This window comes from Agrobacterium sp. T29, assembly GCF_006970545.1.
GTDB classification, from domain to species: domain Bacteria; phylum Pseudomonadota; class Alphaproteobacteria; order Rhizobiales; family Rhizobiaceae; genus Agrobacterium; species Agrobacterium leguminum.
This window is the reverse complement of the sequence record NZ_CP040641.1, coordinates 285,485-399,959: the sequence shown is the minus strand read 5'-3', so window position 1 is coordinate 399,959 and position 114,475 is coordinate 285,485. Positions and strand designations below refer to the sequence as shown.

The following is a 114,475-nucleotide window of genomic DNA, read 5'->3' as shown; positions in this document are numbered from 1 at the left end:
AGTGCCTTCAGGGTTACGAGTTCATTCCCATGCAGAGCTGGGACCTGAACTTCTCCAATTTCCATTGGGACTGCAAGGCGGAGTGATCTCCGCCTCATGAAAACCGGCCCCGCCAAAAATGGCGGGGTTGGCCAGACTTGGAACTTCAAAGGGAAGGAGCATCGCCTGCGGCCGGAAAGGCTGCGGCATGCCCGAGGATGACGCATGATCCAGGAATTTTCCGAAGACGATATCGAACCTCTGGCCACCGGCGCCTGGATTCTTGGAACCGGCGGTGGCGGCAACCCCTACATCTCGACGCTCAATCTGCGCCGTCTTTATGCCGAGGGCAGGCGGGTGAAGGTCATGGATCCCATGGCGCTTGCCGATGACGATATGGTTGCCGTCGTCTCCAAGATGGGTGCGCCGCTTGTCGGTCAGGAGCGGCTGGGGGATCCCGCGCATCTCGCCCGCGCCGTCGAGGTGATGGAGGATTATCTCGGCAAGCCGTTTCGGGCGATCATGAGCGTTGAAATCGGCGGTTCGAACGCGCTGTCGTCTTTCCTCGCCGCCGCCGTACTAGACCGGCCGGTCGTGAATGCCGATGCCATGGGACGCGCCTATCCCGAAGCGCAGATGACATCCTTTGCTATCGGCAATCTGCCGATGTTTCCGCTGTCGCTGGTCGATGTGCGCGACAATGAGGTGATCGTGACGCGGGCTGCCTCCTGGAAGTGGATGGAGCGCATCTCGCGCAAGGTCTGCACCGAAGTCGGTTCCACCGCCGCCACATGCAAGGCCCCCCGCACCGGCAAGGAAGTGAAGGAGTGGGGTATTCATTACACCGTTACCAAGGCGACCGAACTCGGGCGCGCGGTGATGGAAGCCCGTGCACGCCATGACGATCCGGTTCAGGCGGTTCTCGACCACGAGGGCGGCAAGCAGCTGTTCCGCGGCAAGGTGGTGGACGTGGCCCGCGAGACCACCGGTGGTTTCCTGCGCGGCAGCACGACCGTTGAAGGTATCGATGCCGACCGTGGTTCGCGCATGGAGCTGGCATTCCAGAATGAGTGGGCCGTTGCCTTCCGCGATGGCCAGCCAGTCGCCATGACGCCGGACCTGCTCTGCCTTCTCGATACGGTTTCCGGTGGCGCCATCGGTACGGAATCGGTGCGTTACGGTCAACGCGTGACGGTCGTCGCGCTGCCCGCGCCGGAACTCTTGACGACGCCTGCCGGCATCGCCGCCGTCGGCCCGCGCGCCTTCGGTTATGACATTGACTTCAGATCGGTATTCCCATGAAACGCATCGGTATTGACGTTGGCGGCACCAATACGGATGCCGTTCTGATCGATGGCGACACCATCGTCGCTTCCATCAAGGTCCCGACCACGCAGGATGTCCTATCCGGCGTAAAGGCGGCGCTTGCCCATGTGGCGGGCCATGTCGGCGCGGCGGACCGGCCGATTGATGCGGTGATGATCGGCACGACGCATTTCACCAATGCGGTGGTGGAGCGCGCCCGGCTGGAGCGGGTTGCGGCCATCCGCATCGCGCTGCCAACAGGTTCTTCGCTGCCGCCCATGTGCGACTGGCCGAAGGATCTGCGCGATGCCGTCGATCCGCTGATCTTCATGGTGCATGGCGGCCATGAATATGACGGTAGTCCGCTGGTGCCCATGGTTCCCGGTGAAATCCGCGAAGCGGCGATGAAAATTCGCGATGCGGGCATCACCTCCATTGCCATTTCTGCAACTTTCTCGCCGCTGACGACGGAGTGCGAGGTGCGGGCGGCGGAAATCGTCCGTTCGGTGATCCCTGATGCACGCATCACGCTTTCCCATACGCTTGGCCGCATCGGGCTTCTGGAGCGGGAAAATGTCGCTCTCCTGAACGCAGCGCTGCAAACGCTCGGCAAGACCACGGTTCAGGCATTTTCGGATGCGCTGCGCGAAGCGGGCGTGAAGGCGCCGTTTTATCTGACCCAGAATGACGGCACCGTTGCGCTTGCGGATGTGGCCGCCGCCAACCCCGTGCACAGCTTCGCTTCCGGCCCGACGAACTCGATGCGCGGTGCGGCCTTCCTCACCGGTCTTTCCGATGCCATGGTGGTGGATGTCGGCGGCACCACCTCCGATATCGGCTGCCTTGTCGGCGGTTTTCCGCGCGAGGCGAACAATATCGTTCATATCGGTGGGGTGCGCACGCTCTTCCGTATGCCCGACCTCCTGCCGATTGCGCTCGGCGGCGGCACCATCGTCGACCCTGCGACAGGTAAGATCGGTCCGCGCTCGGTCGGTTATCGCATCCTGACGGAAGCCCGGGTTTTCGGCGGCGAGACGCTGACGACATCGGATATCGCCGTTGCCGCAGGCCTGATCGAAATGGGTGATCGCGACCGTGTGAAAGACCTTGATCCATCTTTCGTGCAGGCCACGCTTCAACGCATCCGAGATATGGTGGCCGATAGTTTCGATCAGATGAAGACTTCCGCCGAAGACGTGCCGTTGGTTGCTGTCGGCGGCGGAGCGTTCCTGATCCCCGAGACGGTTCCGGGTGCGTCGGAAGTGCTGCGCGTGGAAAATGCCGGCGTTGCCAATGCGCTGGGCGCGGCGATGGCGCAGGTTTCCGGCGAAGTCGATCAGGTCTTTTCCGGCCTGAGCCGCGATGAAGCCCTTGCGAAAGCCGAGACCGAGGCGCAGAACGCCGCGGTCGCATCCGGTGCGGAGCGGGCGAGCCTCAAGACGCTTGAGGTAGAGGATATCCCAATCGCCTATCTGCCTGGCGGCGCTCGCAGGGTGCGCGTGCGGGTCATCGGCGATATCGCCTTTCATTGATGGTAAGAGGCCCTGCCAGCGCGGGGCGACGAGGGAGTGAGCACATGACGAAGATCGCACTGGCCATTCACGGCGGTTGCGGCGTGATGCCGGAAGACAGCATGACGGCCGGGGAGTGGGCTGCTGCGCGCAACGATCTGGCAGCGGCGCTGCGCGCCGGTTATGGCGTGCTGAAGGCTGGCGGAACGGCGCTCGAAGCGGTTGAGGCGGCGGTCGTTGTCATGGAGGACAGCCCGCACTTCAACGCCGGCCACGGGGCGGCGCTCAACGAAAACGGCATTCACGAACTCGATGCCTCGATCATGGATGGTGAAACGCTGGCGGCAGGTGCGATCAGCGCCTCCCGTGCCATCCGCAACCCGGTGAAGGCGGCCCGTGCGCTGATGGCGGATGAGCGTGCCGTCTATCTGACGGGAGAGGCGGCCGACCGCTTCGCGAAGGAAAAGGGGCTCGCCACCGAGCCTCAATCCTATTTCACCACGCAAAAGCGTCTTGAAGCGCTGGCGGCGATGAAGCGCCATGCCTCCGCCGGTACGGAAGCAACGGAAAACGAAAAGCACGGAACTGTCGGCGCGGTTGCGCTCGATGCGGCGGGGCATCTCGCGGCGGCCACTTCGACCGGCGGTTACACCAACAAGCCGGATGGCCGGGTGGGCGATAGCCCGGTGATCGGGGCTGGCACCTATGCGCGGGATGGGGCCTGCGCCGTTTCCGGCACCGGCAAGGGCGAGTTTTTCATCCGTTATGTCGTCGGCCACGAGATCGCGTCCCGCGTTGCCTATCTCGGGCAGGATCTGGAGACCGCCGCCGGCGATCTCGTCCACAAGGATCTGGCGCCCTACGATATCGGCGCGGGCCTCGTCGCAATCGATGCCGAAGGCGGCATATCCGCGCCCTATAATACATCAGGCATGTTTCGCGGCTGGGTGACGCCCTCGGGAGAGGCGCGTGTGGCCACCCATGACACGATCCATGAGGTGGAATTGTAACCGGCGACCGTGCCGGCTAGGTGGCGGCGCTAAAAAAACCGGTGACATCAAGGTCTATCGGCGGCAAAACGTCTGAACCGAAACCGGCTCGTCTCTTCACCCATGGTGCTGGCCTCATGAACATCAAGCAGCTCGAAGTCCTGCGCACGCTTCTTTCCACCGGCTCCACCATCGCCACCGCCAAGGCCATGGGTCTCAGCCAGTCCGGCATCAGCCGGCTTCTGGCGCAGCTCGAGGCGGATTTGTCGCTGACGCTGTTTGCCCGCGACAAGGGGCGATTGATCCCGACACCGGAGGCGGTGCTTCTTGCCCGGGATGCGGAAAACGTGCTGCTTGCGGTCGATCGCATGTCCGGCCACGCCGAGGATTTGCGCAACGGCGCGGCCGGTCCGGAAATCGTCCGCATCGGCCTGCCGAGCAGCATGTGGGAAAATTTCGCGCCCGCCATGCTGATCGACTATGTCCGGGATTTTCCCGGCGTTCGCATCGAGACTTTTTTCGAAACGACGACCGCCATCAACAAGCTCGTCGGCGAGCGGGTGATCGATCTCGGTTTCCTGCGGATGGAAGGAGAGATCGGGCCGGGCATCGATGTGGAGCGTGTTGCGACCGGCAAGAGCGTCTGTGTGGTGCGGGAGGATCATCCCTTGGCCGAGCTCGATGAAATCACCGTCAAGGATCTGCGCAATGTTCCGCTCATCCTGATCGGCCGGCAGCGGCCGAACCGCATGGCGCTCGATCAGGTTTTCAAGAAGGCCGGCGTCAAGCCGATGGTGAAGATTGAGACCCACACCAACAGTTCTGCCTGCGCCTATGTCGCGCATGGGTTGGGAGTGACGATCATCAGCAGTTTTTATGCGAATCTTTACCGGCACCTTCCGGTCGTCGCCCGGCCATTCGTTCCGCAGGCGACGCAGGAATTCGGCCTAGCCCGTGCTTCCGGCGCACCGCTGTCCATCGCTGCGCAGGCGCTGAGCGATGCCTTGAAGCGGGAAATCCAGCTTTCGCAAAAAATCGACTGAAAACGGGATTTTGGGCTGAAAATCTCATTGTCCTCATCAGGATGAAACGCGCCGTCATTCTGCATAGATATATGACGTTTATGCATAATATTGCGCCTTATTTATCAATCCGTCATAGTCACCAGCAACGAAACCGATAGAGGCGGGATACCATTCCCCGCCATCAATCGTGGGGAACCGATGATAAGATTCATACTGAGCCGTCTTTTGATGGCGCTGCCGACGATCGCATTCGTGTCGATCACGGTTTTTGCGCTCATCCGTTTCATTCCGGGCGATCCGGCTGCCCTGATGCTGGGCGACATGGCGCAACCGGAGCAGATCGAAGCCATGAGGACCGAACTCGGCCTCGACAAATCCATGCCGCAACAGTTCCTCATCTGGGCCGGCAATGTGGTGCAGGGTGATTTCGGCCGGTCCATCGTCAATGACGAAGCGGTGCTGCCGCTGGTGGTCTCGCGCTTTCTCGTCAGCGCCGAGATCGTTGTGGTCGCCGTGCTGCTCGCCAGCCTGATTGCGGTTCCGGCAGGCGTGATCGCGGCCTGGAAACAGAACAGCCTCACCGATCTGGCGCTGGTGGGAACGGCGACGCTGCTTCTGTCTATTCCGACATTTTGGCTGGGTCTTCTGCTTCTTCTGTTGTTCGGCCTCAAGCTCGGCTGGCTGCCGGTGCTCGGATATGTGTCGATCAGCGACAATCTCGTCGGCGGCATGCTTTATCTTGTCCTGCCTGTCATGACGCTGGTGATCCATGAAATGGGTGTCCTGATCCGCATGGCGCGCGCCTCGACGCTGGAAGTGCTGCGGCTGGATTACATCACCCACGCCCGTGCCAAGGGCCTTTCGGAAAGCGCCGTGCTTTGGCGGCACGCCTTCAAGAACGCCTTCGGCCCGACATGGACGATGATAGGCCTCATCCTCGGCAATCTCCTCGGCGGTATCGCCGTTATCGAGACGGTATTCACCATTCCCGGCCTCGGACGGCTGATGGTCGACAGTATTTTCGCCCGCGATTACCCCGTCATTCAGGGCTGCCTGCTGTTCGTTTCTCTGTCCTATGTACTGGTCAACCTCTTCGTCGACCTTCTTTATCCCCTCTTCGATCCGCGTGTGGTTGCCGAATGAAAAAGTTCACACTTAACGGGCTTATCGGCGGCTTTCTCATCGCCCTCCTGCTCATCACCGCCGTGACCGGCCTGTTCTGGACCCCCTATGACCCGATGAAGCTCGGCTTTGCCTCGCGTCTGGCCGGCCCAAGCGCCAGCCATCTTCTCGGCACCGACGAATTCGGACGCGATGTTTTGAGCCGTCTGATGGTCGGTGCCCGCGCCAGCGTCTGGATCGGCTTCCTGACGGTCAGCTTCGCGACGATCTGCGGCACGCTGATCGGTCTTGTCAGCGGTTATGCGCGCGGCTGGGTGGATGGCGTCATCATGGCCATCAACAATGCGCTCTTGGCCTTTCCGGGCATTCTGCTCGCACTCGGCCTGCTCGCGGTTTTCGGCGCGAATCAGTATGGCATCATCTTCGCGCTCGGCATCGCCTATACGCCATCCATGGCCCGTGTGGTGCGCGGTGCCGTGCTTTCCCTGCGTGAGCGCGAATTCATCGAGGCGTCGCTGGTGATGGGCAATGGTGAGATCTACACCATGTTCCGCCACATCCTGCCCAATTGCATCGCGCCGATCACGGTTCTTGCCACCTCCATGTTCGGCTGGGCGATCCTCTCGGAAAGCGCGCTTTCCTTCCTCGGCCTCGGCGTGCCGCCGCCGGCGCCCACCTGGGGCAACATGCTGGCCGCCGGCCGTCCCTTTATCCAGCAGGCCGTGTGGCTCGGGCTTTTCCCCGGTCTGTGCATCGCGCTGACGCTGCTTGGCATCAATCTTCTGGGCGATGCCCTTCGCGACAGGCTTGACCCGCGCATGAGAGGTCTCAAATGACGGACAATACACTTCTCACCGTTCGCGGCCTTTCGCTCGAAGTCGCCAGAACCGGCCACCGGGTGGTCAAGGATGTCTCCTTCGATATTGCCGCGGGCGAAATCTTCGGCATCGTTGGCGAAAGCGGCTCGGGCAAGACGCTCGCAACCCGCGCGCTCATCTCGCTTCTGCCACCGGCCATCGCCGTCACCGGCGGGTCTATCATCTACAAGGGGCAGGATGTCATGTCCCTGCCGGTGAAGGAGCTTCGGCGTCTGCGCGGCGCGGAGATCGGCGTCGTGTTTCAGGAGCCGATGACCTCGCTCAACCCATCGATGACGATAGGCCGGCAGCTGGAAGAGGGGCTGATCCTTCATACGAAGCTGTCGCCTGAAGAGCGCCGCGAGAAAATTCTCGATATGCTGCGGCGGGTGGGCATCCGCGATCCCGAAGGCGCGTTGACGGCCTATCCGCATGAGTTTTCCGGCGGCATGCGCCAGCGCATCATGCTGGCCTCGGTCATGCTGTTGAAACCCGCTTTGCTGATTGCCGATGAGCCGACGACGGCGCTGGACGCGGTCATCCAGCGCGATGTCATGGAACTGATGGTGGAACTGACGCGAGCGGAAGGCACTGCCGTTCTTCTCATCAGCCACGATCTGCCGATGGTGGCGCGTTATACCAGCCGTATCGTGGTGATGGAAAAAGGCGCAATTGTCGAACAGGGCCGCACCGAGGACCTGCTGGATGCGCCGCAGCACCCCTATACGAAGAAACTTCTTTCCTCCCTGCCATTCCGCGGCGAGCCACGCAGCATCGATACATCCAAGGCGCCGATGGTTTCGGCCCGCGATATCGTCGTCGATTATGCCGGCCGCAAATCCCTGCTGAAGAAGGCCAAACCGAAACGGGCGCTGCATGGCGTCAGCATCGATATTCATGAGGGCGAGGTCGTGGCGCTTGTCGGCGGTTCCGGTTCCGGCAAGACGACGCTTGGCCGCACCATCGCCGGGCTCGTGCAGGAGAGCGAGGGGCATATCCGCTTTCAGGGCCGCGAGCGCAACGAGGACTGGAAGGATTATCGCCTGAATTGCCAGATGGTGTTTCAGGATCCCTATTCCTCGCTCGATCCGCGCATGACCATTCAGGCGCTGGTGGAGGAGGCGCTGCGCCTCGTGCCTGACCTCGAGCAGGCCGGCAAGCGCAAGCGGGCGCTGGAAACGCTGGAGGAAGTGGGGCTCGGCGCCGACTTTGCCGCCCGCTACCCGCACGAGCTTTCCGGCGGCCAGCGCCAGCGCGTGGCGATTGCCCGCGCCATTGCCCGCCGCCCGCGGTTCCTGATCGCCGACGAGCCGGTCTCGGCACTTGACGTGACGGTTCGGGCGCAGGTGCTCGATCTCTTTTCCGATCTGCAGAAACGTTACGGTTTCTCCTGCCTGTTCATCAGCCACGATCTCGGTGTGGTGGAGCAGGTGGCCGATCGTGTCGTCGTCATGCAGGACGGTCGCATCATCGAAGAGGGTGACCGCGACACGATTTTCGACAGTCCGAGAGAGGCCTATACGCGCCGGCTGCTCTCGGCCATTCCCGCCCTCGACCAGAATGAAAAGGGCGGCGTGACACTCAAATGGCGTCTCGAAGATGAAGTTTAACAGGAAGATGACTATGACCGTGGCTGCCCAACTGAATGCGATCTGTGATGCACAGCCTTTCGTGACGCGCTTCATGGTGCGCAATCTCCTGACCGGCGAAGAGATCGGGCGCGGAGAAAACGAGGAGACGCCATCGGGCAGCACCCGCAAGACGTCGATCATGATGGCCGTGCTCAAGGCCGCCAGCGAAGGGCGGATCGATCTCGACCAGCCCGTCACCTATGAAAAGCGGCTGGCGGAAGAGGTTGCGAGCGGCATGTTCCGTTATATGACGCCGGGCATCGTCATTTCGCTGCGCGATGCCGTCGCCGGCATGATGGTGCTGAGCGACAATGTCTGCACCAAGATGGTGCTGGAACGGCTGACGCTGGAAGAGGTCGACGGCTATTGCAAGTCGCTCGGCATGGCCAATACCCACCACCGTTTCCTCATCCCGCCGCTGGCGCTGGCCGCGGACCATCCGTTGAAGACAGTTACGACCACCTCGGCGGCGGATCAGGTGCTGCTGCTGCAGACTATTCTCGATGCGCAGTCCTCGCCGGAGGCGCAGGCAAGGCTCGGTTGCAGCCCGCAATTGTGCGAGTGGGCGATGCAGACGCTGAAGAACCAGATTTTGCGTTATGGAATCCGCTCCCGCCTGCCTTTCGAGGCCGTGGTGGCCAGCAAGAGTGGTCGCGGCAAGCGCGGGCGCATGGATGCCGGCATCGTCTACAGAAACGGCGCGCCGTCCTTCATCATCACCACCTATACCGATGAGGTGCCGCAAACCATGCCTGATGGCACGCCGGGATACACCATCGCGCTCGAGACAATCGGCCGGCTGGCACAGGCCTGCTGGGACGGGTTTTAATCAATCAATATCAACGACAACAAAGAGGGTAGAACAGTGAAAAAACTTCTTCTCGCAGGCGTTGCCCTGCTGGTAACGGCCAATATTGCGGCGGCCCGCGACATCACCATCGCGCAAAGCTCGGATCTGCGCAGCAACAATCCTGGCGTGAACCGCGACGGCAATACGGACGGGGTTATCCTGCACATCGTGGAAGGCCTTGTCGGTTATAACAATGCCGGAGAGGTGAAGCCGCTTCTGGCCGAAAGCGTCGAGGTTGCGGCTGACGGCCTGACCTATACGTTCAAGCTGCGCAAGGACGTGAAATTCCACAATGGCAAGCCGCTCACCGCAGAGGATGTCGTCTGGAACTGGACGCGCTACCTGAAGCCGGAAACGAAGTGGGCGTGCCTCAACGATTTCGCCGAGGGCGGAGCAGCTCACGTCACGGGCGTCAAGGCCACGGATGCCTCCACGGTCGAGATCACCCTCGAAAAACCCTCCGCCGTTTTCCTCGGCCTGATGTCGCGGCCGGAATGCGGTTATACCGGCATGATCTCACCTGAATCGGTTGCTGCCGATGGCAGCTTCGCCAAGCCCGTCGGCACCGGGCCGTTCCAGTGGGACGAGTGGAAGAAAGGCGAATATATCCGCCTCGCCAAATTTGCCGATTATGTTTCGCCGGCAAATGACGGCAAGCCGGACGGCATGGTCGGCTCCAAGCGGCCGCTCGCCGACGGTATCAAGTTCATGGTTATTCCCGATGCTTCGACCGTGAAGGCCGGGCTTGAATCCGGTGTGCTCGATACGGCCGAGATTTCGCCCGATCTCATTCCGGAATTCAAGACCAATGAGAAGATGCAGCTCATTGTCGCCCGCAACAACGGCAAGAACCTGTTCTACATCCAGACCCGCGACAAGGTGCTGAGCAGTCCCGGCGTGCGCCGCGCCATGGCGATGGCTCTCGATCTCGATGAGCTGGTCGCTGCCGCATCGAACGGTACGGGTGAAGCCAACGGCTCGATGGTCTCGCAGGACTCGGTTTATTATGACGAGGCCCAGAAAAAGCGCCCGGCCTATGACGTCGAGGCCGCGAAGAAGGAGCTGGAGGCCGCCGGTTACAAGGGCGAGCCGATCTCCATCATCGCCAACAAGCGCGGCAACGTGCCGAGCTTCCCGGCCGCCGTCATGGCGCAGGCCATGATGCAGCAGGCGGGTCTCAACGTGCAGATCGAGGTGCTGGACTATGCCACGCAGGTGGATCGCCGCCGTTCCGGCAATTATCAGGTGATCTCACAGTCGGTCGCCCCGCGTCTCGACCCGGCCCTGATGTATGCCTTCTATGTCGGCAACAAGGACAAGAATGCCTCGCTGATGTGGGATGATCCGAAGGCGATTGAGCTGATGAAGGCCGCCTATGTCGAGGCCGACCAGGTAAAGCGCCAGAAGATTTTCGATGAGTTCCATGAGCTGATGCTGAAAGAAATGCCGGGCATCTTCCTTTACGACATGGTCGATGTCTGGGGCGCGACGAAAAAGCTGAAGGGCCAGCCGGTCTGGCAGTCGAACGCCCGTCTCTGGGAAGTCTCGGTCGACAACTGATCCACTATGCCCGCGCCGGAGGCGGACCCCGGCGCGGGCTTTCCATCATAGAGCGTAAGGATTTGGCGGTGCCTCCGCCGAAGCGCTTGCGCGTGCCCGAAAAGGGCGGAAATGCGAGGACAAGCCATGAACCGTGACGCCGTGATGTCGATTGCCGCCGAAGTCGAGACGATGAAGCCCGATTTCACCACCTTGAGCGACAGCATCTGGGATTTTGCCGAACTCAAATTCGAGGAGCAGCAATCCGCTGGCGTTCTGGCCGCCGCGCTTGAGGAAAACGGCTTTGCGGTTCGCCGCGGCGTGGCAGGCATGGAAACGGCGTTCATCGGCGAATTCGGCAGCGGCAAGCCGGTCATTGCCTTCCTCGGCGAATTCGATGCGCTGGCCGGCATGAGCCAGGTGGCCGATGTGGCGCAGGTGCAGCCGCGCGAACCCGGCGCCACCGGCCATGGCTGCGGCCACAACCTGCTTGGCGTCGGCTCGCTGATGGGGGCTATCGCGCTCGCCAGGCATCTGAAAGCCAATAATCTGCCCGGCACGGTGCGTTATTACGGTTGCCCCGGCGAGGAGGGCGGTTCCGGCAAGACCTTCATGGTGCGCGCCGGCCTGTTCGACGATGTCGATGCGGCGCTGACGTGGCATCCCGCGCCCTTCAACGGCGTGCGCTCCACCAATAATCTGGCCGCGCTGGAATATTTTTACCGTTTCAAGGGTGTTGCTGCTCATGCCTCCAACGCTGCCCATCTGGGCCGCTCGGCGCTCGATGCCGTCGAACTGATGAATGTCGGCGTCAATTTCCTGCGCGAACACATGCCGCAGGATTGCCGGGTGCATTATGCAATCACCGATACCGGCGGCAAGGCGGCGAATGTGGTGCAGGCCAATGCCGAAGTGCTCTATCTGATCCGCGCCCCGGAAATGCGCCAGGCACTCGATCTTGCCGCGCGGGTGGACAAGGTCGCGCGTGGTGCTGCCATGATGACCGAAACAGAGGTGGAAATCGTCTTCGATACCGCCTCCACCAATCTCCTGCCCAACATCACGCTGGAAGCGGCGATGCATGAAAACATGGTGGCGCTAGGCCCCATCGCCTTCGACGAGGCGGATATCGCTTTTGCCAAACGCATTCAGGACACTTTCACCGACGAGGCGATCAAAAGCAGCATCAGGCTCTATCAGATCAAGGGCGATGTCTTTTCCAACCGGAAGATTGACGGGTCGACACCCCTGCATCTCGGCCTGCGCGATTTCGAGGGTCAGTCGCATTTTCGGGCGGGTTCCACCGATGTCGGTGATGTCAGCTGGGTGACGCCAACCGCACAGTGCTGGACGCCCGCCTGGGCGATCGGCACCAATCCGCATACCTGGCAGGTGGTGGCGCAGGGCAAAAGCCCCGCCGCCCACAAGGCCATGGCCCATGCGGCCAAAGCACTCGCGTCGACCGGCTTTGCGCTCATGACCTCGCCTGAACTGCTCGCCAGTGCCAAAAGGGAATGGCAGGAAAAGACCGAGGGCAGCAAATATGTCTGCCCGATTCCCGCCGATGTCATGCCCGGTTCCCATCGATAGAACGTGCTGCACCAACACGCCCATTCTGCTGAACCCGTTCCCTTATCGCGTATTTTCGCCGGTGGAATGGTGCCTCACATGGGCGCGGCAAGCGAAAAGATGTGACCCGCCGGTGGCCTTGCCAATGGCGGGGTCTGCGGGTCCGGCATTGAAAACGGACCTTCCGCCATATTCCTCGTGATCCTCGGTTTCGGCCCGAGGATCCACGATTTCAACGGCTTATCGATCCTCGCCTGAGGAGTGGGGGTAACGTTGAAAAAGCTTCGGCGCGGTTCCCGGCAGTCCGCCCCGGAACTCCTTCCTCCTGAAATCCTCCTTAATCACCGCCTTGTGTGCCGCTTCGCCGCCTTGCCGTGAAGAAAGCATTGACGTTCGGGCCAAAAATGGAATAAATATATCGAACAGACAGAAAATCGGTTTCATTATTCCGTTTTCTGTTTGTGAGGAGGTAGCGGCGGGCTCTCGGGTTCGCCTCCGGCTGGGAGAGGTGGCGCCGGACACCGAGGAGGAGAAAACAATGAAGAAATTTATCATCGGCGCAGCCATGTCTGTGCTTCTGGGCACGGCGGCGCATGCGGAGACTGTCGGCGTCTCGATGGCGCTGTTCGACGACAACTTCCTGACCGTGCTGCGCAACGGCATGCAGGATTATTCCAAGGAACTGAAGGGCGTGACCCTGCAGGTCGAGGACGCCCAGAACGACGTTGCCAAGCAGCAGAGCCAGATCCAGAATTTCATCGCGTCCAAGGTCGACGCGATCATCGTTAACCCGGTTGATACGGATGCGACGGCGGCCATGTCGAAGCTCGCTGCAGACGCCAAGATTCCGCTGGTTTACGTCAACCGCCAGCCGGTGAACGTCGATAGCCTGCCGGACGGCCAGGCATTCGTCGCCTCCGATGAGACGGTTGCCGGCACGCTTGAAGCGAAAGAAGTTTGCCGCCTTCTCGGTGGCAAGGGCAATGCGGTCATCATGATGGGTGAGCTTTCCAACCAGGCGGCACGCATGCGCACGCAGTCTGCCAAGGACGTTCTGAAGACCGACGAATGCAAGGGCATTTCGGTTGTTGAAGAGCAGACCGCGAACTGGCAGCGCACGCAGGGTTCCGACCTCGTGACCAACTGGCTCTCCAGCGGTATCGAATTCAATGCCGTCATCGCCAACAACGATGAAATGGCGATTGGCGCGATCCAGGCCCTGAAGGCCGCAGGCAAGGACATGAAGAGCTATGTCGTCGCCGGCGTTGACGCCACGCAGGACGCCCTTGCCGCGATGCAGGCGGGCGATCTGGATGTGACGGTGTTCCAGGATGCGGCAGGGCAGGGCAAGGGCGCTCTCGATGCTGCGCTGAAGCTCGTCAAGGGCGACAAGGTGGAGAAGAAGGTCTACATTCCTTTCCAGCTCGTCACGCCTGAAAACGTCAAGGACTACGTGGCCAAGAACTAACGGCCGTCTTCCGGCATCTGCGCCCGTTCAGATCGATATTGGAGGCAGATGCCGGTTTCCGACGGCGCCGAAGACAAGCTTCGGTGCGCGAGCGGATTACGATTGAATTTCAGTGAATTCAAAGTGTTGCAGCGCCTTTCATGTCGTGATCGACATGGCGCTGCAAGCCTCCCCGGAGGCAAGGTGCGCCGTCTGGCAAAGCCTGTTTCCGGTCATTTTTGTCTATTGTGGAGGATGAGATGGTCGTCAGTCCATCGACAATGGCCGCCGTGCGCGCCAGCGGAGCCGTGCCGAATGCGGAGTATCTTCTCGCTGCGGAAGGCATACGCAAGGAATTTCCCGGCGTCGTGGCGCTTGATGATGTGCAGTTCAAGCTGAAGCGCGGCACCGTGCATGCGCTGATGGGCGAGAATGGCGCCGGAAAATCGACGCTGATGAAGATCCTGGCCGGCATTTACCAGCCGGACAGTGGAGAAATTCGCCTGAAAGGCGCCGACATACGTCTCGATTCCCCGCTCGATGCGCTGGAAAACGGCATTGCCATGATCCATCAGGAACTGAACCTGATGGCCTATATGACGGTGGCGGAAAACATCTGGATACGACGCGAGCCGAAGAACCGGCTGGGCCTCATCGACCATGGCGAAATGTATCGCCGCACCGAAACGCTGCTGGAAAGGCTCGGCATCGATCTCGACCCGGAAACCCGCGTCGGCGAGCTTTCGGTGGCAAGTCGCCAGATGGTCGAGATCGCCAAGGCGGTTTCCTATGATTCCGACGTTCTCATCATGGACGAGCCGACATCTGCGCTGACGGAGCGCGAGGTGGAGCATCTCTTCCGCATCATCCGCGATCTCCGGGAACGCGGTATCGGTATCGTCTACATCACCCACAAGATGAACGAGCTGTTCGAGATCGCCGATGAATTTTCGGTTTTCCGCGACGGCAAATATATCGGCACCCACGCCTCGACCGATGTAACGCGTGACGACATCATCCGCATGATGGTGGGTCGTGAAATCACCCAGATGTTCCCGAAGGAAGAGGTTCCGATCGGCGACGTGGTGCTTTCGGTCAAGAATCTCACGCTCGACGGCGTTTTCCATGACATTTCCTTCGATGTGCGCGCCGGTGAAATTCTCGGCGTTGCCGGCCTTGTCGGATCGGGCCGCTCCAATGTGGCGGAAACGGTGTTCGGTGTAACGCCCGCATCCTCGGGCACGATTGCAATCGACGGCAAGCCGGTTTCGATCGACAGCCCGACGACGGCTATCAGTCACCGCATGGCGTTCCTGACGGAGGATCGCAAGGATACGGGATGCCTGCTGATCCTGAATATTCTGGAGAACATGCAGATCGCCGTCCTGCAGGACAAATATGTAGCCAATGGCTTCGTGCAGGAAAATGCGCTGTCGGATGCCTGCGAGGAGATGTGCCGCAAGCTCCGGGTCAAGACGCCGCATCTTTACGAGCGCATCGAGAACCTGTCTGGCGGCAACCAGCAAAAGGTGCTGATCGGCCGCTGGATGCTGACCAAGCCGCGTATTCTCATTCTGGATGAGCCGACGCGCGGCATCGATGTCGGGGCCAAGGCGGAAATTCACAAGCTGGTTTGCGAGATGGCGCGCCAGGGCGTCGCCGTCATCATGATTTCCTCCGAAATGCCGGAGGTTCTGGGTATGAGCGACCGTGTCATGGTCATGCATGAAGGTCGGGTGACGGGCTTCCTCGATAGAAGTGAAGCCACGCAGGTTAAAGTGATGGATCTCGCATCGCGGTGAGGCGCGCCGGGATTTCTCGAGGAGGAATGATTATGAATACGAACGCCGCCGCCAACACAGAGTTGGACGCAAAATCTGGACGCAAGCCGCACCGGCGCATCCCGCCGGAGGCCAATATCTTTTTCGTGCTGATCGGCATCGCGCTGGTTTATGAAATTCTCGGCTGGATTTTCATCGGCCAGAGCTTCCTGATGAACCAGCAGCGCCTGACGATCATGATCCTGCAGGTCTCGGTGATCGGCATCATCGCGGTCGGTGTCACGCAGGTCATCATCACCGGCGGTATCGATCTCTCTTCCGGTTCCGTCGTCGGCCTGACGGCGATGCTGTCCGCCAGCGTTGCGCAATCGTCCACATGGCCGCGGGCGCTTTATCCGGGGTTGACCGATCTGCCCTTCTTCATCCCGCTGGCCGTCGGCATATTGGCTGGCGCCCTTGCGGGCTTCATCAACGGGCAACTCATCGCCCGCACCAAAATTCCGCCCTTCATCGCAACGCTTGGCATGATGGTGACGGCGCGTGGTCTTTCCAAGTGGTATACGAAGGGTCAGCCGATCTCCGGTCTGACGGACGGTTTCAACTTCATCGGCACGGGCATCTGGCCGGTCGTGGTGTTCCTCGTCGTCGCCGTCATCTTCCACGTGGCGCTGCGTTACACCCGCTATGGCAAGTTTACCTATGCCATCGGCGCCAACCAGCAGGCGGCACGCGTATCCGGTATTAATATCGAGGCGCATCTGATCAAGGTCTATGCCATTGCTGGCCTGCTCGCCGGTCTCGCCGGTGTTGTCACCGCCGCCCGCGCACAGACGGCGCAGGCCGGCATGGGCGTGATGTATGAACTCGACGCCATCGCCGCAGCCGTCATCGGCGGCACATCGCTCGCCGGCGGTGCCGGCCGTATCACCGGAACGGTGATCGGCACCATCATCCTCGGTGTCATGACGTCGGGCTTCACCTTCCTCCGGGTGGACGCCTATTACCAGGAAATCGTCAAGGGCCTGATCATCGTGGCCGCGGTCGTTGCCGACGTCTACCGACAGAAGAAACGCGCAAAGCGCTAAATCCTCCTCCCAGACTTGGGGCAGGCCTTCAGGCTTGCCCCTTTTTTATGTTCCTGTGAGCCGAGGGGGATCGGCTAAGGTTCATGCCTTGCTGTTCCGATAGTCGTGGACGGCCTTGCCGAAGGCCTCGAACAAAGCGCGCGACGGGGCGTCGGTCTCAGCCCAATATTCCGGATGCCATTGCACGCCGACGGCAAATCCCTTGGCGTCGATGACCGAAACGGCCTCGATGGTGCCGTCCGCCGCTGTCGCCTCCACCTGCAGGCGTGGCGCGGTCTCGGCGATCGCCTGTCGGTGCAGCGAATTGATCTGGATTTCGCCCGACATGCCGAGATGCTGCGCGATGCAGGAGCCTTCGCGCACATGCACAGGCTGGCGAATGGCGAAGGCCACGTCGCGGTCGTCATGTTCCGGCTTGCGATGGTCCCATATGCCGGGCTGTTCCTGAATTTCGGAAGCAAGCGTACCGCCCAGTGCGACGTTCAGCTCCTGAATGCCGCGGCAGATGGCCAGCATCGGGATGCCACGTTCGATGGCGCGGCGGATGAGCGGCAGGCTGGTGGCGTCGCGGGCCTGATCGAACGGGCCGTCACTTTCCTGCGCTTCTTTTCCGTAAAGGGCAGGATGCACATTGGTGGCGGAACCGGACACGAGCAGGCCATCCACCCGGTCGAGAATGGCGTCTACCTCGTTTCCGTCCTCGAAGGCCGGAACGATGAAAGACATGACACCAGCCACTTTCAGCGCGGCGGAAACATACTGGTTCTGCGCGGCGTGCCAGTCGGCTCCGGTGAAATGCCGGATGTCGGCGGGAACGGCGATAATGGGTTTTGGCATGGTGGCTCCGGGACGAATCTTCGAAATTTGTGCGACTGCCGGCTGGCCAAGTCAAGCACGCGTTTTGCGTTATGACGATCCTTTATGCGCCTAAAGTATAAGGCGATGCCGGGATATTTCAGTTGAAAATAAAGTACGAAGCAGAGTTTCCGAAAATTCCCGGAAAGGCCGGTTTTTCCGCGATTAATTCTTGGTGCGGGTGCTTGTCAGCCGGGCCGTAACCGTGCTTACTTTGCTGCGATGCCTGAACAGCAACGAGGGGAATTCAAAGCTGCGGGCAGCGTTCATATCTGGGAGGATATAGATGGATCGCCGTTCCTTTATGAAAAAAGGTGCGCTTGCGGGAGCTGCCACGGCAGCGCTGGCCGCGCCCGCCATTGCACAGCAGAATACCAAGATCAACTGGCGCCTGACGTCGTCGTTTCCGAAATCGCTCGACACGATCTATGGCGGCGCGGAAGATATTGCCAAGCATGTCGCCGCCGCAACCGACGGCAATTTCACCATCCAGCCCTTTGCCGCCGGTGAAATCGTGCCCGGCCTGCAGGCGGCCGATGCCGTATCGTCCGGCACGGTGGAAATGTGCCACACCTGCTCCTATTATTACGTCGGCAAGGATCCGACCTTCGCCATCGGCACGGCCATCCCTTTCGGCCTCAATGCCCGCCTTACGAACTCATGGTTCTATGAAGGCAACGGCAACAAGCTGCTCAACGAGTTTTACGCCAAGCACAATCTCTACGGCATGATTTCGGGCAATACCGGTGCGCAGATGGGCGGCTGGTTCCGCAAGGAAATCAACACCGTCGACGATTTCAAGGGCGTGAAGATGCGCATCGCCGGTCTTGCCGGCAAGGTGGTGGAAAAGCTCGGCGTGGTGCCGCAGCAGATCGCCGGCGGCGATATCTATCCGGCGCTGGAAAAAGGCACCATCGACGCGGCGGAATGGGTCGGCCCTTATGACGACCACAAGCTCGGTTTCCAGAAGGTGGCGAAATATTACTATTATCCCGCTTTCTGGGAAGGTGGCCCGGTCATCCACTCCTTCGTCAATCTGGAGAAGTGGAACAGCCTGCCGAAAAACTACCAGACGGCACTGCAGGACGCCTGCGCCTTCGCCAACACCAGCATGATGGCGAAATACGACGCGAAAAACCCGATCGCCATCAAGCAGCTCGTCTCTGAAGGTGCGGTGCTCAGGCCGTTCAGCCAGGAAATCCTCGAGGCCTGCTACAAGGCCGCGCTGGAAGTCTATGCCAATATTTCGGCCTCCAATCCGGACTTCAAGAAGATCTACGAAGATCAGGTCGCCTTCAAGCGCGAAGGTTATCTGTGGATGCAGCTTGCGGAATACACATTCGATACTTTCATGATGATCCAGCAGCGTAACGGCAAGCTCTGATTATTCGGTGACGGCGGACCGAGCAAAGGCCCTGGTGATTTCGGTCTCCGGGGTTTTTGTTGTGCGTGCATGCCTTCACGCATCCGACAACAAAGGATGATTTACGATCAATTCCGTTGTGGGCAAAAGCAGCAGGCTCCGGGGCCAGCCGGAGTGTCGGCGGGGATTGGCCACGCCGACCTCGGCAAAGGCCTTGCTCTCAACTGTGGAGGTGATGCGATGTGGAAAACGCTGAGCATTGCATTCGTCATTAGGAAAAACCGGACAGGCTGGTCAGTGACTGTCCGGTTCCATTTCTAAAGAGAATAAACGGAAGGCAGGGGCGCAACCCTGTCTTCCACTCCGCAATCATAAGCGTTTCGCCCAGTCCTTACAAGACGCCGATCAGGGTCCGATCTTCGGGGGCTCGCCAAGATTCGGCATACCCGGCAATCCACCCGGCTGGCCGAAATTGGGCATGGTGTTGCCACCCTGATTGCCGAAGGCGGGCACTTCGATCTTGATGGAGTTCAGATCGACCTCGGGCGCCTTGTCCAACCAGTAGGTGACGGATTCCGGCCAGAAGATCACGATGGCGACGAGGATGAGCTGCATGCCGAGCCATGGGATGGCGCCCATGTAGATATCCGATGTCTTGACCGTGCGCGGCGCGATGGAGCGCAGGTAGAACAGCGCAAATCCGAAGGGCGGATGCATGAAGCTCGTCTGCATGTTGATGCAGATCAGAACGCCGAACCAGATGAGGTCGATGCCGAGCGACTGGGCGATCGGCGCCAGCATCGGAATGACGATGAAGGCGATTTCGAAGAAATCGAGGAAGAAGGCGAGGAAGAAGATGAAGATGTTGACGAAGATCAGGAAGCCGATGGGGCCGCCCGGAATGCCCGACAGCATATGCTCGATCCAGAGCGAACCGTCCATGCCCTGAAAGACGAGGGAGAAGCAGGTGGCGCCGACCAGAATGAACACCACCATCGAGGTGATATGCATGGTGGAATGCATGCCCTGCTTGATGAGGTCCCAGGTGAGGCGGCGGTGCGCGGCGGCCAGCGCCATGGCGCCCACGACGCCGAGCGCACCGGCTTCGGTGGGTGTTGCAAGGCCGAGGAAGATGGTGCCGAGCACGAGGAAGATCAGCACGATAGATGGGATCATGCCTGCCAGCACGCGGAACACCAGCGCCCGGTTGAGTTCTCCCCGCGCTTCCGGCGGCAGCGCCGGCAGGTCCTTCGGCCGCACGACCGACATGAACAGGATGAAGAGCATGAAGATGGCGACCTGCAGGATTGAGGGGCCGATGGCGCCCAGATACATGTCGCCGACGGATTTGCCGAGCTGGTCGGCAAGCACGATCAGCACCAGCGAAGGCGGGATGACCTGCGTGATCGTTCCCGATGCGGCGATGACGCCGGTGGCAAGCCGAGGATTATAACCATATTTCAGCATGATCGGCAGCGAGATGACGCCCATGGTGATGACCGAGGCGGCAACGGTGCCGGTAATCGCGCCAAGGATCGCGCCGACGATGATGACGGCATAAGCGAGACCGCCCGGAATGGCGCCGAACAGTTTGCCGGTCCCTTCAAGCAAATCTTCCGCAAGCCCGCATCGCTCGAGGATCGCGCCCATGAAGGTGAAGAAGGGGATGGCGAGCAGAAGGTCGTTCGAGACGATGCCGAAGATGCGCAGCGGCAGGGCCTGAAGAAAGGCCGGCGAAAAATGCTCCGTGAAGATGCCGATGACGCCGAAAACGAGACCGACGGTGGCGAGCGAGAAAGCAACCGGAAATCCGTAAAGCATGAAGATGATCATGCCGAGGAACATCAGTGGCGGAAGAATACCATATTCGAACATGGGAAATATCCTGAAGGTTCAGATCGGTGCGATCATTGCAGGGGTTTTTCGTACTTCGTATCGAGCGCATAAAGCCCGTTGAGGGCGCCTATGCGCTTGATGAGTTCGGAAAAACCCTGAAGAACCAGAAGGGCGAAACCGGCGAAGATGATGAATTTCACCGGCCAGCGGATGAGGCCGCCGGCATTGGAGGACATTTCGCTCTGATGCCAGGATAGCGTGAACATGGGCCAGGAAAGCCAGGCGAGGTAAAAGCAGCCGGGAAGCAGGAACAGCACGATGCCGATAATGTCCACCCAGATGCGGCTGCGCGGTGAAATCGCGCCATAAATGATGTCCACTCGCACGTGTTCATTCATGCGCAGCGTGTAGGATGCGCCGATCAGCACGATGAAAGCGAACATGTACCACTGGATTTCCAGCCAGCCGTTTGAACTGTAGTTCAGGGCGTAACGGACCATGGCATTGCCGGCGCTGACAAGGCAGCAGATGAGCACGAGATAACCGGCAACCTTGCCCAGAGCTTCGCTTGCAAGGTCTATCAGCGCACTTAGTTTTAAAAGCGATTTCATAACTTTCCCCTCTTCCCTTTTCGGGCCCTTTGCGGGTTTATGGCGGAGAGCAAAGCCGGGCGCCCCTGCTGCGGCCACGCCTCCACGTGCTTCCGCTGCCACAGGTTCCAGAGTTCCTCCCCACAGAATCCCGTGTATGGTCAGGCGGTTCGAAAAGCAACCAAAACCACCATGAAACAGCTTGGTGGACCGCCGTTTTCAACCGTTTGCGAAAGAATGTTGCCCTATGACATATTTTGCCCGGTTGAGCGGCAACGATGCATGCCGCTGCCGCTCTTTCACTGAGAACGCATTGCGCTTTTCGGCGACTTCATGTTACCTCTGGTTACGGAGAATCCGGCATTGGCCCGTGATCGTCCACGGGCAGATTTTCCGTGCGACGGGCATGACGGATGGAGCACAAGGGGAAGCGGAATGAGCGAACACCACACGGGTCCTGTCGAAGTCGGCGCCGAGATGAACTACGCCGAGCACGAAAAGACCTATAACGGTTTTCTGGCCTTGACGAAGTACGGCACCATGATGCTGTGCGTGCTGATGCTGGCCATGGTCGCGGGTTTCTTCACCACCGCCGGCTTCCTTGGCGGTCTGGTCGTCTTCGTCGTGCTGTCGGCTGCGGGTTTCTTCTTGCTGCGCTGAACGATCCCGTTCATGAGCGGTTCCCGTTGCGGGGACCGGGCGATGCCGGATAACCGGAAAGGCCAAGCCATGAAGCGTCTGTTCTATTGTCTGTTTCTGCTGGTGGCGATTGCGCATCCCGCTTTGTCACGCGATCTTTCACCTGCCGAGCAGGATAGTCTTCGCACACAGATAGAGCGATTTCAGACGGCTTTGAGCGCACAGGATTTCGATGTCGTCGGCAAGACGGTGCCGCCGAAAATCTTTGAATTCATCGCAGGCGAAGCGGGTATTACCGTGGAGCAATTGCGCGGCGCTTTGACCGCGCAGATGCAGATGGCGCTCGCGGCGGTCAAGATAACCGAGTTCACCATGGATACGCAGGCGATCAGCCTTGTACAAACGTCTGATGGAACGCCCTATGCGCTCATTCCGACCAGGACGATGATGGAAACCGGCGGCCAGACGATCGAGGCGAAATCCCACACGCTGGCGCTGATGGACGGTGCGGACTGGTATTTGCTGCGGGTAAGCGACCAGCAGCAGGTCACCATCCTGCGCAAGGTCTATCCGTCCTTCGCCGAGGTGGTGTTTCCGGATGGTTCTATGCAGCCGGTGAAATAGTCCCGTCTTCCTGAACTCAGGAAAAACGTCCCGGCCGGAAAGGATCGACCGAGATTTCCGTCTCCTCACCGCTGGCCAGTTGCGTCACCAGACGGGCGGTTGCTGCCGATTGTGTCAGCCCCAGATGGCCATGGCCGAAGGCATAGATGACGGACGGCGTGGCGCGTGCCGTGCCGATGACGGGAAGACAGTCCGGCATGGATGGGCGGAACCCCATCCATTGTTTCCCGCCTTCCAGTTTGAGGCCGGGCAGGAAGCGTCCTGCTTTCTTCAGCATGGCTTCCGCACGGCGGAAATTCGGCTTCAGTTCCAGCCCGCCGAGTTCGACCGCGCCGCCAATGCGGATGCCCGTCGATAGCGGAGTGACGACGAAGCCATGGTCGTTGAAATAAAGCTGGCGCGTCAGGTTGAAAGCCTCGGGGGAAAGGGTGGTGTTGTAACCACGTTCGGTTTCCAGCGGCACGATGTTGCCAAGCGTCGCGGCAAGTTTTCTCGACCACGCGCCGCAGGCGATCACCACTTTGTCGGCATCGATCTTGTCGCCATTTTCCAGCGTCACGATCGTACTTTCGCCCACGGCATCGATGCGTTCGGCCTCGCCTTTGCGCAGGCTGGCGCCGCGGGCGATTACCAGATCGAAAATGGCACGGGTGAAATCGTAAGGGTCGGAGACCTGCAGGCCATCCGGCGAAAACATGGCATGGCGGAACTGGGGCGCGAGACCCGGCTGCAGTTCTTCGATTTCGGGGCGGCCGACGCGCTGAAAGGTGAAGCCAGCGCTTTCCTTTTCGTCCCAGTCCCTGCGGGCGGCATTGAGACTTGCCTCGCTGTCATAAAGATCGAGCGTGCCGGTTTTCGAAACGAGATGCGAAAGTTCCGGCATCGCGGCGACATGGGCCATTTCCATGGCAGCCAGCCGGTTGATGTCGGTGAGTGACTTCAGCCCATGGCGAAAGTTGCGCTCGGCGCTCGCGCGCCAGAAACGCCACAGCCAGGGTGCGATCTTCGCCGCATAGGCGGGCGGCACACTGAGCGGGCCGAGCGGATCGAACAGCCAGCGCGGCGCTTTTTTCATGATGCCGGGAGCGGGAATGGGGATGATTTCAGGGAAGGCCAGAATGCCGGCATTGCCGGAACTCGCGCCCCGGGCAACCTCGCCGCGCTCCAGCAGCACCACCTCGCGTCCGGCATTCTGCAGATAAAGCGCCGCCATGGAACCGATAATGCCGGTGCCGATCACCAGCACATCGCATTTCAGGGTTTTGGTCATCGGCGCTCCTGCAACACAAATCTTTCAACCCCGCATAACAATGAATGCCGCCCCGATGAAAGGCCGTATCGTGTTGCCGGCGCAGAAATATCAGCACTGTGGCAAATAAGCGGTCCGAAATAGACAAGGCGAATATATTCGCGATGAAGCATACCGGCAGTCGATTGAGGCTCCGGATCAATAGTTATAGTTCATTATTAATCGCTATTTAACGGTGTCCGGCTAGTTTCGCGTGCAGGCGGGCCGACCGTTTTTCATCTCTATATTTCGAGGGTGGAACAGGTCTGCATATGGATTACTGTTTGAGGGTTCAAAAAGATGTCTCACTTTTCCAAACTCGGTCTGGATGCTTCTGCGGTGCTTGATGCGCTGAGCCGCTCACAGGCCATCATCGAGTTCGATCTGACCGGCAAGATTTTGAAAGCGAACGATAATTTCTGCAAGGCCGTCGGCTATCAGCAGTCTGAAATCGTTGGGCGTACCCACAGTATGTTCCTGTCTCCCGAAGATGCGGCCTCGCCCGAATACAAGAGCTTCTGGGCGAAGCTGTCGCGTGGCGAATACGATCAGGGTCAGTATCGACGTCGGGCCAAGAATGGCGACGAAATCTGGATCGAAGCTTCCTACAATCCGGTGTTCCGTTTCGGTAAACCCTACAAGGTGGTCAAGATTGCAACCGACATCACCTCGATCAAGCGCAAGAGCGCCGAGGATGACGGGAAACTGGCAGCGCTCTCCCACGCGCAGGCCATAATCGAATTTACGCCCGAAGGGAAAATTCTCAGCGCCAACGAAAATTTCCTCGCGACGCTCGGTTACACGGCGGAAGACATCATCGGCAAACATCATTCGATGTTCTGCGAGCCTGCCTATGCCCAGTCTCAGGACTATCGGGATTTCTGGAAGGAACTCGGAAAGGGCAACTTCTCGACGGGGCAGTTCATGCGCCTTGGCAAGGATGGCAAACGCGTCTTCATTCAGGCCTCCTATAATCCGATCATCGATGATCGAGGCCGCGTCTTCAAGGTAGTGAAATTCGCTTTCGATGTGACGGACCGGATGCATGCGGTCGAGGAACTTGGTGCTGCGCTCGAGCGGCTTTCTCAATGCAATATCCGAATTACGCTGGACAAACCCTTCGTCGGCGAATTCGAACGGCTGCGCCACGATTTCAACAAATCCATCGCTGAATTCCAGAAGACGCTGGAAAACGTTCTCGGCCAGACCGGAGACCTGACCCGCAGCAGCCAGGAAGTCAGCGAAGCCTCCGTCAATCTCGCCGACCGTTCGCGTGAGCAGGCGGTGGCGCTCGAGGAGACTTCGGCAGCACTCGAAGAAATCACCGCGACGGTCCGTTCCTCGACAGAAAATATGCAAGAGACGCGCAAGCTCGTTCAGAGCGCGCGGACATCCACCGTGGCTTCCACCGAGGTCGTGGAGCGGACGGTCGATGCCATGCAGCGTATCGAGACGGCTTCGCGGGAAATCAGCCAGATCATCGGTGTGATCGACGAAATCGCCTTCCAGACGAACCTGCTGGCGCTAAATGCCGGCGTGGAGGCCGCGCGTGCGGGGGATGCCGGCAAGGGTTTTGCCGTCGTGGCGCAGGAAGTGCGCGAGCTGGCGCAGCGTTCCGCCAATGCCGCGAAGGAAATCAAGGCGCTGATCAACAATTCCGGCACCGAGGTTCTGGAAGGCGTCAGGCTGGTGGGCGAAACCGGCGAAGCGCTGAAGCAGATCGACGCGCTGGTCAGGCACATTGACGGCAATGTCGACATGATCGCCAAGGCGGCGGACGAGCAGGCCGTCGGCATCAGCGAGATCAACAAGGCGGTCAGCCGGCTGGACCGGATGACGCAGGAGAATGCGGCGATGAGCGCCCGTACAACGGTGATCAGCACGACGCTGGCGCAGGGCGCGGATGCGCTGGCGCAGCTTGTCAGCCTGTTCAAGCTGAACCGCCGTACGGTGCAGCGGGAAGACGGATCGTCCACCCGCCCGGATACTCTGAATACGGCCCGGCGCGACCAGACGTCGGCACGGGCGGCCGCGTAAAGGAGCGGGCTCAGGCCCGCTTCAGCTTGAGAATGAGATTTGGTGGATGCGGATGCCTTTTGAACGGGCATCCGCATGGCTTTTTCACCGCAGCGCCGGTCGTTCGATACCGAGGTGGTCGCGCAGCGTTGAGCCTTCGTAGTCCTTGCGGAACAGGCCGCGCTCCTGGAGCAGCGGAACGACCTCGCGGTTGAATTCCTCCAGCCCGCCGGGGAAGAAGGGCGGCATGACGTTGAAACCGTCGGCCGCACCGTTTTCGAACCATTCCTGCATTCGGTCCGCCACATCCTTGGCCGTGCCCATGACGATATGGTGGCCGCGGCCGGCAGCGACGCGCAGCGCAAGTTCCCGGATCGTCAGCTTTTCGCGGCGCGCCAGTTCGGTCAGAAGTTCGGCGCGGCTGCGCAGCTGGTCGGAAATCGGCAGGTCCGGCAGCGGACCGTCGAGATCGTAATCAGTGAGGCTGTGGCCGATGCGTTCTTCAAGCAGCGGCATTGCGCTCTTGATATCGGTCCAGCGGTTCAGTTCCTTCAGTTTTTCGCCAGCCTCTTCAAAGCTGCTGCCGATGATCGGCATGAAGCCGGGCATCACGGCGACGCTCGCCGGATCGCGGCCGAATTTTTCCACGCGGGCTTTAAGGCTCGTATAGAAGGCCTGCGCTTCGGAAATCGCCTGCTGGGCGGTGAAGACGATATCGGCGGTGCGGGCGGCGAGATCCTGCCCCGGACCGGAAGATCCGGCCTGGATGAGAACCGGGTGGCCCTGCGGCGAACGCGGAATATTGAGCGGTCCCTTGACCGTGAAATATTTGCCCTCGTGGTTGAGGATATGGACCTTTTCCGGATCGACGTAGCGGCCCGCCTGCTTGTCCTTGACAAAGGCGTCGTCATCCCAGCTGTCCCACAGGCCGCGAACGACATTCACATATTCTTCCGCCACCGCATAACGCTCGTCATGCTCGGGATGGTCCTTGGAAAAATTCGCCGCCGTGCGGGCATAGGATGTGGTGACGATGTTCCACGCCGCGCGGCCGTGGCTCAGATGATCGATGGAAGCGAAGGCGCGGGCGGTGTGGTAGGGCTCGCCATAGGTGGTGGAGGCGGTCGCGGCCAGCCCGATCTTGTCGGTGACCATGGCAAGGGCTGCCAGCAGGGTCAGCGGCTCGAAACGGGCAATCATCGAGGGGTGGGCGTCGACGCCGCTGGTCAGGCCGTCGGCCAAGAATACCATGTCGAACTTCGCGGCTTCGGCCATTTTCGTCACACGGGTGAGCAGATCGAAATTTTCGCTGCCGGCTTCGGCATCGGGGTGACGCCAGCCGGAAACGTGGTGCCCGGCGCCCTGCAGGAAAAGGCCGAGATGCATCTGTCTTTTGCGTGTCGTGGTGGTCATGGGAATCATGCCTTCATGTCGGTCGAGTTATATTTGCGATACCAGAAGCGTTTCGAGCTTCCTGAGGTCGGCTGCGGTTTTCATGGACCGCACCAGTGCCGGAATGCCGGCGAATTTCTCATTGCCGCCGGTTGCGTCGGCGAATTTTTCGGTCGGGTCATCGATGCCGGGGAGGCCATCGACACGGCGTGACAGCACCGTGCCGTCCTTCTTCGTCACGTCGATGACCACGAACCGGGTGGTCGGATCGGGCGAGAGGCGGCGGGCGGTCTCGTCATGCCGGCGTGAGACTTTTGCGGAAAGGGCGAGCAGGTCGCCGCGTGTCGGGCGCTCATCGAAATGGCCGATACCGAGCGCTCCATCAGTTAGCGCTGCGGCAAAGACATATTCGGCGCTGAAGCGTGCATCGATGCCGGTCGTGGGCGTGGCCGGTCCGACGAGGGCGGCATCGCCGCCCGGCGGGAAGGTGATGGTGACAGTTTCGATCTCATCCGGCGTCAGATCATTGCTGTTGCGCAGCGCCAGCGCGCCGACGGCAACGGGATGGCTGGCGGTGCAGCAGGGAAAGGCCTTGAGGGTGAGGCCGGGCGAGACGATCTGCCAGGGTGCGCCCCAGCCGGAGAGAACACGTTTCGGCTGCTCGGCGCCGAAGGCGTAGGCGGAATAAAAACCGATGGGGTTTTCCAGAAAATCCGGCGCGCCCTGGAAACCTGATCGCGCCAGCCGCGCGGCGGTGAGGCCGGCGCGCGTGGCGAGCCCGGCATGCAGCGGCTTGGCGTCATAACCGAATTGCAGACGAAGCCCGGCCGATTGGGTGGCAGCGAGGCCGAGCGCCACGGCCGTTGTCTGCGGATCGAATTTCAGGAGATGGGCAATCGCCGCCGAGGCACCAATGGGGCCGAGCGTGGCGGTGGCGTGGAAGCCGTTTTCGTAATGTTTGGTGCCGAGCGAGAGGCCGAGACGCGCCATGGTTTCCAGCCCGACGATATAGGCGGCGATGAAGGCATCCGCCGTGGAGCCCTCTTCGACCGCGATAGCCAGCAAAGCGGGAATGATGGCGACGGTTGGGTGGCCGCGCACGCTGCCGTGGACATCGTCATAATCAAGCACATGCCCGGCGTGGCCGTTGATGAGGGCGGCGGTAAAGGCATCCGTGCGCAGATCGTGGCCGATAATGCCCGCCGTGCCTGACGTACCGGGTGTAAAGCTGTCGATCAGGATTTTCGTGCTTCTGTCGGCGGCGCCGCCCAGCACGCAGGCGAAAAAATCGATCAGCGCCGTGCGGGCGATGGCCACCGCCTCGTCGTCGCGTAAAGGATCGGAGGCGGCAATCGCTTCGGCAAGATGAAGGGTGAGTTTTTCGTCGGCGGCCATGGCATCAAATCCCTTCGCCGTCATTGACCCGCGCCACCTGTCCGCCGAGACCCTTGACGAAGGCGTTGATGCGCGGATTGGTCGACTTGTAGAAGATGTGCTCCGGCGTGCCCTGATCGACGATCAGGCCGTTTTCGGTGAAGACGATATTGTCGCTGATTTCTTCGGCAAAACGCATTTCGTGCGTGACGAGAATGCTGGTCATGCCATCATTGACGAGATCGCGGATAACGGCGAGCACTTCGCCCACGGTTTCCGGGTCGAGCGCGGACGTGACCTCATCGAACAACACCAGTTCCGGCCGCATGGCAAGCGCGCGGGCAATCGCCACGCGCTGCTGCTGGCCGCCGGAAAGCTGGCCGGGATAGGCATCGACCTTCTGGGAAAGACGCACTTTTTCCAGCAATTCGCGGGCATGGCGCTCGGCTTCAGCTTTCGGCGTGCCGAGAATCTTGATCGGCGCGATGGTGATGTTTTCCATCACCGTCAGATGCGGAAAGAGGTTGAACTGCTGGAACACGATGCCGATGCGTTTGCGCAGCGCGATGCGCTCAGCCTCGGTCTTGAGCTGGTCCACCCGCGTGCCGCCGACGGTGATCTTGCCCGATTGCGGGATGAGCAGGCCGTTGATGCAGCGCAGGATGGTGGACTTGCCGGAGCCGGAAGGGCCGATGATGGAGACGGCGTCGCCCTTGTTCACGGTAAGGTCGATGCCCTTCAGGACCTGATTGTCACCGAAGGACAGGTGTATGCCTTCCAGTTCGACCAGAGCTTTTGCGGCGGTTTGTGGTGCGGGTGCGGACATGGCTTGTTCCAATCAGCGGGAAGCGAAGCGCCGCTCGAGGCGCTGCGTGAAACGGGAGACGGGATAGCAGAACAGGAAGAACGCCATCAGAACGGTGAGGTAAACCACCACGGTGAAATCGTTGCGCTGAACGGCGGTGCTGGCGTCTGTCGCGGCGTGCAGAAGTTCATGAACGCCGACCAGCGAGGCGAGCGCCGTACCCATGGTGATCGACGCATAGAGGTTCATCCATGGCGGCAGCGAGCGCTTCACGCATTGCGGCAGGATGATCCAGCGCAGTGTCTGGTTGCGCGAAAAACCCAGCCCCTGCGCCGCTTCCCATTGTGCCGTCGGAATGGACTGGATGGCGCCGCGGGTGATTTCGGCGATATGGGCGCTAGCCGGAATGGCGAGACCGACCACGGCCTTGATCCAGTCCGGGAAGGGAATGTAGTTGCCGAAGGCGACGATCTCGAAGGGGAAGATGTAGGTCGCGGCAAAGATCAGCACCAGATGCGGGGCGTTGCGGAATATCTGCACATAGGTGAGCGCCGGCGCGCGCACGAGGCGATAGGGCGCAAGCTCCATGATGCCGAGGAGGACGCCGATGAAGGTGCCGATGGCGATCGCAAGGATGCTGATCAGCACGTTCATGGCAAAACCCTTGGCCAGATAGGGCAGCCATTGCAGCAGCACCTGGCCGAGCGAAGGATCGAGGATCAGCCACAGAATGACGGCAATCAGCACGCCGAGCAACAGAATGGTGCCGAAGGGCGGCTTCTTCACCGCCTGTGTTGGAGAAACCACCGCACTCATTGACCGAACCCCGGAACCGCAAGACGCCGTTCAAGCCAGAGACCGGCCCTTGCGACGATAAAATTGATGACGCTGAAGAAGATCAGGATGACGATCATCAGCTCGACCACATTGTCGCGCTGCGTCCAGATCAGGATCGAGGCATAGGTGATTTCACCCACCGCAATTGCCGAACCGACCGTGGTGAGCTTCACCAGATTGACGAGGTTGTTGATGATGGAGGGCAGCGCCGTGCGGATGGCCAGCGGAAACTCCACATAACGTAAAATCTCGAAGGAGCTGAAACCGATCGCGCGCGCCGCCTCGATGGTGGTGGCCGGCACCGCCTCGATACCGCCACGCAACGCTTCCGCATGGAAAGCGGCAATGTGCAGGCCGGTAATGGCGACGACCCAGAAAAAGGGTGTCAGCGGATTGTTCTGCGCGCCGCCCAGCGCATTGGAAATCAGCATGTTGAGCACGAGGAAACCGCACATCAGCTGCACCAGCGTCGGCGTGTTGCGCGTCAGTTCCACATAGGCGCGGACGGGACCGGCAAGCCAGACCTTGCCCGATGTCAGCATGGCCGCGAAAATGAAGCCGAAGACGAGGCTGAGCGGCAAAGTGACGGCGACGAGGATCAGCGTCATCTTCATGCCGTCGAGCCAGATCTGAACCTCGTAACCGCTGTTCAGAAAATCATAGTTGAGGCCGAGATGCGCGGCCAGTTCTATGAAGCGCGCTGTAAATCCATCCTGCATCGGAAATCCATGCTGTTGTCGCGGGTGCGCCGCCCTGCAGGCGGCGCCAGAATGACCTGTCTTGCTTTAAAGCAGAAAAGAACGGCGGGCGAAACCGGCCGTTCCTGATGGTCATAGGAAATCACTCCGCCTGTTCGGCATCATCCTCACCCTGCGGTGAGGACAGGCAAGGAACGGAGAGACCCTGCGCCTGTCTTATTGCGCCGAAAGTTTCTTCTGCTGCTCTTCCATATAGCCGATGCTCGGCAGACGGTTGGCCTTGGCGAATTCGAGCATCTTGCCGGATGCGTGCAGTTCCTTGACGATCTTGTCGAGAGCGGCCTGCGTGTCGCTTTCGCCCTTGCGCAGCCAGATCACGGAATCAGACGGGATCAGGTCGGTGGGGATGAGGATGCCGTAATCCTTCCACTCATCGGCGCGGTCCTGAAGCATCAGGCTCAGCGTGCCGTTGACGTGAACGGAGACGTCGCAATTGCCGCCCTTGAGTGCCAGCAGCGATTCCGGCTGGCTCGGCAGCGCCTTTACCTGCGCGCCATATTGCTCGATCAGCGGCTGGGTGTAGTTCGAGCCTTGCGAAACGCAGGCGATCTTGCCCTTCAGGTCCGGCCAGTCCTTGATGCCACTGTCCTTGCGGCCGATGGCGGCGCCACCCTGGCGGTCATAGGGGGTCGGTACGTAATCGAGCGTTTTGGCGCGCTCTTCCGTGTACTGCATGTTGGCGATCAGAATATCGACCTTGCCCTGCTGCAGGAACTGCACGCGGTTGGGCGGGGTCACGGTTTCGGTGACCAGCTCGACACCGAGGCCGGCGGCCAGCGCCTTGGCGACGTCGATGTTGAGACCCTTCTGCTCCTGCGTCTTCGGATCGATAAAGCCGAAAGGCGCGCCGGAAAGGATAACACCGACAGTGAGCTTGCCGCGACCCTTGATCCGGTCGAGCGTTGCATCCGCGTGAGCGGCGGTGGCCATCGAAGCGATGACGACGGTTCCGGCAATGAGTTTTGCGGCAAATTTGGAGAAAGAGAGGGCCATGGGTATTTCCTTTTGATTGTAGGTGGAAACTACATGAGGCACCCGCCAAGAGCGAGAATTGGCATTGCGTGAAAAATAGTATGAATAAAATCCGGTTCCAATAAATCTTTTGGAGGGAAAAATTATCCTAATAATTTGAGATCGTAGAATCTTGTTCTTTGTCCGCTTCTCAGTGGGAGCGGGAGAGTAAATCTGGCGCAGCATACGGGCCGCATCGTCCATGGAAAGCGAGCGACTGCGGCTTTCGCCTTCTCCCCGCCGGAGAGAAGGTCGCGGCAGCGGGATGAGGGGCAAGGGGGCGGTCTATCGCTGACGTGGCCCCCTCATCCGACCCTTCGGCCACCTTCTCCCCCTCGGGGAGAAGAAACGTGCTGAACGTCCCGGCCCGTGTCAACGACCGGCATTATAGGCCGCGATTGCCGCCATATTGACGATATCGCTGTCCTTCGCCCCCATCGAGGTGATCTGGACCGACTTGTCGAGACCAACGAGAAGCGGGCCGATGACGGTTGCGCCGCCCAGTTCCTGCAGCATCTTGGTGGAGATGGAAGCGGAATGGATGGCGGGCATGACCAGCACATTGGCCGGGCCGGAAAGCCGGGCGAAAGGATACTGGCTCTGCATGCGGTGATGGTTCAGCGCCACATCAGCCGACATTTCGCCGTCGACCTCGAAATTGACGTTGCGCCTGTCGAGGATTTTCACCGCCTCGCGCACCTTGTCGGAACGTTCGCCGGTCGGTTGGCCGAAGGTGGAATAGGCGAGCATGGCAACGCGCGGCTCGTAACCGAAACGGCGGGCAAGATGGGCTGCTTCTTCGGCGATATCGGCCAGGTCTTCCGCATTCGGCATGTCATGCACGGCGGTATCGGCAACGAAGACGGTGCGGTTGCGCGAGACCACCAGCGAAACGCCGATGACGCGATGGCCGGGCTTGGTATTGATGCAGCGGCGGATATCCTCCAGCGCCGTCGAATAGTTGCGGGTAACGCCGGTGACCACGGCGTCCGCATCGCCCATAGCCACCATGCAGGCGGCGAAATGGTTGCGGTCGTTGTGCACAAGACGCTGCACGTCGCGCAGCAGGAAACCGCCGCGCTGCAGACGCGCATAGAGATAATCGACATAGGCATCGACGCGGCTGGAAAGGCGGGCGTTGGTGATCTCGATGTTGGCGCGGTCGAGATCGATGCCCGCGCGTTCCGCATTGGCCTTGATGATATCGTCACGGCCGAGCAGGATGGCGGTGCCGAGGCCCTGCGCGGTGAACGAAATCGCCGCGCGCATAACCTGTTCTTCTTCGGCTTCTGCAAAGACCACGCGCTTCGGCGAGCGGCGCACCCGCTCGTAAAGGCGCTGTGTGGTGGACGCCATCGGGTCGCGGCGGGCGGAAAGTTCGCGGGCATAGGCGTCGAGGTCGGGCAGCTCCCGGCGGGCGACGCCGGTTTCGATAGCGGCTTTCGCCACGGCCACCGGAATGGCGGAGATCAGGCGCGGATCGAAGGGGACCGGAATGATATATTGCGATCCGAAGCGCGGGCGGTTGCCCTGATAGGCTGCGGCCACATCGTCAGGCACGTCTTCGCGGGCAAGATCGGCGAGCGCCTGTGCCGCCGCGATCTTCATCGCGTCGTTGATCTGGCTGGCGCGGACATCGAGAGCGCCGCGGAAGATATAAGGGAAGCCCAGGACGTTGTTGACCTGGTTCGGGTAGTCCGAACGCCCGGTCGCCATGATGGCGTCGTCGCGGATGCGCGACACTTCCTCGGGGGTGATTTCCGGGTCCGGATTGGCCATGGCGAAGATGATCGGCTTCGGCGCCATGGAACGGATCATTTCTTCGCTGAAAGCGCCCTTCTGGGAGAGGCCGAATACAACATCCGCGCCCTTCATGGCTTCCGCCAGCGTGCGGTTGTTGGTTTTCACCGCGTGGGCGGATTTCCACTGGTTCATGCCTTCGGTACGGCCCTGATAGATCACGCCCTTGGTATCGCAGAGCGTGATGTTTTCAGGGTTGAAACCCATGGCCTTGATGAGGTCCATGCAGGCGATTGCCGCAGCACCCGCGCCATTGCAGACGAGCTTCGTGGTCTTGAAGTCGCGGCCCGTCAGTTCGATGGCGTTGATGAGGCCGGCGGCGGCGATGATGGCGGTGCCATGCTGATCGTCATGGAATACGGGAATGTCCATCAGCTCGCGCAGGCGGCTTTCGATGATGAAACATTCCGGCGCCTTGATGTCTTCCAGATTGATACCACCGAAGGAGGGGCCGAGGTAACGCACGCAATTGATGAACTCATCGGCGTCTTCGGTATCGACCTCAAGATCGATGGAATCGACATCGGCGAACCGCTTGAAGAGAACGGATTTGCCTTCCATGACCGGCTTGGAGGCGAGCGCGCCGAGATTGCCGAGACCGAGGATGGCGGTGCCGTTGGAGATGACCGCAACCATGTTGCCGCGCGTGGTATAGTCGTAAGCGGTCGCCGGATTTTCGGCGATGGCTTTCACCGGCACGGCCACGCCCGGCGAATAGGCGAGCGACAGGTCCCGCTGCGTCGCCATCGGTTTGGTCGGGGTGATTTCCAGTTTCCCCGGTCGGCCTTCCGCGTGGAAATCCAGGGCTTCCTGATCCGTAACCGATGTTCTGGTGCTGGCGGGTTTGGTCGTGTCGGACATGGGCTGAGCGTGCTTTCGTGTCGATAACAGTGTAAAAATATCCGCCGTTGTTATTGTATTTTTCGCGCGCCTGCCAAGCCTTGAATGTTGTTCAATGCAGCAAATTTAAGCGTGATGAAATTTGCGGCCGATTCAATCGATTAATTCCCCTGCTTCGCGTCAGAGGCTCGGACGATAGGCCTGTCGGGCCATGTTCACGAAGGCTTCGACATGCAGGGCGAGGGCGCCGCGCCTGACGACCAGCACACAATCGGACCATGCATCGGCGCTCTCCAGCGGCACGCCGACAATGCCTCTTGCGGAGCGCACCGTGGTTTCCGGGAGGATGGAAATGCCCGCACCGGCCTCCACGAGCGCGAGGATCGTATTGACGTTGGCGATGCGCATGCCGATTTCCGGCGCACAGCCAGCATCCTCGAAAAGCGAAAGTGCGCTGCTACTGAGGCCAAGGCCGATCTCGTCAACCGGCAGCAGCAGTTTTTCCCGCACGATATCGTTGACCGAAATCCGGGAGCGACCGGCGAGTGCGTGACGTTCCGGCAGGGCGACGCAAAGCCTCGAGCGATCGAAGGGCATGGCCCGCAGGGTCTGCGGTAGCGAGGGAAGGGGCGCGCGGATGAAGGCGACGTCGGTCTTGCGTGTCGCCACCTGCTCGATCAGCTGTTCCATTGTCATGCCGGGCAACAGTTCCAGCGTCACATCCTTGTGTTCATCGCCGTAACGGGTGATCAGCGCCGGAAGTTTGCGCTCCGCCATGACACTGGTGCCGTAACCGATGCGCAGCGTGCCGAGCTGGCCGCGCCTGATCTGCTGCGCCTTTTCCAGCGCGCCCTTGGTACGGGCGAGGATTTCTTCCGCCTCGATGAGCATAGACTGACCGGCCGGGGTGAGTTCGACGCCGCGATTGATGCGATGAAAGAGCTTGAAGCCCAGATTTTCCTCCAACTGGCGGATGCGTTGTGTCACGGCGGGCTGGGCGATGCCGAGCTGCAGGGCGGCGGCGCGAAAGTTCCTGGCCCTTGCGGCTTCCACGAATATTGTGAGTTGGCGAATATCCATCGGCGGACAGGTCTTTGTGTTGAGGGGTTTGGTGTGGTATAAGTACAGCTTATCAAAATTGCCCATCTTGCGCATTGTCATCTTGTCGCAGGCGACGTTATACCGCAGCCAGTGTTTCGGTCGTCTTTGCCGCTTATGCGGGGTTTGGCGATGCGAACCGGGGAGGATTTGTTCAAGCACCTTGTCCGCCGTCCATAGGGCCGGCGGTTACCTGCAGTGAATGGGTCAAAATGACAGTCACGACGGAAATCTTCCCCACCATTGTTCCCCGTTCAGCCGCGCCGCCTCTGGCGCAACTTCGTCTGGCCGCAGTGGCGGCGGACTGTCCGGGTTTTGCCGGACACTGAACGATCATCGGGCGTCAGCCTTATGGGGCGGCTCTTCCAAACGGACATTCTCTCATGGGTAATCCAGCAACTTCATTATCGCTCCCAGCCAGATTATGGCTGTTGGTGCTCGGCGCGGTCATCGTTGCCGCGGGCCTGTTCTTTGCCATTGGCGGCGGCCAGCTCGTGGCCCTCGGCGGCAGCCTTTATTTCATCGCGGCGGGTATCGGGCTGATTGTCTCCGGCCTGCTCATCCTGTTGCGCAAGCCTGCCGGCGCGCTTCTCTTCGGCCTTGTCTTCGTTCTCACCGGCGTCTGGGCGGTGTGGGAAGCCGGGCTGCACTTCTGGCCGCTCATTTCCCGTCTTCTGGCGATGGGTGTCGGGGCCACGGTCGTTGCGCTCTCCTATCCGCTCTTGCGCCGTGCGGCCGGCAAGGCCCCGGCATATGGCTCTTCTTTCGCCATCGCCGCCATTCTCGCCATCGCTTCCGGTGCCGGTTTTGCCGGCATGTTCGTGCCGCATCCGACCGTTGCCTTCAATGGCGAGGCGGCCGCGCTGACACCTGTAACCCCGGAAACGGAGCAGAAGAACTGGGAGCATTACGGCAATACATCCGGCGGCAGCCGCTTTGTCGCGCTTGACGGGATCACGCGTGATAACGTCAAGAACCTTGAAGTCGCCTGGACCTATCATACCGGCGACACCCCGATCAGCCCCGGCGCGAATGGTGCGGAAGATCAGGAAACGCCGCTGCAGGTTGGCGACACCGTGTTCCTTTGCACGCCGCACAATAATGTCATCGCCCTCGATGCCGATACCGGCGCTGAGAAGTGGAAGACGGAAATCAACGCGAAATCCTCCGTCTGGATGCGTTGCCGCGGCCTTGCCTATTTCGATGCGAAGGCGCCGCTGAAGCAGCCGACTGCGCCGGGCACAACACCTGTCACGCCTGCGGTGGTGGCTGAAGGCGCGCTTTGCCAGCGCCGCATTCTGATGAACACCATCAATGCCGAATTGATCGCGCTCGATGCAGATACCGGCGCATTCTGCCCGGATTTCGGTACCAATGGCCGCGTCGATCTGAAGATCGGCCTCGGTAATGCGCCGGACCCGCAATATGTTCTGACCTCCGCACCAACGCTGGCGGGAACGACCGTCGTTGTCGGCGGCCGTATCGCTGACAATGTGCAGGTGGACATGCCCGGTGGCGTGATGCGCGGTTTCGATGTGGTGACCGGCGCGCTCCGTTGGGCATTCGATCCCGGCAACCCGGAGATCACCGGACTGCCGCCCGAAGGGCAGACCTACACGCGCTCCACACCCAACGTCTGGGCATCCATGTCCTACGATCCGGAGCTGAACACCGTCTTCATGCCGGTCGGCAGCCCTTCGGTGGATTTGTACGGCGCGACGCGCACGCCGCTCGACCATAAATATGGTGCTTCGATGCTGGCGCTCGATGCCACCACCGGTCGGGAAAAATGGGTCTACCAGACGGTTCATAACGACCTCTGGGATTTCGACGTGCCGATGCAGCCAAGCTTCATCGATTTCCCGAAAGCGGATGGAACGACTGTTCCGGCACTGGTTTTCGGCACCAAGGCGGCGCAGATCTATGTCCTCGACCGGGCGACCGGCCAGCCGTTGACCAAGGTGGAAGAGGTTCCCGTCAAGCCTGCCAATATTCCGAACGAGCCTTATTCTCCAACACAGCCGCGCTCGGTCGGCATGCCCGAGATCGGCGCGCAGACCCTGACGGAAGCGGACATGTGGGGTGCTACCCCATTTGACCAACTTCTTTGCCGCATCGCCTTCAAGGGCATGCGCTACGAAGGGCTTTATACGGCGCCGGGTACGGACCTCTCCCTGTCGTTTCCGGGCTCGCTCGGCGGCATGAACTGGGGCGGTCTTTCGACGGACCCGACGACGAACACCATTTTCGTCAATGACATGCGCCTCGGCCTCTGGATTCAGATGAAGGAAGCCGCACCCACCAAGGCAACGGCAAGCGGCGGCGAAAGCGTCAATACCGGCATGGGCCTCGTGCCTATGAAGGGTACGCCCTATGCCGTCGACAAGAACCGTTTCCTTTCGGCTCTCGGCATTCCCTGCCAGGCTCCGCCCTATGGCACGATGACCGCGATCGACATGAAGACCCAGAAGATCAAGTGGCAGGTGCCTGTTGGTACCGTCGAGGATACCGGGCCGCTCGGCATCAAGATGGGTCTGCCGATCCCGATCGGCATGCCGACGCTCGGCGGCACGCTCGCCACGCAGGGCGGTCTCGTCTTCATCGCCGGCACGCAGGATTATTATCTGCGCGCCTTCGATACGGCGACCGGCAAGGAAGTCTGGAAGGCCCGCCTTCCGGTCGGCAGCCAGGGCGGTCCGATGAGCTACAAGTCTCCGAAGACCGGCAAGCAATATGTGGTTATCTCGGCCGGCGGCGCACGCCAGTCGCCTGATCGCGGCGACTATGTAATCGCCTATGCATTGCCGGATTGATTCTGGTTTGATCATTCTGAAAAAAGGAACCCCGGGACGTTATCCCGGGGTTTTTCTTTGTCGTGAGCCGGCGTGAGCGGCCATTCCGTGCGGAACCTCACTCTCCCTCCTGCGTTAGGAAAACGGCGCCTGCCGGCAAATTCGCCGCCATTCACCAAGCTTTCACAAGGCGAATTTATGAGCTTGCGCTTATCCGCCCGTGAACCGATGATGGCGGCATTTCGAAATATGTATATTGTCCGGCGCGCCGGGAAATTTTTAGAGTTGGAAAGGTTTTATTGTGAAGGAACAATCTCGAAAGATCACGCCGGTTCTTCTTGCTGGCGGTGCCGGTTCCCGGCTTTGGCCGGTATCGCGCGATCAGTTGCCCAAGCAGTTCCAGCCGCTGGTCGGCAATCTTTCGACCTATCAGCAGACGCTGCAGCGGGTGGGCGACAAGAGCCTTTATTCCGAACCGCTTGTGATCACCAACGAGGATTTCCGTTTCTTCGCGCGCCGCCAGGCGGAAGAGATCGATCTGCCGGCAACGGTGGTGCTTGAGCCGGCCCGCCGCGACAGCGCCGCCGCGATGGCCGCCGCCGCTGTGCTGGCCGAGCGCCGCGAGCCCGGATGCCTGGTGCTGGCGCTTGCCGCCGACCATGTGGTGCTCGATGCCGACAAGTTTTCGGATGCCGTGAAGCTCGGCGCAAAAGCCGCCGATCAGGGTAATATCGTTGTCTTCGGCCTCGTGCCGACCGAGCCGCGTACCTCCTACGGTTACATCAAGCCGGGCGAGGCGATCGACGGCGAGGAAGACCTCAGCACCGTGGATGCCTTTGTGGAGAAGCCGAATGTGAAGACGGCGATCTCCTATCTGGAAAAAGGTTATCTCTGGAATTCCGGCAACTTCCTGTTCCGTTCCGATGTGATGATCGCCGAGCTGAAGGCCTTCGCGCCGGAGATCCTGGCGGCGGTGACGCAGGCCGTGGAGCAATATGAGAGCGACCTCGGTTTCGTGCGCCTGCATCAGGAAAGCTTCGAGGCTTCGCCGAAAAACTCCATCGACTATGCGGTGATCGAGAAAACCAAACGCATGGCGGTGGTGCACGGCCATTTCCGCTGGTCGGATATTGGCAGCTGGGATGCGATCTGGGAGATTGCCGACAAGCGCGGCAACGACAACGCACTGGAAGGCAACGGCGTCTTCATCGATTCCGAAGGCTGCCTCATCCACTCCACGCAATTGCTGACGACGGTGGTGGGTGCAAAGGACATGGTGGTGGTGGCCACCAAGGATGCGGTTCTGGTGGTGCCGAAAAACAGGGTGCAGGATGTGAAGGGTCTGGTGGAAAAGCTGAAGGACAGCGAACACGCGCCACAGACGCAGACCCACAAGCGCGTCTACCGCCCCTGGGGTTATATCGAACATATGTATGTGGACGAGCGCTACCGGGTGGGCCACATCACGGTCGATCCCGGCCACCGCATCTCGTTCCAGAAACATTATCACCGCTCGGAACACTGGATCGTCGTGAAGGGAACCGCGACGGTGACGATCGGCGAAGAAACCCGGCTGCTGACGGAAAACCAGTCGGTTTATATCCCGATCGGTCAGCCGCACCGGCTTGCCAATGAGGGGCAGATACCGCTCGAGCTGGTCGAAATCCAGACCGGAGCCTATATCGGCGAGGATGATGTCATCCGCATCGAGGATGATTACAAGAGGCAATAGGGCTGTTGCCAATGCCGAGGGAACATAAGGCGAGGCGGACATAGGTCCGCTTCGCTTTTTTGGTTCAAGTGGCCAGCGCGTTCACGCAATGGGCAAAGCCATGGGACAGCATCGCCGCTTCCAGTCCCCGACGCCAGAATAGCCACCCGAAGATGAGGCCGGGAACGAAATTGCCGAGCAGCACCGCAAGGACGAGCGCCGGTTGAGGCTGAGCGGCGATCGCAAACAGAAACGGCAGGTGGCCCGCGGCAAAGAGAGCTGCGGCGATTGCGATGGCTGCCCACACTGTGGATGGTCCAATCTGTCCGCTTCCCGTCATGCGCCAGAGGGCCCATGCAAAAAACGACATCAGGCCCCACCGGGTCAGCAGCTCTTCCGTGATGCCGCCATATAAAATCCGGGTCGCCAGCGGGACATCAAATCTGGTCATTTTTGCCAGGGTTGCCGCATCCGTGACCAGGGGCAGGATCACCGAGGAATAGATGATCATCAACACGGCGACGACAATGCCCGCCGCAAGCGCAGGCGGCACCTGTCTTCGCAGCACTGCGCGCGCGCTGTCACCATTCAGCAGGCTATCGATCAACGGGGCGCCAAGCCCGAGTTTTACGGCCAGAGCCTGACCGGTCGCCACCGCCGCAAGGGTCAGGATTGCGGGCTGGACGAGGATCAGCAGACGCATCGCCAATGAAACCTGCTGTCCCGGGATGAGGTGCTCAAACGTTGCCAGTAAAAGCGATGCGACACCGGTCAATCCGATGATCAAAAGAATATGCCAGCGTTTCATGGTCTCTTTCGCCTGTTTTCCTCACCATGGGGTTTGTAAATGACCGGCATTGCGTGTGGATTACGCGGTCCAATCCCCTGTGTCGCCTGGCTGTTCGGCGTATTTACCGCCCGTTCGAAATGCCTCCTGACGGTGGTGGCGAGATTCGTATTTTAGGCGGTTGCCTAATCAAAAATCTTCGCATACGTTCCAACTGCAACGTTTCAGTGAGGGAGGAGACTCATGCGAATGCGTGTTATTTCTGCGGCTTTTCTGGCCAGCGTCATGATTCCGGCGGGTATTGCCGGGGCCACCGATCTTGAGGTGACCCATTGGTGGACATCGGGCGGCGAAGCCGCTGCCGTCGCCGAACTGGCCAAGGCTTTCGACGCGACCGGCAATAAATGGGTGGACGGCGCGATTGCCGGTTCGGGCGGCACGGCCCGGCCGATCATGATCAGCCGCATCACCGGCGGCGATCCGATGGGGGCCACCCAATTCAACCATGGCCGGCAGGCTGAAGAGCTTGTTCAGGCAGGTCTGATGCGCGATCTTTCCGATGTTGCCGCAAAGGGTAACTGGAAAGAGGTGATCAAGCCTGCAAGCCTGCTCGACAGCTGCACCATCGACGGCAAGATCTATTGTGCACCGGTCAATATCCATTCCTGGCAATGGCTGTGGCTTTCCAATGAAGCCTTCAAGAAGGCGGGCGTTGAAGTTCCGAAGAACTGGACGGAATTCGTCGCAGCCGCACCGGCGCTGAAAAAGGCCGGCATCCAGCCGCTCGCGCTGGGCGGCCAGGCATGGCAGGCGAACGGCTTGTTCGACACGCTGACGCTTTCGATCGGCGGCAAAGATCTTTATCAGAAGGTCTATGGCGACAAGGATGCCGAAGCGGCAGCCGGGCCCGAGATGGCGAAGATTTTCGCGGCTGCCGTTGAGGCGCGCGACATGGCCAAGGGCACCAATGTTCAGGACTGGAACCAAGCCACCAACATGGTCATCACCGGCAAGGCCGGCGGCCAGATCATGGGTGACTGGGCGCAGGGTGAATTCCAGCTTGCCAACCAGAAGGCCGGCACGGATTACACCTGTCTGCCGGGTCTCGGCCTCAATGATTATATCACCACGGGCGGCGACGCTTTCTATTTCCCGCTCCTGAAGGATGAGGCGAAATCCAAGGCGCAGGACGTGCTGGCTGAAACCATCGTCGATCCGAAAACCCAGGTTGCTTTCAACCTGAAGAAAGGTTCGCTGCCGATCCGTGGCGACGTCGATCTCAACGCCGCCAATGACTGCATGAAGAAGGGTCTCGAAATTCTGGCCAAGGGCAATGCGCTGACCAGTACCGACCAGCTGATTTCCGCCGATACGCAGAAACAGAAGGAAGACCTGATGGCGGAATTCTTCGCGGGCTCGATGTCGGCGGAAGACGGGCAGAAGCGCTTCGCGGACATTATCGGTTCGGCGGACTGAGTGTGATCTCTCCGGGTGGGAAAGCGGTTCGCCGCTTTCCTTTCCAGCGTCCTGCCTGTGCAACAATCACCAGCACGGGCAGGGGGTTCATGCGGTGAGGCTTTTGCCTGACTGTTGACTGTAACGTTACAGGAGGAGGTAACATGGCAGGTCAAGCGCGCTCGGGGCGCCCCAACCAGCTTTTCCGCAATCTCAATTCCAAGATTGCCTCCATTCCCATGATATTGACCGCCATGGTGATCTTCCTCGGCGGAACGATCTGGACGGTGATTTATTCCTTCACCAATTCAAAGCTTCTGCCGCGGGCGAGCTTCATCGGTTTCGATCAATATGAGCGTTTGTGGGCAGCACCACGCTGGATCGTGTCCATCCAGAATCTGGCGATCTACGGTGTGCTGTCGCTGATCTTCAGCCTCGTCATCGGCTTCGTGCTAGCGGCGCTGATGGATCAGAAAATTCGTTTCGAAAACACCTTCCGCACCATTTTCCTCTATCCTTTCGCCCTGTCCTTCATTGTCACAGGCCTCGTCTGGCAATGGCTGCTGAACCCGGAATTCGGCATCCAGTCCGTGGTCCGCTCGATGGGCTGGGAAAGTTTCACCTTCGATCCGCTCTACAATTCGCAGATCGTTATCTACGGCATCCTGATTGCTGCACTCTGGCAGGGCACGGGGCTCGTCATGTGCCTGATGCTGGCCGGTCTTCGCGGTATCGACGAGGACATCTGGAAGGCGACGCGTGTTGACGGCATTCCGATGTGGAAGACCTATATTCTCATCATCATTCCCATGATGCGGCCGGTCTTCATCACCACGCTGGTCATCATCGCCAGCGGCATCGTCAAGGTTTACGATCTGGTGGTGGCGCAAACGAGCGGCGGGCCGGGTATCGCGTCCGAAGTACCGGCGAAATATGTCTATGACTACATGTTTCAGGCGCAGAATCTCGGGCAGGGCTTTGCCGCCTCGACCATGATGCTCCTGACGGTCGCGATCATCATCATTCCATGGGCCTACCTCGAATTCGGAGGCAAGAAGCGTGGCTAATATCAGCACATTAAACACGGTCGTGGCCGCCACCGATGCGGTTGCCAAAGACCTTTCCGGTCCGCGCGGCAGGAAGCCGAGGAAAACCTTTTCCCGCCGCAACATCATTCTTTACGGCACGCTGTTCGTGGCTGCCGCCTATTACCTGCTGCCGCTTTACGTGATGGTCGTCACCTCGCTGAAAGGCATGCCGGAAATCCGGCTTGGCAACATCTTCGCGCCGCCGGTGGAAATCACTTTCGAACCCTGGGTGAAGGCCTGGGCCAATGCCTGCACGGGCCTGAACTGCGACGGGCTTTCACGCGGCTTCTGGAATTCGGTGCGCATCCTCGTGCCATCGGTGGTGATTTCGATCGTCGTCGCCTCCGTCAGCGGCTACGCCATGGCCAACTGGAAGTTCAAGGGATCGGAACTGTTCTTCTCCATCCTCATCATCGGCGCCTTCATCCCCTATCAGGTGATGATCTATCCGATCGTCATCGTGCTGCGCGAAATGGGTGTCTATGGCACGCTGACCGGCCTCGTTATCGTGCACACCATCTTCGGCATGCCGATCCTGACGCTGCTGTTCCGTAACTACTTCGCCTCGCTGCCGGAGGAACTGTTCAAGGCGGCGCGCATCGATGGCGCCAATTTCTGGCAGATCTATTTCCGCATCATGCTGCCCATGTCGCTGCCGATCTTCGTCGTGGCGATGATCCTGCAGGTGACCGGCATCTGGAACGACTTCCTGTTCGGCGTGGTGTTCACGCGGCCGGAATATTACCCGATGACCGTGCAGCTCAATAACATCGTCAACTCCGTGCAGGGCGTGAAGGAATACAACGTCAACATGGCCGCAACCCTTCTGACCGGGGCCGTGCCGCTGATCGTTTATTTCGTCTCCGGCAGGCTTTTCGTCCGCGGCATTGCCGCAGGCGCAGTAAAAGGTTGAGCTATATGAACAAAAGCGTTTCCATTCGCGATCTTTCCCTGTCCTTCGGTGCCGTCACCGTGCTGAAAGACCTCAATCTCGATATTTACGACGGCGAATTCCTCGTGCTGCTCGGCTCTTCCGGCTGCGGAAAGTCGACCCTTCTCAATTGCATCGCGGGTCTTCTGGAGCCGACCGACGGGCAAATCTTCATCAAGGACCGCAACGTCACCTGGGAGGAGCCGAAAGACCGAGGCATTGGCATGGTGTTCCAGTCCTATGCGCTTTATCCGCAGATGACGGTGGAGAAGAATCTGTCCTTCGGCCTTCAGGTCGCCAAGGTGCCGAAAGAGGAAATCGACCGCCGTGTGAAAAGAGCGGCTGGCATATTGCAGATCGAGCCGCTGCTGAAACGCAAGCCCGCCGAGCTTTCCGGCGGCCAGCGCCAGCGTGTGGCCATCGGTCGGGCGCTGGTGCGGGATGTGGATGTTTTCCTGTTCGACGAGCCGCTCTCGAACCTCGATGCCAAGCTGCGCTCGGAACTGCGCGTCGAAATCAAGCGGCTGCACCAGTCGCTGAAGAACACCATGATTTATGTGACGCATGACCAGATCGAGGCGCTGACGCTGGCGGACCGCATCGCCATCATGAAAAGCGGTGTCATCCAGCAGTTGGCCGATCCCGTCACCATCTACAACAAGCCGCAAAACCTCTTCGTTGCCGGTTTCATCGGCTCGCCGTCGATGAATTTCCTGCGCGGCGAGTTGATCGAAAAGGACGGCAAGGTGGTCTTCACCACCAATGGCGTTACTTTTGCGCTGGATGGCTATTATGCGGAAACGCCGCTCGCCGCGGGCCGTGCGGTGGTTCTGGGCGTTCGCCCCGAACATGTGCGCGTCGATGCCGATATCGTTGGCGGCGAAGTGCATGAGGCGATTGTCGATATCGAGGAGCCGATGGGTGCGGACAATCTGATCTGGCTGAAACATGCCGGGCATACCATGTCCGTGCGTGTCGGTGGGCACAGGCGGTTTTCGCCGGGCACCAAGGTGCGCCTCGGCCTCGACATGACGATGGCCTCGCTGTTCGACGCGCAAAGCGAGGACCGGCTCTAGAACAGCTTCGATTTACCCCCACACACAATCCCAAGACCCAGATCTCTATGGAGGAGACAATGACAGAACTCGGTTTCCAGCTTTACAGCGCCCGTAATTTCCAGCCTTTTTCCAATATTCTGAAGAAGCTTTCGGCGGCGGGTTATAAACATGTCGAAGGTTATGGCGCGATGTACGCTTCGCTGGATGATGCCGGTTTGAAAGGCCTGCGCGCCGAACTCGACGCCAATGGCCTTGCCATGCCGACCGGCCATTTCGGCCTCGACCTTCTGGAAGGCGATCCGAAAAAGGCGCTGAACATCGCGAAAGTTCTAGGCGTGGAAGCGATCTATTGCCCTTATCTGATGCCGGACCAGCGCCCGACAGATGCCGCAGGCTGGTTCGCTTTCGGCAAGCGCCTGCAGGAAGCTGGAAAGCCCTTCGTGGATGCCGGGCTGGTCTTCGGCTGGCATAACCATGATTTCGAGTTCAAGACGCTTGGCGATGGCTCCACACCACAGGAGCAAATCTTTGCCGGCGGCCCGGATTTGAAATGGGAGGCGGATATCGCCTGGATCATTCGCGGCAATGCCGATCCGCTCGCCTGGATCGAAAGCTACGGCAAGCGCATCACCGCCGTCCATGTCAAGGACATCGCACCGGCTGGTGAAAATACCGACGAAGACGGCTGGGCCGATGTCGGCCATGGGACGGTGGACTGGAAGGGTCTCGTCGCGGCGCTGAAGGCGAAATCCGCCACGAAACATTTCGTGGTCGAGCACGACAATCCGAAGGATATCGACCGGCTGATCACCCGCTCGATCGCATCTTTCAAAACCTACTAAGTTTCAATTTTCGGAGTTTCCATCATGGCCAGGGATCTTGGCGTCGGCATCATCGGATGCGGCAATATCTCGTCTGCTTACTTTTCGCTGGCACCGCTCTTCAAGGGCATCAAGGTGCTTGCCTGCGCCGATCTCAACCGCAATGCGGCGGAGCTCAGGGCGGAAGAATTCGGTGTCGTCGCGCAGTCCATCGATGAACTGCTCGCCAACAAGGATATCGATGTGGTGGTGAACCTCACCATTCCCGCCGCGCATTTTCCGGTGTCGAAAGCCGCCCTCGAGGCAGGCAAGCACGTCTATTCGGAAAAGCCGCTGGTGCTTTCGCTGGAGGAAGGCGAGGAGCTACGGCGCATCGCCCGGGAGAAGAACCTCTCCGTCGGCTGCGCGCCGGATACTTTCCTCGGCGGCGCGCATCAGCTTGCCCGGCAATATATCGATGACGGCAAGGTAGGGCGCATCACCTCCGGCACCTGCCATGTGATGAGCCCCGGCATGGAGATGTGGCACCCCAATCCGGGCTTCTTCTTCCTGAAGGGCGGCGGGCCGATCCTCGATCTCGGCCCCTATTACGTCGCCAATCTCATCAACCTCATCGGACCGGTGAAGCGCGTCGGTGCGCTGACCAGCATGGCGAACCCCACCCGTACGGTGACCAGCCAGCCGTTGAACGGCGAAATCATCCCGGTCGAAACACCGACCAATATCCATGCCCTGCTGGAATTTGTGAACGGCGCGACGATCACGCTTTCGGCAAGCTGGGATGTCTGGTCGCATCGCCACGCCAATATGGAGCTCTATGGCACGGAAGGCTCGATCTATGTGCCGGATCCGAACTTCTTCGGCGGCGTGGTGGAAGCGAGCGGACGGGACAAGAATATCCAGCCGCTGGAAGACTGGGCGCATCCCTTCGGCATCGCCAATCAGGAGAGCCCCAATGGCCCGCGTGCCAATTACCGCACGGCGGGCCTTGCCGATATGGCGATTGCGATTTTGGAGGGGCGTGATGCCCGCTGCTCGCTGGATCGCTCCCTGCACGGTATCGATGTGATGACCTCGATCCTCAAATCCGGGGAGGAGGGCCGTTTCATCGAAATGACGACGACCTGCACCCAGCCGGCGGCACTTGGCATCGAGGAGGCGCAGGCGCTGCTGCGCTGAGCGCAAAGCCAACGAAAAAAGGCCCGGCGCACTGCCAGTTCGCCGGGCCTTTTCCGCTCAGCCATTTAATGGCGAGCGTCGCGTGTTCATCAGATTTTCATAGGCCGATAAAAAGACCCAGCCAGCGCGCAACGGTCCTGACCATCCAGATCAGGAACACGAAAGGGGCTATGCCAACAGCCGCGACGAGCGCCGCCGAGGCGACAACGAGCGCTGTGGTGAGATTGCGCCTGAACCGGTGGCGTTTTGGGTCGAGAGCCTTATCCATGACGTATGGCGGTGATCAGCCCGCGAATGGTGAGCGTGACATAAAGCATGCCCGCCATCGCCATCAGGATGGCGGTGCCGAGAGAGCTGAGGTTGCTCAGCGAAAACAGAAATGTATCAGCCGCCACCATTGGCAAGACCCTTCAAGAACAGCAGATTTCGCATCGTTCTAGATCGTGCCGGTTTCCCGCATATGTCCCGATTGTTTCGTCTTGTTGCTGCCGAGGGGCGTTTTCGTGATGGCGTGGCTTTGCGCGATTTCCGCAAGGCCCTTCACAAGCCCGTCGCTTTGGTTTAAAGCCGCTCCCCGTAATCCGGTCGCAGCCCACCCGGTCAAAACAAGGGATCCCAAATTATGAAAACCATCGTCATCTGCTCCGGCGGATTGGACTCCGTTTCGCTTGCGCATAAAATCGCGGCGGAACATCAACTTCTCGCTCTTGTCTCCTTCGATTATGGCCAGCGCCACAAGAAGGAGCTGGAATACGCGGCCGATTGCGCAAGGCGTCTCGGCGTGCCGCATCATGTCATCGATATCAGAACCATCGGCGCACATCTGACCGGCTCGGCGCTGACCGACGACGTGGAGGTGCCGGACGGACATTATGCGGAAGAGACCATGCGCTCCACCGTTGTGCCGAACCGCAACGCCATCATGCTCACCATCGCTTTCGGGCTGGCCGCCGCGCAGCAGGCGGATGCCGTGGCGATTGCCGTGCATGGCGGCGATCACTTCATCTACCCCGATTGCCGGCCGGGCTTTATCGACAGCTTCAATGCCATGCAGGCGCATGCGCTGGAAGGTTATGCCGACGTCAAGCTTTTCGCGCCCTATGTCACCGTTTCCAAGGCGGCGATTGTGACCGATGGTGCGAAATACGGCACGCCCTTTGGCGAAACATGGTCCTGTTACAAGGGCGGCTTGCGCCACTGCGGCCGCTGCGGCACCTGCGTCGAACGGCGCGAGGCCTTTCATCTGGCCGGTGTCACCGATCCGACCGACTATGAGGATCCGGATTTCTGGGTGGCGGCCACCCATGCCTATGCGGCGCAGGAGGTGCGCTGATGTTCCGCATCACCAAGGAATTTCACTTCTCCGCCTCGCACCAGTTGAAGAGCCTGCCTTCGGATCACCAGTGCAATCGCCTCCACGGGCATAATTACATCGTCGAGATCGAGCTTGCGGGCGAAGCGCTGAACGAGCACGGTTTCGTGCGCGACTATCACGAGCTTGCGCCGCTGAAGCGTTATATTGACGATCATTTCGACCATCGCCACCTGAACGACGTTCTTGGCCATGACCGGGTGACGGCGGAATGTCTGGCGAAGCATTTCTACGACTGGTGCAAGGATCGCCTGCCGGAAACCAGCGCCGTGCGGGTCAGCGAAACCGCCAAGACCTGGGCGGAATACCGGCCATGACGGCGGCTGCACACAAGATTGCAGCGAAGGACCCCACGATCCGCATCAGTGAAATCTTCGGGCCCACCATTCAGGGTGAAGGTCTGCTGATCGGTCTACCGACGGTTTTCGTACGTACTGGCGGCTGCGACTATCGCTGTTCCTGGTGCGATACGCTGCATGCGGTCGATAGCGAGTATCGCGACACGTGGAAACCCATGTCGGTCGACGCGATCTGGCAGGAGGTGCGGCGGCTTTCCGGCGGCGTACCGCTGACGATCTCGCTGTCTGGCGGCAATCCGGCCATCCAGCCGCTCGGACCTTTGATCTCGAAGGGGCAGGCCGAGGGCTATCGTTTCGCGCTGGAAACGCAGGGCAGCATCGCCAAAGACTGGTTTGCCGATCTCGACCATCTTGTCCTAAGCCCCAAGCCGCCATCGAGCGGCATGGAAACGGACTGGCAGGCTTTCGAAGACTGTCTTGGCGCTGCCGGCAAGGGCCCGCAGGTAGCCCTGAAGATCGTGGTCTTTGACGATGCCGATTACGCCTATGCCACAGCGGCATCCGCGCGTTTCCCGCATTTGCCGGTTTACCTTCAGCCCGGCAACCACACCCCGCCGCCGCCGGATGACGACGATGCGCGTGTGGATATCGATGGGGTGATGGACCGGATGTTGTGGCTGGTGGAGAAGGTCAGCGAAGATCGCTGGTTTTCCGCCCGGGTGCTGCCGCAACTACATGTGCTGTTGTGGGGGAATAAGCGCGGGGTTTGAGGCAGTTATAAGTTCCCTCCGTCATGCCGGACTTGATCCGGCATCCAGCCACGGCGCGTCTGCGCCGTGAAAAGAGTCTTTTGCGATCAAAGGCTTGATAGCGCTGGACCCCGGATCAAGTCCGGGGTGACGGAGAGCGAGGAGCCCTTTGCAGCAATCCATGCGGCGGCTTGCGCCGCCGCACTTTCGCAAATCAAGCCGAAACGGCCAGCTCGCGCCGTTCCCGATCCGCAATGATCGACAGATCGAGCACCTTCTGCAGATTGGCCGCATGACGGAAATCCGGATCGGCGGGGCCGCCTTCCATGACGGCCTTGGCGAATTTTTCGTAATTCGTCGGCACCGGGTCGACATCGATGGTCTTCCAGATCGCCTTTTCCACATCCTCGCCGATGCAGGCGCGCAGGCTGGAATAATCCGGGGTGTGGATCACTTCCAATGCGCCCTTGTCGCCATGGATGCGCAGGCGAAGTTCGTTCAGATGCCCCGTCGCCCAGCGGCTGGCATGGATGACGCCCATGGCGCCGTTTTCAAGCTCGGCGGTCATGGTGAAGCTGTCATTGGCGTCGAGGTCGTAGACGCCGATTTTATTGCCTTCATATTTGTCGAAGGTCTTCAGCCGCGTGAAGATGCGCTCCACATCGCTGCCCGCGCCGTAAGATGCGAAGTCGAGAATGTGGATGCCTACATCGCCCAGCACGCCGTTCGAGCCATGCTTGGTGGAAAGTCGCCACAGCCACTTGCTCTCCGTCATCCAGTCGCCCCAGGCCTTGGAAACGAGCCAGCTCTGGAGATAGGAGGCTTCGAGATGCCGCACCTTGCCGATCTTGCCGGCCAGCACCATTTCGCGCGCCGCCTGCAAGGGTGCGACATTGCGATAGGTGAGGTTGACCATGGCGACGAGGCCGGCTTTTTCGGCGGCATCGGCCATTTCGGCGGCCTTTGCGTAGTTTTCAGCTAGCGGTTTTTCGCAGAAGACATGTTTGCCGGCCGCCAGAAGCTTCAGGCTGGTGGGATGGTGGATCGCGTCCGGCGTGACATTTGCCGCCGCGTCGAATTCACCCCAGGCAATCGCATCATCCAGCGAGGTGAAGGAGAGCGGAATGTTGTGGCGCAGCGCAAAGCCGCGCACCACCACATCGTCCACATCCACCGCTGCGACGAGTTCGACGCCGGGGATTTCAGAGAAATATGTGGCATGGTTGTTGGCCATGCCGCCGGTTCCGAGAATGAGAAGTCTCATGGCTTGTTACCTGTAACCTGCTTCGCCTGCCTTGTGCAGCTTGGGGCCGCGTTCTTCGATGGGCTCCAGAGCCTTGTCGACGGGAACATTGGGGGCGTCGTGAATGCTTTTCAGTGCGCCAACGGGATTATAGGCCCATTTCACAGAGTTGCTGATGACCTTCTGCACATTGGCGTCGTGATAGGTCGGATAGGTCTCGTGGCCGGGGCGGAAATAGAAGATATTGCCGGCACCGCGACGCCAGGTGAGACCGGAACGGAAGACTTCGCCACCCTGGAACCAGGAGATGAAGACGGTTTCCAGCGGCTCCGGCACGGAGAACTGCTCGCCGTACATTTCCTCGTTTTCCAGCTCGAAATGTTCCGGCAGGCCGGCGGCGATCGGGTGGCGCGGATTGATGGTCCACAGGCGCTCGCGTTCGCCCGCCTCACGCCATTTCAGCGCGCAGGGCGTGCCCATCAGGCGCTTGAACGGCTTGGAGAAGTGGCCGGAATGCAGGACGATAAGGCCCATGCCTTCCCAGACGCGTTTGGCGACGCGCTCGACGATCTCGTCCTGCACCGCGCCATGGTCCTTGTGGCCCCACCAAACCAGCACATCGGTCTTGTCGAGGCGTTCCTGCGACAGCCCGTGTTCCGGCTCCTGCAGTGTGGCGGTGGTGGCATTAATCTCAGGATTCTGGTTCAGCGCGTCGGCAATGGTGTTGTGCATGCCGTTCGGATAGATCGAACGCACCGTCTCATTGATGTGTTCGTGGATATTCTCGCCCCATACAACGGTGTTGATGGTCATTGTCATGCTCCTCGGTGAAAGCCGGGACCTTGGGTGAGCCCGGCGAAAGTTGAATGTTCAGGCGGCACCCCGGGCAGGGTTGCGGGCGAGCGCCCGGCCCTCGGCGTCGAAACGATGTATCTGCGTCGCATCCGGCGCGATGGCGATGCGTTCACCGGCCGTGCGGCCGGTCACGCCCTCTTCACGAACGACGACGGGTTCATCCGCGCCGATCTCGACATAGATATAGCTGTCCGATCCCAGCATTTCCGAATGCACGATCTCGCCGCTCCAGCCGCTGCCATCAGTGGCGATGGCGATGTGTTCGGGGCGGATGCCGATGGTTTTCGCCCCTTCGGCCTCCGCATATTTGCCGGTGAGGAAGTTCATCTTCGGCGAGCCGATGAAGCCGGCGACGAAGGTGTTGACCGGACTTTCGTAAAGCTCCAGCGGCGTGCCGATCTGCTCGACGCGGCCGTCACGCAAGACACAGATACGGTCGGCGAGTGTCATCGCCTCCACCTGGTCGTGCGTGACGTAGATCATCGTCGTGTCATGCATCGAGCGATGCAGCTTGGCGATTTCGAGACGCGTGGCGACGCGCAATGCCGCATCGAGGTTGGAGAGCGGCTCGTCGAAGAGGAAGACCTTCGGATCGCGCACGATGGCGCGGCCGATGGCGACACGCTGGCGCTGGCCGCCGGAAAGCTGCTTCGGCAGACGTTCCAGATAGGGCGTGAGCTGCAGCATCTCCGCCGCCGCTTCCACGCGCTTGCGACGCTGTTCCTTGTCCGCGCCTGACAGTTTCATGCCAAACGCCATGTTTTCGAACACGGTCATGTGCGGATAAAGCGCATAGGACTGGAAGACCATGGCGACGCCTCGCTTGGCGGGCGGCAGGCGATTCACCGTCTCGCTGTCGAAGGAAAGCGTGCCACTGGAAATTTCCTCCAGCCCGCAGATGAGGCGCAGCAGCGTGGACTTGCCGCAGCCTGAGGGGCCGACAAAAACCATGAATTCGCCGGAGCGGATGTCCATGTCGATGCCCTTGATGACATCGAAGGCACCGAAGGATTTGCGAAGATCGCGCAGTTGAATGGTGGTCATTTGTTTTCTCCTAGCCTTTGACGCCGCCGGCGGTGAGGCCGGAGATGATGCGTCGCTGGAAGATCAGAACGAGGACAACGAGGGGTGCGGTGACGATGACGGATGCGGCCATGATCGTTCCCCAGGGGATTTCGAACTGCGAGCCGCCCGACAGAAGCGCGATGGCGACAGGCACCGTGCGCTGCTCGTTCGATGAGGTGAAGGTGAGCGCGAAGAGGAATTCGTTCCAGGCCGCGATGAAGGCGAGAAGCCCTGTCGTGACGAGCGCCGGCCACATCAGCGGCATGAACACCTGGGTGATGATGACCCACGGCGTTGCACCATCGACGATAGCCGCTTCCTCGATCTCGATCGGCAGGTCGCGCATGAAGGTCGTCAGCACCCAGACCGTGAAGGGCAGGGTGAAGATCATGTAGGAAAAGATCAGCGCCAGCGGCGTGTTGAAGATGCCCGCCCAGCGGATCAGTTCGAACAGGCCGGCGAGAACGGCGATCTGCGGGAACATCGAAACCGACAGGATGGTGAGCAGCAGCAGCGCGCGACCCCGGAAGCGGACGCGGGCCAGGGCATAGGACGCCGTTACCGCAAGGAACAGCGAGAGTATGACAACGGAAGATGCGACAAACAGCGAATTGCCGAGATTGCGCAGGAAAGTGCCGTTGCCGATGACGAAGCTGTAATTGGTCAGCGAGAAGTCACGCGGCCAGTAGTTGACCTGGAACAGCGCCGAGCCGGATTTCAGGCTCGTCAGGATCGCGTAGTAAAACGGGAATACCGAAATCACCATGATGATGGCGACCAGCGCATAAAAAGCGGTGGTTTTCAGGATGCTTGGCAGGGTCATCGCGCGGCTCCATCGGTGTTGACGCGCCCGAGCCACATGTAGATGACGGTGATCGAGGCGATGATGAGGAACAGCATGGTGGAGGCTGCAGCACCGTAGGAGAACTTGTCGAAATCGAACAGGTTCTCGCGCGCCAGCACCGACATGGTGCGGGTCTGGGCGTTGTTGGGCGTCAGGATATAGATGAGATCGAAGACGCGCATCGCATCCAGCATACGGAAAATGACGGCGACCATGAGGGCCGGGCGGATCATCGGCAACGTGACGCGGAAGAATACCTTGACGGGGTGGATGCCATCCACCTTTGCCGCCTCATACATGTCCTTCGGCACCATTTGCAGGCCGGCGAGAATGAGTAGCGCCATGAAGGGCGTGGTCTTCCAGATATCGACGATCAGCACGGCGATCATCGCGGTCTCGGGATTGGCGGTCCAGGCGATCTTGCTGGAGATCAGCCCGAGATTGAGGAACAGGTCGTTCAATATGCCGAACTGGTCGTTCAGCATCCATGCCCACATCTGTGCCGAGACGATAGTGGGAATGGCCCAGGGCACGAGGATCGCGGCACGCACGAGGCCGCGTCCCTTGAATTCGGCATTCAGCACCAGCGCGACGATGAGGCCGAGCACGGTTTCGAAGCTGACGGAAAGGATGGTGAATTTGAGCGTGTTGAGAACCGCGCCCCACCATGCGGGATCGGCAAGCAGGCCGCGATAGATGGTGCGGCCGCTGCTGAGCGTGATCCAGGTGAGGTAGTTCTTGAGGCCGACGAACTGCGCCCCGTCGAGATTGGTGAGCGAGGCGTCGGTGAGGCTGAACCACACGGTGCGCACCAGTGGCCAGCCCGCCACCAGCGCCAGCACCAGAAATGTGGGGGCAAGAAACAGCCAGGCGGATTTCAGTCGTTCCGACTGCAGGTCGGAGCCGGTGCCGGATGCCGCGACCGGTCTTTGAAGGGCGATGTCGTTCATGGGGATATCTCGCGGTTGGGGCGCGGGAGACGATCAGTCAAGACCGCCTCCCGCGCGGGCCGGATTACCAGCCGTTGCCTTTGAGATCGGTCAGTTCAACCTCGAGAAGTTCGAGATTTTCCGCTGCCGTGCCGTTGCCGGAGAGCGTGTTGTGCACGGCGCCCCAGAACTTGGCGGAAACCTCGTTATATTTCACCTTGGCCGAGGCGGAAGGACGCGGAACGGCGGTCTGGAAGATCGGCTTCCATGTCGGCATGAAGGGCTGCGCGGCAGCGACGTCCTTGTCGTCGTAAAGGGATGCGATAGTCGGCATGTTGGAGAGCTGAATCGCGCGCATCTTCTGGGTGTCTTTTGATGCCAGGAATTTCACGAGCTGAATGGCCGCTTCCTGATCGTCGGAATATTTCGAAACGGCGAGGTTCCAGCCGCCGAGTGTCGAAGCAGGGGCCTCGCCTTCCGCGCCGGCTGGCAGTGGGGTGACGCCGAACTTGCCCTTGATGGCGCTGTCGTCGCCATTGCCCAGTGCATATGCATAGGGCCAGTTGCGCATGAAGACGGAATTGCCGGTTTGCCAGACGCCGCGCGCCTCTTCTTCCTTATAAGCGAGCACGCCCTGCGGCGCGATGGTGCCGACCCAGCCCTTGGCGGTTTCGATGGCGGCTGCGGCCTTCTCATTGTTGACGGAGATATCGCCGTTGGTCTCGACAATATGGCCGCCGCCGGCGGAAGCGATCCATTCCAGCGCGTTGCAGGTCAGGCCCTCATAGGCACTGCCCTGGAAAACGAAGCCCCAGAGGTCCTTCTGGCCAGCCTCGCGCTCCTTGTCCTGGATTTCCTTGGCGGTCTCGCTCAGTTCCTTCCAGGTCTTCGGCGGCTGCTTGCCATATTTTTCCAGAAGGTCCTTGCGGTAGAAAAGCGCCGGCGCGTCGGTGAACATCGGCATGGCAACGAGCTTGCCGTCAACCGTCTGCGAGGCGACGATGGAAGGGAAATGATCGCCGATGACATCCTTTGTCGCTGCGGTCAGATCCACGAACTGGTCGGCCAGTTGCGGCGCCCAGATCACGTCCGTCTGGTAGACGTCGACATCCTTGTTGCCGGCGGCAAGCCACAGCCGATACTGGCTGAACTGTTCGCTGGACGATGACGGCATGGTGACGAGATTGACCTTGTGACCGGTCTCTTTCTCGAAGGCGGCGATGCGTTCGCGGAAGAACGCGACGTTCTTGCCGGTCGAATTGGCGGCGATGGAAAGTTCAGCTGCCTGCGCGGAAACAGCGGCGGAAAACGCCGCTCCGCACAGGAACAAAGTCTTCATGGAAATATTCATTGTCAAACTCCTCCGTTGACGCTTCCGATTGTCCTCAAAATTGAAAGCGCTTTTGACCGACGCGAGGCTCTCAAAAGCCGAGCATTCTGTCAATACTCTTTCTAATCCCCCGGAAATCGGTTGTTTTCGCCTGCAATTTTTCGGCGTTTGCCTTTGGGAATGATCAACTGTAAGGTTTCAGGTGGAGGAAAATTGAAATCGTTTTCAATTTTTGTCGGCTTGAAAAATCCGCGGCGGCGACGCATGCAGGGGCGAATTGGCAAAAAATTATGAAGCTCAAGGAATTCGCAGAGAAGGTCGGGCTCTCGCCCACCACCGTCAGCCGGGCGCTGGGCGGCTACCCCGAGGTACGCGAGGAAACGCGCCAGCGGGTGATGGAGGCTGCGCTGAAATACGGTTACCGGCCGAATGCAAACGCTGTCAGGCTGGCGACGGGCAGGGCAGGCGCCATCGGCGTCGTCATGGGCCGTTCGGGCGGCGGGCACTTCTTTTCCGAATTCATGGGCGGCATGGCGACCCGGCTGGAACGGGAGGAGACCGACATTCTCGTCAGCGTCACCGTCGACAATAATCTCGATGAGGAACTGGCGATTTTCAGCCGGCTGGCGTCGAGCGGCCGGGTGGATGGCATCATCGTGCATTCACCGCGTCCGGAAGATGAGCGCATCGCACTGCTCAACCGGCTGGGCGTGCCCTTCATCGTGCATGGTCGCTCAAAGACGCCTTTCGAACATGCCTGGCTCGATATCGACAATCACGACGTCACCTATCGCCCGACGATCCATTTTCTGGAGCGCGGACACAGGCGGATCGCCCTTATCAATGGTCCGGTCGGCCGCACCTTCGTGCAGGACCGCGAGCAGGGTTTTCGCGAGGCGCTGGCGACACACGGCATTACGCCGGATCCGCGTTTCATGATGAATGAGCACTTCAGCGAAGAGACGGCCTTTCGCTTCGCCCGCTCGCTGCTGGAACAGACGCCGCGCCCCACGGCCTTTGTGGCGGGCGCGATGATGACGGCGCAGGGTGTCTATCGCGCCGCGACGCAGATGGGGCTGACGATCGGCAGGGATGTCTCCGTCATCGCCCATGACGACGTGTTTCCTTACCTTACGCCGGAAAGCATGATGCCGCCGCTTTCCACCACCCGCTCGCCCATGCGCATGGCGGGCATGCGGGTGACGGACCTGCTTTTGCAGATCATCGGCGGCCGTCCCGTTCGCGAGGTTCAGGAATTGTGGCCGGTCGAGCTGATCTTGCGGGAATCGGTCGGCCCTGCCTGAACTTGTCGCCATAGCTCACTGATTCCACTCCATTTTGTGAACGTCAGTTGATAACGTTCGCCTTTCGTCATCTATACGTCCGCGCCGTCTCATGTATAATCGGAACAGTCACGGGCGTTATGGAACAGGACCCGGGCCGGCGCGTTGAGGGGACGTGTCGAAGGAGGTGGACGGATGTTTGAATTTTTAAAACCGCAACAGCAGACTGTGATCGATGATGTCGAGGCGACCGGCACCTATGCCGATGCGCTGCTCAACGTTCCGAGCCCCGAACTTAACCGTTCGACCGCTCGCGAACATGGTCATGAGGCCCATTCCCGCGACTATTGCGAAAATCGCGATATTTCCCGCAGCGCGCTCGGTTTCGCCTGAGCTATCGCAAAAACCTTCCTAAAAAACGGAACGGACAGGCCGTGCCCGCGTTTTCCCTGTACGACCCGCAGGGCGGCGCAACCGGACCGAAGGGACCTGACCGGCATTTGACCGATAGGCGAATTGGGTGTTGCGCCGCCTGATTGGCGACAGCGCAAACGCGCTGTCCCACGAGATAAAAACGCAGCTTGTGCCCATCGTGGCCAAGCGTGTTTATCAGGAGGCCGCGATGCCAGCCGTTCCCGTCGAACCCTATTCCGAACCGCCGATGCCCGTGCCGCCGCAGCCGGATATCCCGCCGGTGGAAGAGCCGGAACCCGATAGGTTGCCGGACGAGGTGCCGGTACCCAACCCCGACGAAAATGACGGGCCGCCGAAGGTGCTCTCGTCTTTCACGCCTCTCCATTCTCGAATTTCTTGCTGAGGAAAGCCGAGCCCTTGAGCCCGAAGCGCCACGGATATTCCGTCGCGCGGCTGATGCCGATTCGTCTGCCGCTGGTGACGGCGGCGGCTTCTTTCGGCAGCCGCAGGAAAAAAGGCGCTGCGTTCAACGGCGCGCCGTCCATCTCCCCCGTAATCGCCAGCGCCTGACAGAGCCTGCCCGGACCTGAGCAGAGAAGTTTCGGCTTGTCAGTTCCGCGCCGCAGTTTCATCATGTCTATGCCGGTCAGGGGTTCGATGGCGCGCAGAAGCACGGCGGAACCCGGGGCGCAGACAAAGTTGGCGCACCAGTGAATACCATAGGACCGGTAGACATAAAGACGGCCGGCCGGGCCGAACATTGCCCTGTTGCGCGGGGTCTGCCCGTTGAAACTGTGGGATGCCGGGTCGTCCGGATGATAGGCTTCGGTCTCCACGATGATGCCGCCGGTATTGCCGATGCGGAACTCCGCGCCGATGAGGGCGCGGGCCACATCCAGCGCATCGCGCAGGAAGAAACTCTCCTGCATTTCCGGGCCAAAGGCCTGATTCATCTGGAACCCTTCCGCTCTGCCGTCGTTGTGAATTCAGGTTCTAACCGTTTTCCAGCATCGGATTCGTACCGGTGCTTTTCAAGCCGGAGGGCATGTCATGCAACTTTCGACGACCTATGTAAAACGCAATAACGGGGTTATCTCCGTCGAGTTCGTCGGCAACGACGGCGATCAGGTCTCTGTTCGCCTCGCCGACGGCCTTGAAGGGATCGACGATGCCGAGGCCATCAAGCGGGCGAGCGCGGTGATGGTGCAACTGACCGCCTTCGGAACGCGCCATGGTGCGGATGCGCCTTCGCAATTTTCCGCTCTCGGCACGGCGCAGGACGATGCGTCTCAGGGATTGCTGCACGGGCAGGCGAGCGCACGCACCGCGCGGGACCGCGAGATTCTGGAGGAAGAGCTTGAGGAGGGGCTGGAGGACAGCTTTCCGGCGAGTGATCCCGTCTCGGCGACGGTCACGTCCATTGCTTCCCGAAAAGGAGGGCAATGACATTGACCGTTCGCAAAGTTGCTCTGGTAACCGGCGCTGGCTCCGGCATTGGGCGCGCCGCCGCTCTTCATCTGTCGGCGCAGGGTTTCGCGGTCGGTCTGTTGGGCCGCACCGAATCGGAATTGAACGATGTCGCCCGGGAAATAGGCGCCGCATCCGGTTCTTCGAAGGTTCTCGTAGCCGATGTGGCGGATGAAGCGGCCATGCGTCACGCGGTCGCAGCGCTGATTGAGAATTTCGGCCGGCTTGATGTCGTGGTGGCCAATGCCGGCGTCAACGGCGTCTGGGCGCCCATCGATGAGCTGAAACCGTCCGAATGGGACGATACGATCCGCATCAACCTGCGCGGCACTTATCTCACCGTCCACGTCAGCGTGCCGCATCTGAAAGCGGCCGGCGGCGGGTCCATCGTCATCATTTCGTCAATCAATGGCACCCGCACCTTCACATCGCCCGGTGCTACGGCCTATTCCGTGACGAAGGCCGGGCAATTCGCCATGGCGCAACAACTGGCGCTGGAGCTGGGGCGTCACCGTATTCGCGTCAATGCGGTGTGTCCGGGCGAAATCGAAACGGCAATCGATGAAAATACCGATATACGCGGGCGGGAAAAAACGGAGGTTCCAGTCCGTTTTCCGGCTGGGGATATTCCGGTAACCGGCGGCTTGGCCGGGACGAGCGAAGATGTCGCTGCGCTGATCGGTTTCCTGGCGTCGGATGCGTCCCGCCACATTACCGGCACGCCGGTTTGGATCGATGGCGGCCAAGGGCTGCTCCGATAATCTGTAGACTTTAAGCTCAACGCCAGCGGCATCACGGGCTTGTGTCCTTATGATTAACGAATGGGTAACGTCTGTTCACGAGACTTTGTCCATGGGCGAGGTTGCCGTGTTGTGGCCACCTTCGATAGTTAAGCGTCTGCCGGAAAGGCGGGCAAATCAGGCGGGCAGAACGATCCATGGGCATGCAGGCACTGCTGGATTTCGCGGTTGCGGGGTTGCGGCAAAAGGTAAGGGCAGGGGCAAGAATGGCCGCGATCGTTGCGATCGGTGGCGGCCTTGCCGCGTGCACTTCCATGGGGCTCGATAGCGTCAAGAAAGACCCGCCGAAACTGTCGTCCAAGATGATGGCGCAGATGTCGGCCAAGAGCATGCGCCCGGAAAGCCCGGTTCTCGTTCGCATTTTCAAGCAAGAAAGCGAGCTTGAGGTCTGGAAGGTCGACAAGACCGGAAATTACGCCTTGCTCAAGGCCTATCCCATGTGCCGATGGTCCGGAAAGCTCGGCCCCAAGATGAAAACGGGCGACCGGCAGGCGCCGGAAGGGTTTTATCATGTCTCGGCGGGCATGCTGAACCCGAACTCACAATATTACGTCTCCTTCAATCTCGGTTATCCCAATCGGCTGGAATCGGCGCTCGGTTACACCGGTGAGGCGTTGATGGTGCATGGCGCCTGCTCCTCTTCCGGCTGCTACGCCATGACGGATGCCCAGGTGGGCGAGATTTACGCCATCGTCGCGCGTGCGCTTCAGGGCGGGCAGGACCGCTTTCAGGTGCAGGCCTATCCCTTCCGCATGAGCGCAAGGAACATGGTGGCGCATCGGGACGACCCCAACATGCCGTTCTGGAAGACGCTGAAGGAAGGTTACGATTATTTCGAGGTGACGCGCCGGCAGCCCAAGGTTTCCGTCTGCGGCCGTCGTTATGTCTTCAACAGTGAATTTGCTGAAGGCGAACCTGCCGATCCGCTGGCGGCCTGCCCACCGACCATCAACCAGCAGGATCCGCTGGTGGCTTCGAAACTGGCCGAAGAGCAACAAAAATTTGCCGCCGCGATGAGTGAGGGAACTTCCAGCCCGCTCAGCGCGTATGTAGACGGCGGCATGCATCCGAGCTTCCGGGCCATTTTGAAATCGAACGGCGCCAAGGCCATGGCATCGCAGGTTTCCGGCACGAAGTACCCTATCAGCCGCCCAGAGGCGGCGCTGGCAGATCCCTTTGCTGGCGTGAGATGACGTAAATGAGGTTTTTCAATTGAACGAGACGACGACGACCCGGCGGGGTTTCCTGCTTGGAGCAGGTGGACTGGCGCTTGCCGGCCTTGCGGGCTGCAACACAACTGCGCGTGAGGCCGCCCGGCCTGCAGCACCCGCGGACGACCCGATGTATGCCCTGATGTACGGCCCCAAGCCGGACGAGCAGTTTCCGCTGCCGGAAATCCCCTACAAGCGGATTCCGCGTCAGTTCCTGCGGCAGATGGTGGCGAACCCGACGGGTGAACGCCCCGGCGTCATCGTCGTCGATACCGCCAATCATTTCCTCTATCTCACCTATGAGAACAATCAGGCCATGCGTTATGGCGTCGGCCTCGGCCGCGCGGGCTTTGAATGGGCCGGTCGCGGCGTCATTCAGTACAAGCGGCAATGGCCGCGCTGGACGCCGCCCGATGAGATGATCGCGCGCCAGCCGGAGCTCGAACCCTATAGCAGCCGCAACGGCGGCATGGAGCCGGGCCTCAAGAACCCGCTCGGCGCGCGTGCGCTCTATATCTTCAAGGATGGCAAGGACACGATCTACCGCCTGCACGGCTCGCCGGAATGGTGGACCATCGGCAAGTCGGTATCCTCCGGCTGCGTGCGCCTGCTCAACCAGGATATCATCGACCTTTACAACCGTGTGCCCGATGGCACGCCGATCGTGGTGACGGCGCTCGGCCCCGCACAGCAGGGCGTGCCGATCGGCCAGGAAGGTGTGCCCGTGGCGCAATATGGTAACGGCGTGATCGGCGACGGCCTCTCGCAACCGATGCAGGCTTATTGATCGCTAAAGTTCCACCCACGGCGGAGGCTTGCCGTGGGTGCGTGCTGGCTGATTTCCTGCATCTGGCGGAGATATCCGCGCCTCGTCGCAGACATCAAGCTACTTGGCGTGGCTGATCCTGACTGCCGGCCGTTTCCATTTCCAGGCGGAAGCGCGACACCAGGGCACGCAACTTTGCTGTTTCCGAGGCAAGCGTTGCTGACGCGGCGGTGGATTGCTCCACCATGGCCGCATTTTGCTGGGTAGCGTGATCCATGGAGTTCACCGCCGCGTTGATTTCGGACAGACCGGTTGATTGCTCGGTGGCCGATGTGGCGATGGCATTCATATGGCGGTCGATGCCGGCGATACGTTCACTGATATCCTTCAGTGCTGTGCCGGTATCGAGAACCAGCTTCACGCCGCTCTCGACCTCCACGGACGATTGCCGGATATGGTCACGGATTTCGCTTGCGGCCTTTGCCGAGCGCTGGGCGAGATCGCGCACCTCCTGTGCAACAACCGCAAAGCCCTTGCCGCTCTCGCCGGCGCGGGCAGCCTCAACCCCGGCATTCAGCGCCAGAAGATTGGTCTGGAAGGCGATTTCGTCAATGACGCCGATGATGCCGGTGATCTGCCGCGACGAGGCCTCGATACGGCGCATCGCTTCCTCGGCATGGCTTACCACCTCCACCGATTTCAGGGCGCTATGGTTGGCATCGGTGGCAGCGAGCCGCGCTTCTGCGGCGCGCTTGTTGGCATTCGAGACATTGACGGTGATTTCATCGAGCGCCGCTGCCGTCTGCTCAAGGGAAGCGGCTTGATTTTCCGTGCGGCGGGAAAGATCGCCGGCACCTGCGGCGATTTCCCGACTGCTGCCGTCGATTGTGCCTATCCCGTCGGAAATGGCAAAAAGGGTCTCGGCCAATTGCCGGACCGAAGTGTTGAAATCATGACGCAGGGCCTCGAATTGTGGGGCGAAGGCGTCATTCAACTGGAAGGCCAGATCACCGGAGGCGAGCCGCTTGAGACCGGCCGCAAGGCCGGAGGTTGCGATGCGCAGCCTTTCCGAAGCGTCTTCTTCCGCCTGCCGCCGCGTTGCTTCCTGATCGGCTTCCGCCTGTCTGCGGGCCGCCGCTGCCTGCTCCTCTAGCGCCCGGTTGGCGATTGCCGCCTGCCGGAAAATTTCGACGGCGCTGGACATGGATCCGATCTCGTCATTGCGGTCGGTGCCCGAGGGCGGCTGTGATGTATCGCCGCCCGCCAGGGTCTCCATATTTTTCGACAGTTGCAGGATGGGACGGATGATCGATTTGCGGGTGAGCAGAAAAAGCCCGGTGGAGAAAAGCGCTGCCAGAACCAGAAGTCCCTGCAAGGCGAGGTTGATTGCCGCCTTGGTCTTTTCACTTTCGGCCGATGCGGCGTCGGAGAGCGCCTGAATCTGGTCGCCCGCCGCTTCCATCGCTTTTTCAAGCGCGGAGAATTGCCGCATGAATTCCGGCATCAGCTTGATGGCCTCTTCGGGGCTGGAGTCGGCAAGTCCGACCACCGCGTTGGCGGCATCCATATAAGCGAGAAGCGGCTTTTCGACCCCGTCTATGACGGCTTTGACATTCGTGCCTGATGACAGTGACTTGTTTGCCTCGATCACTTCGCGAAAACTGGCTTCGTGTTCGGTAAGATCGGCCTTAACGGCCTTGAGGTCGAGGTCCATTCTGGCGTCGGCGGAAAGAATGGCGGCAAGCACGTCTGACCGCAGCGCGTCATGCATCATGTCCGCCTGCATGTGGTTGCGAAGCACGTCCGCCGAAAGCGCCACATATTCGCTGTTACGGTTGAGCGTCTCCGCCGCCCATATGCCGACACCCGCGGCGCTGCCGGTGATGGAAAAGATTGCAATGCTTGCCAATATTATCTTTTTTTGAATCGAGGCCATATGAGCGTTCCCACGCAATTGTTATACTTTAGGAACATAATAGAACATGCTTAATAAATGTTCTATTTTCGCTGAAGGCTCGATAAATGCAAAAAAGGCTGCATTTTGTGTTGCAGCCCTTTCTATATTAGTAATTTGTACTTTTACTGCGCGCGCTTCAGCGCATCGCCGAGGATCGAGACGATATCGTCGAAATGGGATTTTTCGGCGATCAGCGGCGGCGAAAGGGCGATGATGTCGCCGGTAACGCGAATAAGCAGGCCGCGCTCGAAGCAATCCACGAAGACATCATAGGCGCGTGCGCCAGCAGCACCGTCGCGCGATTGCAGCTCGATGCCGGCGATGAAGCCGATGGTGCGGATATCGATGACATTCGGCAGGCCCTTCAGGGAATGGATGGCGTCGTGCCAGACATCCTGCAATTCGGCCGCGCGGGTGAAAAGGCCCTCATCGCGATAGATGTCGAGCGTCGCGATACCGGCGGCGCAGGCGACCGGGTGGCCGGAATAGGTATAGCCGTGGAACAGTTCGATCTGGTTTTCCGGCCCATGCATCAGCGCATCGTGCACCTTGCGGCTGGTGAAGACCGCACCCATCGGGATCGCGCCGTTGGTCAGTCCCTTGGCGGTGGTGACGATATCGGGCGTAACGCCGAAATAGTTGGTGGCGAAGGTGGAGCCCATGCGGCCGAAACCGGTGATGACCTCATCGAAGATCAAGAGGATGCCGTGCTTGTCGCAGATGGCGCGCAGGCGCTCCAGATAACCCTTCGGCGGCACCAGCACGCCGGTGGAGCCGGCGACCGGTTCGACGATGCAGGCGGCGATGGTTTCCGCGCCATGCAGGGCGACCAGACGTTCCAGATCGTCCGCAAGCTCGGCGCCGTGCTCGGGCTGGCCCTTCACGAAGCTGTTCTTCGCCGGATCATGGGTATGACGCAGGTGGTCTGCCGGGATTTGCGGGAAAACGCGACGGTTGTTGACGAGGCCGCCCACGGAGATGCCGCCGAAACCGACGCCATGATAACCGCGCTCACGACCGATCAAGCGGCTGCGGGTGCCCTGGCCGATGGCGCGCTGATAGGCGATGGCGATCTTCAGCGCCGTATCGACCGATTCCGATCCGGAGCCGGTGTAGAAGACACGGTCCAGTTTCGCACCTTCCGGGCCGGGCGCAATCTCCGCCAGCCGCTCGGCGAATTCAAAGGCAACCGGGTGGCCCATCTGGAAGGAGGGTGCGTAATCCATCGTCGAAAGCTGGTGCTTGACGGCTGACGCGATCTGCTGGCGGCCGTGGCCGGCATTGACGCACCAAAGGCCAGCCGTGCCGTCGAGAACCTGGCGACCGTCATTGCTGGTGTAATACATGCCTTCGGCGCTCGTCAGCAGGCGGGGATTGGCCTTGAACTGCCGGTTGGCGGTAAACGGCATCCAGTAGCTGTCAAGCGAGGTGGAATTGGATCGGCTCGGGTTGTCCATGGTGTTCTCCTGTTCGTTACCGGTGATTGAATGCTATTTTCGCGACTGAACAAGCCCTTTTCTCTCTGTGGCCAAGCCATTGAAAATGCTATAGGCCTGAACACGGGTTTTCGATATTTCGAACAAGGGCAACGGGGGCTCAGGCATGTCGGTGGATATAGGCGGGCGTTTGCGCCATTTGCGGCTGCGCCACAATATTTCCCAGCGGGAACTGGCAAGGCGTGCCGGTGTCACCAATTCGACGATTTCTCTGATCGAATCCAACACCTCGAACCCTTCCGTCGGCGCGTTGAAACGCATTCTTGACGGCATACCGATCGGCCTTGCGGAGTTTTTCGCTTTCGAGCCGGAGACGAGCCGCAAGGCTTTTTACCGGGCGGACGAGCTGGTTGAAATCGGCAAGGGGCCGATCTCCTTCCGGCAGGTGGGCGAGAATGTTTTCGGCCGCAGCCTGCAAATCCTCAAGGAATGTTACCAGCCGGGCGCCGATACCGGCAAGGTGCCGCTGGTTCACGATGGCGAGGAAGGAGGAATCATCCTCTCCGGACGGCTGGAAGTGACGGTCGATGAGGAGAGACGGGTGCTCGGGCCGGGCGATGCCTATTATTTCGAAAGCCGCAGGCCGCATCGTTTCCGTTGCGTCGGTCCCGTGCCCTGTGAGGTCATCAGCGCCTGCACACCGCCAACCTTCTGATTCCAGCGGTTTTTGCGTCTCGTAACGCTCTTGGAACGGTCAAGTCCGGGCAATTCGGTAAAAAATGGCCGGCAGCTACGGCAATTTTGCGTGGCTGCCATGACTAGAATGCAGTTTCTTGCCACTCTTTTGCCGTGTTTGCGCCCTTTTAGCAATTTTTCCATCGCTTTTTCTTGGCGGCCTGGCAATGTCAGGCAAAAAAATCCCTACGGATATGTCAAATTTTATATGCATTGCCACAATCTTGCTGCGATGCAAAAAATTTTTATATTCTGTTACAGACGTGGCTGTTCTTAACGTTCCTGTCTCATCTCGCCAAGTCATAAGAAACACATAAGAAAAGACTGTCGCTGGCACAAAACCCAATACATGCCGGGGCGGTACCCATGCTCTCAACACATGGCCCTCGGCACATTTGTTGCTTTTTTATGCAACCGTTAATATTGCCCGGACGTTGATCGGCCGCTCGCGCAAGAAATCGCATAGACGGTTATGGCCAATGTGCCTTACAAAAAATCCATTAGCATCAAATTCCGAACACAGACTTGTTATCTCTTTTAGACGGAAAGACGCGCCTCCGGGCACCGACCAATCGCAAAACATAAATGGAGTTCTCTCTATGAAGTCCGCGACCCAATCGGCTGAACAGACACTCAGCAGCTCCGAAGACTTCGATGTCAGTTTCCCTATCGGGGGCATCGCAAAACGCAGCTTCGATATGACATCGGCTGCGCTTGCGCTGCTCATCTTCAGCCCGATATTCCTGTTGATCGCCGCGCTGGTGAAATTGTCCGATCCAGGCCCGATCTTTTATGGCCACCGGCGTGTGGGACATAATGGCCGCTATTTCCATTGCCTGAAGTTCAGGACGATGGCGATGAACGGCGATGAGATTCTGCGGCAATATCTTGCCGCCAATCCGGAAGCCGCCGAAGAATGGCGCGCCACCCGCAAGCTCAAGAACGATCCGCGTGTTACGGCTGTCGGCGCCGTGCTGCGCAAGCTCTCGCTCGACGAACTGCCGCAGCTCCTTAACATCATTCGCGGCGAAATGAGCGTGGTTGGCCCACGCCCGGTCGTCGATGAGGAACTGAGCTACTATGAAAGCGCTGCTGCTTATTATCTCAGCACCCGCCCTGGCCTGACCGGCCTGTGGCAGATCAGCGGCCGCAACGACGTATCCTACAAGACCCGCGTCGCTTTCGACACGCACTATGTGCAGAACTGGTCGATGCGGCAGGATGTCTTCATCATCGTCAAGACCATTCCCGCCGTGTGCCTTTCACGCGGAAGCTACTGAAAACCGATATTGAGTTCGGCTTTATCGATCTTCGTTTCGACACGCACCCCGACCGGGATCCCAAGTCCGGTCTTTGGGTGCGTCATTGGTGCTAATCATACCGGCCGCTTTTCGCGGCGCTGTGCAGCCGGCCTTGCCCAGTTGCGCGACGGCCGGATCGCCCGTGTGGCGATCCGCTAACAGGGAGTTTCCCGATGAACGGCTTGTCTGCCGCCCGCCGCCCGTTTGTGGCCTTCGTATTTGCCGCTTCCGTCGCCCTTGCCGCGCCGCTCTCCGCCATGGCTGCGGATGGCGCTCAATATAAGCTCGGTACCGCTGACAAGCTGCGTATCCGCGTTGCCGAATGGCAGCCGGCGGATGGCAGCATCCGCAACTGGGATGTGATCAACGGCGATTATTCCGTCGGTCCGTCGGGGGCGCTGTCCCTGCCTTTCATCGGTCAGCTGGATGTTGCGGGCAAGACCCCATCGGAGGTCAGCGAAGAGATCGGAGCCCAGCTTCAGAGCAAGTTCGCCCTTCGCAACCTGCCTTCCGCCTCCGTCGAGATCGCACAGTTCCGACCGATCTTCTTGAGCGGCGACGTGCAGACGCCGGGCGAATATCCCTATGCCGCCAATCTCACGGTGCTGAAGGCCGTCAGCCTTGCCGGCGGCCTGCGGCGCTCGGATGCCGGGCAGCGTTTTGCCCGCGACTTCATCAATGCCCGCGGTGACGCCGCCGTCTATGACAACCAGCGTGCAAGGCTGCTCGCCCGTCAGGCGCGGCTGGTCGCCGAGGTCAAGGGTGACGCGACCATCGCCAAGACGCCTGAAATGGAAAAGATCGGCGAGATCGACGTGCTGCTGGCCAGCGAAAGCGCGCTGATGAAATCGCGCACCGAACGTTACACCCTGCAGCTCAAGGCGCTGACGGACCTGCATGCCCTTCTGCAGAGCGAAGTCGAATCCCTGAAGAAGAAATCAGAGACGCAGAATCGTCAGCTCCAGCTTGCCAACGAGGACCGCGACCGGGTCAACCGGCTGAACGAGCAAGGGCTCGCGTTGTCGCAGCGGCGTATTTCCGCGGAAGAACGCGCGGCCGAAGTGGAATCCAACCTGCTCGATATCGATACGCAGTCGCTGCGCGCCAAACAGGATATCAACAAGGCGACCCAGGACGAGATCAACCTGCGTAACGACTGGGTGGCGCAGCGCTCCAAGGAATTGCAGGACACGGAAGCCGAACTGGACAAGCTTAATCTGCAACTGACCACCAGCCGCGAATTGATGTCGGAAGCGCTGGCGCAATCGGCCGAGGCGATCCGTTTCGATCCCTCGGGCAAATCAGCGACGATCAGCTACGTCGTGGTGCGTGAGGAAAACGGCAAGCCGAAGGAGCTGAAGGTGGATGAAAACGCCATGCTCCAGCCCGGCGATGTCATCAAGGTCTCGTCTGAAATCCTGATGCAGTGAGGTTTCAATGCGGATCGCCAAATCGGCGCTGATCGATCCCAAACGCAATGAGATTTATGGAATGGCAGCGGTTGCGCTGTCATTCTTCGTCTTCGCTTACTCGTCGCGTTTCGGGCAAATCTCGGTTCTGGCCTATTATGGCATGTGGCTGCCGCTGGTGGTGGTCGATTACCGGCGCGTGCTCGGCAATTATCCGCGCTATCTCTGGATATTCGCCTTCGGCATCTTGACGGTTCTGTCCAGCTTCTGGTCGGAAGCGGCGTCGGTGACCATGCGCGCCTCCATCCAGTATATGACGCATATCGTCTGCGCGCTGATCGCGATGCGGGTGATCTCGATCCGGACGCTGACGCGCGGTGCGCTGATCGGCATCGCCGTCGTTCTGCTCTATTCGCTGCTATTCGGCATTTATCTCTTCGATGCGCTGGATGGCACCTACAGTTTCGTCGGCGCTTTCTCTTCCAAGAACCAGCTCGGCTTTTATGCCTCGCTCGGCGTCATTTTTGCCGCCGCATCGGTGCTGGTGCTCAAGCAAAGGGGCATCTGGTTGCCGATTGCCGGCGTCACCGGGCTCCTGTCGGCCTATAGCCTCCTTGCGTCCCAATCGGCCACATCCACTATTACCACGGCGGCGGTGGTCGCGCTCATCATCGGTTTCATTCCCATCGGCATGCTTTCGCCGGCGAACCGAAAAATGACGTTTTTTGTGCTCGGTGGTCTCGGCGCATTGCTGGCTGTCGCATCCCTGCAATTCGGCCTGCTGGACGCAATTCTCGGCATTTTCGGCAAGGATTCGACGCTGACCGGCCGAACTTACCTCTGGCAGCAGGGCATCGAGGCGGCGAAACAGACGCCGATCCTCGGCGTCGGTTATCAGGGGTTCTGGGTCGCGGGTTTTCCCGATGCCGAACGGTTGTGGAACGATTTCTTCATTACCGGCCGCAGCGGCTTCCATTTCCATAATACCTATATCGAAACCGTGGTGGAAAACGGCTTTGTCGGCATGCTGCTGCTTGGCATGGTGCTTTACGGAACGTTGCTCGGGCATCTGCGCTCGGTGCTGATGCGCAAGAGCGATCCGCAGGGCGTCATCCTGTTTGCGATCTGCGCCCTGTTTGTCGTGCGTTCCTTCGTGGAGATCGACATCATCTTCCCCTACCAGATCGGCTCGTTCCTGCTTTACTTCGCGGCCGGTAAACTGTGCCTCCCGGCAAGGGCTGCGGAGGGCAGCGTTCACCTAACTGGAGTTCGTGGCGGCTTCTCTCTCCGTCATTCCGGCCTTGAGCCGGAATCCAGCCAGCCCAAGTCCTTGGGCTGAAAGAAACCATCTTCGCCGCGCGCGAAGCCGCGTCGGCTGAATTCCGGCTCAAGGCCGGAATGACGAAGGCGAGGTGGTTCTAAAGATAATCCGCAGAGACATGCGGACTGGCATGGATGAAACTCCACATGTCCTTGCTGACCTCCACGATGTCGGCGATCGATTTTTCGAGCTGCCCGATTTCCTTCTCGTCCATGCGCTCCACCTTGCCGTAGCGCACCTGGCTGTCATCCTCCACCAGCCGCATGAGCTGCGTGCTGGCGATTTCGCCTTTTTCGTCGAAGGAATAGATGCAGTGATTGTATTTGTTGCGCGTCTTCGCTTCCTTCTTCAGCCGCGCCATGATGGAGAGGATGGTCTTGCGGTCCTTCGCATCGGTGGAAGGAAGCTTCGCCAGGCGCTCGATCAGATCCATGCGCGCCCGCGTGGTGTTGAGCGTCAGGAACACGACGATGGCCGCTTCCTTTTCCACTTTCAGGAGATGAACGATCAGATAGATCATCAGGCTTTCCGTGTTGGTCCACACGTAATTCAGCCTGCCGACCAGCAGCAATACATCCGACATCGCCGCCATGCTGCTTCTCCCGCCCCGACGAAACATATTTGGATATTATATGCCGACCGCTGCGGAAAAGACAGTGTAGGTTACTGATATTTCTTCATCTTTCCTTGAAAGCACGGGACATGCTGTCGGAGATCGGCTTGGTCAGATATTCGAAGAAAGTACGCTCCGAAGTCTGGATCAGCACGTCGGCCGGCATGCCGGGCACGGGGTGGAAATTGTGAACCTTGGCGATTTCCTCGTCGGGTATCTGCACCCGCACGATATAGACGTCCTTGACCTGAAGGCCGGCATTTTCCTCGATGCTGTCGGCTGAAACGTAAAAGACCTTGCCGTTCAGAACCGGTGTGGTGCGGCGGTTGAGCGCGGACAGGCGGATCGCGGCGGTCTGGCCCTCATGCAGCTGGTCGATGGAGGTTCTGAGCACCTGCGCCTCCAGAATAAGGGGCACATGAGCGGGCAGGATTTCCATGATCGGCTTGCCGGTGGTGATGACACCGCCCGGCGTGTGGTAATAGGCGCGCACCACGGTTCCGTTGACGGGGGAGCGGATGACGGTACGTTCCAGCACTTCGGCGGCGCCACGCACCTGTTCGCGCACGCTGTCGAGATCGGATTCGGCGGTTTCCAGCGCATCGAGCGCCGCCTGCTTGTTGGCGTTGACGGCAATGACCGCTTCCTGCCGGAACTTGGCGATTTCCGCCTCGCTCTGGTTCATTTCGCCGCTCAGCCGGGCGATATCGCCCATAGCGTCGGCAATCGCGCGTTCCAGCGCCAGCATGTCGGTCTTGCGGATGACGCCGTCCTTGGCGAGCCGTTCCTTGGAGTCGCGCTCCTGCGTCAAAAGCGCCAATTGCCGGTCGAAGGACTGTTTTTGGCCGTCATAGCCCGCATAGCGGAACTCCAGCGACCGGATATTCTTGTCGATCAGGTTCATCTGTTCCTCAAGCTTGATGAGCTTGCTGTGGAACACGATGTTCTGGCTCTGGATGATGGAATTGATATCCGGATCGCCGGCTTCCTTCATGACGATATCCGGCACCTTGAAGCTTTTTGCGCCCTGAGCCTCGGCGCGCAGGCGCACCACGATGGTTTCGAGGCGAAGCCGTCGCAACTGCAGCATGCGTTCGTTGGCAAGCGCCGTCGTCTTGTCCAGCGTCAGAAGAACGTCGCCTTCCTTGACCGTGTCGCCTTCGCTGACCATCATTTCCTTGATGATGCCGCCTTCCAGATGCTGGACCACCTTGTTGTTGCCGGTGGCGACGAAACTACCCTGGGCGATGATGGCGGAGGAGAGCGGCGCAGTGCCGGCCCAGAATCCGAAACCGCCGAAGGAGGCGAGCAGCACGGCAAGACCGATCGAACTGTGCAGGCGGATCGAGCGCGGCACTTCGCTATACCATTCCAGCTGGCCCTGGGGTTTGATTTCGGCAATGGCGTTTTTCTTCTTGAACATGACGATCCTCAACCCTCGATCTGCGGGGACTGGTTGGCTTGGCGGCCATTGCCGGAAAGCGCCTTCAGCACGTCCATTCTTTCGCCGAACATGGCGACCGATCCGTCCTTCAGCACCATGATCTTGTCGACGCATTGAAGCAGTGCCGGCCGCTGGGTGATGGTGACGGTAGTGATGCCCTGTCTTTTGGCATGCAGCAGCGCCTTGGCCAGCGCCTGTTCGCCCTGCGTATCCAGATTGGAGTTGGGCTCGTCCAGCACCACGAATTTCGGATCGCCGAAAAAGGCGCGGGCAAGTGCGATGCGCTGTTTCTGGCCGCCGGAAAGCGGTGCGCCATCGGCAGCGACCACGGTTTCATAACCCTGCGGGAAACCGGCAATCAGCTCGTGCACATCGGCCAGCACCGCCGCCTCATAAATCTGCCGGTCCTCGATATCGTCGCGCATGCGGCAGATATTGGCCTTGATGGTGCCGGGGAAAAGCTGCACGTCCTGCGGCAGATAACCGATGCTTTCACCGAATTGTCGCTGGTCCCAGTTGCGCAGATCCATGAGATCGAGGCGCACATTGCCTGACGTCGGTAGAATGGAGCCGACCAGCATCTTGCCGAGCGTGGTTTTGCCGGAACCAGAATTACCGATGATGGCGAGCGACTCTCCCTTTTTCAGTGAAAAGGAAATGCCGTTCAAAATCACCTTCTTCTGCGGCGGCGGCACGAAGAGGATGCGCTCCACATCGAGACGTCCCTCCGGATTGGGTAGGCGCAGGCGGGGGAAATTGAGTGGCGAATTGATGAGAAGCTGCTTGATGCGGCCATAGGAGGCGGCAGATTTATTGAACTGGTGCCAGCCTTCTATCGCGCCTTCGATGGGCGCCAGTGCGCGGCCGGAAATGATGGAGGCTGCAATCACCATGCCGCCGGTCAGTTCGCCGGATAGCGACAGATGCGCGCCCCAGCCGAGCAGCGCCACCTGGGTAATCATGCGCGCCGCCTTGGAGACGCCGGAGAACATGATGTTGCGATCCTGCGCCGCCACATGCGATTTCAGCGAACCGGCGGTTTCGCGGCCCCACATCTTCACCGCTTCGGGGATCATGGCGAGCGCATTGATGATCTGCGAGTTGCGCGACATGGAATCGAGGTGAAAGTTGGCGCGGCTCAAATAACCGGAAGCCTCGGAGAACTGTCTTGCGGTGAAGCGCTGGTTCAGCCAGGCGATGCCGAACAGCACGGCGCAGCAGACCATGATGATGATGCCGAGATGTGGATGGACGAGATAGACCACCACGATGAAGAGCGGCATCAGCGGCGCATCGAGAAAGGCGATGAGCGTGCCGGAGGTGAGGAAGGAGCGCAATTGCTGGAGATCCTGCAAGGTCTGGTAGTCCTTGCCGCTGCCATGCAGGGAAGCGCGGGCGGCGGCGGACAGGATCGGCGCGCCAAGCTGTACCTCGAGTTCGACGGCCGTGCGCATCAGGATGAAGCGGCGAATGGCGTCCATGAAGGCCTGCAGCAGAACCGCGCCAAGGACGGCGACCGTCAGCATCACCAGCGTATCCATCGAGCGGCTGGTCAGCACCCGGTCGGAAATCTGGAACAGATAAAGCGGGATGGCGAGCAGCAGAACGTTGATGGCGACCGTGAACAGCATCACCACCACCATGTTACGCCGCACGGCGGCGATGCCCTTGGCAAGGCTTGCGGCGAAATTGATCGGCTCGCTGCGTTTGTGAAAACCGCTCTGGCTTCCACCGCCGCCGCCACCACCGCCGCCGCCACCATTGTCCGTCGGCTCCTTGCCGCCGCCGCCCGTCACCGGCCGGCGTTCGTTTTCACGGATCGGTCCGTCATTATTGTCGATGGTCTTGACGAAAGGCAGGTCGGCATTGTCGATCTTGGCCTGCGGTTCCGGCGGGGAGGCGGGTTGCCGGTCCCGTTGCGGCGCCGGCCTTTCTGCGGGAACATCCCGCAACTGTTCCGCCTGCTCCGTTTTTGCATGCGGTTGGGAGAGAACTTGTGGGGAGGCGGTCTGTGCAGGAGTGGAAACTTCTTTTGCCGTCTGTTCCGCGCCGGATAATTGGCGCAGGTTTTCGACGGCTTCATTGATTGCTGAAATACAGGCGTCCGTCAGTTTGCTGTCTTCCGCGTCCTGATCCAGCGGCAAGTCCAGCGAGCGTCCGTCGGCAATGGTTTTTCTAGAAATATGATCCATTTTATATCTGTCCCCTCGGTGATCTCACGGTGTTTGCGGTTCGGCCGTGACGGGACGCGGTTATCGCCCCGCCAGCCAAATCTACGCGGTCACCGCCTGCATGACGTCGGCCGAATGCCCGTTCGACCATGAAAGGTCGTGACCGGCATTGATGACGCCATTGGATTCGTTTTCGATGGTGGCGGGATCGTCGTGAAGAAAAGCGATGACCTCGTTCGCCAGTTGGCCTTGCTGGGGTTGCGAGGTGTCGTTTTCGATGATGCCGCCCTGTATCAGTATGGCATCGGAATAAACGCCGCCGGCGACATAGGTGGTGGAGCCGAAGCTGTCGTAGTCGACGATCTGCGCCAGATTGACCACGGCGTTGCTGCCGGTATCGATATGAATGGTGGCGCCCTCGTTATTTTCGAGAACCTTGGCCGCGGCCTGCGTCACATCGTCGGAATCGCCCAGCACGCTCACCTGTTTGATGATGCTGACATCGTAGAGATTGCCGGTGATATAGAGGACGTTCAGACCCTCATAGCCGGCGAAATTGACGTCATGGGCAAGCGCATCCGGCATGTTGGGATCGCGCTCGTTGATGGCGTTCACCGTCTGGTTCATATAGTCCGGCATGGTTTCGAAACGGTCGTTGCTGCCGACATTGTGAATGGCGGCGTCGTTCCACAGCAGGTTGTTGCCGGACTGGATGGTGGCGCCTTCCGGCGCATCGGGATTGGCGCGCGCCCAGTCATTGTCGTAGAGCACGGCGATCTGGCTGATGATGTTCATGTCCAGCACATTGCCGCCGACGATGATCAGATCGTATTGCATGCCGATGCCGAGGAAATTCGCAATGTTGAGGGCGGCGTTGCCGCCGGTCAGCAGGCTGACGGTGGCGCCCGAGGTCGTTATCGTCATCGTGTCGTTGTCGCTGACGAACTGGTATTGCTCGATCCAGTGGACGAAGGAAACGTCGCCTTCCAGCACGCTGACGCGCCAGGCGGTCGGAAATATCGGCGGTTCGCCGTTTTCCTGGCTGCTGTTCTCCGTGTTTTCCGCGCCCGGATAGACGCTGCGCTCGAAGCTGGCGATATTGAAGGCTACTGTCGCCGCCTGATCTTCCGACCGTGTGAAAACGGAGTCGATCTCGTCCCGGTCGCTATAGATATAGGCCTGGGTGATCGCGTCGATCTGGTGATAGTCGCCCATGACGGCGGTTACCGACGTCATGACGCCGGTATTGACCAGGGTGGCGATGTTGGCGACGACATTGGCGCCTGCGGCGACGTCGAGGCTGTTGCCGGCAGGGCTGTCCTCATGCAGCGAAACATCGCTCTTTTCCGGCTCTTCCGCCGGCTTGGCGATACCGCGATCGGGCATGTAGTCGTCGAGCATCGGCTTTTCGCTGGCTATCGAGCCATTGATGTAAAGCCCGTGGATGTCATTGCCGGCCAGAACGAAATCCTGATCCGCACCGGTGCCGAGCGCCGTCACGTCGTTTTCGCGGGCATGATCGATATAGTCGTGCGCGGATTTGGCGAGCGCTTGCAGGGCGTCGTAACTGTCGGTGCGCTGGAAACCGGCGAAAGGCGTGAAGACGGACGCTTCATTGTAGAACTCGACGGTGCGCTCTGTGACGAAGCTGGTGTCGCGCCACACATAGGGGCCGTCCGTCATGTTCAGATAGTCGTCGTCCTGAAGAATATTGACCTGCGCCACATGCGCGATGACCGAACCGGGACCGGTGTGAACCACCAGCTCATATTCCTCCTCAAAGGAAAGACGGCCGGGAAAACGGAAATTGACGCCGGAAATATCGACAGGGATGGCATCTGCGAGCCGCTGCATGTCGTGTTCGACCATGCGCGCGAAATGTGGCTGCAGATAATCGAAATCATAATAGCCGGCGCGGTAGTTGACGCCGGGATCGTAGTCCTTGAGCGGAACGTCATAGTTCTTGTCGAGCAGCTTTGCTGCTTCATCGTCCGGCAAACGGTCCGGATCGGAATGCGCCGGGCCTTCGCTGTAGTTGGTTCTCAGACGCGCTTCCTCGATCACCGTGTCGAACAGGCCGATGAAATGCGCAATCATGTCCGAAATCTTGTCGATATGCATTGGAGGTCCCTCCCTGATCATCGCGGCAGAGCCTTAAGGCTGCGGAGGGCACACGTCCTGGAGGCGGTGCTTCGTTTTACGCAACCCCGGTCCTTCAACCGCGAACTGCACCGGCGGGTGCCGGTGCAGCTCTTTTCGTCAAGAGGTGGTTATCAGGAGTGATCCTCACCGACATCAGACACATGCGAGTTACCGCCTGTGATCGTGACATCAACTGCGTTGGAGAGCATGTTGGCGCCCTGCACCAGTTCCAGATGGAAGCCGGAATTTGCAAGGATTGCCGATGCATCCGCAGTGCTGGTACCTGCTGCGTCGTCGCCGGCCTTGAGGTCCCATCCCTTGCCGTCGATGCCTTCGGCGCCGAAGGCGTCACCGGCATTGGCGCTCAGGTGGTTTTCCGCACCGCCATTCTGCATCTTGATGTCGTAGGCCTCATCCTGGTCTGCCAGGTGGTTGGCCTGCACCATGCTGAAGCCGGTGTCGTTGCCTTCGCCGTTAAGCGAACCGTTGAGGATATTGTCGACATCGAGAGTGAAGGAGAAGTCGTCACCCAGGTTGAAGGTGAGGTCTCCGCCGGCGATGCCGAGATTGCCGACATCCTTGACGCCCGTGATGTTGCCGAAGTCGTCATCCGACTTGTAGAAACTGTCAGCGGAGTTGAAGCTGTCGGAGGTCGTCGTGGTCTTGGTGGAGGTGTCGTTGTCGGAATAGTTGGACGTCTTTGTGTCCGTATCCGTGATCGTTTTCACATTGGTGTCGTTGTCGCTGTACGACTTGCTTTCATAGCTCCAGTCGTAGTCGACCTTGATATCGGTGTTGGTTTCGGTGCTGGTCTTGGTGGTCGTGTCGTTGTCGCTATAGGACTTGCTGTCATAGCTCCAGTCATAGTCGTTGTCGCGATTGTCACCGTTATTGGCTTCAACATCGATCTTGGCGTCAACATCCACATTGGTGCTGTTGTCGCTGTTGTCGTTGTTGCGGTTTTCACCGTTTGCGGTGCCGACATTGCTGTCTTCCACCTTGGCGTCATTGGTCGCCGTGTTGGCGAAACCGTCGGAAAGCGCGCCGATCTTGGTGATGTCGTCGTCGCTGCCGGATGCCTTATGATCGTAACCCATTTCGATTTCCTCCGAAAAAGCTCGGAGCAGCTTTCGAAATCCCTCTCATCTCAAACGGGATTTTTTCGCGCTTGCCCCGGGTCGCATGAAGATTGATGTTTTGCAGATGCACTCGGTACGCATCATCTGCGGTTCGGTAGTGGCCCGTGATCTGGCTCTTTTCGTTCAGCCCTTGTGCGCTACTCGGTAAAACGGCGCACAAATCCGTTCCTCGCTCCAATGGGGAGCGCGGTGGCTTCGTCTTTTTGCTTGCATGTTTCTTGAAAAGGGACCGGCGTTTTCAAACACACGTCAAGGCCGGAGGTGTCTTTCCATCGGTCGTTGTTTCCAGCGACGATCAGACTGTGCCGCAGAAAAATTGCGCTTCCTAGATATCAATTCGGGCTAAACCTATCGGTGCTTTACCCGAATATATATGTCGCAGGCGGTTGTCCGGCGGGTCGTTTCGCCGGTTTGGCCTCAAAAAAACGCCGCTTCGCCAGGGCAAGGCGGCTTTTTCGAGAAACATGGTCTATTTCGGTGGAGAAAGGTCTTTATCCCGAAAAGGAACAGGCTGCAGCGTGCTTCGCCGGCGAGCTATGTAAAGGGATATCAACTAAAAGTTATATTTTCCCGGAAGGCAAAACCGCAGCGAAAGCTTTTCCGATGTGTTTGTTTTTGCAGCGGTTGCAGAATGAATGATTCTATCTCGGCGTAACCTATTTTGTATGTCAATTGTAAAAAATAACCCGTTTGGGCCATTTATTTACACAGCTTTTCGTATTAGCGTGTGTTAATTAACGGGTAATTAATGATAGTTGACATGGTCTAAAGCGGAGAATCGCCCCCAAGTATTCAGGGGAAAGATAGCCGGCGGACAACAGACTGCACAACCAAAAGAAAGTAATGCGTAAGCGCTTGAGGGAGGCGTCAATGTTCATGGGAACGTCAGATTATGCGGCAAAACAAAAAAACGCCGTTGCTCCTATAAATGGAACTTTATTGGTCATAGCGGATCCGGACCTGTTTTCCGAGTGCCTCATGGAGGCGCTGGGCAAAAAGTTCCCCACATTCGCGGTGGTGAGCGTAAGATCGTCGGCGGGCATCGAGGACGACTACGGTAACAATGTACGGCTGGTTTTGCCTTACCGGATGTCGGGGGATCGTCTTCATGCCGTTCTTTCGGAGGTTCGGGAAAAACATCCCGATGCGCCGATCGCGCTCGTCGTCGAAACCATCGATAAATTCGAGGAGCCGCTGAAAAGGCTGGTGGGAATGCGCGTCATCGATGGCGTGCTGCCGCTCAACCTCAGGCTCGATGTGTTCATGGCGGCCGTCGATCTGCTCATGAAGGGCGGGGAACATTTTCCTGCTGCTCTTCTCGGCAAGCTCACGCCCTATTCGCCTTCCGTCAACAGCAAGAGCGTTCAAAGCAATGCCGTGATCGCCAACCGCGCCGATGCCCTTGCCGCAAACAGGAGCGACGTGGCGGCGCTGACGACACGCGAGGTGCAAATCCTCGACCTGCTTTGCAAGGGAACGCAAAACAAGATCATCGCTGATCGGCTGCATCTGTCCGAGAACACCGTCAAGGTTCACGTTCGCAATATCTATAAGAAAATGAACGTGCGCAACCGCACGGAGGCGGCGTCGCGCTTCTTCAACAAAGATGAAGACACGACCTTCTCCGGCGGCTGGAAGAACTGAGCGTCAGGGCGGCTAGAGCCGTCCGGACGCCAGTTCCCTCCGGTATTTCTCCAGGAGGCTCAGGGCCTCAGGAAGCAGCGGGATTTCTGCCCGAATCCGCTCGGTGAGCAGATATAGGGAGAGGAGCCCGAGTAGGACTGCCACGATACCGCGGGTGTGCCCGAGGCATCGGCAACAAGCGTAACGGCCGCGTTGCCGGTTTTTTGATAACCGTAGGACGCCTTCGCCGGAACGACCCGGCTCTTGGTCGTGGCGGTATTGGCCGACGCGGTCTTGATGAGAACGGCGTCTTCGACCACGGAGCATGAAGCCGTCGCGAAGGTGAAAGTTACAAGTGCTGCGGCAACAAGCGCGAAGCGACAATGGCGGGCTGCTTTGCCGCTATGGGAATAAGGCATTTCATTCGTCATGTGTGTCCCCTGAAATCGACTGTCTGTCGCATCTCGCCGGGCGGTTTTGTTCCCGGTGGACCGAGCCTTACAAAACCAGGATAGCCCCGACTGGTTGAGCGAAGCTTGCGCTAATGCTCAATAAGAAAGGCATAATAGAGGCATAGTTAAAAAGTATTAAATCAAGGGGCTATTTTGAGTAATTTTGGGTAATCAATTGTAATATTTTGATAAAATGAAGTTGACCTGTTTTCTGCTGCGCCTATCATGAAAGTTGAAATTTATCCGATCGAAATATTAAGCCTCCAGAAGAAGTAAAAACCGGAGGATGATATTCAAGATATCGTACAATCGGGAGTTTGATCCAGCTTAGTTGAATCAGCCGTGCTGATTCCTCATGGGGAGGAGTGTGTAATGCGTAATTTCGTTCCCAACGAGCATGACAACGGCGTCACCATCTACTCCGAATGGAGACCTGGCCAACGCGTTCTCGTCAATGGCGGCGCCGGATTTCTCGGCTCTCATCTTTGCCAGCGTTTGCTGAGCTGCGGTCATGAGGTGGTCTGTCTCGACGATCTTTCGACCGGACGCGTCGCGAATGTGGCGCATTTGCTTGAAAATAAGCGGTTTTTGCTGGTCGAGCACGATGTGCGCAAGCCCTATGACATCGATGTCTCGCTGATCTTCAACTTCGCCTCGCCGGCATCTCCGCCAGACTATCAGCGCGACCCTGTCGGCACGCTGCTCACCAATGTCCTGGGTGCGGTCAATGTGCTGGAAGTGGCGCGCAGATGCGGTGCGACCGTAGTGCAATCATCGACATCGGAAGTCTACGGCGATCCGCTCGTCAATCCGCAGCCGGAAACCTATTTCGGCAATGTAAATACAATCGGGCCGCGAGCTTGTTACGATGAAGGGAAACGCAGCGCCGAAACGCTGTTTTTCGATTATCACCGTAGCTTCGGTGTCGATATCAAGGTGGGACGCATCTTCAACACCTATGGGCCGCGCATGCGACCCGATGACGGACGTGTGGTTTCGAACTTCATCGTCCAGGCTCTGAAAGGCGCCGACATCACCATTTACGGCGATGGCAGCCAGACCCGTTCCTTCTGCTATGTCGATGACCTGATCGACGGTTTCCTGCGCTTCTCGGCCAAGCCGAAGGATTGCACCGGGCCGATCAATCTCGGCAACCCGAGCGAAATTCCGGTGCGGCAGCTCGCCGATATCGTCATCCGCATGACGGGTTCCCGTTCGCGCATCGTGCATCTGCCCGCCGCGATCGACGATCCGCAGCAGCGCCGCCCCGATATTTCTCGGGCAAAGGAACTGTTGAGATGGCAGCCGCGCGTGCCGCTCGAAATCGGCCTGGAAAAAACCATCGTCTATTTCGATGCATTGCTGGCCGGCAAAACCGTGGCGGAGGCCGTATGAGATGCCCCGCACAATCCTCGTCACGGGCGGGGCCGGATTCATAGGCAGCCACATCTGCAAGGCGCTGGCCCAATCCGGCTTCAAGCCCATCGCTTACGACAATCTCTCGACGGGTCACGCGGATTCGGTTCGCTGGGGTCCCTTCATCGAGGGCGACATTCTGGATCGTGGCCTTTTGAAAGCCACGCTCAGGGAGTTCTCGCCGGCCTTCGTCATACACTGCGCCGCCAACGCCTATGTCGGTGAGTCCGTCGAGGATCCGCGCAAATATTACCGCAACAATGTCGGCGGCAGTCTTGCGCTGCTGGATGCCTGTCTCGACCAGAATATCAGCGGGCTGGTGTTTTCTTCCAGCTGTGCCACCTATGGCGTGCCGCCGCAATTGCCCATCCGCGAGGAAACGGCGCAAATGCCGGTCAACCCTTACGGGCGCACGAAGCTGATCTTCGAAATGGCGCTGGATGACTATGCCGCCGCCTACGGTCTGCGTTTCGTGGCGCTGCGTTATTTCAATGCCGCCGGGGCCGACCCGGACGGTGAGCTTTACGAGCGCCATGAGCCTGAAACCCATCTGATCCCGCGGGCGCTGATGGCTGCGGCCGCAAGGCTGCCGCAACTGGATGTCTTCGGGGCGGATTACGACACCAGCGACGGCACCTGCATTCGCGATTACATCCATGTCAGCGATCTGGCCGATGCCCATGTGGCTGCCGTCAATTATCTTGCCGAGGGCGGAGAGACGCTGCGCGTCAATCTCGGTTCCGGTCACGGTACATCGGTCGGCGATATCATCCGGGCGATCCACCGCGTAACGGGGCAGGAAGTTCCGGTCCATTTCGGCGCAAGGCGCGCCGGCGATCCGCCAGCCCTGTTTGCGGATATCAAACGTGCTGAAGAGACGCTCGGCTTTATCCCGAAGCGCTCGGATATCGACACCATCATCCGGACGGCAGGTCCCGGTTTCGGACTGGAGGTGCGGTCATGAAAGCCCATTCCACCCCTTCCGTTCCATCGGCCAGTGCGGTTGCAGTCGCCAGTGACTTGCGAATGCTGCCGGTCTTTGCCGGCTGGAACCGCACGGCCTATCTTCTCGGCATTGGCGGCTGGCTGGTGACGCTCGCCTATTTCTGGATCTGGTGGCTCGATCGCGATCGCGTCATCGACTGGCCCTATTATACCGTCGTGACGATAACGCTCGCGTGGATCACGCTTCTGCCATCCTATTTCATCTTCATCTTTCTGAACGCGAAGGTTGTCGACCGGCGCTCCCCTCTGCCACGGGGCAGGGTGGCGATGGTCGTCACCAAGGCGCCGTCGGAACCTTTCGCGGTGGTGCAGAAGACGCTGCTGGCGATGCTCGAACAGAAGGGCCTCGAATTCGACGTCTGGCTTGCCGACGAGGCACCGGATGCGGAAACGCTGAAATGGTGTGGTGCGCACGGCGTTTTCGTTTCCACCCGACAGGGTGTTGCGGAGTATCATCGCAAGACCTGGCCGCGGCGCACACGCTGCAAGGAAGGCAATCTCGCTTATTTCTACGATCACTACGGTTACGAGCGTTATGATTTCGTCGCCCAGTTCGATGCGGATCATGTGCCGGAACCGGACTATCTGCGCGAGATCGTCCGTCCCTTTGCCGATCCGAAGGTTGGATATGTTTCGGCCCCGAGCATCTGCGACGCCAATGCCGGTGAAAGCTGGGCCGCGCGCGGCAGGCTTTACGCCGAGGCGAGCCTGCATGGCGCGCTGCAACTGGGTTACAATAATGGCTGGGCGCCGCTCTGCATCGGTTCTCATTATGCCGTGCGCACGAAAGCCTTGCGGGAGGTCGGCGGCCTTGGGCCGGAGCTTGCCGAGGATCATTCCACCACGCTTCTTATGAATGCTGGCGGCTGGCGCGGTGTTCACGCCGTCAACGCCATCGCTCATGGCGACGGGCCGGTGACCTTTGCCGATCTCATCGTGCAGGAATTCCAGTGGTCGCGCAGCCTGATGACCATTCTGTTGCAATATTCAAGGCACTACGTGCCGAAGCTGTCGCCGCGGCTGAAGTTCCAGTTCCTGTTTTCGCAGCTCTGGTATCCGCTGTTTTCCGGCTTCATGGCGCTGATGTTCGTGCTTCCCGCCGTTGCGCTGATGCGCGGCGACGTGCTGGTCAACGCATCCTATCCGGCGTTTCTGGCGCATTTCCTGCCGGTTTCGCTGATCATGATCGTGTTTGCCTTCTTCTGGCGGGCAACGGGTGCGTTCCGTCCGCATGATGCGAAGCTCTTCAGCTGGGAGTCCATGGTATTTCTGTTCCTGCGCTGGCCCTGGTCGCTGATGGGCGTGCTGGCGGCGATACGGGACACGATCCGTGGCGATTTCGTCGATTTCCGCATCACCCCCAAGGGCACGCAGGCAAAACCGCCGCTGCCGCTGAGGGTCGTGGCACCCTACATTCTTCTGGCGGCGCTCAGCCTCGTGGCCATGGTTCTGGCGCCGCGAGAAAACGGGGCGGAGGGCTTCTTCGTCTTCGCCGCCATCAATGTGGCGATCTATGCGGGCCTTTCGGTATTTCTGCTCATCCGCCATGCGATGGAAAACGGCTTGCCAAAGCTGCCGGCATTGCGCGGGGGAGCGACCGCCGCCGCCTGTTCGTTGCTGCTGGTGGCGGGCAGTGCCGTACAGCTCAGCTCCCATGCGATCGGCGGGCTGGAGGCCCTGTCGCACGGGCAGTCCTATGTCAGTTTTACCGAAACGCGGTTCACGGTCGCCGGGGCGGGCGTGGAAGGTGCGAGATCGGTGCGTCTGAAACTGCGCATTACCGTACCGGGACTGCGCGGACCGCAGGAAATGCAGGCGGAACCCATCGTGGCGCCGCCGCCGGCGGTGGCGACCGGAGAGATCATGCTGGCCGACAATAGGGTCGGACAATGAAGGAGGAGGCTGTGATGAAAACAACAATAAGCAAATGCGGATTCTCCGCTTTCGTACTCTGTCTTGCGGTGGTCGTGCCAAGCGCGGTCCACGCTGCAGGCGGCACGAAGACGCCGAAACCGCTCAGAACCAGCGAAGTCGTGGACATGTACTTCGACAAGACCTGGAAATGGGAAACGGGCGGTGGACGCTTCATCGCCCAAGACCGCAAATTCATCGCCGCAACGGAAGAAAAGGGCAAGAAGTCCATCGGTGAAGGCCGCTGGACCGTCGATGCCAACGGCACCCTGTGCATGCGCGCCACCTGGAAAAGCGCGGCAGGAAACGGCAAGGCCGATACCTGCTTCGACCACGGTCGCATTGGCAAGGTGCTCTACCAGCGCAAGCAGGGCGGGCCATGGTACGTGTTCCGGCACAACCCGCCACGCCCTGGCGATGAATTCCTCAAGCTCGTCCGCAAGGACGATGTCACGCCGCAGATCGCCGCTTACGACAAGGCGATGACGGCAACAAGGTAGGGAGTAAGGTGTCATGCAGATAACAAGAAGAAAACTTCTGTTCGCAGGTGGTGCCGCCGCAGCCTTTACCGCCGGCATGTATCCGGTGCTCAAGCTCGACGCACAGGGTGTCGCCCCCATGACGTCGACGGGCATGAAGACACTTGCCGACAAAAGACCGACATTGCATGCGGACGGCATCCGTTTCGGTGCCTACGATCCGCACGGCGATTTCACGGCCCAGACCGGGGTGGCGACGGAACATCTGTTCCTGCCCTGGGAGGACGTGGATCTCGACAGTCTCGCGCTTGCGGATGCCTACGCTCTGGAGCGCAAGCGCAACGTGCTGATCACCGTAGAACCCTGGTCCTGGGACGTTAACTGGCGGCTCACCTCCGACGAGTTGCGCCGCAAGGTGATGAGAGGCGACTATGACCAGAACATGCAGGCGATCGCCGCGCGCATGTCGGCGATGAAAAGTCCGCTGATCCTGCGCTGGGGTCAAGAAATGGAAGACACGTCCGGCCGTTTCTCGTGGTCGGGCTGGAACCCGCGTGATTACATCACGGCGTATAAACGCATGGTGGACATGACCCGCAAGGCGGTTCCCAGCGTCAAGGTGATGTGGTCACCGAAAGGTCTGGACGGTCTGCGGGCCTACTACCCCGGTGACAGCTACGCCGATCTGGTGGGCCTCTCGGTCTTCGGTCTCGAGGAGTACGACAAGATCGAATATGGCGGACCGAAGACCTTCACCGATCTGCTGCGCAAGGGCTATGGACTTGTCGAAACCTTCAACAAGCCGGTCTGGGTTGCCGAACTGGGTTATGAAGGCGGCGATTCCTATGTTCGTCCGTGGATGAATGACGTGACGCTGAAACAGGCGGATTTTCCGAAGCTGGAAGAGGTCGTCTATTTCAACGACAAGGATGTTCATGCCTGGCCGCACAATCTCGGCAGACCGGACTGGCGCGTCGTGCGCCCGGCCAAGGCCTGATCGACGCCGAAAACCGGCGAGCGGCGATGCCGCTCGTCCGGTGGTCCAATATTAGTTAGCTGCCGCCAGCACGGCCTCCGCCTCATATATGGCGCAGACGATGTGATAAAACGTGCTTGCCGGCGCCGGCTCGTCGAGCATCGGCCTGTCGGCCGGCCATTTGTCGAACCACAGGCCCTTGACCGGCGTGTCGAGGAAAGGCTGCAGCGCGCCGATGGCGCTGAGACCGGAGGCGAGGTAACGCTGACGCTCCTCGCCGCCCGTGACGCTCGCAAGCCGCACCGAAGCCTTCAGCCATTCCGTCTGCGGCCATAACCGCGCCAGCCCGTCATGCACCGAAAAATCGTCGTAGAGGCTCATCACCGCCACCTTGCGGCGCGGGCAGATGCCGTAGGCCTCGCCGATCTCGAACAGCCGTTTTGCCTTGCCCATCGCTTCGTCGTTTCCACGCAGGCTGCCCCAGCGCACCAGAAGCCAGGCCCATTCGAACTGGTGGCCCGGCTCCATGATCCGGCCTTTGTCGCTGTCATGCGGTGTCCAGTCATGGGTGAAGAATTCGCGCAAGCCGCCATTGCCGCCATCGATGAAGCGGTTAAGCGCAAGATCGGCGATCTCGTCGGCCAGCGCCGACCACGGGCCGTCCGGGTCCTGCACCTCCCAGGCCAGCATCGCCTCGAAGAGATGCATGTGCGGATTGGAGCAGAGCGGCGTGCGCGGCGGGTTCGCTTCCTCGAAGCCGGCGACCGGATGTCTGTAGTCGCGTTCGAGGATGGCAAGGATATCGAGCGCCCGGCCGCGCATCTCGTCCCGGCGCTCGGGAAGGCTTGCAGCCGCCTGTGCGGCGGCAAACAGCGCAAAGGCCTGATTGTAGAGATCGAAGGAGGGATCGATCAGCCGGCCCGTCTGGTCGGCAAGGTTGCCGTAAAGGCCGTTTTCAAGGCGGTAGACCTTCTCGAACCAGGAAAGCCCGTGCAGGAGCGCGTCTTTCCACGGTCCCTGCCAGCCGTGCTGGCCGGCGGCGGCGAAACAATAGGCCTGGCGCGGCTGCACGCGGGCGCGGCGGTCATCGGAAAAAACCGGTTTGGCATCCTGGCCGAGACGTTCGTAAAAGCCACCATCCGGCCGGGCCGAACCCGCCTCCCACCACAGGGGCAGGGCGTCCTCATCCAGCCATTTGCGTAATCTTCCGATCTCTTCGGCAAGCGTCTGCGCGATGCTCGGAAATGGCAATGTCATGCGTCAACTCTCTGTTTTTACAGTTGAATAAAAAGCGGACCAATAAAAATACGTCATTATGGAGGCAAGTAGACCATGGGACATATTGCGCTGCAACCGTAAAATTATCGACCTGACAGGAAGCCAACCCCCGGCGGCGCGATTGGTTCCACCTTCTTCCATGGCGAACATGGGGCGGCAATGGTGATTCGCTAGCCATAAAGTGTCAGAAATTACAACGCAAATTTGAGATTGCTTATTCGTAGTCCTCACGTATTTCGTAACAATGGTCTGGTCATTAGTGATTCGGTCTCCTTTTAACCTGGGCGGCGTTGGGGAAATAAAGGGGCGTAAGGCAGTGAATTTTTCTGCCTATACTTCATTGCTGTTCTCCATTGCGGTTCTGTCGGGCTGCAATACTCCCGCGGGCGTTCGGTCCTTCGGGGGACCCCAGATGCTGTCCCCTTCCGAGGCGCTGGTTTTCCCGCCGCCCGGTGGCCCCGAAATCGTGACCGTGGTCAACCGCACCTATTCCAACGCCGTGGCGCAGCAGGTCATCTTGCGCTCGGAGGCCGTCACGCCCGGGCAAAATTACATCAAGGCCGAGTTTTTCGGTCCGCAACAGGCCGGCGATACCGGTGGCGATGCCCTGGCTTTTTCCGGTTTCAGGGCATCTTCCGTCGCGCGGGAAATCCGCGCCGAGTTTCCGGGCGAAAACATCGCCATGTCGGCAAATTACCTGCAGAACGGTTATGGCGCGTTCTCCTATGCCGCCGGCAGCGGCCGTGGCGACGATACCTGCCTTTATGGCTGGCAGGACATACGCTCGCCGGAAAGCATGCGGCAGGATTTCCGCAACCTCGGGCGCATCAAGGTGCGGCTGCGCCTTTGCCAGTCGGGCGCCAGCGTCGAGCGGCTGCTGGCGGTCATGTATAATTACACGATCACCGGCACCTATGCCTCGCCCAGCTGGAACCCTTACGGCACGCCGCAGGCGGTGGATAAAAATCTCGGGCGTCCGGGCCATCCGGTCTATCCCATAAAGGCGGATGAGGTGCCGATGCGGCCCGGCGGCGAGGTGACCGCGAGCGTGCCGCCCCGGCCCGTTCGTCGCACGGCTGCCGTTGCACCGCCCGCCCAGCCGGAACCGCAGCCGCTTCCACCCGTTGCTGCAGTCAGTATCCCGTCGCCCGCATCGGCTGGCGCACCCCTCCAGCCTGTAAGGCCCACGGTGGCGGGCAGGCGCGTGGATGGTGTGCCGGCGGATGGCGGCCGGCAACCGTCGCAGGTCCCGCAGGTCTCCATTCCGTCGCCCGCATGTTTGTCCGGTTCGGGGGTGGCGTCAGGATGCAGGTGATCGCCGGAACCAGCGGGAAAGAGCACGCCAAGGCGCAGATCGCAAAAATTCCGGGCCGGAATTCCGGGTGGGGAAGACAACGGAAAGTTTCTGGATGAGCAAGGCCATCACAATCATTGTCTGGTTACTTGTGTCGCTTTGCGTTCTGGCCATCGTCACGATGCCGGTCAGTCTGCAGACTCATCTGGTCGCCACGGCGATTTCGCTCATTCTGCTGGCGACGATCAAGAGCTTCAACGGGCAGGGGGCTTGGCGTCTGGTAGCGCTCGGTTTCGGCACGGCCATCGTGCTGCGCTATGTCTACTGGCGCACCACCAGCACCTTGCCGCCCGTCAACCAGCTCGAGAACTTCATTCCCGGCTTTCTGCTCTATCTGGCGGAAATGTACAGCGTCGTGATGCTGGCGCTCAGCCTCGTCATCGTGTCGATGCCGCTGCCGTCGCGCAAGACGAGGCCCGGTTCACCCGATTACCGGCCGACGGTCGACGTCTTCGTGCCGAGCTATAACGAGGACGCTGAGCTTCTCGCCAATACGCTCGCAGCGGCCAAGAACATGGATTATCCGGCCGACCGGTTCACCGTCTGGCTGCTGGACGATGGCGGCTCGGTGCAGAAGCGCAACGCCAGCAATATCGTCGAGGCGCAGGCGGCGCAGCGCCGCCACGAGGAGTTGAAGAAGCTCTGCGAGGACCTCGACGTGCGCTATCTGACGCGCGAGCGCAACGTCCACGCCAAGGCCGGAAATCTCAATAACGGGCTTGCCCATTCGACCGGCGAGCTCGTGACCGTGTTCGACGCCGACCACGCGCCCGCCCGCGACTTCCTTCTGGAAACGGTTGGCTATTTCGAAGAAGACCCACGGCTCTTTCTGGTGCAGACACCGCATTTCTTCGTCAATCCCGATCCCATCGAGCGCAATTTGCGCACCTTCGAGACGATGCCGAGCGAAAACGAGATGTTTTACGGCATCATCCAGCGCGGCCTCGACAAGTGGAACGGTGCCTTCTTCTGCGGTTCGGCCGCCGTGCTGCGGCGTGAGGCATTGCAGGATACCGAAGGTTTCAGCGGCGTCAGCATCACGGAAGATTGCGAAACGGCGCTGGCGCTGCATTCGCGCGGCTGGAACAGCATCTATGTCGACAAGCCGTTGATCGCCGGGTTGCAGCCGGCCACCTTCGCAAGCTTCATCGGCCAGCGCAGCCGCTGGGCGCAGGGCATGATGCAGATCCTGATCTTCCGCCAGCCCCTTTTCCGGCGCGGTCTCTCGTTTACGCAGCGTCTCTGCTACATGTCGTCGACGCTGTTCTGGCTGTTTCCGTTCCCGCGCACCATCTTCCTGTTCGCACCGCTGTTCTACCTGTTCTTCGACCTGCAGATTTTCGTGGCCTCGGGCGGCGAGTTTTTGGCCTATACGGCGGCCTATATGCTCGTGAACCTGATGATGCAGAACTATCTCTATGGCAGCTTCCGCTGGCCGTGGATTTCGGAACTTTACGAATATGTGCAGACGGTTCACCTCCTGCCCGCCGTCGTTTCGGTGATTTTCAATCCCGGCAAGCCCACCTTCAAGGTGACGGCGAAGGATGAATCCATTGCCGAGGCGCGGCTTTCGGAAATCAGCCGGCCGTTCTTCGTCATTTTCGCGCTGCTGCTGGTGGCGATGGCTTTTGCCGCCTGGCGCATCTACAGCGAGCCTTACAAGGCGGATGTCACGCTCGTGGTCGGCGGTTGGAACTTGCTCAATCTCATCTTCGCGGGCTGTGCGCTCGGTGTCGTTTCCGAACGCGGCGACAAGTCGGCGTCGCGGCGCATCACGGTCAAACGGCGTTGCGAAGTCAAGCTCGAGGGTAGCGAGGCCTGGGTGCCGGCTTCCATCGATAACGTCTCGGTGCATGGCCTGCTGATCAATCTTTTCGACAGCGCGACAACCATCGAAAAAGGCGCGACGGCCATCGTCAAGGTCAAGCCGCATAGCGAGGGCGTGCCGGAAACCATGCCTGTCAACGTCGTGCGAACGGTGAAGGGCGAGGGTTTCGTCTCGATCGGCTGCACCTTTTCGCCGCAACGTGCCGTCGATCACCGCCTGATTGCGGACCTGATCTTCGCCAATTCGGAACAATGGAGCGAATTCCAGCGGGTGCGCCGCAAGAACCCCGGCCTTATCCGTGGTACGGCCATCTTCCTGGCCATATCGCTCTTCCAGACGCAGCGCGGCCTTTATTATCTGGTCCGAACGCTTCGGCCTGCTCCCAGAGACGCCAAACCTGTCGGAGCTGTAAAATGATCGGCCGTAAACCCATCCGGGATTCTCTGGCAATGTTGGTATGGGGGGCCGTCGCCACGGGCGCTATGGCGCAGTCCTCCCCCTTCGACATGTCGCCGGAACGGCCCGCCCAGACGGCTCCGACACCCGTGCCGCCGTCCGCCGTTGCGCCTGCCGCGCCGCGTCAGCAGCCACCTGCCCAGATGCCGGCCCAAATTCCGGCCCAGACGCCGTCTCAGCCATCCGCCCCGCCGCCATTTGCGGTTCAGCCCGCGCCGCAGCCGCAACAGCGCCCAGCCGTTCCGTTGCCGCCGCCGGTTGCGGCTCCTCCGAGTCAGGAAGGCTCAAGACCTCTTCCAGCAAGGGCTCCGTCGCTCAACGCCGACAGTCGCCGCCGATACATCCTGCCCTATGAAAAGCTCAGCCTTTCCGGGGAGATGGACAGGCGGCAATGGAGCATCTATCTGACGCCGGAGCAGGTGAATGCCGCCGTTTCGCTCAATATCGGGTATCAGAACGCCATCGTCGTCGCACCGGAGAGCTCGAATTTTCAGATCAGCCTGAACAATGTCGCGCTGGATCCAGCGCGTATCGAAGCGCCCGACAGCGAGGGCAATGTCTCCTTGAAGATCCCGCCCGGCGTCTTGCAGGTCGGCTCGAATGTCGTGAGACTGGGTGTACAGCAGCGCCATAGAACCGACTGCACGATCCAGTCCACCTACGATCTGTGGACCGATATAGACCCTGCCAATACCTATATCGGCTTTAATGCGGATGTCGCCGGAAGCTTTGCCAATATCGACGATATTCAGGCGACGGGGCCGAACGGAAAGGCGATGACCTCGATCGAGATTGTCGCACCGGCGCTCGCCAATCCGGCATTTGCGGATTCTCTCCTGCGTCTTTCACAGGCGCTGGCGCTCAGAACCCAGATGCCGAACCAGACGATCCGTTTCGTGGTTGCTCCTTCTGCTGAGCGCAAGGCGGGCACGCTGACGGTCTTCGTCGGCACCGCCCGGGAGATTGCTGGAATTGCCGGAACGCTGCCACCCGAGGCTTCGGCGGGCGCTTTCGCCGGTTTTGGCGCCGCCGCGCCGGGCGGTCTTTCGCCGCTTTTCGTCAGCGGCCCCACCCCGCAGGCGGTGCAGGCGGCAATTGAGACGCTGTTTTCGTCGATATCGCGCACACCCGGTGCGCAGAGAACGACTTTTTCGACCCGAAGCTGGCATGCGCCGGATGTGCCGCTCGTCATGTCGGATCGCCGTATCGCGCTTTCCGAACTTGGTTTCGAAAGCACCGAATTTGGCGGCCGACGTTTCCGCAACGAGTTTTACGTCGGCATGCCAGCCGATTTTTATGCGTCCGCCTATGGTGAGGCGTCGCTTCTCCTCGATGCCGCCTATTCGTCGCAGGTATTGCCGGGCAGCCACGTCGATATCTACGTCAATGACCAGATCGCCTCGACCGTGCCGATTTCCAACAATGGCGGCGGCATTTTCCGGCATCTGCCGATCAATGTGACGATGCGTCATTTCAAACCCGGGCCGAACAAGGTGACCATCGAGGCGGTGTTGATGACGGCGCAGGATCAGGCTTGCGCCCCCGGCGCGCCCGCCAGCACGACGCCGCGTTTTGCATTGTTCGACACGTCGGAACTTCATATTCCGGACTATGCGCAGATCGGCCGCAAGCCGGATCTTGCCGCGATGGCGGGGGCCGGACAGCCCTATCGGACCGGCGGAGCGCCTGTTGCCCTGTCGCTCGACCGCTTCGACACCGACACCATGTCTGCGGCAGCCACACTGATCAGCCGGCTGGCAAGCGTGGCGGGGCATCCCATCGACATCGAGACTGTCGCCTCGCCGCTGGTGATCGGCGATCGCGACGCGCTGTTCGTCGGCACGATTTCGCAATTCCCGCAGGCATTGATCGGCCAGTTCAATCTCGTTCCTTCGAGTCAGATATCCTGGAAAATGGGAACCGGCGTTCAGCCGCCCGCCCAGAGCAGCGAGACCCTTTTCAATGATTGGCGCGAGCGGGTGGACGGCGGTGTCTGGGAGGGGCAGGTGTCTTCTCTCGAGGAATGGATGAAGCGGAATTTCGACCTGAGTTCGGATACGCTGCGCTTCCTGCCGGCCGCCGAGCAGCTCTATGCGCCGCCAGGCAATGTATCCTTCATGCTCGCTCAGGGACTTAGCCCCTCCGGCGAAGGGGTGTGGACGCTTGCCACTGCGCCGACGTCAGCCGAACTTCTTGACGGCATGGCGGCGATGACGCGGGAAAACCGCTGGCGCGGTGTTACGGGACGTGTTGCCGCTTACGATGCCGCTGCCGAAAAGCTTGAAACGGTGGAGGTGGAGCGGCCGTATTTTTACGTCACGCGGGCGTTTTCCCTTTCCAACTGGAGGCTGGTCGCCGCCAACTGGCTGTCTTCCAACGTTCTTTCCTATTCGCTGGCGTTCATCGGTTTCGTGTCTCTCCTCGGCCTCGCCACTTTCACGATGCTGCGCATGATGGGACGGCATCGATGAAGAACGGGATCTCGAAACTGGCCGGTATTTTCTTCCTGTCCATGATAACGGTGATTGCAGGTATTTCCGTCAGCCGCGCCGCTTCGGTTTCGCCGGAGGCGTGGTCTGCCTATAAAGGCGCGTTTCTCGATCCCGGCGGCCGCGTCATCGATACCGGCAACGGCAATATCAGCCATAGCGAAGGCCAGGGCTACGGCATGTGGCTTGCCGCGCTTGCCGATAACCTGTCCGACTTCGAACTGATCTGGAGTTTCACGCGCACCGAGCTTTTGGTGCGTGACGACGGGCTTTCCGCCTGGAAATGGGATCCGCGCACCAGACCGCATGTAACCGATATCAACAACGCTACGGATGGCGATATCTTGATCGCTTATGCGCTGGCGCTGGCGGCCGGGCAATGGAACCGGCAGGATTATGCCGAAGCATCCGCGGCCATCGCATCCGCCATTCTCAAGAAGACGGTGGTGCAACGCGGCGGGCGAACGCTGCTTCTGCCGGCGGCCAGCGGTTTCGACGAGGATGACCGGGAGGATGGGCCAGTGGTCAATCCTTCCTATCTGATTTTCGAGGCCTTTCCGGTGCTCAATCTTGTTGCGCCATCGCCGCTTTGGAAAGCGCTTGCCGATGACGGTGTGGCGCAGATCGGCACATTCGCTTTCAGCGATAGAAAACTGCCGGCTGACTGGGTATCGGTGAAGACGAAGCCGCAGCCGGCATCGGGCTTCCCGCCGGAATTCGGCTATAATGCGGTGCGCATACCGCTTTATCTCGCAAGGGCGAATATGGGCTCGCCGGAGCTGCTCGCCCGGCTGAGAGGCGGCATGACGCTTGAAAGCGGCGCTGCCGGAACCTTCGATCTGAAGAGTGGAGCGGTCAAGGATGTCCTGTCCGATCCCGGTTATCGTATCATTCCGGCGCTCGCGGCCTGTGTCGGCGGCGGGCCGGCCGTTTCCGCCGAACTTAAAAACTTCCAGCCAACACTTTATTATCCTTCCACATTGCATCTTCTGGCATTGTCGTTTCTGGCAAGGAATAACGGGGAATGCCGATGAACAAGCCACTGTCGACCTCGGCTCTCATTCTGCTTCTGATAGCGCTCGCCGCCTTCCATTGGCGCGACAGCATTCTCGGGCGGGTGTCGGACGTGCATACCTCGGCGGTCGGCGACAACCGGGCGGCACAGCGTGTTTTGCCGACGGCGGCCAATCCGGCGCAGATCAACGCTTTCGTCAAGAACCGTGAAATGGCGCAGGTAACGCAGCCCGCGACACCGCCGGTCACGGTGCCGGCGACCGACCCCTTGCCGGTGACGCAGGCTGGCGGACAGGCGCCGCAAACACAGACGGCGCAGGCGCCGGCCCCTCGTGCCACCCAGCCTGCATCGGCCGATATGCCCGAAGTCGATCTGAGTGCCTTGCGCTATTTCGCGGCGAGGGGCGATACGCAGCGTCTTCAGGCCGAAATCGCGCGCCTGCGCACGCTTTACCCCAACTGGACGCCGCCTGCCGATCCTCTCGCCATTCCCGAAAACGGCGATCCACGGCTCGACGCCATGTGGCAGCTTTATACCGACGGCCGTTATGCCGAAGTGAGGAAGGCGATTGCCGACCGCCAGCAGGCGGAGCCCGGCTGGCAGCCGCCCGACAATCTGACGGGCATGCTTTCCCTTGCCGAAGCGCGCCAGCGGCTCGTCAATGCTTCCGATCTCAAGCAATATGCCACAGTGGTGGATACGGCCGCCAACAATCCCGGCCTGCTGACCTGTGGCGAGGTCGATGTGCTGTGGCGGGTTGCCGATGCCTTCGCCAATACCGACCGGATGGGACGGGCGCGCGACGCCTATCTCTACATTCTCAACAATTGCACGGTCGCCAGCGACAGGCTCGCCACCGTGCAGAAGGCATCCGCGCTTTTGCCGGCGGAAATGATGGACGAACTGCTGGCCAAGGAAAAACCGGGTGCGGACGGTCAGCTGGAATTCGAACCGGTCAAGAACGATCTCGCCCGTCAATTCGTGGCCAAGGCAGGGGAGAAGGAGGGCGTTGCCGTTCCTTCGACCTATGTGATGCGGCTTCAGCGGCTTGCCGAGACCGACAAGCTTGCAAGCGACGCCCTGCTGCTCGGCTGGTACAATATCCGGCAGAAGAACATGGCGGAGGCGGAGAAGTGGTTCCGCAAGGCGCGGGAAGAGGAAGACAGCGCATCGGCCTCGCAGGGGCTGGCGCTGGCGCTGATCGACCGTAACGAGCCGCGTGAGGCCGAGGACGTCATGTATAAATGGCGCAAGGCATCCGACGATGCGCTTGCGACCTATCTCGCCGCGACGGCCAATCTTCTCGCGCTGGAGCCGCCGGTCGTTCTGCCGCCGGAGGTGCTGCAACGTATCGCCGCCGAAACGGTGGCGCGCAAGGATGCGGCGACGGCACAGCAATTCGGCTGGTACTCGCTTGCCTTCCGGCAGACGCCGCTTGCTTTGCAATGGTTCAGCACGGCCCTTGGCTGGAAACCCGATGATGAGCCATCGGCCTACGGCATGGCGGTCAGCTATCACGATCTTCGCAATCTCGCCGGTCTGCGTGGCATCCAGCAGCAATGGGGAAGCCGTTCGCAACGTATCGCCGATGTCGGAACGGCGCGCATGGTGGACCAGTCCGGGCAGGCGGTTGCTCCCATAACCGCGCCGCCGGTTGTCGCACAGGTGACGGCGCCGCCCGTGCAGACCAATGTACCGCAGGGTGAGACGGCGGTGGTGTATAACCCGCCGGTCGTTCAGCAGCTTGAACCTTCGCGCAAGCAGGCGCGCCGCCCCGCACAGGTGCAAAGGGAAACCAGCGCCGCATCGCGCCCGCGCTCCTGCGCTGCCTATCCCGATCCGCAACGTCTGCCGCCACAGCAGGCGCTCGATCTCGGCTGGTGCCTGATGGAGACAAACCGGCCGGCGGAGGCTCTCAAAGCTTTCGAATCCGCGATTGAAAGCGGTCAGTCCAATGTCAAAAGCGACGCAGCCTACGGCCAGAGCCTTGCCTATCTGCGCATGGGCTTGACGGACCATGCAGCCGTCTCGGCGACGAAATCGCGTATGGATCGCCCACGCGCGACGGAACTGCAGGTCTCGATCCTTGCGGATCGAGCGGTTTCTGCGTTCGGGTCGAAGCGATATGCCGAAACGCTTCTCCTGCTCGACCAGCGGGCGCGGCTGGCGGATGAGCGCACGGACCTGATGGTGCTGCGCGGTTATTCCTACCTCGCCATGCGCCGTTATGGTGAGGCCGCCCAGATTTTCGAAAGCCTGACGGCTATCGGAAACAAGGATGGCATCCGGGGCCTGGCTGCGGTGCGCGCCGCCCGGCCGAGCAACGGTCCCCAGGGCGGCTGACGGGCGGCTTATCGCGGCTGGATATAGCCGGCCGCTGCTATCCCGCGTCGGTGAGGTTGCGGATGATGCGCATGAAGATACGCGCGCCGGTGCCGATCAGCGCATCCGGAAAGTCGTAGTCCGGATTGTGCAGGTTGGGATAATCCCGGCCGGCGCCGAGAAAGAACATCGCCGATGCTGAGACGGCGCGAAAGCGGCCGAAATCCTCGGAAGCCCGCATGGGCAGACCCTCCGAACCGTGGGAGATTTTTTCCTCGTCCAGCGCACGCCGGATATGCCCGACCGCGTCAGGCGCATTTTCGCAATGCAGGAAAATATCGTCATAGGTGATGTCGAGCGTCAGCTGCTGTTCGTCCGCCACCTTTCTAGCCAGAGTTTCCGCAGCCTCGCAGAGTTTTTCCATCCGGTCGTCGGTCAGTGTCCGGAGTGTCGCCCAGATTTCAGCATCGGCTGGGGAAATGCCGAAGGCGGCTTCGCCCATCACGGCATGGGTGATCGTCACCATCGAAAAATCGGGCTCTGGCGGGAAACCGGAGCCCAGTTCGGCCAAGGCCGGCATCAGCCGGGATATTGCCCGCATCGGGGAAATGCCATGTTCTGGCGAAGACGCATGCGCCGTCTTGCCGGAAAGGTGGATTTTGACCCCGCGCGACGCGCAGTTGACCGGTCCCTCCACGACGCTGACATGGCCGAAAGGCAGGCCGGGCAGGTTATGGAGCGAAAAGGAATAATCCGGCTTTATCTGCCCAAAGCGCGGGTCGGCGAGGACGGCGGCGGCGCCCGCGCCGGTTTCTTCCGCCGGCTGGTACAGAAGGATGACGCGGCCTGTTGCGGGCCGCTGCCGTGAAAGGCCAAGCGCCAGCGCCGTCAGAATGGTGGAATGACCGTCGTGGCCGCAAAGATGGCCCTTGCCGTCGGTGCCGGAGCGGTGTTCGGCGTCACTCTTTTCGTGAATGGGCAGGGCATCGAGTTCTGAACGGATCAGGATCGTCGGGCCGCTTTTGCCGCTGTCATAGACCGCAGCCACGCCGTGGCCGCCGAGATCGGCGAAAAGCTGGTCGGGCTGCGCCTGCTCGAGGAAAGCGCGGATGCGCCGCGCCGTTTCCTTCTCCTCGCCGGAAATTTCCGGATGACGGTGAAGATCATGGCGAAGCTCAATGAGATCGAGCATGTCCTTGTTGGTCAGAAACATCAAAAATCCTTGCAAGTCGTCCGGCCGGTTTTCCCGCCGCAACTTACAGGGCGTTGCCTTTAATGCAAAACCTTTGGCGGGTGCCAGCGTTTGCCCGCCGCTTTCGGCTTGATGGCGAGCGTGACGACATCGGCCGGCAGCGGAACCTTGGCTTTTGCCAGTTCCAGCCGGGCAAGGGCTGCACGGGCCTTTTCCGCGTATTCCAGATGCGCCGCATCGTCCGAATGATAGTGCTGCAGCCTGTCGAGGATTTCCGCGCCTTCCATCGTTCTTTCGGCGGCAATTAGCGCTACGGCGCATTTGTAAAGCGCCTCCCGGTGGAAGGGCGCGCGATTGGTCACCTGGCGGAAGGCCTCGGATGCCTCGTGGTAGTGCTGCTGCGCCAGCCGGGCCTCGCCGATACGCAGCCAGAGGACGACGGGTTCCTGCCCGGCGGCCAGAAGGCTGAGAAAGGCGATTTCGGCCTCCCGGAATTCGCCCCGGTCGAACAACAGATTGGCGAGGCCGAATTGCGCGCCGAGATGGTCCGGTGCCGCAGTCAGCACCTGCGCGAAGGCAATATTGGCGGCTGCCTTCTGGCCGGTCTTATAGAGTTTGAGGGCCTGTTCGTAGACAAACCGGATGCTGCGCGGGTGAAGCGTGCCGCCGAGATTGTCGCCCGAGCGGGTGCGAAACAGCGTGCAGCTCAGCTTCTGCTCCTCCGGCCCGAAGAAATATTTGTAAGGCTCGTTGCCGCGCAGGAAATCATAGGTTTTGAAACCCTGCTCGATTGCCCTGCGAATGCAATGGCCATGCAGCACGAGGCCGGGGGAAGGGGTCTTCCAGTTCTCGTCGCGGCCGGTAATGTAGAACAGGACCGATTTCTTCTGGCGGTCGATGATATTGGCGAGCGCGCCGAGCGGCTGGTCGCCGAACCAGAGCACCGGCACTTCCAGATCGCCACGGATATAGACATCCATCAGCATCTGCCGTGTCGCGCCGATCAGGAGTTCCGTGCGTTCCTTGCCCTTGTGCGGCGCCCAGCGGATGCGCCAGAAATCGAACAGGATGTCCATGTCCCGCTTGATTGTTTCCCTCGTTGCAAAGGTGATGCGATATTCGTCGCCGCCCTCCACTTTTCTCAGGAAACGCCTCAGCTTCTGCCGGGTCTGGCTGCTCATATGGCTGTCGAGATAGCCGTCGAACGTCTCCGGCAGGGCCACCACCGGGCAGATGCAATTGTTGATGTTGTAGGGGTTGGTCGGCATGTTGTCGCGAAACATGACGAGCGGGCCCTGAAGTGCGCGGATCATCGCCTCGCGGCGTTCCGGCGGGCCGGAAAGATAATCGAGCTTCAACTCGGTCCAGTTCTGCTGGCGGATATAGGAACAGAAACCGGCGACTGCGTGATTTTCATAGTCCGGCAGGGTGATGAAACCGGTGTAATCCGCCGCCGCATTGCCGGCCATGACGATGCTGTCGTGGAAGCGTCCGGTTTTCTTGTCCGGTTCGGTAACGATGCGCAGCGGGAAAAACGCCACATAGGGCGAGCCTTCCGCCCGTTCGCGCAGCGCAAGAATGAACCAGCGTCTGCGGCGCGGCATATAGTCCCTCAGCCACCCCCAGGAGAGAAAATGCCGGGCATGGGGATCGGCCATGAACACCGCATCCCAGTTTTCGCGGATCGCCTCGAAGCCGGCGTCCGTGTCGATGATATCGATGCGCATTCGTCCCCCTCCCAATACTGATCACACATTCGGGAGGCTTCATTTTATGGGTAAACGGTCGGCTTCAAATATTCCCTTCGGGTGAAAGCCGTGCATCAAATGGGATTAGCCCGTCGCCGATCCGCCATCGCTGCGCCGCGACAAAAAAGACCTTGTCAGCCGGTGGCAGCGCTCTAACATGCGGGGCTGAATGCGCGGCCGGATCAACGGTCCGCATGGCACAGGAGTTCTCACATGGCTGTTCCTTATATGCTTCTGACCGGCGCAAGCCGCGGAATAGGGCACGCCACCGTCAAGCTGTTTCAGGAAAAGGGCTGGAGAATTCTCACCGTATCGCGGCAACCTTTCTCCGAGGAATGCCGTTGGCCGTCGGCGCGGGAGAGCCATATTCAGGCCGATCTGGAGGACCTGTCCCGCATCGACGATCTGGCGGACGAGGTGCGTTCACGCCTGCCGGAGGGAAAGCTTGCGGCGCTTGTCAACAATGCCGGAATTTCGCCGAAGGGCGAGGGCGGAAGCCGTCTCGGTGTCATGGATACGACGGCGGAAATCTGGACGCGGGTGCTGAACGTCAATCTCGTTTCGACGGCGCTGCTCGCCCGCACGCTTTTGCCGGAACTGGAAGCGGCAAAAGGCTCCATCGTCAACGTCACATCGATTGTCGGCTCACGGGTGCATCCTTTTGCCGGCGTGGCCTATGCCACGTCGAAGGCGGCGCTCGCGGCGCTGACGCGGGAACTGGCGCATGAGTTCGGCCCGCGCGGCGTGCGCGCCAATGCGATTGCGCCGGGCGAGATCAACACCGCCATCCTCTCCCCCGGAACGGCGGAGCTGGTGGAGGCCCAGGTGCCGCTCGGGCGGCTCGGCACCACGGCCGAGGTGGCGCAGACCATCTATTTCCTGTGCTCGGAGCAGTCGAGCTACATCAACGGCGCGGAAATTCACATCAATGGCGGCCAGCACGTCTGACACGCCGAGCATCAACCGAAAATGGAGCCTTCATCGATGACCATCCTGCCGAATTCCGTCGAGGCACGCGATATCGCCTATCAGATGCATCCGAACGTCAATCTGCGCAAATTCGAAAAGACCGGCGGTCTGGTGATCGAGAGCGGCGAGGGCATCTATGTCACCGACAGCAGCGGCAAGCGCTATATCGAGGCGATGGCGGGGCTGTGGTCGGTGGCGCTCGGCTTCGGTGAACAGCGGCTGGTGGAAGCGGCGACGAAGCAGATGCAGAAGCTGCCCTATTACCACACCTTTTCCTACAAGACGCACGGTCCGTCGGTCGATCTCGCCGAGCTGCTGATCGAGCTTTCACCGGTGCCGATGTCCAAGGTGCATTTCACCTCCTCCGGCTCCGAGGCCAACGATCTTGTCGCGAAGATGGTCTGGTATCGCTCGAACGCGCTGGGCAGACGCGACAAGAAGAAGATCATCGGCCGCATCAAGGGGTATCATGGCGTAACCATCGCCTCGGCCTCGATCACCGGCCTGCCGCGCAATCATGAAAGCTTCGACCTGCCGCTGGACCGCATGTTGCATACGGCCTGCCCCTCCTATGTGCATTTTGGAAAGGAAGGGGAAAGCGAGGCGGATTTCACCGCGCGTATCCTGAAGGAGCTGGAGGATCTGATCCTGCGCGAAGGCCCGGAAACCATCGCCGCTTTCTGGGGCGAGCCGGTAATGGGCGCCGGCGGCGTGCTTCTGCCGCCGGAAGGTTATTGGGAAGGCGTGCAGGCGATCCTGAAAAAATACGATATTCTGCTTGTGGTGGATGAGGTGATCTGCGGTTTCGGTCGAACCGGCAAAATGTTCGCCTGCGAGACCTATGGCATCAAGCCGGATGTGCTTGTCGTCTCCAAGCAGATTTCGTCGTCCTATATGCCGCTTTCGGCGATCATCATGAATGACAATTTCTACCAGCCGATTGCCGATGAATCCGACCGTATCGGCTCCTTCGGCCATGGTTACACCGCCTCCGGCCATCCCGTCGCGACGGCTGTGGGGCTGGAAAACCTGAAGATCATTCAGGAGCGCGATCTGGTCGGCAATGTCGCCCGGCTGGAGGGCAAGTTTCTCGATCATCTGAAGGCGCTGGCCGATCACCCGCTCATTCATTCCTCGCGCGGTATCGGTCTGATCGGCGCGCTGGAGGTGAAGCCGTGGGAAGGCATGAAGCCGGGCGATACGACGCTCGCACTTGCCGCCGCCATCGAGGAGGAGGGTGTCATCACCCGGCCTATCGGCGAATCCATCTGCTTTTGCCCGCCGCTCATCATTACGGCCGAACAGCTGGACGAGCTGTTTGCCGGTGTGAAGCTTGGTCTCGACAAGGTTGCGGCTGCCCGAGGCTGATAACTCCAGCGATTGTGCCGGCCGGTTTATCCGGCCGGCCTATCCCCGATAGGCCACAAGCACCGCGCCGCAGGCGATCAGCACCACGCCGAGCCAGTTGGGCAAAGACAGCCTTTCGCCCAGAAACAGCACCGCAAAGACGGCGACAAACACGACGCTCAGCTTGTCGATGGGCGCGACGCGGGCGGCGTCGCCGAGTTTCAGCGCCCGGAAATAACATATCCACGATGCGCCGGTCGCCAGACCGGAGAGCACGAGGAACACCCAGGTTTTACCCGAGATGGTGGAAGGCTGCTGCCAGTTGCCGGTGATGTAAACCATCAGGCCGGCGGCGGCCAGAATGACGACGGTGCGGATGAGAGTGGCGAAATCGGAATTGATATTTTCGACGCCGATCTTCGCAAAGATGGCGGTGAGCGCCGCAAAGGCCGCCGAGAGCAGCGCCCAGAATTGCCAGGCCAGAAACAGGTTCTTCATGCCGCCACTCCGCTTATCGCATTGGTTACGCTTCGGCTCTACCGCATCTTCCGGCCGATAAAAACCCCGTTTGATGGGGCGAGCCTGAAGAATGAAAGCCCGGCGCATCCAGTCGATGCGCCGGGCTTTCCATATGTGCCTGCCCGGAGAAACCGGGACAGGCCGGACCTTGGGAGGTCTTATTATTCGGCGGGCTGCACCGAAGCCGGAAGCTGATCCACATCGGCGATGCCGGTGAACTCTTCCTGGCCGCTCAGCACGCGGGCAAGCTGATCCTGATCCAGTTCGCCTTCCCAGCGGGCGACGACGATGGTGGCGACCGCATTGCCGACGAAGTTGGTGAGGGCGCGGCATTCCGACATGAAACGGTCGATGCCAAGGATCAGCGCCATACCAGCGACCGGAACCGAAGGCACAACGGAGAGGGTTGCCGCGAGCGTGATGAAGCCCGCGCCGGTGATGCCGGCTGCACCCTTGGAGGAGAGCATGGCCACGAGCAGCAGCAGAATCTGTTCGCCGAAGGAGAGGTGAATGCCGGTCGCCTGCGCGATGAAGAGGGCCGCCAGCGTCATGTAGATGTTGGTGCCGTCAAGGTTGAAGGAATAACCGGTGGGGATGACGAGACCGACGACGGAGCGCTTGCAGCCCGCCTTTTCCATCTTGCTCATCAGGCCCGGCAGGGCGGCTTCGGAAGACGACGTGCCGAGAACCAGAAGCAGTTCTTCCTTGATGTAGCGGATGAGCGCGACGATGGAGAAGCCGTTGTAACGGCAGACCGCGCCGAGAACCACGAACACGAACAGGAAGGACGTAACGTAGAAGGTGCCGATCAGCATCGCGAGGTTGGTGACGGACGAGATGCCGTATTTGCCGATGGTGAAGGCCATGGCGCCGAAAGCGCCGATGGGGGCGGCCTTCATCAGGATCGCGACCAGCTTGAAGATCGGATACATCAGGGCATGCATGAAATCGGTGACGGGCTTGCCCTTTTCGCCGACGATGCCGAGCGCGATACCGAACAGAACCGAGAAGAACAGCACCTGCAGAATGTCACCGCTGGCGAAAGCGCCGACGATGGTGGTCGGGATGATGTTCATCAGGAAGCCGGTGATGGTCTGCTCATGGGCCTTGTCGGCGTAGGTCGCGACTGCCTTGGCATCCAGCGTGGCGGGATCGATATTCATGCCCGCGCCTGGCTGCACGGTGTTGGCGACGATGAGGCCAACGATGAGCGCGAGCGTGGAGAATACGAGGAAGTAGATCATGGCCTTGCCGGCCACGCGGCCAACCTTCTTCATGTCGTTCATGCCGGCGATGCCGGTTGCGACGGTGAGGAAGATGACGGGAGCGATGATCATCTTGACGAGACGGATGAAGCCGTCGCCGAGCGGCTTCAGCTGTTCGCCGAAGGCCGGATAGAAATGGCCGAGCGCGATACCGGCGATGATGGCCACCAGAACCTGAAAATACAGGTGCTTGTAGAATGGCTGCTTGGCGTGGCCTGCGGCCACGGCTGTCGTATCGATCATGTTTTTTCCTCCTCGGCCTCACCCTGCCTTTATTGGCCTCCCGGGATCGCCGTGACGTTGACGGCTTCGCGCCGATTGCGGAGTCATGTGCAATACGCATGCCAGACTTGCTTATTTGGTGTAACTGGCTGATTTCAAAAGTAGTTTTTATTGGCGCTTCATTGGCCCACATGCATTTGTGCGGAATTCCGGACAAAATCTCTTGCGGTCTGTGTGTAAATCCGCACAATTGTCCCATGACCTATCAGGATCAGGCATCTCATTCCCATGCGAAGCGGCGGGCGCAATGGCTGGCGCTGGCGGGCCTGTGGCTGCTCGTCAGCCTTGGCGTTCTGCTGGTGGCCGATGAGTTCGCCCGCAATCAGGCGCTGCGCATGGCCGGTTCCGAGGCCGCCACGGATGCCGAACTGAAGATCGCGCTCCTGAATGTCGCGCTGGAGCGGCCGCGCGCCATTCCGCTTGTCCTCTCCGGAGATCCCGATCTTGCCGCCGCGCTGGATGGCGGCGGCGCTCCTGCCCTCGACCGGTTGAACCGAAAGCTGGAGGGGCTGATTGAAGGCACACAATCCTCGGTGATTTATGTGACCGGGCCGACCGGATTGACCATCGCGTCGAGCAACTGGCGGCAGGACGACAGCTTTGTCGGCTCCAATTATGCTTTCCGCGAATATTTCCAGGCGGCGATGAAGACCGGCATGTCCGAGCACTATGCTCTCGGCAATGTCAGCCGTCGGCCGGGTCTTTATATCTCCCGCCGCATCGATGCCGCCGATGGGCGGCCGCTTGGCGTCGTCATTGCCAAGGTCGAGTTCAACCGGCTGGAGACCGACTGGAACATCGGCGGCAAGCCGGTCTATGTGGTTGACAGAAACGGCGTCGTGCTGATGACCAGCGTGCCGGAATGGCGCTTCAAGACCGTTGCGCCGATCGATGAGGCGCGGCGGAAAATTATCTCCGAGAGCCTGCAATTCGGCAATGAGGCGCTTTCAACGCTGCCGTTTCGCGCGGCGCGGCGCGCGAGCGAGGGTGTTCCGCTCATTCATGTCGATGAACCGGGGAGGGAGCGCGGCGATTATCTGCGGCTGGAAGTGCCGGTGCCGACCACTTCATGGACGCTGCATTATCTACAACCCGTCGCGCCGGCGCTGAACGCGGCCATCCGCGAGGGCAGGGTGGTGGCGCTGGCGACGCTGATGCCGCTGATGGCGCTTTCGGCCCTGTGGCTCTGGCGCAGGCACAAGGCGCTCAAGGAAAAGGAAGAGGAGCAGCGCGCCCGCGCCGAGCTGGAAATGAAGGTGCAGGAGCGGACCCGCGATCTGACCAAGACCCGCGATCATCTACAGGCCGAAATCGCCCTGCATGAAAAGACCTCGGGCGAGTTGCGTAATGTGCAGCACGAACTGGTGCAGGCCAACCGCCTTTCCATTCTGGGGCAGGTGGCGGCGGGCGTGGCGCACGAGATCAACCAGCCGGTGGCGACGATCCGCGCCTTTGCCGACAATGCCCGCACCCTGCTGAAACGCGACCGCATGTCCGAGGCCACCGAAAATCTCGAAAACATCGCGGCGCTGACCGAGCGTATCGGCACGATTACCGGCGACCTGAAGATATTGGCGCGCAAGGGCCGCACCGCCGCCGAGCCTGTCAGTGTTCGACTGGTTATCGAAGGTGCGGTCATGCTGTTGCGCAGCCGCTTCTCCGGGCAGATGGATGCGCTTGATATCGTTTTGCCGGATCAGGACCTGAAAGTGCTCGGCAGCCGTATCCGGCTGGAGCAGATCCTCATCAATCTTCTGCAAAACGCGCTGGAAGCCACTGAAGAGACTGGGGCGGCCCGTGTCGAAGTTCGGGTGCGCGAGGAAGGCGACATGGTCGTGCTTTCCGTCCGCGACAATGGCACGGGCATTCCCGAAGCCATCCGCGCCCAGCTTTTTTCGCCCTTCAATACCTCCAAGGAAAGCGGCCTCGGCCTCGGTCTCGTCATCTCCAACGATATTGCTTCGGATTATGGCGGGCGTATCGAGGTGGCGAGCAGCAAGGCGGGCACATGTTTTTCCGTATTTCTGAAGCGAGCATGACATGACGGCGGATGGAACCATATTCCTGGTGGACGACGACTCCCAGCTGCGCAAGGCGATGGTGCAGACGCTGGAACTCGACGGATTGCCGGTCACCTCCTTTTCCCGTGCCGAGCAGGCGCTTGCGGCTTTGAACGAGGATTTCGACGGCGTCGTCATCACCGATGTACGTATGCCTGGCATGACCGGGCTGGAATTTTTCGACCATGTTCGCAAGATCGATGCCGATCTGCCGGTCATCCTCATCACCGGCCATGGCGATGTGCCGATGGCCGTCGATGCGCTTCACAATGGCGCTTATGATTTCATCGCCAAGCCATTTCCCGCCGAACGTATGGTGGAAAGCGCCCGGCGGGCGCTGGAAAAACGCCGCCTCGTGCTGGAAAACCGGGCGCTTCGCCGGGCTGCGGGGCAGGCGGAGGACGATCTGCCGCTGATCGGCCAGACGCCCGCCATGGAGCGCCTGCGAACCACGCTGCGGCACATTGCCGATACGGATGTGGATGTGCTGGTGGCGGGCGAAACCGGCAGCGGCAAGGAAGTGGTGGCGACGGCCCTTCACCGCTGGAGCAAGAAACGCTCAAAGGGCAATTTCGTGGCGTTGAATTGCGGTGCGTTGCCGGAAACGGTGATCGAGAGCGAGCTTTTCGGCCATGAGCCGGGGGCTTTCACCGGCGCGCAGAAAAAGCGCGTCGGCCGCATCGAACATTCGAGCGGCGGCACCCTGTTTCTGGACGAGATCGAAAGCATGCCGCTTGCGGTGCAGGTGAAGATGCTGCGTGTGCTGGAAATGCGCGAGGTCTCGCCGCTTGGGTCGAATGAGGAGCGGCCGGTGGATATTCGTGTGGTCGCGGCGGCCAAGGTCGATCTTGGTGATCCTGCCGAACGCGGCACGTTTCGCGAGGACCTCTATTACCGGCTGAATGTGGTGACGCTGTCCATTCCGCCGCTGCGCGAACGCAAGGCGGATATTCCGCTGTTGTTTTCCCACTTCGTCACCAAGGCAGCCAACCGTTTCAACATGGCGGTGCCGCAGATCAGCGCCGGCATTTCCCGCCGCCTCAATGATCACGACTGGCCGGGCAATGTGCGCGAACTCGGCCATTTCGCCGAAAGGGTGGTGCTGGGGCTGGAGACGGAACCAGCGGAGACGCCTGCACTGCGATCCGCGATCCCCGCCTCCGGCACCTTGCCGGAACGCATGGATGAGATCGAGGCGCGCATCATCCGCGAAACGCTGGAACAATCGAATGGCGACGTGGCGGAAACCATCGCGACGCTCGGCATCGCCCGCAAGACCTTTTACGACAAGCTGCAGCGCCACGGCATCAACCGGGCGGATTATGTGAGGAGCGGCACGGCGTAAGATGGCGCGAAGCGCGCATGAAAAAGCCGCGGACGTTTCCGTCCGCGGCCTGACAATAACGGTAATAACCGTGCTGAAGGTCTTCCCGATCAGCCCGCGACGCAGAAATGACGCTGGCCGTCATAATCCGTATAGGTGCCGGTGCGGGTGTTGAAGCTCCGGTAGCGCTGCGAGCAATAATCGTACCAGGCGTTGGTCCAGGGCTCGATGGTGCGATAGGTGCGGCGCTGGTTGTAAACCGGGCGGCTGTCGTAAACCGGCTGGGCGCGATAGACAGGCGCGGGGCGGTAAACCGGCTGCGGTGCTGCGCGGTAATAGCGGTAATCCGGCTCTTCATAGACGTAGCTCGGCTCGTCGACATAGACGCGCTCATCGTAGGCTGGCGCCGGACGCGACATTGCGGAGCCGACGGCGACACCGGCGGCAAGGCCGAGCACGCCACCCAGAATGGCAGCGTCGCGACGGTCGCGGCGGTCCCAGTCGCCAGCGGATGCGCTGCTCAAGGGAACAATGGTGGCGGCGGCGACGGCGACAGCCAGAACGGTTTTAGCTGCAAAGGACGACATGGTGTGTTCTTCCATACAGGTGGCAGGGCGCTGCCAGTTGCAAATTCGATGGTTAAGGAAATACAGCCCGGCTGCTGAACGGGCGCTGAATGAATTGTGGCAGACCGGCGGCGGCCCGCAATTCCTGTTTGCGCGCGACGCACTTCGCGCTAGAACTCAAGAACAAACAGGACGCACCGATGAGCCTTTCCCAGATAACCGTCAATTCCGACACCTCGCATGAAGACCGTGCCCAGGCCATTCGCGATACGCTGCGTGACGCCATTGTCGACCGGCGGCTGGCGCCGGGAACCAAACTGTCGGAATCGGAAGTGGGAACGCTGTTCGATGTCAGCCGTACGGTGGTGCGCGCCGCACTTCAGATGCTGGCCTACGAGGGATTGGTGAAGGCCGAACGCAACCGGGGCGCCTTCGTCTCCAATCCCACGCCGGATGAAGCGCGGCAGGTGTTCGCGTCGCGCCGGTTGATCGAACCCGGCGTCGTGGATGCCGCAATCGAAAAAATCACGCCTGCGGCGGTGAAGCGGCTGCGGGAGCATCTGGTGCAGGAAAGCCGCCACCAGCATGAGCGCGGCCCGAGCGCCAGACGCGCGGAAATCAAGGCATCGGGCGATTTCCACCTGATGCTGGCCTCGCTTGCCGGCAACGCCATTCTGGAAAAATTCATGGACGAGCTGGTCGCCCGCTCGTCGCTGGTCATTGCGCTTTACGGCCGCTCTGGTGTTTCAAGCTGCGGCCACAACGATCACGCCGATCTCCTGGACGCGCTTGAGGCGAAAGATACGGCAAAGGCGCGTGCGCTGATGTTGCAGCATCTCGACCACATCGAGGCCGATCTCGACCTGCGCATGATGGAAGGTCTGGCGCTGAAGGATGCGCTGGCGCTCTGATTGATCGCCATCCCCGTCGCGGGACGGGAATGGCGGGTTGATTGCGTGTCAGGCGGCGTAACGGCTGATCGCCAGATCATGCGTGTCTATCTCCGGCTTGTTGCCGCTGATGAGATCGGCAAGCACCCGGGCGGAGCCGCAGGACATGGTCCAGCCAAGCGTGCCGTGGCCGGTGTTGAGATAAAGATTGCTATAGCGGGTGGCGCCGATGACAGGCGTGCCGTCCGGCGTCATCGGGCGCAGGCCGCACCAGAATTTCGCCTGGGTTTGGTCGCCCGCGCCGCCGAACAGGTCTTCCACCGAATGGGCCAGCGTTTCCTGGCGAGCGGCGGGCAAATCCTTGCTGAAACCGGCGATCTCCGCCATGCCGCCGGCGCGAATGCGTGAGCCGAGGCGGGTAATCGCCACCTTGAACGTTTCGTCCATGACCGTGGAAACGGGTGCGCGCTCCTCTTTCACGATCGGAACCGTGATGGAGTAACCCTTGACCGGGTAAACCGGCAGGGTAAGGCCAAGCTGGCGCACGAATTGCGGCGAATAGCTGCCCAGTGCCGCCACGAAAATATCGGCCTCCACCAGCCCACGGGTGGTCTCCACAGCCTTGACGCGTCCTGCCTCGACGATGGGGCGCATGATGCCGGTGTCGTAAAGGAAGGTAACGCCCGCCTCTTCGGCCATGCGGGCAAGTTCTGTCGTGAACATGAAGCAATCGCCGGTCTCATCGCCGGGCAGGCGCAGGCCGCCGACGATCTTCTCCTTCGAAGGAGAAAGACCGGGTTCGATGGCGGCGCAGCCGTCGCGGTCGAGAATCTCGAAAGGCACGCCGCCTGCCGTCAGCACGTCGACATCCTTGCCGATGGCATCGAACTGCTTCTGGGTGCGGAACACCTCCAGCGTGCCCTGCATGCGCTGGTCATATTCGATGCCGGTTTCTTCACGAAGCGCCATCAGGCAATCGCGGCTATATTCGGCAACGCGCACCATGCGGCTTTTGTTGATGGCGTAACGCGCCGAGGTGCAGTTGCGCAGCATCTGGCTCATCCAGCGCCATGCAGCCGGATCGGCCGTCGGGCGGATGATGAGAGGCGCGTGTTTCATGAACAGCCATTTCATCGCCTTGACCGGAATGCCAGGGGCAGCCCAGGGCGAAGAATAGCCGGGGGAAACCTCGCCGGCATTGGCGAAGCTGGTTTCGAGCGCTGCCGCCGGCTGGCGATCGATCACCGTCACCTTGTGCCCGGCTTTGGCCAGATACCAGGCGGATGTCACGCCGACGACGCCGGCTCCGAGGATAGTGACGTTCATGATCGTCTCACTTGTGATTGACTGATGTTGAAGCGGCTGCCGGGGTTTCTCCCGGTTGAATATAATTACGGCGATAGCGGCGTCCGAGGCCGGTCAGGATTTCATAGGCGATCGTGCCCGCATCCTCGGCGATGTCTTCCAGTGTCTGGTCAGGACCGATCATCTGCACAAGGCTGCCCTGGGTCAATGTTCCCTCGGGCAGGGCGGATATGTCGAGAATGATGCTGTCCATGGAAACGCGGCCCGCAATCGGCAAGCGCACGCCGTTATACCACGTCGCGCCACGATTGCTGAGCGAACGCGGCAGACCGTCAGCGTAACCGGCGGCGATGGTCGCCAGACGCGTGGGCCCGGCCGCTTCGAAGGAGCCGCCGTAACCGACCAGCGAACCGGCGGGAACGGTACGGGTCTGGATGACGGCCAGATCGAGGCGAACGACCGGCTTCATCGGGTTGGGGCGTGTAACGGAGGGCGCGCCGCCATAAAGCGCGATGCCGGGGCGCAGCAGGTGGTTGTGATAATCATTGCCCAGAAAGATGCCGCCGGAATTCGAAAAACAGACGGGCGCTTCAGGAAAGGCAATGGCGGCTTTGCGCATCACCGCAAGCTGCGCGGCATTGGAGGCATGGTCCGGTTCGTCGGCGCAGGCGAGGTGGCTCATGACGAAGGCGATGTCGATGCCATCGAGCAATTGCGGCCGGGAGGCTAGGATTCCGAGCTCTTCGGGGGAAAGGCCGAGACGGCACATGCCGGTATCGATCTGCACGGCGGCGGTGAGCGTCTTGCCAAGCTTTTTGGCGTGGGCCGACCATTGGGCGATCTGCTCCAGCGAATTCAGAACCGGGGTGATGGCCATGGCGGCGCAGGAGGTCTCATTGCCGGGCTGAAGCCCGTTGAGAACAAAAATCCGCGCTTCTGCCGAAAGTCGCAGTCGCAACGCCAAGGCTTCATCGATATGGGCAACGAAGAAATTGCGGCAACCCGCCTCGAACAGGACCTGTGAGACGATATCCGCGCCGAGACCATAGGCATCGGCCTTCACGACCGCTGCCGTCTGCGATGCGGGCGCCATGGCCGCAAGGGTCAGATAATTGTCGCGCAATGCGCCGAGATCGATGGTTAAATGGCCGCTTGCACCACCGGCGGCCTGCTGGCGGCTGATCTGCATGTCCATGGTCGTTCACCCTCATTTTTATCCCATGAGGGTATTGCAACGATTGTCGAATTTCTTGGCGATTGTTCGAAGAAAATGCGATAGAATTCGCAATGGCGCAATTTTCTTTTGCTGATTGGAATCTTCTATGTCGTCACTCGATGCGACCGACCGCCACATCATCCGCCTGCTTCGGCTCAATGCCCGCATCAGCAATGCGAAACTCGCAGCAGAAGTCGGGCTTTCCGCATCCGCCTGCCTTCGCCGGGTCGATATTCTCGAGCGGGAAGGGATTATCAGGGGATATACGGCGCTGACGAGCGGCCTTGCCGGCGGCGAGGTGATTTCGGTTATCGTGCAGATCACGCTCGACCGCCAGACGGAGGATTTTCTCAACCGTTTTGAAAATGCGGTGCGACGCTATCCGGAAATCCGCGAATGTTATCTGATGACGGGCGGTTCGGATTATTTCCTGCGCTGCGAGGCGGAAAGTGCTGGGGATTTCGAGCGGATTCACAAGGAGATACTGTCGAAGCTGCCGGGGGTTTCGCGCATTCATTCGAGTTTTGCGATCCGGAATGTGTTGGCGACACCGAAGGCGAAGTAGCATCGGAGTTCGCGGCTACCCCCCTCTGTCCTGCCGGACATCTCCCCCTCAAGGGGGGAGATCGACAAGTGGCTTGCTCGCCATATTCAGTAGGACAGTTTATAGATAGTAAGACGGTTGCAAGGGAACGAGCGGTCACTCCATCCGATCTCCCCCCTTGAGGGGGAGATGTCCGGCAGGACAGAGGGGGGTAAAGCGGCAAATTCTGCCCTCTTATCGCTAACCCCACCAACGATAAAAATGATGCACCGGCCCCCGCCCATGCCCCACGGCAAGCCCCCGCCCGGCATCGAGCGCCCCATTCAGATAGTCCTTCGCAAGCCCAACCGCCTCCCGCAACTCGCAACCCTTTGCAAGATGAGCCGTAATCGCCGCCGCCAATGTGCAACCGGTGCCGTGGTCGTTCTTCGTCTTCACCCTCGGCGCGGAAAGCGCCTGCATGGCGCCATCCGCAAACAGGTAATCCGTGCTCTCAGGCCCATCACCATGGCCGCCCTTGATAAGCACGGCTTTTGCGCCCGCCTTCAGGATCAGCTCGGCCTGGCGGGCGATCTCCGTCTCCGTCTTCGCAATCGAAGTCCCGGTCAGCAGCGCCGCTTCCGGCAGGTTCGGCGTAACGATGGTCGCGAGCGGCAGCAAGTCGCGCCGCAATGTCTCGATGGCGTCTTCATGCAGCAGCCTGTCACCGGAGGTCGCGACCATGACCGGGTCCAGCACCACCGGCTGCGATTGCCGCCGAAGCCGTTCCGCGATGGCGGCGATGGTTTCGATCCGCGAGACCATGCCGATCTTCACCGCATTGACGGCGAGATCGGAGAATACCGCATCCATCTGCGCGATAATGGTGGCGACCGAAATATCCTCCACCGCCGTCACGCCTTTGGTGTTCTGGGCGGTTATGGCGGTGATGACGCTGGCGGCATAGGCGCCAAGCGCGGAGAAGGTCTTGATATCCGCCTGAATACCTGCGCCGCCGCCGCTGTCGGAGCCGGCAATGGTCAATGCAATGGCTGTCATGGCTGTCTCGCTTTCAGCGCCGCGTCAATCTTGGAGCGGAAGTCCTTGGTTGCACTGGCAATATCGCCCGCGCGGAAAATGGCGGAAATGATCGCCACACCATCCGCGCCGGCGGCAATGACGGGTGGCACGCGGGCAAGATCGATGCCGGCGATAGCGCCGACCGGCATATCCGGTTTCCACTCCTTCAGCAGGGCGCGCAGCGTGCTAAAACCGTCGATACCGACCGGCTTGTCCGGATTGATCTTGGAAACGGTTTCGAACACGCCGCCGATGCAGGCGTAGTCGGCGGGCATGGAGGCCGCCCGTTCGGCATCGGGACGGTTCTTGACGGTGAGGCCGATGATCGCCTTTTCGCCGAGAATGCGCCTTGCGGTTTTGGCGTCCATGTCGTCGGCGCCGAGATGCACCCCGTCCGCGCCCGAGGCGAGGGCCACATCCACCCGGTCGTTGATGACCAGCGGCACGCCGGTGCCGGCGATGGCCTCGTGAATGGCGCGGGCGTTTTCGATCATCTCGCGCGTCGAGCCGTGCTTGTCGCGATATTGCAGAATGGTCGCGCCGTTCAGTGCGGCGGCGAGAGCAAGCTCCGGCAGCGGCGCGACATCGCCAAGGCTCGCATCGACCAGCGCGTTGAGGCGGTAATCAACCTTGTTCATGCTCTATCCTCGCGTGATTTGTGATGTCCTCACCGGAAATTTCGGAAAGCGCATCCAGAAACGCCGGTTCGAAGGTGCCGGGGCCTCTGGCGTGCTTGGCCGCAAGTTCGGCGGAAACGCCGGTGACGGCAAGGGCGGAGGCCGCCGCCGTCAGTGCGTCTCTTTCGACAGCCATGAAGGCGGCGATGACGCCGCCCGAAAGGCACCCCGTTCCCGTCACCTTCGCCATCCACGGATGGCCGTTGACGATCCTGACGCTGCGGGTCGTGTCGCTGAGATGATCCACAGGCCCGGTCTCGATCCTGACCACGCCAAGCACATCGCCTATCAGGCTCATCTCGGCGTGATTGCCACGCACGATCGTCGGGGAAAGTGCGATGAGTTCGCGCGCGAATTCCAGCCGCGACGGCGAATAGTCGCAATGCACCGGGTCGACGATCCATGGCTTGCCGGATGCATTGGCGATTTCGATCGCCAGCCGGATGACCTTGCGCCGCTCGGCATCCAGTGTGCCGAGATTGACGGTCAGCGCATCCGCCTTGGTGACGAAGCTCTCGATTTCCTCGAGCGAGGTGGTCATGGAGGGAATGCCGCCGACGACGGTGATGCCGTCTGCGGTGAATTTCTGCACCACGGTGTTCATCAGGCAATGCACGCGCGGGCGCGTCTTGCGCACCCGCTCCAGAATCTCGGCGGCCTTTGCCGCTGTCGGGAAATTCGTCGTCATGGCTGTTGCAGCTCCACGGCGATGTCGTCCGTTGCCGGCGCCTGCTTGATCAGCTGCATCTCCTGCATGAAAGCGCCAAAACGGGCATAGCGGGTGCGATCAAGTGCGGCCGGGCGCTTGGCGAAGCGCGGCAGCGTGTCGAAGAAGGCCTGCTTGTTCAGCGCATCGTCAAGGTTCGGATAGGCCTTGATGAAAAGCTGCCAGGATTCCTGCGGGTGGTTGGTGATGAAGATCGCAGCCTGCTCCACGGCGGAGAGGAAACGCGGCAGGCGGCTGTCTTTTGCGAG

The 114,475-nt window shown here is 60.3% G+C and carries 100 protein-coding genes (2 of these 100 cut by a window edge); 58 read left to right on the top strand and 42 right to left on the bottom strand.

Annotated features, from left to right (window positions below; all coding sequences use genetic code 11):
• The 14 genes from FGF54_RS16795 to FGF54_RS16725 form a co-directional block, all read left to right on the top strand.
• A protein-coding gene (locus tag FGF54_RS16795; protein ID WP_168208165.1) for an ABC transporter substrate-binding protein crosses the window boundary here: on the top strand, positions 1 to 86 show its 3' end. Its footprint begins 1,510 nt before the window's first position; the window shows 86 of its 1,596 coding nt (coding positions 1,511-1,596); the start codon falls outside the window, past its left edge; the stop codon is at positions 84 to 86.
• A 118-nt stretch (positions 87 to 204) separates the two neighbouring features.
• The gene (locus tag FGF54_RS16790; protein WP_142780483.1) at positions 205 to 1,281 is read left to right on the top strand and encodes a DUF917 domain-containing protein; all 1,077 of its coding nucleotides are present in this window, start codon (positions 205 to 207) and stop codon (positions 1,279 to 1,281) included.
• A complete protein-coding gene (locus FGF54_RS16785) occupies positions 1,278 to 2,816 on the top strand; it encodes a hydantoinase/oxoprolinase N-terminal domain-containing protein (RefSeq protein ID WP_142780482.1) in 1,539 nt (512 codons plus the stop codon). The genes FGF54_RS16790 and FGF54_RS16785 overlap by 4 nt, the downstream gene beginning before the upstream one ends.
• Positions 2,817 to 2,860: 44 nt before the next feature.
• Positions 2,861 to 3,805 (top strand): isoaspartyl peptidase/L-asparaginase family protein, encoded by a 945-nt coding sequence (locus FGF54_RS16780; RefSeq protein WP_142780481.1) that lies wholly within the window; start codon positions 2,861 to 2,863, stop codon positions 3,803 to 3,805.
• 116 nt (positions 3,806 to 3,921) lie between these two features.
• Positions 3,922 to 4,827: a LysR family transcriptional regulator gene (locus FGF54_RS16775; RefSeq protein WP_142780480.1), complete on the top strand. Its 906-nt coding sequence runs from the start codon at positions 3,922 to 3,924 to the stop codon at positions 4,825 to 4,827.
• Between the two features lie 180 nt (positions 4,828 to 5,007).
• Positions 5,008 to 5,952, top strand: coding sequence for an ABC transporter permease (locus tag FGF54_RS16770; protein ID WP_142780479.1), 945 nt, complete (start codon positions 5,008 to 5,010; stop codon positions 5,950 to 5,952).
• Positions 5,949 to 6,767, top strand: a complete 819-nt coding sequence (locus tag FGF54_RS16765) for an ABC transporter permease (protein WP_142780478.1) — start codon at positions 5,949 to 5,951, stop codon at positions 6,765 to 6,767. Before FGF54_RS16770 ends, FGF54_RS16765 begins: the two co-directional genes overlap by 4 nt.
• A complete protein-coding gene (locus FGF54_RS16760) occupies positions 6,764 to 8,398 on the top strand; it encodes an ABC transporter ATP-binding protein (protein ID WP_142780477.1) in 1,635 nt (544 codons plus the stop codon). The genes FGF54_RS16765 and FGF54_RS16760 overlap by 4 nt, the downstream gene beginning before the upstream one ends.
• Before the next feature lie 13 nt (positions 8,399 to 8,411).
• Positions 8,412 to 9,248 carry a serine hydrolase gene (locus tag FGF54_RS16755; protein WP_168208164.1) on the top strand — a complete coding sequence of 279 codons (837 nt, stop codon included), beginning with the start codon at positions 8,412 to 8,414 and terminating at the stop codon, positions 9,246 to 9,248.
• A 36-nt stretch (positions 9,249 to 9,284) separates the two neighbouring features.
• Entirely contained in the window at positions 9,285 to 10,829 is a 1,545-nt protein-coding gene (locus FGF54_RS16750) for an ABC transporter substrate-binding protein (RefSeq protein WP_168208163.1), read from the top strand.
• Between the two features lie 126 nt (positions 10,830 to 10,955).
• Entirely contained in the window at positions 10,956 to 12,398 is a 1,443-nt protein-coding gene (locus FGF54_RS16745) for a M20 family metallopeptidase (RefSeq protein WP_142780474.1), read from the top strand.
• A gap of 517 nt (positions 12,399 to 12,915) precedes the next feature.
• Positions 12,916 to 13,845, top strand: coding sequence for a sugar ABC transporter substrate-binding protein (locus FGF54_RS16735; RefSeq protein WP_003524584.1), 930 nt, complete (start codon positions 12,916 to 12,918; stop codon positions 13,843 to 13,845).
• Positions 13,846 to 14,084: 239 nt separating this feature from the next.
• Entirely contained in the window at positions 14,085 to 15,626 is a 1,542-nt protein-coding gene (locus tag FGF54_RS16730; RefSeq protein ID WP_142780473.1) for a sugar ABC transporter ATP-binding protein, read from the top strand.
• A gap of 32 nt (positions 15,627 to 15,658) precedes the next feature.
• Positions 15,659 to 16,690, top strand: a complete 1,032-nt coding sequence (locus FGF54_RS16725) for an ABC transporter permease (protein ID WP_003524582.1) — start codon at positions 15,659 to 15,661, stop codon at positions 16,688 to 16,690.
• 81 nt (positions 16,691 to 16,771) lie between these two features.
• Here the strand turns inward: FGF54_RS16725 and FGF54_RS16720 are convergent, their stop codons facing one another.
• On the bottom strand, positions 16,772 to 17,527 hold the full coding sequence (locus FGF54_RS16720) for a gamma-glutamyl-gamma-aminobutyrate hydrolase family protein (RefSeq protein WP_020813283.1): 756 nt from the start codon (positions 17,525 to 17,527) through the stop codon (positions 16,772 to 16,774).
• A gap of 304 nt (positions 17,528 to 17,831) precedes the next feature.
• Between FGF54_RS16720 and FGF54_RS16715 the strand changes: the two genes are divergently transcribed.
• On the top strand, positions 17,832 to 18,929 hold the full coding sequence (locus FGF54_RS16715) for a TRAP transporter substrate-binding protein (protein ID WP_003524575.1): 1,098 nt from the start codon (positions 17,832 to 17,834) through the stop codon (positions 18,927 to 18,929).
• 384 nt (positions 18,930 to 19,313) lie between these two features.
• Here FGF54_RS16715 and FGF54_RS16710 read toward each other — a convergent pair whose 3' ends face one another.
• Both FGF54_RS16710 and FGF54_RS16705 read right to left on the bottom strand, forming a co-directional pair.
• Positions 19,314 to 20,783 carry a TRAP transporter large permease subunit gene (locus FGF54_RS16710; protein ID WP_003524574.1) on the bottom strand — a complete coding sequence of 490 codons (1,470 nt, stop codon included), beginning with the start codon at positions 20,781 to 20,783 and terminating at the stop codon, positions 19,314 to 19,316.
• Between the two features lie 32 nt (positions 20,784 to 20,815).
• A complete protein-coding gene (locus FGF54_RS16705) occupies positions 20,816 to 21,355 on the bottom strand; it encodes a TRAP transporter small permease subunit (protein ID WP_020813285.1) in 540 nt (179 codons plus the stop codon).
• Between the two features lie 414 nt (positions 21,356 to 21,769).
• Here FGF54_RS16705 and FGF54_RS16695 point away from each other — a divergent pair, with 414 nt between their 5' ends.
• Together FGF54_RS16695 and FGF54_RS16690 are read left to right on the top strand one after the other, a co-directional pair.
• Entirely contained in the window at positions 21,770 to 21,994 is a 225-nt protein-coding gene (locus tag FGF54_RS16695) for an aa3-type cytochrome c oxidase subunit IV (RefSeq protein ID WP_003524572.1), read from the top strand.
• Between the two features lie 69 nt (positions 21,995 to 22,063).
• A complete protein-coding gene (locus tag FGF54_RS16690; RefSeq protein ID WP_210247437.1) occupies positions 22,064 to 22,597 on the top strand; it encodes a hypothetical protein in 534 nt (177 codons plus the stop codon).
• A gap of 16 nt (positions 22,598 to 22,613) precedes the next feature.
• On the opposite strand, the gene FGF54_RS16685 is transcribed toward FGF54_RS16690, so the two are convergent.
• Entirely contained in the window at positions 22,614 to 23,867 is a 1,254-nt protein-coding gene (locus FGF54_RS16685) for an FAD-binding oxidoreductase (protein WP_142780472.1), read from the bottom strand.
• Positions 23,868 to 24,185: 318 nt separating this feature from the next.
• Between FGF54_RS16685 and FGF54_RS16680 the strand changes: the two genes are divergently transcribed.
• Positions 24,186 to 25,922, top strand: coding sequence for a PAS domain-containing methyl-accepting chemotaxis protein (locus FGF54_RS16680; protein ID WP_142780471.1), 1,737 nt, complete (start codon positions 24,186 to 24,188; stop codon positions 25,920 to 25,922).
• 84 nt (positions 25,923 to 26,006) lie between these two features.
• On the opposite strand, the gene FGF54_RS16675 is transcribed toward FGF54_RS16680, so the two are convergent.
• The 8 genes from FGF54_RS16675 to FGF54_RS16640 form a co-directional block, all read right to left on the bottom strand.
• On the bottom strand, positions 26,007 to 27,323 hold the full coding sequence (locus tag FGF54_RS16675) for an LLM class flavin-dependent oxidoreductase (protein ID WP_168208161.1): 1,317 nt from the start codon (positions 27,321 to 27,323) through the stop codon (positions 26,007 to 26,009).
• 18 nt (positions 27,324 to 27,341) lie between these two features.
• Positions 27,342 to 28,688: an MmgE/PrpD family protein gene (locus tag FGF54_RS16670; protein WP_142780469.1), complete on the bottom strand. Its 1,347-nt coding sequence runs from the start codon at positions 28,686 to 28,688 to the stop codon at positions 27,342 to 27,344.
• A 4-nt stretch (positions 28,689 to 28,692) separates the two neighbouring features.
• A complete protein-coding gene (locus FGF54_RS16665) occupies positions 28,693 to 29,493 on the bottom strand; it encodes an amino acid ABC transporter ATP-binding protein (RefSeq protein WP_020813292.1) in 801 nt (266 codons plus the stop codon).
• A gap of 12 nt (positions 29,494 to 29,505) precedes the next feature.
• A complete protein-coding gene (locus tag FGF54_RS16660; RefSeq protein ID WP_080854538.1) occupies positions 29,506 to 30,288 on the bottom strand; it encodes an amino acid ABC transporter permease in 783 nt (260 codons plus the stop codon).
• Positions 30,285 to 31,028: an amino acid ABC transporter permease gene (locus tag FGF54_RS16655; RefSeq protein WP_003524557.1), complete on the bottom strand. Its 744-nt coding sequence runs from the start codon at positions 31,026 to 31,028 to the stop codon at positions 30,285 to 30,287. Before FGF54_RS16655 ends, FGF54_RS16660 begins: the two co-directional genes overlap by 4 nt.
• Positions 31,029 to 31,223: 195 nt before the next feature.
• Positions 31,224 to 32,060 carry a transporter substrate-binding domain-containing protein gene (locus FGF54_RS16650; protein WP_003524556.1) on the bottom strand — a complete coding sequence of 279 codons (837 nt, stop codon included), beginning with the start codon at positions 32,058 to 32,060 and terminating at the stop codon, positions 31,224 to 31,226.
• Between the two features lie 390 nt (positions 32,061 to 32,450).
• Entirely contained in the window at positions 32,451 to 34,739 is a 2,289-nt protein-coding gene (locus FGF54_RS16645) for an NADP-dependent malic enzyme (protein ID WP_020813293.1), read from the bottom strand.
• Positions 34,740 to 34,898: 159 nt separating this feature from the next.
• Positions 34,899 to 35,873 carry a LysR family transcriptional regulator gene (locus tag FGF54_RS16640; protein ID WP_168208160.1) on the bottom strand — a complete coding sequence of 325 codons (975 nt, stop codon included), beginning with the start codon at positions 35,871 to 35,873 and terminating at the stop codon, positions 34,899 to 34,901.
• 326 nt (positions 35,874 to 36,199) lie between these two features.
• On the opposite strand from FGF54_RS16640, the gene FGF54_RS16635 reads away from it, so the two are divergent.
• Together FGF54_RS16635 and FGF54_RS16630 are read left to right on the top strand one after the other, a co-directional pair.
• Positions 36,200 to 38,629: a glucose/quinate/shikimate family membrane-bound PQQ-dependent dehydrogenase gene (locus tag FGF54_RS16635; RefSeq protein ID WP_142780467.1), complete on the top strand. Its 2,430-nt coding sequence runs from the start codon at positions 36,200 to 36,202 to the stop codon at positions 38,627 to 38,629.
• A gap of 280 nt (positions 38,630 to 38,909) precedes the next feature.
• Positions 38,910 to 40,340, top strand: a complete 1,431-nt coding sequence (locus tag FGF54_RS16630) for a mannose-1-phosphate guanylyltransferase/mannose-6-phosphate isomerase (protein ID WP_142780466.1) — start codon at positions 38,910 to 38,912, stop codon at positions 40,338 to 40,340.
• A 64-nt stretch (positions 40,341 to 40,404) separates the two neighbouring features.
• On the opposite strand, the gene FGF54_RS16625 is transcribed toward FGF54_RS16630, so the two are convergent.
• Positions 40,405 to 41,127, bottom strand: coding sequence for a type II CAAX prenyl endopeptidase Rce1 family protein (locus FGF54_RS16625; RefSeq protein ID WP_142780465.1), 723 nt, complete (start codon positions 41,125 to 41,127; stop codon positions 40,405 to 40,407).
• A gap of 222 nt (positions 41,128 to 41,349) precedes the next feature.
• On the opposite strand from FGF54_RS16625, the gene FGF54_RS16620 reads away from it, so the two are divergent.
• The 6 genes from FGF54_RS16620 to FGF54_RS16595 all read left to right on the top strand — a co-directional run bounded on the left by FGF54_RS16620 (position 41,350) and on the right by FGF54_RS16595 (position 47,638).
• Complete coding sequence (locus FGF54_RS16620) at positions 41,350 to 42,582, top strand: ABC transporter substrate-binding protein (protein ID WP_142780464.1); 1,233 nt, start codon at positions 41,350 to 41,352, stop codon at positions 42,580 to 42,582.
• 143 nt (positions 42,583 to 42,725) lie between these two features.
• Entirely contained in the window at positions 42,726 to 43,628 is a 903-nt protein-coding gene (locus FGF54_RS16615; RefSeq protein WP_142780463.1) for a carbohydrate ABC transporter permease, read from the top strand.
• Positions 43,621 to 44,562, top strand: coding sequence for a carbohydrate ABC transporter permease (locus FGF54_RS16610; protein WP_003525110.1), 942 nt, complete (start codon positions 43,621 to 43,623; stop codon positions 44,560 to 44,562). Before FGF54_RS16615 ends, FGF54_RS16610 begins: the two co-directional genes overlap by 8 nt.
• 5 nt (positions 44,563 to 44,567) lie before the next feature.
• A complete protein-coding gene (locus FGF54_RS16605; RefSeq protein ID WP_142780462.1) occupies positions 44,568 to 45,656 on the top strand; it encodes an ABC transporter ATP-binding protein in 1,089 nt (362 codons plus the stop codon).
• 59 nt (positions 45,657 to 45,715) lie between these two features.
• A complete protein-coding gene (locus tag FGF54_RS16600) occupies positions 45,716 to 46,480 on the top strand; it encodes a sugar phosphate isomerase/epimerase (protein ID WP_142780461.1) in 765 nt (254 codons plus the stop codon).
• Positions 46,481 to 46,504: 24 nt separating this feature from the next.
• Positions 46,505 to 47,638 (top strand): Gfo/Idh/MocA family protein, encoded by a 1,134-nt coding sequence (locus tag FGF54_RS16595; RefSeq protein WP_065656301.1) that lies wholly within the window; start codon positions 46,505 to 46,507, stop codon positions 47,636 to 47,638.
• Positions 47,639 to 47,735: 97 nt separating this feature from the next.
• On the opposite strand, the gene FGF54_RS27280 is transcribed toward FGF54_RS16595, so the two are convergent.
• Both FGF54_RS27280 and FGF54_RS27275 read right to left on the bottom strand, forming a co-directional pair.
• Positions 47,736 to 47,906: a hypothetical protein gene (locus tag FGF54_RS27280; RefSeq protein WP_168208159.1), complete on the bottom strand. Its 171-nt coding sequence runs from the start codon at positions 47,904 to 47,906 to the stop codon at positions 47,736 to 47,738.
• On the bottom strand, positions 47,899 to 48,036 hold the full coding sequence (locus tag FGF54_RS27275) for a hypothetical protein (protein ID WP_162856872.1): 138 nt from the start codon (positions 48,034 to 48,036) through the stop codon (positions 47,899 to 47,901). The genes FGF54_RS27280 and FGF54_RS27275 overlap by 8 nt, the downstream gene beginning before the upstream one ends.
• Before the next feature lie 224 nt (positions 48,037 to 48,260).
• Here FGF54_RS27275 and queC point away from each other — a divergent pair, with 224 nt between their 5' ends.
• Genes queC through queE form a run of 3 tightly spaced genes read left to right on the top strand, consistent with a single transcriptional unit; the run spans position 48,261 to position 50,079 of the window.
• Positions 48,261 to 48,971 carry a 7-cyano-7-deazaguanine synthase QueC gene (queC, locus tag FGF54_RS16590; protein WP_142780460.1) on the top strand — a complete coding sequence of 237 codons (711 nt, stop codon included), beginning with the start codon at positions 48,261 to 48,263 and terminating at the stop codon, positions 48,969 to 48,971.
• Positions 48,971 to 49,327 carry a 6-carboxytetrahydropterin synthase QueD gene (queD, locus tag FGF54_RS16585; RefSeq protein WP_020811477.1) on the top strand — a complete coding sequence of 119 codons (357 nt, stop codon included), beginning with the start codon at positions 48,971 to 48,973 and terminating at the stop codon, positions 49,325 to 49,327. The genes queC and queD overlap by 1 nt, the downstream gene beginning before the upstream one ends.
• Entirely contained in the window at positions 49,324 to 50,079 is a 756-nt protein-coding gene (gene queE, locus FGF54_RS16580; protein WP_142780459.1) for a 7-carboxy-7-deazaguanine synthase QueE, read from the top strand. Before queD ends, queE begins: the two co-directional genes overlap by 4 nt.
• Positions 50,080 to 50,272: 193 nt before the next feature.
• Here queE and FGF54_RS16575 read toward each other — a convergent pair whose 3' ends face one another.
• The 6 genes from FGF54_RS16575 to FGF54_RS16550 form a co-directional block, all read right to left on the bottom strand.
• Complete coding sequence (locus FGF54_RS16575; protein ID WP_142780458.1) at positions 50,273 to 51,322, bottom strand: Gfo/Idh/MocA family protein; 1,050 nt, start codon at positions 51,320 to 51,322, stop codon at positions 50,273 to 50,275.
• A 6-nt stretch (positions 51,323 to 51,328) separates the two neighbouring features.
• On the bottom strand, positions 51,329 to 52,114 hold the full coding sequence (locus FGF54_RS16570) for a ThuA domain-containing protein (RefSeq protein ID WP_046801358.1): 786 nt from the start codon (positions 52,112 to 52,114) through the stop codon (positions 51,329 to 51,331).
• A 57-nt stretch (positions 52,115 to 52,171) separates the two neighbouring features.
• Positions 52,172 to 53,200 (bottom strand): ABC transporter ATP-binding protein, encoded by a 1,029-nt coding sequence (locus FGF54_RS16565; RefSeq protein WP_142780457.1) that lies wholly within the window; start codon positions 53,198 to 53,200, stop codon positions 52,172 to 52,174.
• Between the two features lie 10 nt (positions 53,201 to 53,210).
• On the bottom strand, positions 53,211 to 54,044 hold the full coding sequence (locus FGF54_RS16560; protein ID WP_003523786.1) for a carbohydrate ABC transporter permease: 834 nt from the start codon (positions 54,042 to 54,044) through the stop codon (positions 53,211 to 53,213).
• Positions 54,041 to 55,015, bottom strand: a complete 975-nt coding sequence (locus FGF54_RS16555; protein WP_059758565.1) for a carbohydrate ABC transporter permease — start codon at positions 55,013 to 55,015, stop codon at positions 54,041 to 54,043. The genes FGF54_RS16560 and FGF54_RS16555 overlap by 4 nt, the downstream gene beginning before the upstream one ends.
• A gap of 64 nt (positions 55,016 to 55,079) precedes the next feature.
• Positions 55,080 to 56,345 (bottom strand): ABC transporter substrate-binding protein, encoded by a 1,266-nt coding sequence (locus tag FGF54_RS16550; RefSeq protein ID WP_142780456.1) that lies wholly within the window; start codon positions 56,343 to 56,345, stop codon positions 55,080 to 55,082.
• 269 nt (positions 56,346 to 56,614) lie between these two features.
• On the opposite strand from FGF54_RS16550, the gene FGF54_RS16545 reads away from it, so the two are divergent.
• From FGF54_RS16545 to FGF54_RS16535, 3 genes are all read left to right on the top strand, one after another.
• Positions 56,615 to 57,628: a substrate-binding domain-containing protein gene (locus tag FGF54_RS16545; protein ID WP_020811486.1), complete on the top strand. Its 1,014-nt coding sequence runs from the start codon at positions 56,615 to 56,617 to the stop codon at positions 57,626 to 57,628.
• A 174-nt stretch (positions 57,629 to 57,802) separates the two neighbouring features.
• Positions 57,803 to 58,000, top strand: a complete 198-nt coding sequence (locus tag FGF54_RS16540) for a hypothetical protein (RefSeq protein WP_003523793.1) — start codon at positions 57,803 to 57,805, stop codon at positions 57,998 to 58,000.
• 229 nt (positions 58,001 to 58,229) lie between these two features.
• The gene (locus FGF54_RS16535; protein ID WP_142781555.1) at positions 58,230 to 58,424 is read left to right on the top strand and encodes a hypothetical protein; all 195 of its coding nucleotides are present in this window, start codon (positions 58,230 to 58,232) and stop codon (positions 58,422 to 58,424) included.
• Here the strand turns inward: FGF54_RS16535 and FGF54_RS16530 are convergent.
• On the bottom strand, positions 58,393 to 58,974 hold the full coding sequence (locus FGF54_RS16530) for a DNA-3-methyladenine glycosylase (RefSeq protein ID WP_142780455.1): 582 nt from the start codon (positions 58,972 to 58,974) through the stop codon (positions 58,393 to 58,395). The two genes, FGF54_RS16535 and FGF54_RS16530, sit on opposite strands and share 32 nt — an antisense overlap.
• Before the next feature lie 97 nt (positions 58,975 to 59,071).
• On the opposite strand from FGF54_RS16530, the gene FGF54_RS27270 reads away from it, so the two are divergent.
• The 4 genes from FGF54_RS27270 to FGF54_RS16510 all read left to right on the top strand — a co-directional run bounded on the left by FGF54_RS27270 (position 59,072) and on the right by FGF54_RS16510 (position 62,286).
• Positions 59,072 to 59,467, top strand: a complete 396-nt coding sequence (locus tag FGF54_RS27270) for a hypothetical protein (RefSeq protein WP_162936829.1) — start codon at positions 59,072 to 59,074, stop codon at positions 59,465 to 59,467.
• Positions 59,464 to 60,249, top strand: coding sequence for an SDR family NAD(P)-dependent oxidoreductase (locus FGF54_RS16520; RefSeq protein ID WP_142780454.1), 786 nt, complete (start codon positions 59,464 to 59,466; stop codon positions 60,247 to 60,249). Before FGF54_RS27270 ends, FGF54_RS16520 begins: the two co-directional genes overlap by 4 nt.
• A gap of 176 nt (positions 60,250 to 60,425) precedes the next feature.
• Positions 60,426 to 61,481, top strand: a complete 1,056-nt coding sequence (locus FGF54_RS16515; RefSeq protein WP_168208158.1) for a murein L,D-transpeptidase family protein — start codon at positions 60,426 to 60,428, stop codon at positions 61,479 to 61,481.
• 19 nt (positions 61,482 to 61,500) lie between these two features.
• A complete protein-coding gene (locus tag FGF54_RS16510) occupies positions 61,501 to 62,286 on the top strand; it encodes a L,D-transpeptidase (protein ID WP_059758579.1) in 786 nt (261 codons plus the stop codon).
• Between the two features lie 94 nt (positions 62,287 to 62,380).
• Here FGF54_RS16510 and FGF54_RS16505 read toward each other — a convergent pair whose 3' ends face one another.
• Positions 62,381 to 64,201: a HAMP domain-containing methyl-accepting chemotaxis protein gene (locus tag FGF54_RS16505; protein WP_142780453.1), complete on the bottom strand. Its 1,821-nt coding sequence runs from the start codon at positions 64,199 to 64,201 to the stop codon at positions 62,381 to 62,383.
• Between the two features lie 143 nt (positions 64,202 to 64,344).
• On the bottom strand, positions 64,345 to 65,679 hold the full coding sequence (locus tag FGF54_RS16500; RefSeq protein WP_059758580.1) for an aspartate aminotransferase family protein: 1,335 nt from the start codon (positions 65,677 to 65,679) through the stop codon (positions 64,345 to 64,347).
• A gap of 145 nt (positions 65,680 to 65,824) precedes the next feature.
• Between FGF54_RS16500 and FGF54_RS16495 the strand changes: the two genes are divergently transcribed.
• The 4 genes from FGF54_RS16495 (at position 65,825) to FGF54_RS16475 (ending at position 70,442) form a co-directional block, all read left to right on the top strand.
• Positions 65,825 to 66,373, top strand: a complete 549-nt coding sequence (locus FGF54_RS16495) for a cupin domain-containing protein (protein WP_003523802.1) — start codon at positions 65,825 to 65,827, stop codon at positions 66,371 to 66,373.
• Positions 66,374 to 66,992: 619 nt separating this feature from the next.
• Positions 66,993 to 67,673 carry a sugar transferase gene (locus tag FGF54_RS16485; RefSeq protein WP_003523803.1) on the top strand — a complete coding sequence of 227 codons (681 nt, stop codon included), beginning with the start codon at positions 66,993 to 66,995 and terminating at the stop codon, positions 67,671 to 67,673.
• A 194-nt stretch (positions 67,674 to 67,867) separates the two neighbouring features.
• Positions 67,868 to 69,124, top strand: coding sequence for a polysaccharide biosynthesis/export family protein (locus FGF54_RS16480; RefSeq protein ID WP_065656288.1), 1,257 nt, complete (start codon positions 67,868 to 67,870; stop codon positions 69,122 to 69,124).
• 7 nt (positions 69,125 to 69,131) lie between these two features.
• Positions 69,132 to 70,442 carry an O-antigen ligase gene (locus FGF54_RS16475; protein ID WP_142780451.1) on the top strand — a complete coding sequence of 437 codons (1,311 nt, stop codon included), beginning with the start codon at positions 69,132 to 69,134 and terminating at the stop codon, positions 70,440 to 70,442.
• A gap of 79 nt (positions 70,443 to 70,521) precedes the next feature.
• On the opposite strand, the gene FGF54_RS16470 is transcribed toward FGF54_RS16475, so the two are convergent.
• The 5 genes from FGF54_RS16470 to FGF54_RS16450 form a co-directional block, all read right to left on the bottom strand.
• Complete coding sequence (locus FGF54_RS16470) at positions 70,522 to 71,016, bottom strand: hypothetical protein (protein WP_035262271.1); 495 nt, start codon at positions 71,014 to 71,016, stop codon at positions 70,522 to 70,524.
• A gap of 85 nt (positions 71,017 to 71,101) precedes the next feature.
• A complete protein-coding gene (locus FGF54_RS16465) occupies positions 71,102 to 72,460 on the bottom strand; it encodes an HlyD family type I secretion periplasmic adaptor subunit (RefSeq protein ID WP_142780450.1) in 1,359 nt (452 codons plus the stop codon).
• Between the two features lie 8 nt (positions 72,461 to 72,468).
• Positions 72,469 to 74,673, bottom strand: a complete 2,205-nt coding sequence (locus tag FGF54_RS16460; RefSeq protein ID WP_065656285.1) for a type I secretion system permease/ATPase — start codon at positions 74,671 to 74,673, stop codon at positions 72,469 to 72,471.
• Positions 74,674 to 74,754: 81 nt separating this feature from the next.
• Entirely contained in the window at positions 74,755 to 76,773 is a 2,019-nt protein-coding gene (locus tag FGF54_RS16455; RefSeq protein ID WP_142780449.1) for a hypothetical protein, read from the bottom strand.
• A gap of 152 nt (positions 76,774 to 76,925) precedes the next feature.
• Positions 76,926 to 77,891, bottom strand: coding sequence for a fibrinogen-binding protein (locus tag FGF54_RS16450; RefSeq protein WP_142780448.1), 966 nt, complete (start codon positions 77,889 to 77,891; stop codon positions 76,926 to 76,928).
• Between the two features lie 396 nt (positions 77,892 to 78,287).
• On the opposite strand from FGF54_RS16450, the gene FGF54_RS16445 reads away from it, so the two are divergent.
• Positions 78,288 to 78,572, top strand: coding sequence for a hypothetical protein (locus FGF54_RS16445; RefSeq protein ID WP_142780447.1), 285 nt, complete (start codon positions 78,288 to 78,290; stop codon positions 78,570 to 78,572).
• Positions 78,573 to 78,803: 231 nt separating this feature from the next.
• Positions 78,804 to 79,577, top strand: a complete 774-nt coding sequence (locus FGF54_RS16440) for a helix-turn-helix transcriptional regulator (RefSeq protein WP_142780446.1) — start codon at positions 78,804 to 78,806, stop codon at positions 79,575 to 79,577.
• Between the two features lie 59 nt (positions 79,578 to 79,636).
• On the opposite strand, the gene FGF54_RS16435 is transcribed toward FGF54_RS16440, so the two are convergent.
• Complete coding sequence (locus tag FGF54_RS16435; RefSeq protein WP_142780445.1) at positions 79,637 to 79,987, bottom strand: hypothetical protein; 351 nt, start codon at positions 79,985 to 79,987, stop codon at positions 79,637 to 79,639.
• Positions 79,988 to 80,380: 393 nt separating this feature from the next.
• Between FGF54_RS16435 and FGF54_RS16430 the strand changes: the two genes are divergently transcribed.
• The 5 genes from FGF54_RS16430 to FGF54_RS16410 are packed head-to-tail and all read left to right on the top strand — an operon-like array spanning position 80,381 to position 85,816.
• Positions 80,381 to 81,403: a UDP-glucuronic acid decarboxylase family protein gene (locus tag FGF54_RS16430; protein WP_142780444.1), complete on the top strand. Its 1,023-nt coding sequence runs from the start codon at positions 80,381 to 80,383 to the stop codon at positions 81,401 to 81,403.
• A 1-nt stretch (position 81,404) separates the two neighbouring features.
• Positions 81,405 to 82,388, top strand: a complete 984-nt coding sequence (gene galE, locus FGF54_RS16425; RefSeq protein WP_142780443.1) for a UDP-glucose 4-epimerase GalE — start codon at positions 81,405 to 81,407, stop codon at positions 82,386 to 82,388.
• On the top strand, positions 82,385 to 84,322 hold the full coding sequence (locus tag FGF54_RS16420) for a glycosyltransferase family 2 protein (RefSeq protein ID WP_142780442.1): 1,938 nt from the start codon (positions 82,385 to 82,387) through the stop codon (positions 84,320 to 84,322). Before galE ends, FGF54_RS16420 begins: the two co-directional genes overlap by 4 nt.
• A 14-nt stretch (positions 84,323 to 84,336) precedes the next feature.
• Positions 84,337 to 84,840 (top strand): DUF995 domain-containing protein, encoded by a 504-nt coding sequence (locus tag FGF54_RS16415; RefSeq protein ID WP_003523821.1) that lies wholly within the window; start codon positions 84,337 to 84,339, stop codon positions 84,838 to 84,840.
• Between the two features lie 13 nt (positions 84,841 to 84,853).
• Positions 84,854 to 85,816 (top strand): glycoside hydrolase family 26 protein, encoded by a 963-nt coding sequence (locus tag FGF54_RS16410; protein WP_142780441.1) that lies wholly within the window; start codon positions 84,854 to 84,856, stop codon positions 85,814 to 85,816.
• 51 nt (positions 85,817 to 85,867) lie between these two features.
• Here the strand turns inward: FGF54_RS16410 and FGF54_RS16405 are convergent, their stop codons facing one another.
• On the bottom strand, positions 85,868 to 87,052 hold the full coding sequence (locus FGF54_RS16405) for an AGE family epimerase/isomerase (protein WP_142780440.1): 1,185 nt from the start codon (positions 87,050 to 87,052) through the stop codon (positions 85,868 to 85,870).
• A 433-nt stretch (positions 87,053 to 87,485) separates the two neighbouring features.
• Between FGF54_RS16405 and bcsN the strand changes: the two genes are divergently transcribed.
• From bcsN to FGF54_RS16380, 5 genes are all read left to right on the top strand, one after another.
• Entirely contained in the window at positions 87,486 to 88,388 is a 903-nt protein-coding gene (gene bcsN, locus FGF54_RS16400; protein ID WP_142780439.1) for a cellulose biosynthesis protein BcsN, read from the top strand.
• Positions 88,389 to 88,482: 94 nt separating this feature from the next.
• Positions 88,483 to 90,672, top strand: a complete 2,190-nt coding sequence (bcsA, locus tag FGF54_RS16395; RefSeq protein ID WP_142780438.1) for a UDP-forming cellulose synthase catalytic subunit — start codon at positions 88,483 to 88,485, stop codon at positions 90,670 to 90,672.
• Positions 90,669 to 93,182 (top strand): cellulose biosynthesis cyclic di-GMP-binding regulatory protein BcsB, encoded by a 2,514-nt coding sequence (locus FGF54_RS16390; RefSeq protein ID WP_142780437.1) that lies wholly within the window; start codon positions 90,669 to 90,671, stop codon positions 93,180 to 93,182. The genes bcsA and FGF54_RS16390 overlap by 4 nt, the downstream gene beginning before the upstream one ends.
• Positions 93,179 to 94,234: a glycosyl hydrolase family 8 gene (locus FGF54_RS16385; RefSeq protein ID WP_142780436.1), complete on the top strand. Its 1,056-nt coding sequence runs from the start codon at positions 93,179 to 93,181 to the stop codon at positions 94,232 to 94,234. Before FGF54_RS16390 ends, FGF54_RS16385 begins: the two co-directional genes overlap by 4 nt.
• Positions 94,225 to 96,558 (top strand): cellulose synthase, encoded by a 2,334-nt coding sequence (locus FGF54_RS16380; protein WP_168208157.1) that lies wholly within the window; start codon positions 94,225 to 94,227, stop codon positions 96,556 to 96,558. Before FGF54_RS16385 ends, FGF54_RS16380 begins: the two co-directional genes overlap by 10 nt.
• Positions 96,559 to 96,595: 37 nt before the next feature.
• Here FGF54_RS16380 and FGF54_RS16375 read toward each other — a convergent pair whose 3' ends face one another.
• Positions 96,596 to 97,750 (bottom strand): amidohydrolase, encoded by a 1,155-nt coding sequence (locus tag FGF54_RS16375; protein ID WP_142780435.1) that lies wholly within the window; start codon positions 97,748 to 97,750, stop codon positions 96,596 to 96,598.
• A gap of 59 nt (positions 97,751 to 97,809) precedes the next feature.
• Positions 97,810 to 99,456, bottom strand: a complete 1,647-nt coding sequence (locus FGF54_RS16370; RefSeq protein ID WP_142780434.1) for a GNAT family N-acetyltransferase — start codon at positions 99,454 to 99,456, stop codon at positions 97,810 to 97,812.
• A gap of 234 nt (positions 99,457 to 99,690) precedes the next feature.
• Here FGF54_RS16370 and FGF54_RS16365 point away from each other — a divergent pair, with 234 nt between their 5' ends.
• Both FGF54_RS16365 and FGF54_RS16360 read left to right on the top strand, forming a co-directional pair.
• Positions 99,691 to 100,425: an SDR family NAD(P)-dependent oxidoreductase gene (locus FGF54_RS16365; protein ID WP_003524050.1), complete on the top strand. Its 735-nt coding sequence runs from the start codon at positions 99,691 to 99,693 to the stop codon at positions 100,423 to 100,425.
• A gap of 36 nt (positions 100,426 to 100,461) precedes the next feature.
• On the top strand, positions 100,462 to 101,814 hold the full coding sequence (locus FGF54_RS16360; protein ID WP_142780433.1) for an aspartate aminotransferase family protein: 1,353 nt from the start codon (positions 100,462 to 100,464) through the stop codon (positions 101,812 to 101,814).
• A gap of 39 nt (positions 101,815 to 101,853) precedes the next feature.
• Here FGF54_RS16360 and FGF54_RS16355 read toward each other — a convergent pair whose 3' ends face one another.
• Both FGF54_RS16355 and FGF54_RS16350 read right to left on the bottom strand, forming a co-directional pair.
• Positions 101,854 to 102,291 carry an EamA family transporter gene (locus FGF54_RS16355; RefSeq protein WP_059758266.1) on the bottom strand — a complete coding sequence of 146 codons (438 nt, stop codon included), beginning with the start codon at positions 102,289 to 102,291 and terminating at the stop codon, positions 101,854 to 101,856.
• A 182-nt stretch (positions 102,292 to 102,473) separates the two neighbouring features.
• Positions 102,474 to 103,820 carry a dicarboxylate/amino acid:cation symporter gene (locus tag FGF54_RS16350; protein ID WP_003519920.1) on the bottom strand — a complete coding sequence of 449 codons (1,347 nt, stop codon included), beginning with the start codon at positions 103,818 to 103,820 and terminating at the stop codon, positions 102,474 to 102,476.
• Positions 103,821 to 104,056: 236 nt separating this feature from the next.
• Here FGF54_RS16350 and FGF54_RS16345 point away from each other — a divergent pair, with 236 nt between their 5' ends.
• Together FGF54_RS16345 and FGF54_RS16340 are read left to right on the top strand one after the other, a co-directional pair.
• Positions 104,057 to 105,898 carry a sensor histidine kinase gene (locus FGF54_RS16345; protein WP_142780432.1) on the top strand — a complete coding sequence of 614 codons (1,842 nt, stop codon included), beginning with the start codon at positions 104,057 to 104,059 and terminating at the stop codon, positions 105,896 to 105,898.
• A 1-nt stretch (position 105,899) separates the two neighbouring features.
• On the top strand, positions 105,900 to 107,264 hold the full coding sequence (locus FGF54_RS16340) for a sigma-54 dependent transcriptional regulator (RefSeq protein WP_142780431.1): 1,365 nt from the start codon (positions 105,900 to 105,902) through the stop codon (positions 107,262 to 107,264).
• An 89-nt stretch (positions 107,265 to 107,353) separates the two neighbouring features.
• On the opposite strand, the gene FGF54_RS16335 is transcribed toward FGF54_RS16340, so the two are convergent.
• Positions 107,354 to 107,830: a BA14K family protein gene (locus FGF54_RS16335; RefSeq protein WP_142780430.1), complete on the bottom strand. Its 477-nt coding sequence runs from the start codon at positions 107,828 to 107,830 to the stop codon at positions 107,354 to 107,356.
• A gap of 179 nt (positions 107,831 to 108,009) precedes the next feature.
• Between FGF54_RS16335 and FGF54_RS16330 the strand changes: the two genes are divergently transcribed.
• Entirely contained in the window at positions 108,010 to 108,720 is a 711-nt protein-coding gene (locus FGF54_RS16330) for a GntR family transcriptional regulator (RefSeq protein WP_003519916.1), read from the top strand.
• A 48-nt stretch (positions 108,721 to 108,768) separates the two neighbouring features.
• On the opposite strand, the gene FGF54_RS16325 is transcribed toward FGF54_RS16330, so the two are convergent.
• Both FGF54_RS16325 and alr read right to left on the bottom strand, forming a co-directional pair.
• Entirely contained in the window at positions 108,769 to 110,025 is a 1,257-nt protein-coding gene (locus FGF54_RS16325; RefSeq protein ID WP_065655608.1) for a D-amino acid dehydrogenase, read from the bottom strand.
• Positions 110,026 to 110,032: 7 nt separating this feature from the next.
• Positions 110,033 to 111,199, bottom strand: a complete 1,167-nt coding sequence (gene alr, locus FGF54_RS16320; protein ID WP_142780429.1) for an alanine racemase — start codon at positions 111,197 to 111,199, stop codon at positions 110,033 to 110,035.
• Between the two features lie 127 nt (positions 111,200 to 111,326).
• On the opposite strand from alr, the gene FGF54_RS16315 reads away from it, so the two are divergent.
• On the top strand, positions 111,327 to 111,785 hold the full coding sequence (locus FGF54_RS16315) for an Lrp/AsnC family transcriptional regulator (protein ID WP_046800773.1): 459 nt from the start codon (positions 111,327 to 111,329) through the stop codon (positions 111,783 to 111,785).
• Between the two features lie 219 nt (positions 111,786 to 112,004).
• Here the strand turns inward: FGF54_RS16315 and thiD are convergent, their stop codons facing one another.
• The 4 genes in view from thiD to FGF54_RS16290 are tightly spaced (each overlapping or abutting the next) and all read right to left on the bottom strand, a layout consistent with a single transcriptional unit that may run on beyond the window.
• The gene (thiD, locus tag FGF54_RS16305) at positions 112,005 to 112,802 is read right to left on the bottom strand and encodes a bifunctional hydroxymethylpyrimidine kinase/phosphomethylpyrimidine kinase (RefSeq protein ID WP_142780428.1); all 798 of its coding nucleotides are present in this window, start codon (positions 112,800 to 112,802) and stop codon (positions 112,005 to 112,007) included.
• Entirely contained in the window at positions 112,799 to 113,461 is a 663-nt protein-coding gene (gene thiE, locus FGF54_RS16300) for a thiamine phosphate synthase (protein ID WP_142780427.1), read from the bottom strand. The genes thiD and thiE overlap by 4 nt, the downstream gene beginning before the upstream one ends.
• Positions 113,448 to 114,188, bottom strand: coding sequence for a hydroxyethylthiazole kinase (locus FGF54_RS16295; RefSeq protein WP_142780426.1), 741 nt, complete (start codon positions 114,186 to 114,188; stop codon positions 113,448 to 113,450). Before FGF54_RS16295 ends, thiE begins: the two co-directional genes overlap by 14 nt.
• Positions 114,185 to 114,475: the final stretch of an ABC transporter substrate-binding protein gene (locus tag FGF54_RS16290; RefSeq protein ID WP_168208156.1), read on the bottom strand. The gene runs 660 nt beyond the window's last position; only the last 291 of its 951 coding nucleotides appear in the window; its start codon lies off the right edge, out of view; the stop codon is at positions 114,185 to 114,187. The genes FGF54_RS16295 and FGF54_RS16290 overlap by 4 nt, the downstream gene beginning before the upstream one ends.

Excerpts from the sequence above, each read along its gene's own strand:
- FGF54_RS16355 (WP_059758266.1), bottom strand. The coding sequence starts at position 102,291 with ATGAAGAACCTGTTTCTGGCCTGGCAATTCTGGGCGCTGCTCTCGGCG.
- FGF54_RS16570 (WP_046801358.1), bottom strand. The coding sequence starts at position 52,114 with ATGACCATCAACACCGTTGTATGGGGCGAGAATATCCACGAACACATC.
- FGF54_RS16780 (WP_142780481.1), top strand. The coding sequence starts at position 2,861 with ATGACGAAGATCGCACTGGCCATTCACGGCGGTTGCGGCGTGATGCCG.
- FGF54_RS16370 (WP_142780434.1), bottom strand. The coding sequence starts at position 99,456 with ATGCGCATCGATATCATCGACACGGACGCCGGCTTCGAGGCGATCCGC.
- FGF54_RS27280 (WP_168208159.1), bottom strand. The coding sequence starts at position 47,906 with ATGGATAAGGCTCTCGACCCAAAACGCCACCGGTTCAGGCGCAATCTC.
- FGF54_RS16475 (WP_142780451.1), top strand. The coding sequence starts at position 69,132 with ATGCGGATCGCCAAATCGGCGCTGATCGATCCCAAACGCAATGAGATT.
- thiE (WP_142780427.1), bottom strand. The coding sequence starts at position 113,461 with ATGAACAAGGTTGATTACCGCCTCAACGCGCTGGTCGATGCGAGCCTT.
- FGF54_RS27270 (WP_162936829.1), top strand. The coding sequence starts at position 59,072 with ATGCAACTTTCGACGACCTATGTAAAACGCAATAACGGGGTTATCTCC.
- galE (WP_142780443.1), top strand. The coding sequence starts at position 81,405 with ATGCCCCGCACAATCCTCGTCACGGGCGGGGCCGGATTCATAGGCAGC.
- FGF54_RS16430 (WP_142780444.1), top strand. The coding sequence starts at position 80,381 with ATGCGTAATTTCGTTCCCAACGAGCATGACAACGGCGTCACCATCTAC.
- FGF54_RS16785 (WP_142780482.1), top strand. The coding sequence starts at position 1,278 with ATGAAACGCATCGGTATTGACGTTGGCGGCACCAATACGGATGCCGTT.
- FGF54_RS16480 (WP_065656288.1), top strand. The coding sequence starts at position 67,868 with ATGAACGGCTTGTCTGCCGCCCGCCGCCCGTTTGTGGCCTTCGTATTT.
- FGF54_RS16390 (WP_142780437.1), top strand. The coding sequence starts at position 90,669 with ATGATCGGCCGTAAACCCATCCGGGATTCTCTGGCAATGTTGGTATGG.
- FGF54_RS16705 (WP_020813285.1), bottom strand. The coding sequence starts at position 21,355 with ATGAAATCGCTTTTAAAACTAAGTGCGCTGATAGACCTTGCAAGCGAA.
- FGF54_RS16535 (WP_142781555.1), top strand. The coding sequence starts at position 58,230 with ATGCCAGCCGTTCCCGTCGAACCCTATTCCGAACCGCCGATGCCCGTG.
- FGF54_RS16295 (WP_142780426.1), bottom strand. The coding sequence starts at position 114,188 with ATGACGACGAATTTCCCGACAGCGGCAAAGGCCGCCGAGATTCTGGAG.
- queD (WP_020811477.1), top strand. The coding sequence starts at position 48,971 with ATGTTCCGCATCACCAAGGAATTTCACTTCTCCGCCTCGCACCAGTTG.
- FGF54_RS16730 (WP_142780473.1), top strand. The coding sequence starts at position 14,085 with ATGGTCGTCAGTCCATCGACAATGGCCGCCGTGCGCGCCAGCGGAGCC.
- FGF54_RS16735 (WP_003524584.1), top strand. The coding sequence starts at position 12,916 with ATGAAGAAATTTATCATCGGCGCAGCCATGTCTGTGCTTCTGGGCACG.
- FGF54_RS16415 (WP_003523821.1), top strand. The coding sequence starts at position 84,337 with ATGAAAACAACAATAAGCAAATGCGGATTCTCCGCTTTCGTACTCTGT.
- FGF54_RS16540 (WP_003523793.1), top strand. The coding sequence starts at position 57,803 with ATGTTTGAATTTTTAAAACCGCAACAGCAGACTGTGATCGATGATGTC.
- FGF54_RS16690 (WP_210247437.1), top strand. The coding sequence starts at position 22,064 with ATGAAGCGTCTGTTCTATTGTCTGTTTCTGCTGGTGGCGATTGCGCAT.
- FGF54_RS16385 (WP_142780436.1), top strand. The coding sequence starts at position 93,179 with ATGAAGAACGGGATCTCGAAACTGGCCGGTATTTTCTTCCTGTCCATG.
- FGF54_RS16765 (WP_142780478.1), top strand. The coding sequence starts at position 5,949 with ATGAAAAAGTTCACACTTAACGGGCTTATCGGCGGCTTTCTCATCGCC.
- queE (WP_142780459.1), top strand. The coding sequence starts at position 49,324 with ATGACGGCGGCTGCACACAAGATTGCAGCGAAGGACCCCACGATCCGC.
- FGF54_RS16775 (WP_142780480.1), top strand. The coding sequence starts at position 3,922 with ATGAACATCAAGCAGCTCGAAGTCCTGCGCACGCTTCTTTCCACCGGC.
- FGF54_RS16325 (WP_065655608.1), bottom strand. The coding sequence starts at position 110,025 with ATGAACGTCACTATCCTCGGAGCCGGCGTCGTCGGCGTGACATCCGCC.
- FGF54_RS16595 (WP_065656301.1), top strand. The coding sequence starts at position 46,505 with ATGGCCAGGGATCTTGGCGTCGGCATCATCGGATGCGGCAATATCTCG.
- bcsN (WP_142780439.1), top strand. The coding sequence starts at position 87,486 with ATGCTGTCCCCTTCCGAGGCGCTGGTTTTCCCGCCGCCCGGTGGCCCC.
- FGF54_RS16665 (WP_020813292.1), bottom strand. The coding sequence starts at position 29,493 with ATGTCCGCACCCGCACCACAAACCGCCGCAAAAGCTCTGGTCGAACTG.
- FGF54_RS16330 (WP_003519916.1), top strand. The coding sequence starts at position 108,010 with ATGAGCCTTTCCCAGATAACCGTCAATTCCGACACCTCGCATGAAGAC.
- FGF54_RS16360 (WP_142780433.1), top strand. The coding sequence starts at position 100,462 with ATGACCATCCTGCCGAATTCCGTCGAGGCACGCGATATCGCCTATCAG.
- FGF54_RS16335 (WP_142780430.1), bottom strand. The coding sequence starts at position 107,830 with ATGTCGTCCTTTGCAGCTAAAACCGTTCTGGCTGTCGCCGTCGCCGCC.
- FGF54_RS16725 (WP_003524582.1), top strand. The coding sequence starts at position 15,659 with ATGAATACGAACGCCGCCGCCAACACAGAGTTGGACGCAAAATCTGGA.
- FGF54_RS16710 (WP_003524574.1), bottom strand. The coding sequence starts at position 20,783 with ATGTTCGAATATGGTATTCTTCCGCCACTGATGTTCCTCGGCATGATC.
- FGF54_RS16790 (WP_142780483.1), top strand. The coding sequence starts at position 205 with ATGATCCAGGAATTTTCCGAAGACGATATCGAACCTCTGGCCACCGGC.
- FGF54_RS16465 (WP_142780450.1), bottom strand. The coding sequence starts at position 72,460 with ATGTTCAAGAAGAAAAACGCCATTGCCGAAATCAAACCCCAGGGCCAG.
- FGF54_RS16450 (WP_142780448.1), bottom strand. The coding sequence starts at position 77,891 with ATGGGTTACGATCATAAGGCATCCGGCAGCGACGACGACATCACCAAG.
- FGF54_RS16620 (WP_142780464.1), top strand. The coding sequence starts at position 41,350 with ATGCGAATGCGTGTTATTTCTGCGGCTTTTCTGGCCAGCGTCATGATT.
- FGF54_RS16375 (WP_142780435.1), bottom strand. The coding sequence starts at position 97,750 with ATGTTTCTGACCAACAAGGACATGCTCGATCTCATTGAGCTTCGCCAT.
- FGF54_RS16635 (WP_142780467.1), top strand. The coding sequence starts at position 36,200 with ATGGGTAATCCAGCAACTTCATTATCGCTCCCAGCCAGATTATGGCTG.
- FGF54_RS16545 (WP_020811486.1), top strand. The coding sequence starts at position 56,615 with ATGAAGCTCAAGGAATTCGCAGAGAAGGTCGGGCTCTCGCCCACCACC.
- bcsA (WP_142780438.1), top strand. The coding sequence starts at position 88,483 with ATGAGCAAGGCCATCACAATCATTGTCTGGTTACTTGTGTCGCTTTGC.
- FGF54_RS16365 (WP_003524050.1), top strand. The coding sequence starts at position 99,691 with ATGGCTGTTCCTTATATGCTTCTGACCGGCGCAAGCCGCGGAATAGGG.
- FGF54_RS16420 (WP_142780442.1), top strand. The coding sequence starts at position 82,385 with ATGAAAGCCCATTCCACCCCTTCCGTTCCATCGGCCAGTGCGGTTGCA.
- FGF54_RS16625 (WP_142780465.1), bottom strand. The coding sequence starts at position 41,127 with ATGAAACGCTGGCATATTCTTTTGATCATCGGATTGACCGGTGTCGCA.
- FGF54_RS16440 (WP_142780446.1), top strand. The coding sequence starts at position 78,804 with ATGTTCATGGGAACGTCAGATTATGCGGCAAAACAAAAAAACGCCGTT.
- FGF54_RS16495 (WP_003523802.1), top strand. The coding sequence starts at position 65,825 with ATGTCGGTGGATATAGGCGGGCGTTTGCGCCATTTGCGGCTGCGCCAC.
- FGF54_RS16500 (WP_059758580.1), bottom strand. The coding sequence starts at position 65,679 with ATGGACAACCCGAGCCGATCCAATTCCACCTCGCTTGACAGCTACTGG.
- FGF54_RS16405 (WP_142780440.1), bottom strand. The coding sequence starts at position 87,052 with ATGACATTGCCATTTCCGAGCATCGCGCAGACGCTTGCCGAAGAGATC.
- FGF54_RS16530 (WP_142780455.1), bottom strand. The coding sequence starts at position 58,974 with ATGAATCAGGCCTTTGGCCCGGAAATGCAGGAGAGTTTCTTCCTGCGC.
- FGF54_RS16460 (WP_065656285.1), bottom strand. The coding sequence starts at position 74,673 with ATGGATCATATTTCTAGAAAAACCATTGCCGACGGACGCTCGCTGGAC.
- FGF54_RS16470 (WP_035262271.1), bottom strand. The coding sequence starts at position 71,016 with ATGGCGGCGATGTCGGATGTATTGCTGCTGGTCGGCAGGCTGAATTAC.
- FGF54_RS16680 (WP_142780471.1), top strand. The coding sequence starts at position 24,186 with ATGTCTCACTTTTCCAAACTCGGTCTGGATGCTTCTGCGGTGCTTGAT.
- FGF54_RS16565 (WP_142780457.1), bottom strand. The coding sequence starts at position 53,200 with ATGACCACCATTCAACTGCGCGATCTTCGCAAATCCTTCGGTGCCTTC.
- FGF54_RS16720 (WP_020813283.1), bottom strand. The coding sequence starts at position 17,527 with ATGCCAAAACCCATTATCGCCGTTCCCGCCGACATCCGGCATTTCACC.
- FGF54_RS16675 (WP_168208161.1), bottom strand. The coding sequence starts at position 27,323 with ATGATTCCCATGACCACCACGACACGCAAAAGACAGATGCATCTCGGC.
- FGF54_RS16755 (WP_168208164.1), top strand. The coding sequence starts at position 8,412 with ATGACCGTGGCTGCCCAACTGAATGCGATCTGTGATGCACAGCCTTTC.
- FGF54_RS16515 (WP_168208158.1), top strand. The coding sequence starts at position 60,426 with ATGGGCATGCAGGCACTGCTGGATTTCGCGGTTGCGGGGTTGCGGCAA.
- FGF54_RS16605 (WP_142780462.1), top strand. The coding sequence starts at position 44,568 with ATGAACAAAAGCGTTTCCATTCGCGATCTTTCCCTGTCCTTCGGTGCC.
- FGF54_RS16600 (WP_142780461.1), top strand. The coding sequence starts at position 45,716 with ATGACAGAACTCGGTTTCCAGCTTTACAGCGCCCGTAATTTCCAGCCT.
- FGF54_RS16455 (WP_142780449.1), bottom strand. The coding sequence starts at position 76,773 with ATGCATATCGACAAGATTTCGGACATGATTGCGCATTTCATCGGCCTG.
- FGF54_RS16640 (WP_168208160.1), bottom strand. The coding sequence starts at position 35,873 with ATGCGCAAGATGGGCAATTTTGATAAGCTGTACTTATACCACACCAAA.
- FGF54_RS16485 (WP_003523803.1), top strand. The coding sequence starts at position 66,993 with ATGAAGTCCGCGACCCAATCGGCTGAACAGACACTCAGCAGCTCCGAA.
- FGF54_RS16505 (WP_142780453.1), bottom strand. The coding sequence starts at position 64,201 with ATGGCCTCGATTCAAAAAAAGATAATATTGGCAAGCATTGCAATCTTT.
- FGF54_RS16380 (WP_168208157.1), top strand. The coding sequence starts at position 94,225 with ATGCCGATGAACAAGCCACTGTCGACCTCGGCTCTCATTCTGCTTCTG.
- FGF54_RS16435 (WP_142780445.1), bottom strand. The coding sequence starts at position 79,987 with ATGACGAATGAAATGCCTTATTCCCATAGCGGCAAAGCAGCCCGCCAT.
- FGF54_RS16770 (WP_142780479.1), top strand. The coding sequence starts at position 5,008 with ATGATAAGATTCATACTGAGCCGTCTTTTGATGGCGCTGCCGACGATC.
- FGF54_RS16695 (WP_003524572.1), top strand. The coding sequence starts at position 21,770 with ATGAGCGAACACCACACGGGTCCTGTCGAAGTCGGCGCCGAGATGAAC.
- FGF54_RS27275 (WP_162856872.1), bottom strand. The coding sequence starts at position 48,036 with ATGGTGGCGGCTGATACATTTCTGTTTTCGCTGAGCAACCTCAGCTCT.
- FGF54_RS16555 (WP_059758565.1), bottom strand. The coding sequence starts at position 55,015 with ATGAACGACATCGCCCTTCAAAGACCGGTCGCGGCATCCGGCACCGGC.
- alr (WP_142780429.1), bottom strand. The coding sequence starts at position 111,199 with ATGGACATGCAGATCAGCCGCCAGCAGGCCGCCGGTGGTGCAAGCGGC.
- FGF54_RS16715 (WP_003524575.1), top strand. The coding sequence starts at position 17,832 with ATGGATCGCCGTTCCTTTATGAAAAAAGGTGCGCTTGCGGGAGCTGCC.
- FGF54_RS16760 (WP_142780477.1), top strand. The coding sequence starts at position 6,764 with ATGACGGACAATACACTTCTCACCGTTCGCGGCCTTTCGCTCGAAGTC.
- FGF54_RS16650 (WP_003524556.1), bottom strand. The coding sequence starts at position 32,060 with ATGGCCCTCTCTTTCTCCAAATTTGCCGCAAAACTCATTGCCGGAACC.
- FGF54_RS16685 (WP_142780472.1), bottom strand. The coding sequence starts at position 23,867 with ATGACCAAAACCCTGAAATGCGATGTGCTGGTGATCGGCACCGGCATT.
- FGF54_RS16520 (WP_142780454.1), top strand. The coding sequence starts at position 59,464 with ATGACATTGACCGTTCGCAAAGTTGCTCTGGTAACCGGCGCTGGCTCC.
- FGF54_RS16645 (WP_020813293.1), bottom strand. The coding sequence starts at position 34,739 with ATGTCCGACACGACCAAACCCGCCAGCACCAGAACATCGGTTACGGAT.
- FGF54_RS16745 (WP_142780474.1), top strand. The coding sequence starts at position 10,956 with ATGAACCGTGACGCCGTGATGTCGATTGCCGCCGAAGTCGAGACGATG.
- FGF54_RS16655 (WP_003524557.1), bottom strand. The coding sequence starts at position 31,028 with ATGCAGGATGGATTTACAGCGCGCTTCATAGAACTGGCCGCGCATCTC.
- FGF54_RS16340 (WP_142780431.1), top strand. The coding sequence starts at position 105,900 with ATGACGGCGGATGGAACCATATTCCTGGTGGACGACGACTCCCAGCTG.
- FGF54_RS16410 (WP_142780441.1), top strand. The coding sequence starts at position 84,854 with ATGCAGATAACAAGAAGAAAACTTCTGTTCGCAGGTGGTGCCGCCGCA.
- FGF54_RS16560 (WP_003523786.1), bottom strand. The coding sequence starts at position 54,044 with ATGACCCTGCCAAGCATCCTGAAAACCACCGCTTTTTATGCGCTGGTC.
- FGF54_RS16660 (WP_080854538.1), bottom strand. The coding sequence starts at position 30,288 with ATGAGTGCGGTGGTTTCTCCAACACAGGCGGTGAAGAAGCCGCCCTTC.
- FGF54_RS16345 (WP_142780432.1), top strand. The coding sequence starts at position 104,057 with ATGACCTATCAGGATCAGGCATCTCATTCCCATGCGAAGCGGCGGGCG.
- thiD (WP_142780428.1), bottom strand. The coding sequence starts at position 112,802 with ATGACAGCCATTGCATTGACCATTGCCGGCTCCGACAGCGGCGGCGGC.
- FGF54_RS16350 (WP_003519920.1), bottom strand. The coding sequence starts at position 103,820 with ATGATCGATACGACAGCCGTGGCCGCAGGCCACGCCAAGCAGCCATTC.
- queC (WP_142780460.1), top strand. The coding sequence starts at position 48,261 with ATGAAAACCATCGTCATCTGCTCCGGCGGATTGGACTCCGTTTCGCTT.
- FGF54_RS16575 (WP_142780458.1), bottom strand. The coding sequence starts at position 51,322 with ATGAGACTTCTCATTCTCGGAACCGGCGGCATGGCCAACAACCATGCC.
- FGF54_RS16670 (WP_142780469.1), bottom strand. The coding sequence starts at position 28,688 with ATGGCCGCCGACGAAAAACTCACCCTTCATCTTGCCGAAGCGATTGCC.
- FGF54_RS16315 (WP_046800773.1), top strand. The coding sequence starts at position 111,327 with ATGTCGTCACTCGATGCGACCGACCGCCACATCATCCGCCTGCTTCGG.
- FGF54_RS16615 (WP_142780463.1), top strand. The coding sequence starts at position 42,726 with ATGGCAGGTCAAGCGCGCTCGGGGCGCCCCAACCAGCTTTTCCGCAAT.
- FGF54_RS16550 (WP_142780456.1), bottom strand. The coding sequence starts at position 56,345 with ATGAATATTTCCATGAAGACTTTGTTCCTGTGCGGAGCGGCGTTTTCC.